Source organism: Sphingomonas sp. VDB2, from assembly GCF_047946695.1.
Lineage (GTDB): Bacteria > Pseudomonadota > Alphaproteobacteria > Sphingomonadales > Sphingomonadaceae > Sphingobium > Sphingobium bisphenolicum.
Window position 1 is genome coordinate 2,541,816 of sequence record NZ_CP159615.1, and the last position, 111,962, is coordinate 2,653,777.

General features: G+C 65.2%; 110 protein-coding genes and 1 pseudogene (1 of these 111 only partly in view). 38 read left to right on the top strand and 73 right to left on the bottom strand.

The features are described 5' to 3' along the window. From ABT375_RS12690 to ABT375_RS12725, 8 genes are all read right to left on the bottom strand, one after another. A protein-coding gene (locus ABT375_RS12690; protein ID WP_416462766.1) for a phage tail protein crosses the window boundary here: on the bottom strand, positions 1-309 show its 5' portion. 102 nt of this gene lie to the left of the window's left edge; only the first 309 of its 411 coding nucleotides appear in the window; it begins with the start codon at positions 307-309; its stop codon lies beyond the left edge, outside the window. Then, positions 306-2,783: a phage tail tape measure protein gene (locus tag ABT375_RS12695; RefSeq protein ID WP_416462768.1), complete on the bottom strand. Its 2,478-nt coding sequence runs from the start codon at positions 2,781-2,783 to the stop codon at positions 306-308. Before ABT375_RS12695 ends, ABT375_RS12690 begins: the two co-directional genes overlap by 4 nt. A gap of 9 nt (positions 2,784-2,792) precedes the next feature. Beyond that, positions 2,793-2,909, bottom strand: a complete 117-nt coding sequence (locus tag ABT375_RS12700; protein WP_082679065.1) for a GpE family phage tail protein — start codon at positions 2,907-2,909, stop codon at positions 2,793-2,795. Positions 2,910-2,917: 8 nt separating this feature from the next. After that, the gene (locus tag ABT375_RS12705; protein ID WP_416462770.1) at positions 2,918-3,232 is read right to left on the bottom strand and encodes a phage tail assembly protein; all 315 of its coding nucleotides are present in this window, start codon (positions 3,230-3,232) and stop codon (positions 2,918-2,920) included. A gap of 62 nt (positions 3,233-3,294) precedes the next feature. Beyond that, a complete protein-coding gene (locus ABT375_RS12710; protein WP_416462772.1) occupies positions 3,295-3,807 on the bottom strand; it encodes a phage major tail tube protein in 513 nt (170 codons plus the stop codon). A 40-nt stretch (positions 3,808-3,847) separates the two neighbouring features. Continuing rightward, positions 3,848-5,023, bottom strand: a complete 1,176-nt coding sequence (locus tag ABT375_RS12715) for a phage tail sheath C-terminal domain-containing protein (protein ID WP_416462774.1) — start codon at positions 5,021-5,023, stop codon at positions 3,848-3,850. A 15-nt stretch (positions 5,024-5,038) separates the two neighbouring features. After that, positions 5,039-5,389: a GPW/gp25 family protein gene (locus tag ABT375_RS12720; protein ID WP_416462776.1), complete on the bottom strand. Its 351-nt coding sequence runs from the start codon at positions 5,387-5,389 to the stop codon at positions 5,039-5,041. Next, complete coding sequence (locus tag ABT375_RS12725; protein ID WP_416462777.1) at positions 5,386-5,961, bottom strand: phage baseplate assembly protein V; 576 nt, start codon at positions 5,959-5,961, stop codon at positions 5,386-5,388. Before ABT375_RS12725 ends, ABT375_RS12720 begins: the two co-directional genes overlap by 4 nt. A gap of 225 nt (positions 5,962-6,186) precedes the next feature. Between ABT375_RS12725 and ABT375_RS12730 the strand changes: the two genes are divergently transcribed. Beyond that, positions 6,187-6,408, top strand: coding sequence for a hypothetical protein (locus ABT375_RS12730; protein WP_416462779.1), 222 nt, complete (start codon positions 6,187-6,189; stop codon positions 6,406-6,408). A 118-nt stretch (positions 6,409-6,526) separates the two neighbouring features. After that, entirely contained in the window at positions 6,527-6,733 is a 207-nt protein-coding gene (locus ABT375_RS12735; RefSeq protein ID WP_416462781.1) for a DUF6961 family protein, read from the top strand. A 529-nt stretch (positions 6,734-7,262) separates the two neighbouring features. Here the strand turns inward: ABT375_RS12735 and ABT375_RS12740 are convergent. The 18 genes from ABT375_RS12740 to ABT375_RS12825 form a co-directional block, all read right to left on the bottom strand. After that, positions 7,263-8,009: a hypothetical protein gene (locus ABT375_RS12740; protein WP_416462783.1), complete on the bottom strand. Its 747-nt coding sequence runs from the start codon at positions 8,007-8,009 to the stop codon at positions 7,263-7,265. 12 nt (positions 8,010-8,021) lie between these two features. Next, on the bottom strand, positions 8,022-9,893 hold the full coding sequence (locus ABT375_RS12745; RefSeq protein ID WP_416462785.1) for a hypothetical protein: 1,872 nt from the start codon (positions 9,891-9,893) through the stop codon (positions 8,022-8,024). After that, positions 9,893-12,127, bottom strand: a complete 2,235-nt coding sequence (locus tag ABT375_RS12750) for an SGNH/GDSL hydrolase family protein (protein ID WP_416462787.1) — start codon at positions 12,125-12,127, stop codon at positions 9,893-9,895. The genes ABT375_RS12745 and ABT375_RS12750 overlap by 1 nt, the downstream gene beginning before the upstream one ends. A 2-nt stretch (positions 12,128-12,129) precedes the next feature. After that, a complete protein-coding gene (locus ABT375_RS12755) occupies positions 12,130-12,567 on the bottom strand; it encodes a hypothetical protein (RefSeq protein WP_416462789.1) in 438 nt (145 codons plus the stop codon). Between the two features lies 1 nt (position 12,568). Beyond that, on the bottom strand, positions 12,569-13,642 hold the full coding sequence (locus tag ABT375_RS12760) for a gp53-like domain-containing protein (protein WP_416462791.1): 1,074 nt from the start codon (positions 13,640-13,642) through the stop codon (positions 12,569-12,571). Between the two features lie 4 nt (positions 13,643-13,646). Then, complete coding sequence (locus tag ABT375_RS12765) at positions 13,647-14,288, bottom strand: phage tail protein I (protein ID WP_416462793.1); 642 nt, start codon at positions 14,286-14,288, stop codon at positions 13,647-13,649. Beyond that, positions 14,285-15,280, bottom strand: coding sequence for a baseplate assembly protein (locus ABT375_RS12770; protein WP_416462795.1), 996 nt, complete (start codon positions 15,278-15,280; stop codon positions 14,285-14,287). The genes ABT375_RS12765 and ABT375_RS12770 overlap by 4 nt, the downstream gene beginning before the upstream one ends. An 81-nt stretch (positions 15,281-15,361) precedes the next feature. Further along, positions 15,362-16,033 carry a phage virion morphogenesis protein gene (locus ABT375_RS12775; protein WP_416462796.1) on the bottom strand — a complete coding sequence of 224 codons (672 nt, stop codon included), beginning with the start codon at positions 16,031-16,033 and terminating at the stop codon, positions 15,362-15,364. Then, positions 16,030-16,500, bottom strand: coding sequence for a phage tail protein (locus ABT375_RS12780; protein WP_416462798.1), 471 nt, complete (start codon positions 16,498-16,500; stop codon positions 16,030-16,032). The genes ABT375_RS12775 and ABT375_RS12780 overlap by 4 nt, the downstream gene beginning before the upstream one ends. A 128-nt stretch (positions 16,501-16,628) precedes the next feature. Further along, positions 16,629-17,027 (bottom strand): hypothetical protein, encoded by a 399-nt coding sequence (locus tag ABT375_RS12785; protein WP_416462800.1) that lies wholly within the window; start codon positions 17,025-17,027, stop codon positions 16,629-16,631. Then, on the bottom strand, positions 17,024-17,476 hold the full coding sequence (locus ABT375_RS12790; RefSeq protein ID WP_416462802.1) for a D-Ala-D-Ala carboxypeptidase family metallohydrolase: 453 nt from the start codon (positions 17,474-17,476) through the stop codon (positions 17,024-17,026). Before ABT375_RS12790 ends, ABT375_RS12785 begins: the two co-directional genes overlap by 4 nt. Before the next feature lie 5 nt (positions 17,477-17,481). Further along, positions 17,482-17,814 carry a hypothetical protein gene (locus ABT375_RS12795; RefSeq protein ID WP_416462804.1) on the bottom strand — a complete coding sequence of 111 codons (333 nt, stop codon included), beginning with the start codon at positions 17,812-17,814 and terminating at the stop codon, positions 17,482-17,484. A 4-nt stretch (positions 17,815-17,818) separates the two neighbouring features. Then, positions 17,819-18,043, bottom strand: a complete 225-nt coding sequence (locus ABT375_RS12800; RefSeq protein ID WP_416462806.1) for a tail protein X — start codon at positions 18,041-18,043, stop codon at positions 17,819-17,821. Beyond that, positions 18,043-18,525: a head completion/stabilization protein gene (locus ABT375_RS12805; protein ID WP_416462808.1), complete on the bottom strand. Its 483-nt coding sequence runs from the start codon at positions 18,523-18,525 to the stop codon at positions 18,043-18,045. The genes ABT375_RS12800 and ABT375_RS12805 overlap by 1 nt, the downstream gene beginning before the upstream one ends. Next, the gene (locus ABT375_RS12810) at positions 18,522-18,914 is read right to left on the bottom strand and encodes a hypothetical protein (protein ID WP_416462810.1); all 393 of its coding nucleotides are present in this window, start codon (positions 18,912-18,914) and stop codon (positions 18,522-18,524) included. The genes ABT375_RS12805 and ABT375_RS12810 overlap by 4 nt, the downstream gene beginning before the upstream one ends. Before the next feature lie 119 nt (positions 18,915-19,033). After that, the gene (gpM, locus tag ABT375_RS12815; protein ID WP_416462812.1) at positions 19,034-19,801 is read right to left on the bottom strand and encodes a phage terminase small subunit; all 768 of its coding nucleotides are present in this window, start codon (positions 19,799-19,801) and stop codon (positions 19,034-19,036) included. 49 nt (positions 19,802-19,850) lie between these two features. Continuing rightward, positions 19,851-20,900, bottom strand: coding sequence for a phage major capsid protein, P2 family (locus tag ABT375_RS12820; protein ID WP_416462814.1), 1,050 nt, complete (start codon positions 20,898-20,900; stop codon positions 19,851-19,853). A 45-nt stretch (positions 20,901-20,945) separates the two neighbouring features. Then, positions 20,946-21,788: a GPO family capsid scaffolding protein gene (locus tag ABT375_RS12825; protein ID WP_416462816.1), complete on the bottom strand. Its 843-nt coding sequence runs from the start codon at positions 21,786-21,788 to the stop codon at positions 20,946-20,948. Positions 21,789-21,945: 157 nt separating this feature from the next. On the opposite strand from ABT375_RS12825, the gene ABT375_RS12830 reads away from it, so the two are divergent. The 4 genes from ABT375_RS12830 (at position 21,946) to ABT375_RS12845 (ending at position 27,207) form a co-directional block, all read left to right on the top strand. Beyond that, positions 21,946-23,784: a terminase large subunit domain-containing protein gene (locus ABT375_RS12830; protein WP_416462818.1), complete on the top strand. Its 1,839-nt coding sequence runs from the start codon at positions 21,946-21,948 to the stop codon at positions 23,782-23,784. Then, complete coding sequence (locus tag ABT375_RS12835) at positions 23,781-24,827, top strand: phage portal protein (RefSeq protein WP_416462820.1); 1,047 nt, start codon at positions 23,781-23,783, stop codon at positions 24,825-24,827. The genes ABT375_RS12830 and ABT375_RS12835 overlap by 4 nt, the downstream gene beginning before the upstream one ends. Before the next feature lie 171 nt (positions 24,828-24,998). Next, positions 24,999-25,793 carry a DNA adenine methylase gene (locus ABT375_RS12840; RefSeq protein ID WP_416462822.1) on the top strand — a complete coding sequence of 265 codons (795 nt, stop codon included), beginning with the start codon at positions 24,999-25,001 and terminating at the stop codon, positions 25,791-25,793. 862 nt (positions 25,794-26,655) lie between these two features. After that, the gene (locus ABT375_RS12845; protein WP_261935836.1) at positions 26,656-27,207 is read left to right on the top strand and encodes a phosphotyrosine protein phosphatase; all 552 of its coding nucleotides are present in this window, start codon (positions 26,656-26,658) and stop codon (positions 27,205-27,207) included. Here the strand turns inward: ABT375_RS12845 and ABT375_RS12850 are convergent. From ABT375_RS12850 to ABT375_RS12865, 4 genes are all read right to left on the bottom strand, one after another. Further along, positions 27,176-28,390 (bottom strand): carboxylate--amine ligase, encoded by a 1,215-nt coding sequence (locus ABT375_RS12850; RefSeq protein ID WP_416462824.1) that lies wholly within the window; start codon positions 28,388-28,390, stop codon positions 27,176-27,178. The two genes, ABT375_RS12845 and ABT375_RS12850, sit on opposite strands and share 32 nt — an antisense overlap. After that, on the bottom strand, positions 28,387-29,367 hold the full coding sequence (locus ABT375_RS12855) for a polysaccharide deacetylase family protein (RefSeq protein ID WP_416462826.1): 981 nt from the start codon (positions 29,365-29,367) through the stop codon (positions 28,387-28,389). The genes ABT375_RS12850 and ABT375_RS12855 overlap by 4 nt, the downstream gene beginning before the upstream one ends. 170 nt (positions 29,368-29,537) lie before the next feature. Then, positions 29,538-30,032, bottom strand: coding sequence for a flavin reductase family protein (locus ABT375_RS12860; protein WP_224546588.1), 495 nt, complete (start codon positions 30,030-30,032; stop codon positions 29,538-29,540). A 54-nt stretch (positions 30,033-30,086) separates the two neighbouring features. Continuing rightward, positions 30,087-32,348, bottom strand: coding sequence for an NADP-dependent malic enzyme (locus tag ABT375_RS12865; protein ID WP_416462828.1), 2,262 nt, complete (start codon positions 32,346-32,348; stop codon positions 30,087-30,089). Positions 32,349-32,486: 138 nt separating this feature from the next. Here ABT375_RS12865 and mutS point away from each other — a divergent pair, with 138 nt between their 5' ends. Then, the gene (mutS, locus tag ABT375_RS12870) at positions 32,487-35,132 is read left to right on the top strand and encodes a DNA mismatch repair protein MutS (RefSeq protein ID WP_261935832.1); all 2,646 of its coding nucleotides are present in this window, start codon (positions 32,487-32,489) and stop codon (positions 35,130-35,132) included. Positions 35,133-35,141: 9 nt separating this feature from the next. Beyond that, positions 35,142-37,904, top strand: coding sequence for a [protein-PII] uridylyltransferase (locus tag ABT375_RS12875; protein WP_416462830.1), 2,763 nt, complete (start codon positions 35,142-35,144; stop codon positions 37,902-37,904). Between the two features lie 38 nt (positions 37,905-37,942). On the opposite strand, the gene ABT375_RS12880 is transcribed toward ABT375_RS12875, so the two are convergent. The 12 genes from ABT375_RS12880 to ABT375_RS12935 all read right to left on the bottom strand — a co-directional run bounded on the left by ABT375_RS12880 (position 37,943) and on the right by ABT375_RS12935 (position 51,050). Next, on the bottom strand, positions 37,943-38,443 hold the full coding sequence (locus ABT375_RS12880) for a L,D-transpeptidase family protein (protein ID WP_224546593.1): 501 nt from the start codon (positions 38,441-38,443) through the stop codon (positions 37,943-37,945). Further along, the gene (gene ribA, locus ABT375_RS12885) at positions 38,440-39,513 is read right to left on the bottom strand and encodes a GTP cyclohydrolase II (RefSeq protein WP_224546594.1); all 1,074 of its coding nucleotides are present in this window, start codon (positions 39,511-39,513) and stop codon (positions 38,440-38,442) included. The genes ABT375_RS12880 and ribA overlap by 4 nt, the downstream gene beginning before the upstream one ends. Next, a complete protein-coding gene (locus ABT375_RS12890; RefSeq protein ID WP_066607182.1) occupies positions 39,513-40,310 on the bottom strand; it encodes an exodeoxyribonuclease III in 798 nt (265 codons plus the stop codon). Before ABT375_RS12890 ends, ribA begins: the two co-directional genes overlap by 1 nt. A gap of 257 nt (positions 40,311-40,567) precedes the next feature. Continuing rightward, positions 40,568-41,218 (bottom strand): LolA family protein, encoded by a 651-nt coding sequence (locus ABT375_RS12895; RefSeq protein WP_416462832.1) that lies wholly within the window; start codon positions 41,216-41,218, stop codon positions 40,568-40,570. Between the two features lie 422 nt (positions 41,219-41,640). Further along, a complete protein-coding gene (locus tag ABT375_RS12900) occupies positions 41,641-43,965 on the bottom strand; it encodes an FtsK/SpoIIIE family DNA translocase (RefSeq protein ID WP_224546596.1) in 2,325 nt (774 codons plus the stop codon). A gap of 98 nt (positions 43,966-44,063) precedes the next feature. Further along, positions 44,064-44,546: a GNAT family N-acetyltransferase gene (locus ABT375_RS12905; protein WP_416462834.1), complete on the bottom strand. Its 483-nt coding sequence runs from the start codon at positions 44,544-44,546 to the stop codon at positions 44,064-44,066. Further along, positions 44,543-45,406, bottom strand: a complete 864-nt coding sequence (locus ABT375_RS12910; RefSeq protein ID WP_416464899.1) for a DMT family transporter — start codon at positions 45,404-45,406, stop codon at positions 44,543-44,545. Before ABT375_RS12910 ends, ABT375_RS12905 begins: the two co-directional genes overlap by 4 nt. 52 nt (positions 45,407-45,458) lie before the next feature. Further along, positions 45,459-46,619, bottom strand: coding sequence for a flavodoxin-dependent (E)-4-hydroxy-3-methylbut-2-enyl-diphosphate synthase (ispG, locus tag ABT375_RS12915; protein ID WP_416462836.1), 1,161 nt, complete (start codon positions 46,617-46,619; stop codon positions 45,459-45,461). A gap of 80 nt (positions 46,620-46,699) precedes the next feature. Beyond that, positions 46,700-48,004 carry an OmpP1/FadL family transporter gene (locus ABT375_RS12920; protein WP_416462838.1) on the bottom strand — a complete coding sequence of 435 codons (1,305 nt, stop codon included), beginning with the start codon at positions 48,002-48,004 and terminating at the stop codon, positions 46,700-46,702. A gap of 423 nt (positions 48,005-48,427) precedes the next feature. Further along, positions 48,428-49,804, bottom strand: a complete 1,377-nt coding sequence (gene pgmG / locus ABT375_RS12925; RefSeq protein WP_416462840.1) for a phosphoglucomutase/phosphomannomutase PgmG — start codon at positions 49,802-49,804, stop codon at positions 48,428-48,430. Next, positions 49,801-50,244: a J domain-containing protein gene (locus ABT375_RS12930; RefSeq protein ID WP_224546601.1), complete on the bottom strand. Its 444-nt coding sequence runs from the start codon at positions 50,242-50,244 to the stop codon at positions 49,801-49,803. Before ABT375_RS12930 ends, pgmG begins: the two co-directional genes overlap by 4 nt. Next, positions 50,244-51,050: a division plane positioning ATPase MipZ gene (locus ABT375_RS12935; RefSeq protein ID WP_224546602.1), complete on the bottom strand. Its 807-nt coding sequence runs from the start codon at positions 51,048-51,050 to the stop codon at positions 50,244-50,246. Before ABT375_RS12935 ends, ABT375_RS12930 begins: the two co-directional genes overlap by 1 nt. A 108-nt stretch (positions 51,051-51,158) precedes the next feature. Here ABT375_RS12935 and panC point away from each other — a divergent pair, with 108 nt between their 5' ends. Further along, positions 51,159-52,004 carry a pantoate--beta-alanine ligase gene (gene panC / locus ABT375_RS12940; RefSeq protein ID WP_416462842.1) on the top strand — a complete coding sequence of 282 codons (846 nt, stop codon included), beginning with the start codon at positions 51,159-51,161 and terminating at the stop codon, positions 52,002-52,004. A gap of 66 nt (positions 52,005-52,070) precedes the next feature. Here the strand turns inward: panC and ABT375_RS12945 are convergent, their stop codons facing one another. Then, positions 52,071-52,511, bottom strand: coding sequence for a CopD family protein (locus ABT375_RS12945; protein WP_261935824.1), 441 nt, complete (start codon positions 52,509-52,511; stop codon positions 52,071-52,073). A gap of 54 nt (positions 52,512-52,565) precedes the next feature. Further along, the gene (hemE, locus tag ABT375_RS12950) at positions 52,566-53,612 is read right to left on the bottom strand and encodes a uroporphyrinogen decarboxylase (RefSeq protein WP_416462844.1); all 1,047 of its coding nucleotides are present in this window, start codon (positions 53,610-53,612) and stop codon (positions 52,566-52,568) included. A gap of 292 nt (positions 53,613-53,904) precedes the next feature. On the opposite strand from hemE, the gene ABT375_RS12955 reads away from it, so the two are divergent. The 11 genes from ABT375_RS12955 to ABT375_RS13005 all read left to right on the top strand — a co-directional run bounded on the left by ABT375_RS12955 (position 53,905) and on the right by ABT375_RS13005 (position 61,028). Next, positions 53,905-54,732 (top strand): pyruvate, water dikinase regulatory protein, encoded by an 828-nt coding sequence (locus tag ABT375_RS12955; protein ID WP_224546607.1) that lies wholly within the window; start codon positions 53,905-53,907, stop codon positions 54,730-54,732. Further along, complete coding sequence (locus ABT375_RS12960; RefSeq protein WP_224546608.1) at positions 54,729-55,334, top strand: Maf family protein; 606 nt, start codon at positions 54,729-54,731, stop codon at positions 55,332-55,334. Before ABT375_RS12955 ends, ABT375_RS12960 begins: the two co-directional genes overlap by 4 nt. After that, on the top strand, positions 55,331-56,155 hold the full coding sequence (gene aroE / locus ABT375_RS12965; protein WP_416462846.1) for a shikimate dehydrogenase: 825 nt from the start codon (positions 55,331-55,333) through the stop codon (positions 56,153-56,155). Before ABT375_RS12960 ends, aroE begins: the two co-directional genes overlap by 4 nt. After that, on the top strand, positions 56,155-56,748 hold the full coding sequence (gene coaE, locus ABT375_RS12970) for a dephospho-CoA kinase (protein WP_261935820.1): 594 nt from the start codon (positions 56,155-56,157) through the stop codon (positions 56,746-56,748). Before aroE ends, coaE begins: the two co-directional genes overlap by 1 nt. A 32-nt stretch (positions 56,749-56,780) precedes the next feature. Beyond that, a complete protein-coding gene (dnaQ, locus tag ABT375_RS12975) occupies positions 56,781-57,473 on the top strand; it encodes a DNA polymerase III subunit epsilon (protein WP_416462848.1) in 693 nt (230 codons plus the stop codon). Positions 57,474-57,559: 86 nt separating this feature from the next. Further along, positions 57,560-58,156, top strand: a complete 597-nt coding sequence (hpf, locus tag ABT375_RS12980; RefSeq protein ID WP_224546612.1) for a ribosome hibernation-promoting factor, HPF/YfiA family — start codon at positions 57,560-57,562, stop codon at positions 58,154-58,156. Between the two features lie 160 nt (positions 58,157-58,316). After that, entirely contained in the window at positions 58,317-58,784 is a 468-nt protein-coding gene (locus ABT375_RS12985; RefSeq protein WP_416462850.1) for a PTS sugar transporter subunit IIA, read from the top strand. After that, positions 58,744-59,247: a PaaI family thioesterase gene (locus tag ABT375_RS12990; protein WP_224546615.1), complete on the top strand. Its 504-nt coding sequence runs from the start codon at positions 58,744-58,746 to the stop codon at positions 59,245-59,247. The genes ABT375_RS12985 and ABT375_RS12990 overlap by 41 nt, the downstream gene beginning before the upstream one ends. Then, positions 59,237-59,578: a DUF1491 family protein gene (locus ABT375_RS12995; protein ID WP_416462852.1), complete on the top strand. Its 342-nt coding sequence runs from the start codon at positions 59,237-59,239 to the stop codon at positions 59,576-59,578. The genes ABT375_RS12990 and ABT375_RS12995 overlap by 11 nt, the downstream gene beginning before the upstream one ends. Before the next feature lie 175 nt (positions 59,579-59,753). After that, the gene (locus tag ABT375_RS13000; RefSeq protein WP_416462854.1) at positions 59,754-60,419 is read left to right on the top strand and encodes a cell wall hydrolase; all 666 of its coding nucleotides are present in this window, start codon (positions 59,754-59,756) and stop codon (positions 60,417-60,419) included. A 108-nt stretch (positions 60,420-60,527) separates the two neighbouring features. Further along, on the top strand, positions 60,528-61,028 hold the full coding sequence (locus ABT375_RS13005) for an MmcB family DNA repair protein (RefSeq protein ID WP_224546619.1): 501 nt from the start codon (positions 60,528-60,530) through the stop codon (positions 61,026-61,028). A 123-nt stretch (positions 61,029-61,151) separates the two neighbouring features. On the opposite strand, the gene ABT375_RS13010 is transcribed toward ABT375_RS13005, so the two are convergent. After that, positions 61,152-61,766: an ankyrin repeat domain-containing protein gene (locus ABT375_RS13010; protein ID WP_390902371.1), complete on the bottom strand. Its 615-nt coding sequence runs from the start codon at positions 61,764-61,766 to the stop codon at positions 61,152-61,154. 38 nt (positions 61,767-61,804) lie between these two features. Between ABT375_RS13010 and ABT375_RS13015 the strand changes: the two genes are divergently transcribed. From ABT375_RS13015 to ABT375_RS13030, 4 genes are read left to right on the top strand one after another with little or no spacing between them, the layout of a single operon-like run. Continuing rightward, a complete protein-coding gene (locus ABT375_RS13015) occupies positions 61,805-62,485 on the top strand; it encodes an SCO family protein (protein WP_261935817.1) in 681 nt (226 codons plus the stop codon). Continuing rightward, on the top strand, positions 62,473-62,910 hold the full coding sequence (locus tag ABT375_RS13020; protein WP_129925486.1) for a YcgN family cysteine cluster protein: 438 nt from the start codon (positions 62,473-62,475) through the stop codon (positions 62,908-62,910). The genes ABT375_RS13015 and ABT375_RS13020 overlap by 13 nt, the downstream gene beginning before the upstream one ends. Beyond that, positions 62,867-63,607: a M48 family metallopeptidase gene (locus tag ABT375_RS13025; protein ID WP_416462857.1), complete on the top strand. Its 741-nt coding sequence runs from the start codon at positions 62,867-62,869 to the stop codon at positions 63,605-63,607. The genes ABT375_RS13020 and ABT375_RS13025 overlap by 44 nt, the downstream gene beginning before the upstream one ends. A gap of 3 nt (positions 63,608-63,610) precedes the next feature. Then, the gene (locus ABT375_RS13030; protein ID WP_129925484.1) at positions 63,611-63,871 is read left to right on the top strand and encodes a hypothetical protein; all 261 of its coding nucleotides are present in this window, start codon (positions 63,611-63,613) and stop codon (positions 63,869-63,871) included. Here the strand turns inward: ABT375_RS13030 and ABT375_RS13035 are convergent. After that, positions 63,868-64,707 (bottom strand): rhodanese-related sulfurtransferase, encoded by an 840-nt coding sequence (locus ABT375_RS13035; protein ID WP_416462859.1) that lies wholly within the window; start codon positions 64,705-64,707, stop codon positions 63,868-63,870. The two genes, ABT375_RS13030 and ABT375_RS13035, sit on opposite strands and share 4 nt — an antisense overlap. 66 nt (positions 64,708-64,773) lie before the next feature. Between ABT375_RS13035 and pdeM the strand changes: the two genes are divergently transcribed. Together pdeM and ABT375_RS13045 are read left to right on the top strand one after the other, a co-directional pair. Further along, a complete protein-coding gene (gene pdeM / locus ABT375_RS13040; protein ID WP_416462861.1) occupies positions 64,774-65,433 on the top strand; it encodes a ligase-associated DNA damage response endonuclease PdeM in 660 nt (219 codons plus the stop codon). 189 nt (positions 65,434-65,622) lie between these two features. Then, positions 65,623-68,433 carry a TonB-dependent receptor gene (locus tag ABT375_RS13045; protein ID WP_224546626.1) on the top strand — a complete coding sequence of 937 codons (2,811 nt, stop codon included), beginning with the start codon at positions 65,623-65,625 and terminating at the stop codon, positions 68,431-68,433. Here the strand turns inward: ABT375_RS13045 and ABT375_RS13050 are convergent. Continuing rightward, positions 68,430-69,164, bottom strand: a complete 735-nt coding sequence (locus ABT375_RS13050) for a YggS family pyridoxal phosphate-dependent enzyme (RefSeq protein WP_416462863.1) — start codon at positions 69,162-69,164, stop codon at positions 68,430-68,432. The two genes, ABT375_RS13045 and ABT375_RS13050, sit on opposite strands and share 4 nt — an antisense overlap. A gap of 23 nt (positions 69,165-69,187) precedes the next feature. On the opposite strand from ABT375_RS13050, the gene ABT375_RS13055 reads away from it, so the two are divergent. After that, the gene (locus tag ABT375_RS13055) at positions 69,188-69,742 is read left to right on the top strand and encodes a thiamine phosphate synthase (protein WP_416462865.1); all 555 of its coding nucleotides are present in this window, start codon (positions 69,188-69,190) and stop codon (positions 69,740-69,742) included. A gap of 9 nt (positions 69,743-69,751) precedes the next feature. Here ABT375_RS13055 and ABT375_RS13060 read toward each other — a convergent pair whose 3' ends face one another. Then, complete coding sequence (locus ABT375_RS13060; RefSeq protein ID WP_416462867.1) at positions 69,752-70,429, bottom strand: HAD family hydrolase; 678 nt, start codon at positions 70,427-70,429, stop codon at positions 69,752-69,754. 98 nt (positions 70,430-70,527) lie between these two features. Between ABT375_RS13060 and ABT375_RS13065 the strand changes: the two genes are divergently transcribed. Genes ABT375_RS13065 through ABT375_RS13080 form a run of 4 tightly spaced genes read left to right on the top strand, consistent with a single transcriptional unit; the run spans position 70,528 to position 74,146 of the window. Then, positions 70,528-71,637: an MlaE family lipid ABC transporter permease subunit gene (locus tag ABT375_RS13065; RefSeq protein WP_224546632.1), complete on the top strand. Its 1,110-nt coding sequence runs from the start codon at positions 70,528-70,530 to the stop codon at positions 71,635-71,637. Further along, positions 71,637-72,521 carry an ABC transporter ATP-binding protein gene (locus tag ABT375_RS13070; RefSeq protein ID WP_416462870.1) on the top strand — a complete coding sequence of 295 codons (885 nt, stop codon included), beginning with the start codon at positions 71,637-71,639 and terminating at the stop codon, positions 72,519-72,521. Before ABT375_RS13065 ends, ABT375_RS13070 begins: the two co-directional genes overlap by 1 nt. Positions 72,522-72,524: 3 nt before the next feature. Further along, entirely contained in the window at positions 72,525-73,487 is a 963-nt protein-coding gene (locus tag ABT375_RS13075; protein ID WP_224546634.1) for an MlaD family protein, read from the top strand. 32 nt (positions 73,488-73,519) lie between these two features. Further along, complete coding sequence (locus tag ABT375_RS13080) at positions 73,520-74,146, top strand: ABC-type transport auxiliary lipoprotein family protein (protein ID WP_224546728.1); 627 nt, start codon at positions 73,520-73,522, stop codon at positions 74,144-74,146. Between the two features lie 54 nt (positions 74,147-74,200). On the opposite strand, the pseudogene pepN reads toward ABT375_RS13080, so the two are convergent. The 7 genes and pseudogenes from pepN to ABT375_RS13115 all read right to left on the bottom strand — a co-directional run bounded on the left by pepN (position 74,201) and on the right by ABT375_RS13115 (position 82,711). Next, positions 74,201-76,802 (bottom strand): annotated as a pseudogene (gene pepN / locus ABT375_RS13085) (aminopeptidase N). Positions 76,803-76,914: 112 nt separating this feature from the next. Then, positions 76,915-77,841, bottom strand: coding sequence for a ParB/RepB/Spo0J family partition protein (locus ABT375_RS13090; RefSeq protein ID WP_224546636.1), 927 nt, complete (start codon positions 77,839-77,841; stop codon positions 76,915-76,917). Continuing rightward, positions 77,838-78,620 carry a ParA family protein gene (locus ABT375_RS13095; protein WP_224546637.1) on the bottom strand — a complete coding sequence of 261 codons (783 nt, stop codon included), beginning with the start codon at positions 78,618-78,620 and terminating at the stop codon, positions 77,838-77,840. Before ABT375_RS13095 ends, ABT375_RS13090 begins: the two co-directional genes overlap by 4 nt. A 2-nt stretch (positions 78,621-78,622) precedes the next feature. Next, positions 78,623-79,258, bottom strand: a complete 636-nt coding sequence (rsmG, locus tag ABT375_RS13100; RefSeq protein ID WP_416462872.1) for a 16S rRNA (guanine(527)-N(7))-methyltransferase RsmG — start codon at positions 79,256-79,258, stop codon at positions 78,623-78,625. Continuing rightward, the gene (gene mnmG / locus ABT375_RS13105; RefSeq protein ID WP_416462874.1) at positions 79,255-81,105 is read right to left on the bottom strand and encodes a tRNA uridine-5-carboxymethylaminomethyl(34) synthesis enzyme MnmG; all 1,851 of its coding nucleotides are present in this window, start codon (positions 81,103-81,105) and stop codon (positions 79,255-79,257) included. The genes rsmG and mnmG overlap by 4 nt, the downstream gene beginning before the upstream one ends. Positions 81,106-81,165: 60 nt before the next feature. After that, entirely contained in the window at positions 81,166-82,458 is a 1,293-nt protein-coding gene (gene mnmE, locus ABT375_RS13110; protein ID WP_416462876.1) for a tRNA uridine-5-carboxymethylaminomethyl(34) synthesis GTPase MnmE, read from the bottom strand. Between the two features lie 4 nt (positions 82,459-82,462). After that, the gene (locus ABT375_RS13115; protein WP_066607277.1) at positions 82,463-82,711 is read right to left on the bottom strand and encodes a DUF6489 family protein; all 249 of its coding nucleotides are present in this window, start codon (positions 82,709-82,711) and stop codon (positions 82,463-82,465) included. 152 nt (positions 82,712-82,863) lie between these two features. Between ABT375_RS13115 and ABT375_RS13120 the strand changes: the two genes are divergently transcribed. Together ABT375_RS13120 and ABT375_RS13125 are read left to right on the top strand one after the other, a co-directional pair. Further along, complete coding sequence (locus ABT375_RS13120) at positions 82,864-83,565, top strand: dienelactone hydrolase family protein (protein ID WP_224546642.1); 702 nt, start codon at positions 82,864-82,866, stop codon at positions 83,563-83,565. Then, positions 83,562-84,530 (top strand): quinone oxidoreductase family protein, encoded by a 969-nt coding sequence (locus ABT375_RS13125; protein WP_416462878.1) that lies wholly within the window; start codon positions 83,562-83,564, stop codon positions 84,528-84,530. Before ABT375_RS13120 ends, ABT375_RS13125 begins: the two co-directional genes overlap by 4 nt. Positions 84,531-84,602: 72 nt before the next feature. Here the strand turns inward: ABT375_RS13125 and ABT375_RS13130 are convergent, their stop codons facing one another. Then, on the bottom strand, positions 84,603-85,325 hold the full coding sequence (locus ABT375_RS13130) for a YjbE family putative metal transport protein (RefSeq protein ID WP_224546646.1): 723 nt from the start codon (positions 85,323-85,325) through the stop codon (positions 84,603-84,605). A gap of 119 nt (positions 85,326-85,444) precedes the next feature. Continuing rightward, positions 85,445-86,701, bottom strand: a complete 1,257-nt coding sequence (rho, locus tag ABT375_RS13135) for a transcription termination factor Rho (RefSeq protein WP_224546648.1) — start codon at positions 86,699-86,701, stop codon at positions 85,445-85,447. 265 nt (positions 86,702-86,966) lie between these two features. Here rho and ABT375_RS13140 point away from each other — a divergent pair, with 265 nt between their 5' ends. Continuing rightward, the gene (locus ABT375_RS13140; RefSeq protein ID WP_416462880.1) at positions 86,967-87,971 is read left to right on the top strand and encodes an aspartyl protease family protein; all 1,005 of its coding nucleotides are present in this window, start codon (positions 86,967-86,969) and stop codon (positions 87,969-87,971) included. Positions 87,972-87,974: 3 nt separating this feature from the next. Here the strand turns inward: ABT375_RS13140 and ABT375_RS13145 are convergent, their stop codons facing one another. The 6 genes from ABT375_RS13145 to ABT375_RS13170 form a co-directional block, all read right to left on the bottom strand. After that, positions 87,975-90,104: a transglycosylase domain-containing protein gene (locus ABT375_RS13145; RefSeq protein WP_416462882.1), complete on the bottom strand. Its 2,130-nt coding sequence runs from the start codon at positions 90,102-90,104 to the stop codon at positions 87,975-87,977. 212 nt (positions 90,105-90,316) lie between these two features. Next, positions 90,317-90,721: a peptide-methionine (R)-S-oxide reductase MsrB gene (gene msrB / locus ABT375_RS13150; RefSeq protein ID WP_416462884.1), complete on the bottom strand. Its 405-nt coding sequence runs from the start codon at positions 90,719-90,721 to the stop codon at positions 90,317-90,319. Between the two features lie 598 nt (positions 90,722-91,319). Beyond that, positions 91,320-92,345 carry a DNA polymerase III subunit delta gene (gene holA / locus ABT375_RS13155; RefSeq protein ID WP_416462885.1) on the bottom strand — a complete coding sequence of 342 codons (1,026 nt, stop codon included), beginning with the start codon at positions 92,343-92,345 and terminating at the stop codon, positions 91,320-91,322. Further along, positions 92,342-92,842 carry an LPS assembly lipoprotein LptE gene (lptE, locus tag ABT375_RS13160; RefSeq protein ID WP_224546658.1) on the bottom strand — a complete coding sequence of 167 codons (501 nt, stop codon included), beginning with the start codon at positions 92,840-92,842 and terminating at the stop codon, positions 92,342-92,344. The genes holA and lptE overlap by 4 nt, the downstream gene beginning before the upstream one ends. 63 nt (positions 92,843-92,905) lie before the next feature. Continuing rightward, a complete protein-coding gene (gene leuS, locus ABT375_RS13165; RefSeq protein WP_416462887.1) occupies positions 92,906-95,434 on the bottom strand; it encodes a leucine--tRNA ligase in 2,529 nt (842 codons plus the stop codon). Positions 95,435-95,534: 100 nt separating this feature from the next. Beyond that, the gene (locus ABT375_RS13170) at positions 95,535-95,981 is read right to left on the bottom strand and encodes a DUF3576 domain-containing protein (protein ID WP_224546662.1); all 447 of its coding nucleotides are present in this window, start codon (positions 95,979-95,981) and stop codon (positions 95,535-95,537) included. Between the two features lie 256 nt (positions 95,982-96,237). Here ABT375_RS13170 and ABT375_RS13175 point away from each other — a divergent pair, with 256 nt between their 5' ends. Beyond that, positions 96,238-96,966 (top strand): hypothetical protein, encoded by a 729-nt coding sequence (locus ABT375_RS13175; protein ID WP_224546664.1) that lies wholly within the window; start codon positions 96,238-96,240, stop codon positions 96,964-96,966. A 104-nt stretch (positions 96,967-97,070) separates the two neighbouring features. Here the strand turns inward: ABT375_RS13175 and ABT375_RS13180 are convergent, their stop codons facing one another. The 3 genes from ABT375_RS13180 to ABT375_RS13190 all read right to left on the bottom strand — a co-directional run bounded on the left by ABT375_RS13180 (position 97,071) and on the right by ABT375_RS13190 (position 99,670). After that, on the bottom strand, positions 97,071-98,006 hold the full coding sequence (locus ABT375_RS13180; protein ID WP_416462889.1) for a 2-hydroxyacid dehydrogenase: 936 nt from the start codon (positions 98,004-98,006) through the stop codon (positions 97,071-97,073). A gap of 3 nt (positions 98,007-98,009) precedes the next feature. Further along, positions 98,010-99,335: a cystathionine gamma-synthase family protein gene (locus ABT375_RS13185; RefSeq protein ID WP_224546666.1), complete on the bottom strand. Its 1,326-nt coding sequence runs from the start codon at positions 99,333-99,335 to the stop codon at positions 98,010-98,012. Positions 99,336-99,472: 137 nt separating this feature from the next. Next, positions 99,473-99,670 (bottom strand): hypothetical protein, encoded by a 198-nt coding sequence (locus ABT375_RS13190; protein WP_224546668.1) that lies wholly within the window; start codon positions 99,668-99,670, stop codon positions 99,473-99,475. Between the two features lie 157 nt (positions 99,671-99,827). Here ABT375_RS13190 and ABT375_RS13195 point away from each other — a divergent pair, with 157 nt between their 5' ends. Further along, entirely contained in the window at positions 99,828-102,251 is a 2,424-nt protein-coding gene (locus tag ABT375_RS13195) for a ligase-associated DNA damage response DEXH box helicase (protein ID WP_416464900.1), read from the top strand. Here the strand turns inward: ABT375_RS13195 and ABT375_RS13200 are convergent. The 3 genes from ABT375_RS13200 to gyrB all read right to left on the bottom strand — a co-directional run bounded on the left by ABT375_RS13200 (position 102,248) and on the right by gyrB (position 105,962). Beyond that, positions 102,248-102,793 (bottom strand): membrane-like protein, encoded by a 546-nt coding sequence (locus ABT375_RS13200; RefSeq protein ID WP_416462891.1) that lies wholly within the window; start codon positions 102,791-102,793, stop codon positions 102,248-102,250. The two genes, ABT375_RS13195 and ABT375_RS13200, sit on opposite strands and share 4 nt — an antisense overlap. After that, positions 102,790-103,350 (bottom strand): DNA-3-methyladenine glycosylase I, encoded by a 561-nt coding sequence (locus ABT375_RS13205; protein WP_416462893.1) that lies wholly within the window; start codon positions 103,348-103,350, stop codon positions 102,790-102,792. Before ABT375_RS13205 ends, ABT375_RS13200 begins: the two co-directional genes overlap by 4 nt. Before the next feature lie 95 nt (positions 103,351-103,445). Further along, on the bottom strand, positions 103,446-105,962 hold the full coding sequence (gyrB, locus tag ABT375_RS13210; protein ID WP_224546673.1) for a DNA topoisomerase (ATP-hydrolyzing) subunit B: 2,517 nt from the start codon (positions 105,960-105,962) through the stop codon (positions 103,446-103,448). An 86-nt stretch (positions 105,963-106,048) separates the two neighbouring features. On the opposite strand from gyrB, the gene ABT375_RS13215 reads away from it, so the two are divergent. Continuing rightward, complete coding sequence (locus ABT375_RS13215) at positions 106,049-106,543, top strand: hypothetical protein (RefSeq protein ID WP_416462895.1); 495 nt, start codon at positions 106,049-106,051, stop codon at positions 106,541-106,543. Here ABT375_RS13215 and ABT375_RS13220 read toward each other — a convergent pair. Together ABT375_RS13220 and ABT375_RS13225 are read right to left on the bottom strand one after the other, a co-directional pair. After that, entirely contained in the window at positions 106,540-107,046 is a 507-nt protein-coding gene (locus tag ABT375_RS13220) for a DUF1993 domain-containing protein (protein ID WP_416462897.1), read from the bottom strand. The genes ABT375_RS13215 and ABT375_RS13220 overlap by 4 nt on opposite strands. A 118-nt stretch (positions 107,047-107,164) precedes the next feature. Further along, positions 107,165-107,776, bottom strand: coding sequence for a YczE/YyaS/YitT family protein (locus tag ABT375_RS13225; RefSeq protein WP_261935790.1), 612 nt, complete (start codon positions 107,774-107,776; stop codon positions 107,165-107,167). Between the two features lie 90 nt (positions 107,777-107,866). On the opposite strand from ABT375_RS13225, the gene ABT375_RS13230 reads away from it, so the two are divergent. Continuing rightward, a complete protein-coding gene (locus ABT375_RS13230; RefSeq protein ID WP_224546680.1) occupies positions 107,867-109,330 on the top strand; it encodes a PLP-dependent aminotransferase family protein in 1,464 nt (487 codons plus the stop codon). A gap of 122 nt (positions 109,331-109,452) precedes the next feature. On the opposite strand, the gene ppa is transcribed toward ABT375_RS13230, so the two are convergent. Both ppa and ABT375_RS13240 read right to left on the bottom strand, forming a co-directional pair. Continuing rightward, positions 109,453-109,995, bottom strand: coding sequence for an inorganic diphosphatase (gene ppa, locus ABT375_RS13235; RefSeq protein ID WP_224546682.1), 543 nt, complete (start codon positions 109,993-109,995; stop codon positions 109,453-109,455). Positions 109,996-110,032: 37 nt separating this feature from the next. Beyond that, on the bottom strand, positions 110,033-111,952 hold the full coding sequence (locus ABT375_RS13240) for a M61 family metallopeptidase (protein ID WP_224546684.1): 1,920 nt from the start codon (positions 111,950-111,952) through the stop codon (positions 110,033-110,035). Positions 111,953-111,962 lie beyond the last annotated feature (10 nt).

The window sequence follows — 111,962 nt, forward strand, 5'->3', positions numbered from 1 at the left end:
ATGGCGTTCGTCGATCGCCTCGATCACGAAATTACCGAACACCAGGCCGGTGCCATCGAGCAGCGGATAGGCATCGCCGTCGTCGGCCATCGCGCGCAGCTGGTCGATTGACACGCTGCCATCGCTGATCTCGCTATAGACCGCGCCTGACAGGTTGACCGTTTCCGCGCCTGGTCCGACGAACTGGGTGGCATCGCGCGCGCCGACCCGGCCCGAACGCGCATGGACCCACTGCGCCTTGCGCTGCATTTCGTCATGGGCGAGCGTCGGGATCTCGAAAATGAACATGCCCAGCGCCATCAACATCATGCGTCTCCTTCGTCGCCAAAGCCGCGCCCGCGCCGTTCGCGCTCTAGCTGCTCCATCGCGTCCTTCACGGCCTGGGCGATGTCCTGCGGGCTGCCGCTGACGCCATGGAAGTGGAGATTGAAGGTGGCAGGCGGTGCGTTACCGGCGGGCGCGCCGCGCGCCATCGTCGGCGGCCTGTCTGCCCCCGTCGAGGCAGCCGCAATCGCCGGCGTTGCCGCACCCACCGCCATGGCGCGGCTTATGTCGGCCGCCAGCGCCTTCACGCGGTCGATCGGCGCGCGCTGTTCAGACTGGATGCCGCCGTCCAGTCCCTGCATCATATAGCCGCCAAACTGGGCGAAGACACGGGAGGGGCTATGAATGCCCAGCTTTTCCTTGAACCAGCGGGCGGCCGACCCGGCGGCATCGACGATGGTCGATTTGAGCGCGCCGAGCATGGAGGTGATGCCGTTGATGAGGCCACGGATCATTTCGCTCCCTGCCTGCGACAGGCGGGAAGGGACGTCTATGCCGAGCCAATTCAGAAGCGCGGCAATGCCGCCATAGAGCAGGCCCATGGGAGAGAAGTTGATCAGGAAGGCAGATATCCCCGCGATGCCGCCGGAAAAATAGCCGGTGATTTCCGTCCAGATGCCGCCAAACCATCCGGCGATCGCGTCCCACTTGGCGTAAAGCAGATATCCCGCGCCCACCAGCAGGCCGATGCCCAGCATGACGCCAGCGACGATACCGATGAGCGGCAGCATGCCGATGCCGAGCAGGGTGGCGGCACCCGCCAGGGCGGCGAAGGGCGCGACCAGACCGGCAATGATGATTGCGCCCCCACCCAATATGACGAACAGGGCAGCCATCACGCCGGCGGCGACGGCGATGCCCCTGGTCAGATTGGGATGGCGCCGGGCCAGATCCGAAATGCGGGATGCCCACCCAGAAAGATATTCCGACGCGGCGGCCACGGTCGGCATCAACTGCTCCCCGACCGTATCCTTGAGCAGCTTGGACTGGATCTGCAGCCGCTTCACCTTTTCCGCGCCGTCCTGCATCCGCTCGGCAAAATCGATATTGACGGTGCCGTTCGCGCCCAGGGCGTCGGCGCGGATCGCCTGATATTCCTTGAACGCGGACATAAGCGGGCGAAGCGCCTGTTGCACCTGCATGTCGCCAAACAGCGACGACAGTTTGGCCTGGTCGCCGCCGGTCGCCTGCTGGGTCAGGCGCACGATCTCCTCGATCGGACTGCGCCCGTCCTTGGCCGCCTTCTTCATGGCGGCCGGGATGTCGATGCCGAACTTGGCGAAATTCTTGATCGTGTCGCCGGCATTGATCTTGGAAATCAGATTCTGGAGATTATTCGCCGCGCCCGCCGAATCGCCCGCGCCCTTGCGTGTGATCTGCAGGGCGGCGGCCAGGTCCGCGACGGCAGGCACGCCCTTCGACCCAAGGCTCTGCATGGAGGCGGTGAGTTCGGGGAAATATTGGGCCATGTCCTTGACCTCGAACGCGCCGCTCTTGCCTGCCTGCGCCATGACGTCGAGCGCCTTGCCGGTCTGCTCGATCGGCACTTTGAGATTGTCATGGGCGGCAAAGGTCGCACGGCCAAGATCATCGATCTCCGCCTTGTAAGCCGTCGCCGCGCGGCCGATCGGCGTCATCATGTCGGTTGCCTGGCGCGCGCCCAGGCCAAAGCCGGTGAGGGTATCGACGCCCTTTTGCAGATCCGCCGGCATTTGATTGACGGCCAGCGCCGCGACTTGCAAATCCCGGCCCATACGGCGACCAGCCTCGCGGGTCTGGTTCACCTTCTGGTTGATATCCGTCATCGTCGCTTCATATTCAAGCGCGCCAGATACCGCCTCTTCCAGCGGGCGAGCGATGACCATGCCGGTGCCCATTGCCGCCGCGCCGCCGGCGGCAAGTCCAGTTGCGGTGCCCTGGATCTGCGAGAACTGGTTGCGCGCGGCCGCCACGCGGCGCGACCGGTCGGCAAGCTGCTGGAGCCGGCGTTCCTGCTCGCGTAGCGTGTCGTTGGTCGAGGCCGCCTCGGTGCGCAGGCGGCGTTCATGCGAGGCCAGGTCGCGGGTCGAGACGCCGGCGGCGGCCATGCGGGATCGGAGCGCCTGCAGGCGGCTCGATTGCTGGCCATGTTCGTCAGACAGGCGTGCGGCTTCGCGCCGCGCCTGTTCGAATTCGCGGCGCATCTTCTTGGTAGGGTTTTCGGTCTGGGCTATGGCACGGCCCAGCTGGGTGGTTCGTGACTGGGCTTCCTGCATGCGCCGGGAGGTTTCAGCCAGGCCGGTTTTCAGTTCGCGGAATTCGCCGATATCGGCCTGCGCCCGCTCAATCTCCTTCATCCTGTCGCGGGTGACGCGTAGCGCCTGAGACAGGCGGGATGAACCGCCGGCGGCTTCGCGCAAGGGGCGGGTCAGCCGGTCGGCCCCTTCGAGCAGCATGCGGATGCGGAGATTGCGGTCCATTGGGCGCCCCTATTTGTCGGCGCCCGCCCGCTTGGCGGCGCGGCCGCGCCATTGCATCAGTTCGGAAAGGTCCATGGGGTCCATCACCGGCGGCCCCCAATGGAAGATGACCGCGATGTCGGCCATCGCGTCGTCTACCCGTTCGGGGAGAGCGCCGCCTTGGCGCCCTTCGGCAGCAAAAAATCCATCACTTCGCTGCCCAGCTGGGTGAAGTCGGACGGGTCCATGACGATGATCTGCGCCTTGGTGAGGGTCGGGATGGTGATACGCGGCAGGAGGTTTTCCAGCGCGGCATAGTCGAGGTTGAGGAGAGCGGAGAGGCTGAGGCCGCGCAGTTCGCCCGCCTGGGGCTTTCGCACCTTCACTTCGCTGATCGTGATGTCGCCGCTGACGATCGGCGCGTCGAGGATGACGGTGGACATCTGGGAGCCAGTGGACTGGTCGGTCATGTAAAATCTGCCTGTCTAGCGGAGAGGAAGGCCCGCCCGACCGTGAAGCCGGGCAGGATGGATCAGAAGATGCCGATGGCGGCGCGGCGCTCGGCCGAGCGATCGATGCCGTCCACGATTTCGATGCCATTCAGCGGGTCGATCTCGATTTCCGTGCGGCCGTTCCAGACCAGCTTGTAGTAGGCCAAAGCCGACTTGACCTTGAATTCGCCTACTTCGCCGGGCTTCTGCTCGCCCATCTCGATCTCTTCATGACGGCCGCGCACGATGACTTCGACGCTATCGACATTGCCGGTATCGTCCTGCTGATAGGAACCGGCAAAGCGCAGATAGACGCCCGCAACAGTGGTGACGCCCCACTGGCGCAGGATGTCGCGCATGGGACCGCCAAAGGCCGCTTCCAGTTCCAGCGCCTCCATGCCCATGTCGATCTTCACCGGGGCGCTCATGCCAGCGCCGCGCCAATCCTCCATCTTGCGGGTGAGGGTTGGCAGGGTGACCGAAGCGCATTCGCCCAGATAGGCGAAGCCCTCGTTAAACAGCATCATATCTTTGAGGACGCGGGGCAGACCCATTGCAGGCTCCTATTGTGACGGGAAAAAGAGGCGCGCCGGATCAGCCGGCGTCGGTCAGTTGGGACGCAAAGTCGGCGAAATATTCGTCGGTGATTTCCTGGTAGAAACCCAGATCCTCCAACGGGGGCGGAACCGTATATTTGTAGCGGATGCGCAGCTTGCCTGCCTTGAGGCTGTCGATGCCGTTGACCGTTTCATCATACCAGGCCTCCGCGCCCAGGATGACGCCGGCGGCCTTGAGATTGCGGAACAGGCCGTTGACGGTTTCGATGATGTCCTTGGCCAGGCTGGGCGTCAGCGGCTTGTCCACCGCCCAGTCCATGCCATGGGCGATCGTGTCGGCCAGCAGCTGGGCCACGCGCACGCTGCTTTCGAAGGCGAAGAGCGGATCGTCCGAACAGGTGCGATTGCCCCAGAAGTAGAAGCCCGCGCTCTTGCGGATCAATGCCGTGACTTCCGAGGCGTTGAGCAGGCCCGCGTCGGTGTCCTGATCCTCGATATCCCAATGGATGGGCTGGCTGAGGCCGACGACGCCCTGCACCGCCACGTTGGACAGGGTCTTTTGCGGGCCGGTGCTTTCATCGATCAGCGCGCGCAGGCCCATGGCGCGCGCGGCGGCGAAGCTGGTGACATTCTCGGCCTCTTCGGTGTCCCAGGCGAGGAAGTCGGGCATCAGCAGCATCAGTTCGCGCTGCGAGAAGTTGGCGCGATAGAGTTTGGCAGCGGCCACGCTCGCGCCGATCGCGCGGGCATAGGCAAAGCCACGCAGCTTCTTGGCGACGACGGCGAGCGCGGTGGTCACCGCCTGCGTTTCGAGGCCCGGCGTGCCGAGGATGCGTGGAACGACGCCCAGTTGCGACACAGCGGCCAGCAAGGCCTGCATGCCGGTGCGGGCGCCATCGACCGTCGTGGTGCCGATGACGTTGCTGGCGGTTTCGGCGGCATCCTCGCCTTCCTCGACGCGGATGGCAACGATGATTGGCCGGGTCTGGTCAGCGATGGCGCGCAGGCTGCGCGCAAGGGTGCCTGCGACGCCAGCCTTGCCGATGGCAGCCTCTACGTCGCTGATCAGCACCGGCGTATCGAGCGGGAAGGCGGTCGCGTCGGCATCCGACGCCGTGGCGACCAGGCCGATGATCGCGGTGGAAACGGCCGTCAGCGTCCGCGCGCCGCTGGTGACCTCGGTAACGGTGATGCCGTGTTTGAACGTGGGCACAAGCGGCTCCTATGGCTAACGGTTGAGTGGAACGAGAAGGCGGGCAAGACTGGCGGTCGCCCCGGTTTCGGTGCGTTGCGCCTCGATCGCGATGATGCCGGCGCCGGGCCGGTCGCCGGCCACCAGTCCGATCCGGCGAACACGTATGCGGTCTTCCCAGCGGGCGAGCGCAGTGGCGCTGGCAGCGAAGATGCGCAGCAGATTCGGGCGCGTCATAGGCTGGTCGATCAGTGCAGGGACCAGGGAACCATATTCGCGCAGGCCGACGACGGTGCCGATCGGCGTCGAAAGGATATCGCTGACAGACTGGATGATATGATCGACGCCATCGAGCGTCGCGCCGGACTGGCGAGCCATACCGGTCATGCGATAGGCTTCCCGCTCTCGGCAGCGCCCGCTTGCACCTGGCCGTGCTTATGATCCTTGAGGCTGATGCCTGCACCCACGACGTCTTCCGTCGCGGTGATCGGACCATTGACTGTCAGAGGACCGTTGATCGTCGTGCCGCCGGCAGCGGTGATATCGACCGTGCCGCCCGTGGGCAGGACAGCGGCAAGCGCATGGGCGGCATGATCGTAAGAGAGGATCGCGCCGTCCGGGAATGCGAGCATCGTGACATTGGGGTCCGACGAGGGCGCAGGACAGGCGTCGGAATATAGGCCAACGATCACCAGGCCGCAGGCGATATCGCCTTCGGGAGCGAGCAGCAGGCATTGTTCGCCGACTGTGGGCGGCGACCATGTGCGAAGTCCACCGGCGCGCTGGGCGACCCAGGGCAGTTCTCCTGTGATGATATCGCCGCTTTCGACGGTGCAGCTGGCGTTGCCATGATCGACCGACGCGATGGTGCCATAACGAAGGACTTCGCCGGTCAGCCGTTCGGGATCTGCAATATGCGCCATGGCGGCGACCATGCCGCCCGCCGCCTGTTGTGGCATTGGCCTGCATTTGTAGAGGCCGCCTCTACAAATGCGGAAAGGCGCAGACGCGCGCTATCGCCCATCAACTTGGGCGAAGCGATTGGCGCGATCGCGAACAGCGCTACCGGCGCGCGCTATCAGACAATCTGCGCAGGGCTGGCACACTGTCAATGTCTTCGCCTATCGACGTGCGGCAGCAATGATGGCAGGAAACCAAAATCCAAGCGGATGGGGGTCTTGCACATGGAATCAGACAGAACGGATGATAGCTTCTGCATATGGCTTCTCGGGCAGGTGGCGCGCGACGACTGGATTGGCGCGCTGGCGGCCTTGGTTAGATCGACCCCCAGCCTGCGGACCAGCGGCACGCCGGAAGAATTGCGCGTGCGGTTGCAGGAGGCTGGCGTCGCGCATGAATATTTCGAGGGGCTGGACGAGGCTGAAAACGCCTGGCTGAGCGAATAGGATATGCCGACTCTAACCCATCCACTCAAATATCAGTGTGCTGGTCATTTCTAGAGTATATCGAGGCCGCATTGACATCGCCGAATCGCGAATACGGTCATAATGCTGGGGGACATGTATGGGATTGAGCGATTGGGAAATCTGGGCCTGCGCCCAGAAGGCCATCGAGCAGCATGGGGCCAAGGCCCCGATGCATGTCGCCGACCGGCTCGGCAGCCTGACCGCTGCCGGCGATCTCTGTGGCGTAGCAGCTTGGCAAGCTATTGCCGCCAAGGTCGATCAGCTGATGGATTACCGGAACGGCATAGCACTCAGTCGGCAGTGACGATCATACATCGCTGAAATCATTCTGGGCGTGCGAGGCGGCAGTTATCGTCAAACTCGTTATTGTTCGAGCGACTTGATGCAATGGAGCGGGAACCAGATCCCACCATCTGCGTAATGCGGGATGGAACTACCCGTTCCACGCGAAAGACCCCCTTGCCCCGCCTCTTCACCCCCCGACAGAGGCGGGGCATTTTTAAGGCTGACGGTCTATTGTTTGCCCTTGGTCGCGTGGTATCACCCGCCTGATCCTGTCGCACACCTTCATCGCGGCGCGCGGCAGGGTCGCCGATATGGCGATCCCTCCCGCCTTATTTGAACAGAGGGTAGGCTTTTAACCTTTTCTTATGATTTTCGGCCTCTTCGTCAGGGCGTCTCCGCTTCCCCCCGAGGCGCGGGACAACCTTCGATCGGCCCCGACGCACCCCCCCCCCACGGCGTCGGGGTCACTTTCTTTGCGGCTCTGGATCACCTTCACCAGCGCCCGGCCGGCAGCCATCTGCCGCTGCTCCTCGATCTGGGATGCCGTGTTAGAACCGCAATCCATAAGTGAAGTCCGCCACATCGCGGACCAGGTCCAGTACCGGCGCGGCCCCCGCGAGGATATCGCCGTCAAACTGCATGACGTCGGTCACCGACCCGGTCATGATGCTGGAACCGGCATTGTTGAGGGCGCCGACGATCAGGGCGGCAGACGTCATCGTGCTGTTATTGCCGCCGGTGGCCTCGATATATCGGCCGTTGACCCAGAGACGCAGCGTGCCCGCGCCATTGGCGGAGGTGACGATCACATTCCAATCGCCCGACGCGGCGGCCGGCAGCGTCAGCGCCTTGTTCCCCTGCACGAAGTTGATGAGGCCGCCGGCGGCGAAGCTGATATATTCGGGCAAGCTGGAGGAGTTGGCCGACAGGATGACATCGGGATAGGTGGTGTCCCCGCTGCGGGCGATCACGGCCAGGCCGTGGGCGAGGGTGAAGTTGCGCTGCACCGAGCAGACCAGCCGGTCGTTCGCGCCATCGAACACAGCAGCGGGATAGCCGTTGAGGGCATTCTCGGCATAGGCGGGCCGGTTGTCGGCCGTCGCCTGGACGAGCGAGGCAGCGCCCTTCTGACCGAGGATCGTGTCGACCTTGCCATCAGTGACGTGCGCGCCGAATTCCGGGTCGGCCTGATACCAGTCGAACAGTTCCGATCGGGCGAGCAATTCTTCGGCAATGGTGCCGAAGGAGGGAAGGCCGGAGGCGGAGAAGTTGCCGGCAATGCGCAGCATGTTCATGAGACTTGTCCTTTAGCTGGGGGTGATTTCGCTCATGCGGAGCGCGTAGTGGCGGACCTTCGCCGGAGTGCCGTAAGCGGTGAAGCTGGACGGGCCGCCCGCGACATAGATGTTGCCGCGCCCGCGCGCCCACAGGGCGGTCGCCGCGCCAGTGTCGCGGGCATAATCGACCCGGACCGGCCCACCGGGATCGGCCGATAGGATCAGGCGCAGGACATTGGTCCCGACGATCGCCACGCCGTTGATGGTGAGCGGCGTGCCATCAGCGGCCAGGAAGCAATTGAAGCCCTTCGAACCGGGATCGGGCACGATGTCGCCATCAACCAGCAATTGCGGGCCGGGCATGTTGGGAAAGGTGATGTCGATCTGCGCGCCGGTGCGCACCATCGTCACGACCAGCCCCAGCGCGCGGAAGGTGCCGCCAGCTTCTACAATCGCCGCCGCCTCAGCTTCGGCTTCGGTGACCATCATGCGGCCGACATTGCCGGCATGGATGTTGGTCGGCCCCTGGGGGAACATCTCGGCCTGATACATGGGGCCGGTGCAGGTGACCGATCCCAGCCGCGCGACCGCGACCGAGCGCTGATCCAGTTCCACACCCGACGCGGTCGAATCGCCGGCGGTCTGGTTGATCTGGTTGAAGTAGAAATGCGGGTTGAAGCTCTGGCCCAGCGTCGAACGGACGCCGGACACATAGGCGTCGATCACCTGGCCGAAGACCGTCGCATAAGGATAAGGCCCGGCCTCGCCCTGGGTCCAAAGGATGCGCTTGCAGACGGCACCGACAAATCCATAGCGCCCAAGGTTCTCCTTCAGCTTGGCAATGCCCGCAATCGCATTTTCATAAAGATAATAGCCCGCACCCGGCAGGAAGTTGCCCGCTGGATAGGAGCCGCGCCATGAGGCGATAACACCCATGGCCGGGCTACGGCGACGTGCGCGGCGATCAACCGCGACGCGCGCCTGCGCATGGAGGATGGTCGGCGCGAGCGCATAATTAGGCCGATGGACCGATGGCGTCAGTTCTGAAAATTCGGACCAGGCATAGGTCTGGTCACCATAGAAGTCGGTGTTGCCGACGCCGGTCGGCCGCGACAGCGCAAGGATATGGTGCGGATTGTCGACCTTCTGGAATGGCGTTGCGAGTTCCTCATTGCCGGAACCGCCGCCGCGACCGCTCTGACCGATGCCGATGACGATCTCCACCGGCCCCACCGCTACCGCCGTCGCCAGATTGCCGTAGCGAAGCTGCACCGCGTCGAAGATGGTGCCATCGGGATCGGTCAGCATGGCGCGGACAAATTGCTTGCCGGTGCGGACGAAGGCGCGGTTTTCGGTGCCGCGCCAGCTATCGACCGTACCGAAATCGTCAGCCAGCCGGGCGAGGCCCACGCTGTTGAAGGCGGCGGCAATGCGCCTGTCCTTGTCTATGCCCAGGATCGCGTTGCCGTCCTGATCCTCGATCGCGGACACATAGCGCGACGGGCGGCGATGCTTGACCGGAGGGGCGAACAGATTGATTCCGGCCGCGCCTATTCTCGCCGCCCAATCGACATACATGCCGATGCCGCCAGCCTCACCTTCAATGGCGAAGGCATAGCGGCTCGGGCGCCGCGAGTGGGTGTTGATGAAGCTGAGCCGATAGACATTGGTGACGTCGGCGCGGTCGATGTAGAAGGCGGTGCGCCCGTCATCGCCGAAAAACTGTGCGCGGACGCGGGAGGGGCGACGGCGGCCGACAGGCATCGCGCCGGCGCGGATGATCGTCGCCTGGTCCCGCTCAACCTGCTTCATCATCACCATGCCGCCGGCGTCGCCGACGCGATCGGCATCAAGAGCAGGTCCAACGAAAGCGGGTTCGATCTTGCTTGGCAAAGGGGGCATTATGCTAGCTCCACCGGCACGATGCCGATCAATGGGTTGGTTGAGCGCAGGACGGTGTAGGGCCGGTTTCCGGCCGTGGTGGCGACGGTGAGGGTCTGGACCGCATAGCCGTCGTAAAAGCCGAAGAGCCGGTAGGCGGCGGGCGCGCCGAAGTCGGCGGGATAGGCGTAATAGATATATTGGCCCGCATCGCCGCCGCCATCGACGCTGAATGCCTTCATGCGATTGGCGGCCTGGTCGCTATAGGGCAGCGCGGCGACCTCCGAGGCGGTCAGGGCGGATTTGGAACTGGCGCCCCAGAAGCGCGGGCCGGCCGCCGGATCGCCATTGCCGGGCCACAGATTGGCAAGCGCGTCCGCCAGCGCGTCAACGTGCTGCTGCCGCGCCACCCCATAGGGATGGATATAGTCGGCCAATTCTGAGTCCTTGATGCCCGACGCCTCGGTGCCGGCATCGGTCAGCTTCCATCCCGCAACCGGGTCTTGATAGGCCCAGGCGCTGCACAGGAAGATGTTGCTGTCGCCGGCGGCCCGCAGCGCCGTCACCCGTTCCACGATGGTCCGCAGGATCGTCGCCCAGCCGGCGGCATATTGGGCATAGGCGGTCGAACCAAAGGGCAGCGTGGTGGCCCAAAGGACGATCCGGGCCAAAGGCTGGGCGCGGCGGATTTCGGCGATGATGGCGGAGAGGTTGGCGGCGAACTGCGCCGACCCCTGAAACAGGTCGTTCATGCCCAGGTTGAGCAGCACGATATCCATCGCCGGGATCGCGAAGCGCGTGGCGTAAAAGGCCAGATCGAATTTATAGCCGATGCCGCCGATCGTGACGACGGGCGCCTGCGAGGCCGATTCCGAGGCCAGGCGCAGGAAGGGATTGATGAGCCGCTTCTGCGCCTTGGTTAGGCCGGCATATGTGGCTTCGTCACCCGCCGCGAGAGGCTGGATCGCCTCGCCACCCACGGTCATGCTGAGGCCAAGATAGTTGGCCGCCGACCAGCCCTCGCGCCCTTCGCCCGGCGGCCCGCCCGCAAAATCCTGCCAATCGGGATTTTCCGAACTGTTGATGGTGCCATGCCAGGTCACCATGCCGCCCTTGGCGCTCAGCGCCGCGTTGAGCAGGGCGAGCGTCATGCGGTTGAGGATGCTGTCGCCCAGCGCCCATATCTTCGCCGTGCCGGTCAGGGCGCTGAGGCGCTTGCGCACGACAAGCGCGCGGGTGCGCAGCTTGGCGCTCTGCACCTGGCGGACGGCGCGCACGGAAAAGCTGGTCGCGATCCGGGCCGGGTCGAGCATGATCCTGCCGCCGGCCTGCATCGCCGCGAAGCCCGCGTCCGACGACAGCGACACCATGGGCGATTGCGCCGCGCGATCGGCGAAGAGATTGGCGGGATAGATGGGGCGCGCCTGATCGGTCAGAAACAGGTCGGGGCCGATGATGGGGGAAAAGGGATCGAGGAGGCCATCGTCGTAAAGGACGACGTTGACGCCGGGATAGGGCGACACGACCGTTCCCCAGATATCAAGAAGCGGCACATAGCCGCCCGTCGCATCCGGCTGCGCCGCATGGGTAGCGATGTCGTATCGGGAGGGTTCCACCGCAAAATAGAGCGTGGACGCAATGCCGGGAGCGACGCTGTCAAAAGTGAACTTCACATAGCCGGGAAATTCCGTGCTGGCGGCGTTTGCGGGCATGTAGCCCTGTTTGAGGCCCAATATGGGGGCGTGGACGAAGACATATTCGAGCGGCGCATAGATGGCATGGCCGCCACCCGCCTTGTTGAGCAGGTCGTTGATAAGCGGCCGGAACATGATGGTCCTGGCATCCATCGGCCGGTCGGGGCGAACCATGAAGGTCTTCAGGTCCGCCGGGGACATATATCCCGTATTGCGGTCCATCGTCCCGCCCATGTCGGTCGGCAACACCTTGGCGTCGATCCGCAGGCGCTGACTGACCTCGTCAATCACGGGCGCGACATAGCTTGCGATGGCGGTATCGCGCGCGACGGCTTCTTCGCCCACCCGATTGTCGGCATAGGCCCTGGCGGCGGCGACATCCGCAACGCGCGCCGCCGCCTCGACCGCCAGCGCGTCGGTCGCGTCTTCAAAGCGGGCATCCACCACCGCATCGATGATCGCCTGCGCCGAAGCGCGCTGCGTTTCGTCGTCTCCCTCAATGATGATCTGATCGGCACCGGTCGGGTTCGCCCGAATGGGAAGGTCGTTGATTTTCGCCATGGTCAGTCCACCGGCCAGAAGGGATGATGCGCGATGTCCAGGGCGTCGAGATCGGCCGTGCCGGCGGCAAGGATCGCCGCCTCGATATGATCGGACGCGGCGCGCAGGGCGTCGATCGCCGCGAAGCGCGCTTCGCCCTGCGCCGATGGCGCGCGCTGGTCGTTCAGCTGTCGCCAGACCGGCGCTACCGCTTCGATACGGCGCGCCGCCTCGCGCTTCACATGCCGGATGGCGGCCGCGCGGCGCGCATCGATCGTGGGCTTCGCGCGCTGGATCTTCGGGCGTCCATCATGGCCCGCGACGATCGCCGCGCCGTCCGCCTGGGCGGCCAGCAGTTCGGCATGGCGGGTGCCGCTGATCTTCACCGCATCGGCGGGAATGGCGGCATGGATGCCATCGGCATAGAAGCCCGCGGACTGCGCGGAATAGAAAATCTGCATGTCAGAGGCCCACCGCAATATAGCGCATACCCGCGCTGGAATCGTCGGCCGAGAAGACGGAAAAGCCCGTCAGGCTGATGCTGCTCTCGACAAGGACGGGCGGATTGTCCTGGCTGTCCGCGCCCCCGCTGACGCCGCCGGCCGGGACGACGGCGAGGCAGGCGGATGGGAAGGCGAGCGGGAACAGGGTGGAACTGGTGCTGTTGGATGACGCGGTGAACCGCCCCCATTGCAGCATCAGCCCCTGCCCGCCGGGGATGGGGCAATAGCCGTTCTGCCCCAGATATTTGGTCATGCCGGCCAGGATCAGCGGGGTTATCGCCACATCGTTCGATGTGCCGGCGACCAGATCCGCGACCGTCGCGCGCGGCACGGTCAGCACGCGACTGGCGCTCAGATCGCCGCCGCCAGTGACCAGGCCGCCCCCGGTGATGGTCCGCCCCACCAGTGCAGCGAGCAAGGCGTCGACACCCGATGCCAGCGCGCTCAGGTACGCGTCGGTTTCCGCCGCCAGCGCTGCAATCGCCGCGTTCAGCGCCTGAGACAGGGTGGCGAGGCGCTGCTGCAGGGTGAGCGGCGTGATGGCGCGCTCATGATCGGTGCCTGCCGCCGCCTCGGCAGCGGTGGCGATCTCGATCGACCCTTTCACCGTTTCGGTGGCGGGCGGCAGCAGGAAGCTGGTGTCGCCAAAGACGATCTCCCCTTGCACCGCGTTCGCAAATGCGACGTCGAGGGCGAGCAGGAAGAAGGCGATCGACACTTTGCGGACGATCGGCTCCGCCTGGCTATAGGCAGCGAACAGCGTGCCATCTTCGAGATAGAGGCCAAGCCCGCGCAGATCATAGATGTCGGCGCTGGTATCCTGCGCCGTCATATGGATGATCGTTTCGCTGGCCGACTGTCCCGAAACCGACGTCAGCCGCTTGATTTCGCCGGGAACGGCCGTCAGCGTGGGCGCCATCACGAAATGGCTGGCGGACAAGCCGACAGAGACGATGCGGATCGGTTCTGTCGCCCCGGACCCGGCGTTGACCAGGGCATCAAGCCCGGCCGTGGTGATCATGAGCTGGATCACGCGGTCAAGCCTCCAGAAATGCGCCGGCGGCCGTCTGCAGCGGCTCGCCATCGGATGTGAGGAGATAGGACAGCCATTCAGGCTGCCCGGCGGTGGTGACGTCGGCCGCGACTTCGAAGCGGAGCATGTCGCCCAGCCTGGCCGCCGACAGCAGCCAGGCGGCCGCCGCCGCGCGAAGGCGGAAAACCGCCTGCATCACGGCACGCGCGGGCTTCACCTGCGCGATGTCGCGCAGGATCTGGCCAACCAGCGCTTCATCGTAAATGACGTCGCTTTCCGCCACGAGCGGGAGTTCCAGGCGGAAGGAATAGGGATCGAGGTTGATCCGATCCTGGGACCATTCGACGATGCCGATCAGCGTGTCGAAGCGATCGAGGACAACGCGCAACGATGCCGGCGTGCCTTTGCGCCGCTGAAAGCTGATAGCGTCGGCGACGGCATCGCGCTTTTGCTGCTCGGACCAGTTCGAATCCCAGATGTCGATCGACAGCCCCCAGGCCAGCCATGGCAGATCTTCGATCCGGCAATCTGTCGGCGACCACAGGTCGCGAAAGGGGACGGGGATGTCGAGGACGCCGGCGGCGACCTGTTCCAGGGCTTTTTGAAGCTGGGTCGAACCGGGCGGCAGCAGGTTGGGATAGCTCATTCGCCATCCCCCTGATGCGTAATCGTGACGCCGATGCACAGCGGCGCTTGCTGGCGGGTTATGCTCAGATCCTCGGCAGGACTGGTCAGCACCACATTCTGAACGCCTGCGACGTGCAAGGCCGCGATGATGCCCGATCGGGTGATGTCGCGGCCCAGCCGGTGGCTGTCGGCGATATAGGCGTCGAGGCGCGCGCGCGACGTCGCAAGCACCAGGGCCGCATCGGGGCCACGAAAGGTGATGACCGTCGCTACGATCGCATAGGTGACGATCGTGGCCGACTGGGCCGTGACCGCGTCGGTCAACGGGCGGCGGATATCGTCCGAAAGATAGGCCTCGACCTTGGCGACCAGATCGGCCGACGCCTGACCATCGCCGCTACGAGACAGGACTGACAGAATGACCTGGCCGGGCCAGATGGCAGCGTCGAGCGCGGCGACCATGGCGGCGCGCAGTTCGGCAGAAGCATCATGGTCGGCCAGCACCGACTGGACCAGCTGGCGGATGCTGTCAGGGCGAGGCGTCGTCGCACTGGCGTCCAGAACGTCTGGATCGGCAGAGAGGGCATGGAAGATATAGGCGCCTTCGGGACCGGCAACCGAATAGCCTTCGGGCGCCAGCACCATGCGTCGGCGAAAGTCAGTGTCGCTTTCCATGACGGCGGCGACGCCTAGTGCATCGTCCGCCGGCGTGATGGTGAAGCGAGTGACGCCGAACAGCGCGCCCAGATTATCGAGATCTGCGCCATTGGCATAAGCCACCATGACGGCCCGCGCCGCTTCGTTGATACGTTGCCGCAGCAGATGCGCGACATAGGAGAAGACGCGCAGCAGCTTGGTCGCCGGATCGCTCTCCCGCTCCTCGAAATCCGGCATTTCCGCCTTCATCAGCGCGATGGCCTGGCCAAGGATCGTGTCGAAATCCAGCGCTTCGACCACGTCGGGCGCAGGCAGGCGCGAAAGGTCAACGGCGGTGAAGGTGGTATCGGCCATGGCGGCCTTGTCATCCGGTCAACCCGTCGCGCGCCATCGTCTGCATTTGTAGAGGCGGCCTCTACAAATGGACGGATGATTTCAGGCTTCGACCATATGGCTGTAGAGCAGATCGAGCATCGCTTCCCGGTCAACGTCCGTCGCGCCGATCAACTCGCGTGCAGGATAGGCGACCGATTTGGCGCGCAATGACGGCCTATCGCGCAAGCCATAATGGTGGACATTGGCGACGGCCGCCGCCTTGCCGGAAAAACCGACCCAAAAGCCCTGATCCGTTGCTTGCGACCGGAGATGGCGGGCCGAGGCCAGGCGGCGGAACATAGCCTTGCGCCGCAGGCCGCCGCGCCGGCGTAATGTGCCGCCACCCGCATTGCGATATTCATCAGGGACCGGCAGCCATTTGACGATCTTGTCAAAGTCGAACGATCGTATGCTGCCTGCCTCGATATCGAAGCCGGTCATCATCCGTCCTGTCGCCCAGGTGAAACTTTTCATGATGACGCGGCGCGGTTCGCCACCGCCGCCCGACGGATAGAGAAAACATGTCGCGCCACGACCCGATATAGGCGCGTCCTTCTGCTTGCGCGGCGCGAAGGCCGAGCCGTCCGGCTGCTTCTGGGCAGCGATGCGCTGGCGCTGGGACAAAGCAAGGTCGCGCGCCATGCGCCGCATGAGGGTGCGACGCTGGGTCGATGACAGGTTGCGGATCAGCGCGCCGGCGATCTGCTCCAGTTCGGCCAGATCGTCATTCACGGCACGATCGGGTCATCGTTGGCGAAGGCCTGCTGGAACGAGGCGGAGACGCCGGCGAAGGCGTCGGTCAGGTCTGGTTCGGGCGGATGTTCGATATCATAGCCGGTGCCGTCCGCGCGGGGCAGGACAAGCACGGGTTCGGTCAGGTCGATCGAGATCAGGATGTCCGACACGTCGCCGTCGAGCGATTCCGCCTCAAATTCGAACGGGTCGCTGTCGTCGCGGCGCAGCAGTTCGCGCTGTTCCTTTTCGATCCATGCGAGCATGGGGACCATGATATGATCGGGGTCGCCGGCAAAGTCCCAGATCCCGACTTTGAGCGTGTAGCGGTAGACGAAAGACAGGCTGCGCGATCGACGCGCGGCGATGCGGCCGCCCTCGACATAGATTTGCAGGCGATCGGGATGGGTTTTGAGATCGGGCAGATAGGCGGTGAGCCATCGCCGCAGACTGTCGGCCTTGCGCATGTCAGTCGGCCCCGCGCGCGATGCGCACCTGATCCTGCAATTCGATCAGGGTCGCGCGGATCTGGCCCGCGACGTCATAGAGGCTGATCAGGCTGCCCTGGCACTGCGCGCCGGTCATCTGGCCAGTGTCAGTCCGCTGGGCGATCGGCAATCGGGCGGGTGTCGCCAGCAATGCCCCAGATATCATCGGCATTGGCCGTGGCGGCGGCGCGGTCGAGCAGGCCGACGCCGTCAGCATCAATGCAGACGTTGCGATAGACCGGGCGGTCGATGACTTTCTGACTTTCATGGTAGATTTCCCTGACGTCGGACTGGCGGGTCTGCTCTTTGGCCTGATGATCTTCTGCGGATGCATCGATCCTGCGCTGCACCTGTTGGCGCGCCTTCTCGGCCTGGGCATCGGCACGCCGCTGCGCAGCTTGTTCCTGGGCGATCCCAATATCGACGCCATAGGCGTATCCGCCGATGCCGGCGAAGCAGGCGGCAACGACGCCCGCCAGCGCAATATGAGAGAGGCCGAGCGTCATGCCAGCAACCCCTTGAAATAGGTGCGGCGCGAATAGGTCAGGACATCCTTGCGCAACCGACCGTCGCGATAGCTGACATGTATCCAGCCGCTATCGGGCTGGCCGCGCACATAGTTTTCAAGGATCAACTGGTCGAACGCCATGCGGTCGCGGATGAAGCGGGCGATCGTGACATTGTCGATGCCGGGGATCTCAAAGTCCGCCGCTTCGCCCCTGGCGTGCTGGCTATCCACGCTCGACCCTACGGCCAGACACAGCTTGGGCGTGCGGAAGCCCGACGACAGATGGACCGGCCGACCGAAATGGGCGCGCAATGGCTCCAGAACCTTGGCGCACAGCATCTTCATCGCCGCGATCTGCGCGGCGTTAGGCGTGTTGTCGATGCGCTGGGCAACAGCAGTGGCAGACGCGGTGAATTCGGCCAGGGTGAAGTTGGGGGACAGTTGCATAGGGCTTAGTCCTTGTTCGGGAAGTAGCGGTCGGCCAGGCGCGCGGGCATCGCGGCCAGCGCGTCGGCGGCGGCACGCATGATCCGGGGCGTGGCGTCAAAGGCGATGAGGGCGATGGCGAAGGCGATCGACTGGGCGACGAAGCCATTCCAGCCCGTCACGGCGATGATGCCGACCGTTGCATAATAGCTGACCGTCGATCCCACGATCCACTGCACGAAGCGTTGACGGAACGGCAGGGCGGGCTTCCAGGCCTGGGCGACGGCCGATCCGATCAAAGAGGGCGTGAGCGAGCCGACGATTTCAGCGGCAGACTGGAGAAAGGTGCGCGTGTCCATGATATCAGTCCCAAAGTTGGATGAGGGGGCGCACGCGCGTCGTGACGGCGTCGGCGGTAGCGGGAATGATGACGACCGTGCCGAGCGGCAGCACGGCGCCACTGTCGACCAGGCCGGGATTCGCATTGAGGACGCGGGTGAGTTCGCTCGGCCCAAGCCCGGCCTCGCGCCAGATGAGCAGATCGAGCATGTCGCCCTGCTGCGCTACCAGGCGCTTTGCTGCCGCCATCAGATCAGATCGACCGTGGTGCGGGTGCGGCCCAGAATATCGCGGATCGCATGTTGAGCGTCGCGGCGCAGATCCGCGACCGATCCTTCCAGTTCGCTGGCCTGATTCGCGCCGGCGGCCGTGCTGTCGAAGTCGCGATGGCGCTCGATCAGTTCGGCCTTGGCAAACAAGGCAGTGGCGCGCCGGTAAGCGTGGACGCGCACGCTGGCCCCGTCGATCTGCGCCGCCGGCACCGCCGCCAGCGTGGCGTGGCCTGCCGCGATCGAGGATGCGGCAAAGGCGCGCAGATCCGCCAGCACGGTCATGATCGCGCCGATAATCGCGGCGCGAAGGCGCGGCGGGGTCATGCTGGTCGGGATGCGCGCGACGTCGCGCACCTGGGCTGGATCGATGTCGGGGAAAAAGCCATCATTGATGATGAGGGGTTCCGCTGCAGGCGGTGCCTCGATCTCTGACGAGGGCGGACGCGCGACGAAACTCATGCCATGATGCTTCTGGCGAGGAGAACCGTCGAGGCGCAGAATAAGGCCCCACCAAGGGCAATCATCGTGCCCACAGTCAGCGTCGATCGAACATAGATCCGGTCCCAGGCGCGGTTTGCAAGATGGAAGATCCAGAGGGCGAGCAGGCAGCCGGCCAGTGACATGAGAATGGGCGTGTTCGCCAAGCCCCAGAGGAAGGCCGGCTTAATCAGCATGCAGCCCAGACAACCTATGAGAATGGCGCCGCAGATGCGTTCGGCGCAGCATGCGCCTCTCACTGGCATGGCCGTCCATCCATAAGCGGCAGCCATTGGCCATTGGATGAGCATGGCAATAAAGCCGATCGCCATTGCGGCGACTATGAGAAAGGCGGAAATGAGATCGAACATGGTGAAGGTCCTCTTGTTTCGGCCAACCGGCCTACGGGGGTGAGGATCGGGGCAGAGGCGGCCCTGTGGCCCGAAGGCCTCCCGTCTCGCGCGATCCGCCCCCGAGCGCCGGGGGCGAGCTATTCGGGCGGAAAGGCGGCCAGGTTGGCCGCGATCAGCTTGTCCGCCTTCTTGATCTTGGTGCTGACGCCGATGCGGCTATGGAGGCGCTGGGCCTCGCGCAGGCTGTCGCGCGCGGCCGTGAGGGCAGCGAGCGCTGCCGGCCCGGCTTCCATATCTTCGGCCTCTGTCAGTTGCTCAGTGCCAACGGCCTTGAACAGCTTGGCTCGCACCTCATCATGGATGTCGTGCGTGTCGGTCAGATCCTCGACCCGCAGAAGGATGTCGATCGGGAAGGCCGCGCCAGCGCCCTGGGCCTTGTTGGCAGCGTCCGCGATTTCTTCCACGACGATGGTGGCGGCGTCGCGCTGGTAGCGTGACGGCATCGCGACCCGGTGCGCGAACATGAAAGGGACGAGATCGAGCGCGTCCATATAGGCGCCGGTGTCGATCAGCCAGACCATGATGGTGGGCAGCACTTCGGCGGCGGTACCCGATCCGACACCCGCATCGGCCGCGACCAGGCCGGCAACCCAGCTTTGATATTCGGGCAGCATCTCGCGCTTGGCCGCGATCTTGAGATCGATGGAGCGGATTTCCTTGAGGCGACGAAGATCATGGGTGAGGCGCAGCGCGATCTGCGCGGCGGCGCGATCGGCGGGCGTGGAGATATTGGCCCCCGATGCCGGGAGAGGAGCGGCATCGGGGGCAGCCGCCACAAAATCGAGGACGGCCGCAGCATGTTGGGCAGCGAGAATCTTTTCCCGGTGACGTCGAGCGAGGCTCATTGCGTGTCCTGTCAGTTGGGCGGTTTGGCGTTGGGGCGGCTGCCGGCGATCAGGCCGGCTTCGGCCCCATGACGATGTTTTCGATGAGGACGGTCTTGCCGTAATCCTCGACCACGAACGCTTCATTGACGCTTTCATAGTTGGCGATCTGGGTCAGTTCCGGTTCGTCCCTGAGGTAACGGCGGCGCGATTCCTCCTGCTCGTAGATCGCCAGATTCTTGTAGCTGGTGAGGAGGATGGACGAGGTCGGGAAGTCGGGCACGCGCTCGGCAGGGAAGCCGCCCACCTGATTGGCCGCGCGCAGGATGGCGTCGCGCGCCAACTGCTCGGTCGGGGTGTCGCCGGCCTTGTTGATGATCGGCATATATTTGTCGTGGACCAGGTCGCGGCTGATCATCACCACAAGATCGTCGGCATCCTGATGCCAGTCATCCAGCAGGGTGCTGGCGTCCTTCACCAGCGCGTCCAGATTGACATAGTCACGCTTGGTGGCGTCGCTGCTGTCGGCCACATAAATCGCCTTGCCGCTGCTGGTCAGGGCGCCATCGTCCAGCACGCGCGCGGGAGCGTAGGTGCGGATTTTGTGCAGCCAGCCCTTGTTGACGTCCTGCAGGCGCGGATTGGCGACAAGATCGGTCGCGGTGGCGACCGAGGTGCCGTGGAAACCGATGGTGATGCGATCGAGCGCCTGGCGCTTGAGGATGACGTCGCGGACCAGCTGCTGGAATTCGGGCTTATGGCGCCAGGCGTCGAGCCGTTCCCACGAAATGGCATGATCGTAAAAGGTCTGTTCGCACCGATAACGGCCGCCATCGCTGGTGTCGGTCGGATCGGTGGGCGTGCGGCGCGTGCCGCCGCGCGTGTTGACGCGCCCCGCCAGCGGACGGGTGACGCCGACGCCGACCTTGTCGCCTTCCTGATTGACGACGGTTTCGAACGCGATCTTCTGGAGGAAGGCGCTCGATTTCTGGATCAGTTCCACCATCTTTTGCTGGACCGAGGGCGCGACTGAGAAGCTGTCGGTGGCGTTGGGCACGCCGCTCAGACGGGCGATCTGGGCCAGATAGGCGTTGAAGGCGAGGCGAGTGTCACGATGCATGGGGAGGCTCCTGGGCGAGGTGGGCAGCGGGCTGGATGGGCTGGATCAGCAGTCGGTCTGGACCGTGGCACCGCCGCCGGTGGCCGGGGCGCGCGAGAAAGTCGGCTGTTCGGTCGTTTCCAGCTTCGCCTTCATTGCGGCGAATTCGCCCTGCAGGGCCGAGATTGCATCGGTCGATGGCTTGATCGCGGCAGCGACCTGCTCGCCCAGGGCCGTGCTGAAGGCTGCGACATCGAAGCTGTTGTCGTTCGCCGGCGGCGGGGGTGTCTTGGGTTCTTCCTTGGGCTTTTCGCCGGTCGCGAACTTGGCGGCGAGCGTTGAGAAGCCGGCGGCGATGGCAGCAGCGATGCCCGTCGAACTGACCGGCTCATCCTCCATCTCGATATCCACGGCTTCGAACGCCTCGGAAAAAAGATTGGCGGGGGCGGTCTTGCGTGCGTCGAACATCGGCTTGAAGGCGGCGAAGTTGAACGCTTCAACGCCCAGCGAGGCGGGGTTGTCGGTCAGGCCGAGGCCAGTCATGCCGATCTTGCCGGTGCCGGCGAAGTCGGGGGCGATTTCCAGCGAGGGGTAGGGCTTCTGCCCCTTGGCCCGCAGGGCGATCAGCTGATCATTGGGTTCGACCTGGGCATAGAGCGCGCGACGGCGCTGAGTCTGGCCGTCGATGGTGAATTCATCGGTCTGGGCCTTAACCGCGACCACGTCGCCATAGCCATTGAACGGCGGCTCAGGGCTGTAACCCTTGATATGCTCGACGTTGATGCGCGGCGTATAGTTGGCGGTGTTGAAGGTCGCGACAATGTCGTCGATCCATGCGGCCTCGATCTTGCGACCGTCGCTGACGGTGAAGCCTTCAACGAAGACGCGGAAAAATTTGCTCTTGGCCATGGTCGGTCCCGGTTCCCGTGATTGCTGGGCGCGCGCCCTGTTGAGCGCAGAAAGGGACGCAAAGGAGCATCGGCTCAAGGTGGGGCATTTGTAGAGGCGGCCTCTACAAATGGAGGCCGATGCCTAGTGGCGGATGTGCGCGGCATGGTCCGCCGCGATGACCACGCAATCCCCCCAGCCCGGTGCGCCGTCCGCCCTATGGCAGTTCGATCCGCGCCGCCATGCGCGCAGCCTGTATTGGCGCGGGTGGGGCGTTACGCAGATCGCCGACGAATTTGCGCTGCATCATGTCGTCAACGACAAGGGCGGCCAGATCCCGCGCGCCACGATCGAGGCATGGAAGCAGCGCGACCGTTGGGATGATGCGCCGTCGATCCGCAAGATCGAGGACGGGTTGGAAATCCGGCTGCTGACGCTGATCGCCAAGGAAAAGAAGACCAGTGGCGACTATGTCGAACTGGACGCGCTTCGCCGCCAGGTCGAGAGTCTGGCGCGGGTCCGCCGGCATGATGCGCCAGGCGGCCATGCCGGCGACCTCAACGACAAGGTCGGCAACCGCAACGCGGGTGCGCGCAAGAAGGCGAAGAAGAACCATTTCACCGTCGAGCAGGCGGCCGAACTCAAGCGTATCTTCCTCGACGGCCTGTATGATTATCAGCATCGCTGGTGGCAGGCGAAGGATCAGCGCACCCGCATGATCCTGAAGTCGCGCCAGATCGGCGCGACCTATTATTTCGCCTTCGAAGCGCTGATCGACGCGATCGAGACGGGGCGCAACCAGATATTCCTGTCCGCGTCCAAGGCGCAGGCCCATCAGTTCCGATCCTATATTGTGAGCTTCGCCAAGCTGGTCGGCGTCGCGCTGACGGGTGATCCGATGCTGATCACGTCGGACCTGCGTCCTGCCGAGGAAGCGGCGGCCGAACTGCATTTCCTGGGCACCAATTTCCGCACTGCCCAGGGGCGCCACGGTAATTTCTATTTCGACGAATTCTTCTGGGTCCACTCGTTCGAGGAACTGAACAAGGTCGCCTCCGGCATGGCGACTCACAAGAAATGGCGGAAAACCTATTTTTCGACGCCATCGACCGTCGCCCATCCCGCCTATCCCTATTGGACTGGCGAGCGGCGCAACCGCCGGCGCAAAAAGGCCGACAGGATCGAAATCGATGTCAGCCATGCCGCTTTGGCGATCGGATCGGTCGGGCCGGATCGCATCTGGCGGCACATCGTCAACATCCGGGATGCCGAGGCCGGCGGATGCGACCTGTTCGACATCGAGGAACTGGAAGACGAATATGCGCCCGACGAATTCGCCAACCTGTTCCTGTGTGATTTCGTTGACGACAGCCTGTCCGCCTTCCGCTTCAACGACCTGGTCAAATGCGGCTGCGACAGCCTGGTCGAATGGGCCGACTTCAATCCCGAAGCAGCGCGGCCATATGGCAATCGCGCGGTGTGGGCCGGTTATGATCCGCAGGACAGCGAGGATGGCGACAATGCCGCCCTGGTCATCATGGCGCCGCCCGATAGCGAAGGCGGCACCTTCCGCATCCTTGAAAAGCATCAGCTGCGCGGTCTGGACTTCGAACAGCAGGCCGAGTTCATCCGCGCCGTCCTGTCCCGCTATAATTGCACCTATGTCGGCGTCGATGCCACCGGCGTCGGCGCTGGCGTTTATCAGCTGCTCGCCAAAACCGAAAAGGGCGTAGTGAAAATCGAATATTCGCTGGAGGTGAAGGCGGGCATGGTCATGAAGGCGCAGAATGTCGTGCGCCGGGGCCGGATCGCCTTCGAAGCCGGTTGGATCGACATCGTGTCCTCCTTCATCAGCATCAAGAAGACGCTGACCACCAGTGGACGCAGCGTCACCTTCAAGGCGGGAAGGGGCGGCGGCGACGGCCATGCCGATCTCGCCTGGGCCGTGATGCACGTCCTCATGAACGAGCCGCTCGACGGCAAAGAGCCACCCAAAGCAACAATGGAGATCCTATGAGCAAGCGCGCGCGCCGCATGAACCGGGCCGAGGCGCGGGACGCGGCTCAAGGGGCGATCGTCGCTAGCAGCCAGAGGGCAGGCGTCGAGGCCTTCGCCTTCGGCGATCCCGAACCCGTAATGGACCGGGCGACATTGATGGACATGGTCGAATGCTGGCACAATCAGCGCTGGTATGAGCCGCCCTTGCCACTGGACGGGCTGGCGCGCGCGTTTCGCGCCAGTCCGCACCATAGCAGCGCGATCCTCCTCAAGCGGAATATCCTTGCCGCCAGTTTCAAGCCAACGTCGCTGCTGTCGCGCAAGGCCTTCACGGCGGCGGTGCAGGACTATCTTGTCTTCGGCAATGCCTATTTCGAGGCCCGGCTCAATCGCCTGGGGGGCATCATGCGCCTCGATCATAGTCTGGCCAAATATACGCGGCGCGGCGTGGAGGCGGGCAGCTTCTGGTGGGTGCCGGGCTTCCGCAACGAAAGTGAGTTTGCACCAGGCAGCGTGCTGCAGATCATGGCGCCTGACATCAACCAGGAGATTTACGGACTGCCCGAATATCTCTCCGCCCTGCAGTCGGCCTTGCTCAATGAGAGCGCCACCCTTTTCCGCCGCCGCTATTATCTCAATGGCAGCCATGCGGGCTATATCCTCTATGCCACCGGTGATTTTGCCGAAGGCGATGTGGACGCGATGCGCGACGCGCTCAAAAAATCGAAGGGGCCGGGCAATTTCCGCAATCTGTTCGTCCATGCACCGAGCGGCAAGGAAGGCGGCATCAAATTGCTGCCGATCGCCGAGGTGGGGGCGAAGGACGAATTTCTGGGCATCAAGAACACGACGCGTGACGATGTGCTGGCCGCCCACCGCGTGCCGCCCCAGCTGCTCGGCATCGTGCCGCAAAATGCCGGTGGCTTTGGCAGTCCGGCAGACGCGATCATCAGCTTTCACGAATTGGAAATCGAGCCGATCCAGGCAAAGTTTCTGGAGGTGAATGACGAACTGGGCGTCGAAGCCGTTCAGTTTGAGGAGCGCGCAAAAGCGGCCGCCTGACTGATATTCATCGCCGATCGGGATGGGTGCGAAGCCTATCCTGTGAGGCGGGGGACGCCGCGCTGCAACGCGGACAAACCGACGAGGATGCTCTCGCCACGACCAACCGGCCACCCTGGCCGCCCCGCCCCTGAACCAGGGCGGTGGATCAATTGAGAGCTATTTTCCTACATGTCACTCGAAAAAATCAATCCTGTATCCCCTGCCGCCGGCTATATCGGGGGCAAGCGTAATCTGGCGCGACGCCTGGTGGCGATCATCGCCCAGGTGCCGCATGATAGCTATGCCGAACCCTTCGTAGGCATGGGCGGCATCTTTCTGCGCCGCACGTCCCGCCCGCGATCGGAGGCGATCAACGACATCAGCGGTGACGTTGCCACCTTCTTCCGCATCCTGCAGGAGCATTATCCCTATTTCATCGATATGTTACGCTGGCGCGTCAGCAGCCGGGCCGAGTTCGAACGGTTGCGGGCGCTGCCGGGGGACCGGCTGACCGATCTGCAGCGGGCGGCGCGGTTCCTCTATCTCCAGCGACTGGCTTTTGGCGGAAAGGTGGAGGGCCGAAATTTTGGGGTGGGCCATGTGCGGTTCAATATCACAAAGCTGGAGCCAATGCTGGCGGACATCCACGAGCGGCTTGCCGACGTCGTGATCGAGCAGTTATCCTATGGCGAGTTCATCCGACGCTATGATGCGTCCGGGGCACTCTTCTATCTCGATCCGCCTTATTGGGGATGCGAGGCTGATTATGGCCAGGACGTGTTTTCGCGTGCGGACTTCGATCAGCTGGCCGACCAGCTGGACGGGATCAGGGGCAAGTTTCTCTTGTCGATCAATGCGACACAGGGCGCGCGGGAGACGTTCGGCCGCTTCCATGTGACCGATGTTGCCACGACCTATTCCATAGGTGGCCAGCCCAAGCCGGTGACCGAACTGATCGTCAGCAACTTCCCGTTGCCTGGTTAACGACGAGGGTCGGGTGATGTCAGGGCGGTCCGCACGTGCGGACCGCCCTTTTTCGTGCGCGCAATATTATGTCGCGCTTGACCACGCCGGGCGGAGGGCCGGCAGGGCGCTCGGCCGACCCAATCCGGCCTACCCACGGCAGGCCAGGCACCATCGGGCCGGATCAGCGTTGCCACCCCGAATTGCGCGCTTAATCCCCCGCCTCGCCCGCGCGCTTTTTATGTCCCTTTTGATGCAGTGGCGGCGGTTGGCTCAAACCGGCTCAAACCCTGGGCGGCCTCGACCAATTTCGATGCACTTCCGTGATGCAATTTGATGCACCTGCGAGGGAAAAATTGATTGGAAGGCCCGGCAAAATTTCGCGCGCGGATGCCTCCGCCATTGAGGGAGGGGGCGGGGAGACGTGACATCTGTTCGCCTCGCCTTAAGCAGGCATACAAGCAACTGAATTAACAGGATATTATTGATTACATCGACCTTGTTGTTTGATGTCATCTCGGCTCTCGAAAACTGTAACCCCCGCAGAAATCCTAGGGTTTTGAATGATAGAATATTACGTTTTCAAAGTGTGACATGATTACGTTGGCATCACGTTTGAAATCACGTCGCAAACCCGCAGAAAACCGCCGATGTTACGGATGTCACACTTTTCCCGTTACCCCTCTCATGATATTTTCTCCCGCTCGACTTCGTTATCGACAGCCTCTAGGAATGCTCAGCCCCTCACCACCGCGACAAATCTCGCTATGGTATCGCCTATGGTATGATCGAGGATTTTCGGGATAGTGGGCAAGCAAGAACAAGGGCTTACAAGCGCTATTCAATGTCCTCCGTCTCCGCCAATTTTTACAGGTTCCGTGCGTTGATCCGATCCCGCTTCGGCACCTTTCGCGGGCTTGTTCGCCTCGCCCTTTCCTATCCGCAGCTCATGCTCGGCAGGTCGGCCAGCCGCGCGCCCGATCCGGCGCAGGTGCGGCGGCTGGTGTTCGTGTGCCAGGGCAATATCTGTCGCAGCGCCTTTGCCGATGTCGCGGGCCGGCGCGCGGGGCTCAACACGGCCTCCTTCGGCCTGTCCACCACCACCGGGCGGGCCGCGCATGAACCCGCGATCATGGCGGCGCGGGCGCTGGGCCATGACCTGTCCGACCACAAGGCGATCGACATGCAGGATTATGCGCCGCAAGACGGCGACCTGTTGCTCGCCATGGAGGTGCGGCAATTGCATCGGCTGGCCGCCGATGCGCGCCTGGCGGGTCTACCACGGGTTTTGCTTGGGCGCTGGACGCGGCCGATAGTGCCGCATCTGCACGATCCCTATGGACTGGACGACCGCTATATGGCGACCTGTCTGCGCCGCATCGAGCGAGCGATCGACGGGCTGGTCAGCGCCTTTCCCGGCGCACGGCTTTCCTGACCATCTGCGCCATGTCGCGCAGCCAGGGGCGCATGTCCGAGCGGCTGAAGACATAATAGCGCGCGCGCGGATCGATAAAGGCGAGCAGGTAGCTGGCCAGGTCGAACAGCGGGCGACGGCGGAAGAACGGATCGCCGATGCGACCGGGCGCGAACAGGATGCGCGCCAGCCGCTTCGTTTCAGGCACCATGTAGCGCGCGCGCAGATCGTCGCGCGGCGGCGGCGCGGCATCGGTCTGGCCCAACACCTTGCGCCGATAGGCTTCCCAGGCGAAATCGGCGCCACAATGGCGCGCCAGCGGCAGGCTGCCCCAGAAGCGGCCGTTGACCTCCATCAGCCAATAACGATCGCTGTCGGGCTCGTAGCGATATTCGACCATCGCCTGCCCTTCCCAGTCGAGCGCGCGCAACAGCTTTTCCGAGAGCGCCATCTGCGCGTGATGCGATCCGGTCGGTTCGGCGCGGCACAGGGTGGAGACGCCGCCTTCGGGCGGCCATTCGTGCAGTCGACGATGCTGGAAGCGCAGCGTGGCCTGGCCGTCCTGCATATAGAGCATCTGGCCGAGGCCGACGCCACGGCAATATTGCTGGATCAGCGGCCAGCGTCCGACGGGGGTGTAGCGGTCCAGCAGCGCGACCAGTTGGTCCGGCGTGCGGACATAGTCGGTCTTGATCCATTCCAGCCCCGCCTGCTCCAACACCGCCATGATTTCAGGCGGATTGGCCCATTTGGCGACAAGCGGGTATCGCATCTGCGCGGCGCGGGCCGCGAAATCCTCGCCCGCGCGCGGCTGCCAGGTCTGCGGCACGCGCAATCCGGCGGTAGCGGCCGCATGGAGCGTCTGCAACTTGTCGAGCACCCGTTCCAGCGGTTCCGGCCGTGGGACGAGAATATGGCAATCGCCGATCATCGGCGGCAGGGCGGCCAGTTCGATGAGGTCGGATTCCGACACCGCCAGCACCGCTTGCGCCCCGGTGCGGTCGATCAGGTCGGGCAGCCAGTCGGCAATGGGACCAGAGGGGCGCAGCGTCCAGTCGGTGCAATGGCGCGACGCCGTGCCGATCGAGGCGGCGCTGCGCGCGATGCCATGAACCGTCACGCCATGACCGCCCAGTTCGCGCGCGACCGTCAGCCCGATCGCATTTTCCAGACCCAGAAGCAGTACGCCCGGAAACGCGGTCACGCAGGGACCAGCCGATGTTCGTAGCGCCAGGTCGCCCAGGCCTGCTGCGCGATGCGCAGGCCGGTGCGCCACTGGCTGGGCGCGGCGCGGCTAAGGTGGCGTGCCGGGCGGTCGGCCAGGTCGGCGGGCAGGTCGTTGAACCCCGCGCCCTGCACGCCGGGCAAGCGGGCGGCTTCGCGGCACAACGCCTCGAACCGGGCCATCACGGCGCGGTTGGGGCGCTGGCGGTCGCGCGAGAGCATTTCGAAACTATGGGTGACGACGACGAACGCGTCATGCCCTTCGCGCACGGCATGGCGCAGCCCGGCGCGCATTTCGGCGGCCGACATGGCGCAAATCTGGGCTGGGCGGAAGCCGCCAGGACGGTCGGCGATGCCGGAAACAGGCAATGCGCCGACGCCGAGCAATCGGGTCGCGCCGATCTGCGCCGGGTCGGCGCTGATGCGACATTCGCGGCCGAGATAGGCGGGGTTGACGCTGCTGTCCCAGGCGACGCCCAGGGTCGCGAGCGCGCGCAGCGTGTCGTCATTGGCGCCGAAATTGCCGGCGCGGAAAGCGGTGATGGCGGGGGCGCCCGCCTGTTCCAGCAATCTTTTGGCAAGGCCCAGCAGGACGAGCTGATCGGAAAACGAGAAATCGCCGATATTGCGGCCCTGTCGGCCACCGACCGGCGAGTCGTTCGCCCAGGCGAGCCATTCGCTGTGGATGTGCATCTGCACCTCATGCCCGCGATCCACGATAGCACCCACGATCGGCGTCAGGAAATCGGCGCCATGGACCAATGCCGGCATGGGATCGAGGAAGAAGACACCCTTGAGGCCATGGCGATCGAGCAGATCCATCTGCCAGCCGATGCCGTAGGGTTTGCCCTGCGCCTGCGCCCAGATCGAGCGATCCACATTATCCGCCAGCCCGACGCCCCGCTGGTGCAGCGAGGAGGAGAGTTCGGTGTCGACGGTAATGAGCAGCGCGGTCATGGGGGCGGTCCGGTCAGGGGGCGACGGGCAAGACATTAGATGATGGGCATTAGATAATCTGCGTTAAGGAGGGGTAATATTTCCCCCGCATGTCCGATAGATATTTCTGCCGAATAATGCGCGCCCGAACCTTGCTATCCCCTGAAGACGCCGCACCGCACCGATATCCTTCATTCGAGCAGGGAAAATTCCCCGTAATTGCCCTGGAAGAAGAGCAGCGGACTGCCCGGACGGTCCACTTCCAGCGCGACGACCCGGCCGAGCGCGATGTCATGGTCGCCCGCCTCGTGCACCGCGTCCAGCGTGCAGTCGATCCAGGCGACGACATCGTCGAGGATCGGCGAACCGTTGGCCGATACGCGATGGGCGATGCCGGCGAACTTGTCCGGACCGGGGCCGGCGATCTGGCGGCAGAGCGGCTTCTGGTCGCTGGCGAGGACGTTGACGCAAAATTTGCCGACTGCCTGGATGCGCGGCCAGCTGGTCGAGCTTTTGGCGGGGAAGAAGGCCACCAGCGGCGGATCAAGCGACACCGAGGTGAAGGAGCCGACCACCATGGCGACGGGCGCGCCGTCCGCCTCCACCGCGGTCACGACGCAGACGCCGGTGGGATAATGGCCCAGCACCCGCCGGAAAGTCGCACTGTCGAAACTGGCCATGCTCATGCGTTGCTCCCGAGATATTTCATGCCTTCCCCTCTCGCGCAGAATGGGGCGCTATCAAAGCGCGACGCCGCCCGCCGCCAGCACCGCGAGGGTCAGCAGTTCGGACGCGTTGGACGACATGGTGGCGATCTGCACCGATTTTTCCATGCCGACCAGAACCGGCCCGATCATCGACGTGCCCCCCAGTTCGCGCAGCAGCTTGGCCGAGATGTTAGCCGATTGCAGTCCCGGCATGACCAGAACGTTGGCCGGGCCGGACAGGCGGCTGAACGGATAATTTTTCATGACGGCGGGGTTGAGCGCCACATCGGCGGTCATTTCGCCTTCATATTCGAAATCGACAGCGCGTTCGTCGAGCAGCTTCACCGCGCCGCGCACATTTTCCAGGAAGGCGCCGGGCGGATTGCCGAAATTGGAATAGGAGAGGAAGGCGACGCGCGGGTCGACCCCCATGCGGCGGGCGACCGCCACCGTGCCTTCCGCGATGTCGGCCAGTTCGCCGGCGGTGGGGCGTTCGTTGACCGTGGTGTCGGCCAGGAACACGGTCTTGTCCTTGGCCACCAGCACATGGATGCCGAACGGGGTGCGGCCGGCCGCGGGGTCCATCACCCGCTTCACTTCGCGCAGCGTCTGCGCATAGGGGCGGGTCATGCCGGTGATCATCGCGTCGGCCACGCCCATCTTGACCAGCAAGGTGCCGAAGATGTTGCGGTCGCGATTGACCATCCGCTCGCAATCGCGGCGCAGATAGCCGCGGCGCTGAAGCCGGGCGTAGAGCAGGTTGACCATGTCGGGCACCAGCGGCGAATTGACGCTGTTGTGCAGTTCGAAGCTTTCGGGGTCGCGGACGCCCAGTTCCTTCAGCTTTTCGACTACCTCGCCACGGCCGACCAGCACCGGGATGCCATAGCCCAGCTCGCGGAACTGGATCGCCGCGCGCAGCACCACTTCCTCTTCCGCCTCGGCGAAGACGACGCGCTTGGGATTGGCCTTCGCCACTTCATAGGCGGTGGTGAGGACGGTGGTGGTCGGGTTGAGCCGGGCCTTCAGCGACTGGCGGTAGGCCGCCATGTCCGCGATCGGCTTTTGCGCGACGCCGGTTTCCATCGCCGCCTGGGCGACGGCGGCGGGCACGACCTCCATCAGGCGCGGGTCGAAGGGCGCGGGGATGATATAGTCCGGGCCGAAACTGTGCGATCGGCCATAGGCCTTGGCCACTTCCTCCGGCACCTGTTCGCGCGCCAGATTGGCAATGGCGTGGGCGGCGGCCAGCTTCATCGCTTCGTTGATCCCGGTCGCCCGCACGTCGAGCGCGCCGCGGAAAATGAACGGGAAGCCCAGGACGTTGTTGACCTGGTTGGGAAAGTCCGACCGGCCGGTCGCGACGATCACGTCGGGACGCACGGCATGGGCGTCGGGCGGCAGGATTTCGGGGTCTGGATTGGCCATGGCGAAGATGATCGGCTTTGGCCCCATGGACTTCACCATGTCCTGCGTCATCGCGCCCGCGACCGACAGGCCCAGGAACACGTCGGCGCCCTTGACCGCTTCCGCCAGCGTCCGGGCGTCGGTGCGGACCGCATGGGCCGACTTCCACTGGTTCATGCCCTCGGTACGGCCCTGGTAGATCACGCCCTTGCTGTCGCACATGATGACGTTTTCATGGGGGACGCCCAGCGCCTTGATCAGTTCGGTGCAGCTGATGGAGGCGGCGCCAGCGCCGTTCACCACCACCTTCATATCCTTCATCTCGCGCCCGGTCAGCAGCGCGGCGTTGATGACGCCGGCGGCCGCGATGATCGCGGTGCCATGCTGGTCGTCATGGAAGACCGGAATGTTCATCCGCTCTTTCAACGTCTGTTCGATGATGAAGCATTCGGGCGCCTTGATATCTTCAAGGTTGATGCCGCCGAAGGTCGGCTCCATCAGCTCGACCGCGTCGATGAAGCGATCGACATCCTCAGTCTTGAGTTCGATGTCGATGCTGTCCACGTCGGCGAAGCGCTTGAAGAGCACGGCCTTGCCCTCCATCACCGGCTTGGACGCCAGCGCGCCGAGATTGCCCAGGCCCAGGATCGCCGTGCCGTTGGTGATGACCGCGACCAGATTGCCCTTGGCGGTATAGTCATAGGCGGTGGCGGGGTCTTTCGCGATCGCCAGCACCGGCACCGCGACGCCGGGGGAATAAGCGAGGCTCAGGTCGCGCTGGGTCGCCATCGGCTTCGACGCGATGATCTCGATCTTGCCGGGGCGGCCGGTCGAATGGAAGAACAGCGCCTCGCGCTCGGAAAATTCCACATTCGATCGATCGGACATCGCGGCACCCATATATTGGAACAACAGGGCGGCCCTAGCGGTAACATTATCCTGTGGGCAAGTGCGAGACGCGCAATTTTCTGGGCGTCTGGGCGAAGCTCTGGTTTCGGTGCGGGGTTCAGGCTATCGGCTTGTGCCATGGCCCTTTCGACCGATACAGCCGCCCCCACGCCGATGATGGCCCAATATCTGACGCTCAAGCGCCAAGCGCAGGATTGCCTGCTCTTCTACCGCATGGGCGATTTCTTCGAACTTTTCTTCGACGACGCCAGACAAGCCGCGGCGACGCTGGACATCGCGCTGACCAGCCGGGGCGAACATGGCGGCGCGCCGATCCCGATGTGCGGCGTGCCGGTGCATAGCGCCGAGGGGTATCTGGCGCGCCTCATCAAGGGCGGGCATCGCGTCGCCATCGCCGAGCAGACCGAGACGCCGGCGCAGGCCAAGGCGCGCGGCGGCAAGACATTGGTGGCGCGGGCGATCGTGCGCTACGTCACCGCCGGCACGCTGACCGAGGAGACTTTGCTCGACAGCCGGCGCGACAATATGCTGGTCGCGCTGGCGCAGGTCGGCGGGGAGGAGGCGGGCGAGATCGGCATCGCCGCCGCCGACATTTCCACAGGCCGGTTCGAGACGATGACCTGCCCGCTGGGCGACCTGCCCGCTGAACTGGCACGGCTGCGGCCGAGCGAGACGGTGGTAGCGGAGGGATCGACGCTGGGCGTGGCCGATTGCCATCCTTTCGATCGCGCCGCCTTTTCGAGCGCGCGAGCGGACGAGGCGTTGAAGCGCCTGTTCGGGGTCACGACCCTGGACGGGTTCGGCCAGTTCGGCCGTGCCGAGCTGGCGGCGATGGGCGGGCTGATCGCCTATCTCGATCATGCGGGCAAGGGCACCCTGCCCTTCCTCGCGCCGCCCTTGCGCAAGGCGAGCGGCGGCCATGTGGCGATCGACGCGGCGACGCGCGAAAGCCTGGAGATCGTGGCGACCATGGCGGGCGCGCGGGCGGGCAGCCTGCTGGGCGCGATCGACCGCACCGTGACGGGCGCGGGTGCGCGGCTGCTGGGGCAGGATCTGTCCGCGCCGCTGATGGACCTGGCGACGATCGAGGCGCGGCTGGGGCTGGTGCAGCTATTCCACGACGATGCGACCTTGCGCGATCAGTTGCGCGGCGCGTTGCGGGCGCTGCCGGACATCGGTCGGGCGCTGGGGCGCGTGGCGGTGGGACGTGGCAGCCCACGCGATCTGGGCCAGTTGCGCGATGGGCTCGGCGAAGCGCGCTTGCTGCGCGAGCGGCTGGGGCGGCTGGCCGAGCCGCCGCTGTTGCTGGCGCGGATATTGCCGGCGCTGGACGGCCATGGCGCGCTGGTCGATGCGCTGGCGCGCGCGCTGGTGCCCGCACCGCCCACCGAGACGGCGAGTGGCGGCTATATCGCCGACGGCTATGATCCCGCACTGGACGAACTGCGCCGCATGGCGGGAGACGGCCGCCGCGCGATCGCCGCGCTGGAGGCGAAATATCGCGCGCAGACCGGTATATCCGCGCTGAAGATCCGGCATAACGGCGTGCTGGGCTATCATGTCGAGGTGCCCGCCCGCGCCGCCGACACGCTGATGCAGCCCGACAGCGGCTTCACCCATCGCCAGACGCTGGCCGGGGTGGTGCGGTTCAATTCGATCGACCTGCACGAAGAAGCCGGGCGCGTGGCGCAGGCGGGCGCCCATGCGCTGGTGGCGGAAGCCGCGCATCTGGAGGAGCTGATCGGCGCGGTGCTGGACCGCAAGAGCGACATTGCGCGCGCGGCCGATGCGCTGGCCCGGCTGGACGTCGCCGCATCGCTCGCCGAACGGGCGGCCGAGGGCGGCTGGCAGCGGCCGCATTTCGTGGGCGACGACGGCGCCGGTCCGTGCCTGGATATCGTCGGCGGGCGGCATCCGGTGGTGGAAGATGCACTGCGCAAGGAAGGCCAGCCCTTTGTCGCGAACGACTGCCGCCTGTCCGACGGCGACCGGCTATGGCTCGTCACCGGCCCGAACATGGGCGGCAAGTCCACGTTCCTGCGGCAGAATGCGCTGATCGTCATATTGGCGCAGGCGGGGGGCTATGTCCCGGCGCAGGCGGCGACGCTGACTTTGGTCGACCGGCTGTTCAGCCGGGTCGGCGCGTCGGACAATCTGGCCAAGGGGCGGTCGACCTTCATGGTCGAGATGGTCGAGACGGCCGCGATCCTGAGCCAGGCGACCGAACGGAGTTTCGTCATCCTGGACGAGGTCGGGCGCGGCACATCCACCTATGACGGGCTGGCGCTGGCCTGGGCGGTGGTGGAGGCGGTGCATGAGGTCAATCGCTGTCGCTGCCTCTTCGCGACGCATTATCACGAGTTGACCCGGCTGGCCGAGACGTTGTCGTCGCTGTCGCTGCATCATGTGCGGGCGCGCGAGTGGAAGGGCGACCTCGTCCTGCTGCACGAACTGAGCGACGGCCCGGCCGATCGCAGCTATGGCCTGGCGGTGGCGCGACTGGCGGGGTTGCCGCAAGCGGTGTTGAAGCGCGCCAAGGATGTGCTGGCGCGGCTGGAAGCGGGCAAGGCGAAGACCGGCGGGATCGCCGCGGGGCTGGACGACCTGCCGCTGTTCGCGGCGGTCGCGGTGCAGGCGGAGGCCGCGCCCGACCCGCTTCTGGCGGCGATCGACGCGATCGACGCCGACGCCCTGTCCCCGCGTGAGGCGCTCGATCACATATATCGGTTGAAACAACTGGCTGCCGAGCGGCGGCCCGACTAGAGACACCAGATGGTCATGCAGTTCCCCGCGCTGGGATCGCGCCGCGCGATCATCGACCGGCGCGCGATTTCCGACACGATCAACGCCCTGGCGACGGAGCATCGGGGCGATAGCACGCGGCTGCGCGCCGAAATCGTCAAGGAATTGAAGGCGGCGCTGGAGCATGGCCGGGCCGAAGTCGCCAAACGGCTGGAGGCGAAACCGACGCGCGGGCGCGAATCCGTGACCGCCTTCGCCTTCCTGATCGACCAGATTTTACGCCTGCTCTACGATGCGACCACGCATCATCTCTATCCGGCGGGCAATCGCAGTACGGGCGAGCGGATCGCCCTGATCGCGGTGGGCGGCTATGGCCGGGGCGAAATGGCGCCGCACAGCGATGTCGATATCGGGTTCATCACCCCGTGGAAGCCCACCGGCTGGACCGAGCAGGTGATCGAATCCATGCTCTATTCGCTGTGGGATCTGGGGCTGAAGGTCGGCCATAGCAGCCGGTCGATCGACGAGACGATGCGGATGGCCAAGGCCGACCTGACGGTGCGCACCGCCCTGCTGGAGGCGCGATACGTCTGGGGCGACCGGGCGCTGTACGAGGAAACGTCGGTGCGGTTCGATGCCGAAGTGATGCAGGGCAATGCCCGCGCCTTCGTGACCGAAAAGCTGGTGGAGCGCGACGAGCGGCACAAGCGGATGGGCGACAGCCGCTATGTGGTCGAGCCCAATGTGAAGGAAGGCAAGGGCGGCCTGCGCGACCTGCACACTTTGTTCTGGATCGGCAAATATGTGAACCGGGTGAAGTCGGTCGCCGAACTGGTCGATGTCGGCCTGCTGACCGATGTCGAGCTGCGCCAGTTCCAGAAGGCCGAGGATTTCCTGTGGGCGGTGCGATGCCATCTGCACACCATAACGGGCCGCGCCGAGGATCGGCTGACCTTCGACCTGCAACTGGAGACCGCGACGCGGATGCGCTTCACCGGGCGCGCCGGCCGGTCCGGGGTCGAGCGCTTCATGCGCTATTATTTCCTGAACGCGAAGATCGTGGGCGACCTGACCGCCGTCTTCCTGGCGCATCTGGATGACCAGATGGCGGAAAAGGGCCGGCGCTACATCCCGTCCATCTTCCGCCGGCCCAAGAAGCTGGACGGGTTCGTGCTGGAACGCGGGCGCCTCAGCCTGCCGAGCGACGATTTCTTCCAGGCGGACCCGGTGCGGCTGCTGGAAATCTTCGCCGTGGCGGACAAGCACGGGTTGCAGATCCACCCCAGCGCGATCCGCGCGGCGAGCCGTGACGCGGGGCTGATCAACGCCAGGGTGCGGAAAGATCCGCGCGCCAATGCCGCCTTCATGGAGGTGCTGACGTCCCCGCGCGACCCGGAGACGGTGCTGCGCTGGATGAATGAATTGACCGTATTCGGCCGCTTCGTTCCCGATTTCCGCCGCGTCGTCGCGCAGATGCAGTTCGACATGTATCATCACTATACGGTTGACGAGCATACCATCCGCGCCGTCGGCCTGCTGTCGCAGATCGAGAAGGGCGCGTTGCCGCAGGATCATCCGCTGGCGACCGACCTGATGGGCAAATTGCTGTCGCGGCGGGCGCTCTATGTGGCGGTTCTGCTGCATGACATCGCCAAGGGGCGCGGCGGCGACCATAGTCTGCTCGGCGCCGAAGTGGCCGAGCAGCTTTGTCCACGGCTGGGGCTGACCCCGGCCGAGACGGAGACGGTGGCCTGGCTGGTGCGCTATCATCTGCTGATGTCGGCCACCGCCTTCAAGCGCGACCTGGCCGATTACAAGACGATCCTCGATTTCGTCGATGTGGTGCAAAGCCCGGAGCGGCTGCGACTGTTGCTCTGCCTGACGGTGGTGGATATCCGCGCCGTGGGACCGGGGGTGTGGAACAGCTGGAAACGCCAGTTGCTCGGCGACCTGTATGACAGCGCCGAAGAAGTATTGCGGCTGGGTCACAAGCAGAAGGGCCGCAGCGAGCGGGTCACGGCCAAGCAGGACGGACTGCGGCAGGCGCTGGGCCTGGACGAGGCGGCGTTCGCGGCATTCAGCAAGCGGCTGCCCGAATCCTACTGGATCGCCGAGCCGGAGGACATTCTCTTCCACAATGCGCAGCATATCCTGGCGGCGGGCGAATCGCCGCTGTCGATCGCAGCGCAATATTATCCGCAGCGCGGCGCGACGTTGGTGACCGTCTATGCCGCCGACCATCCGGGGCTGTTCTATCGCATCGCGGGCGCCATCCATCTGGCCGGTGGCAATATCATCGATGCGCGAATCCATACGACGCGCGATGGCGTGGCGATCGACAATTTCCTGGTGCAGGATCCGCTGGGCGGCGCCTTCCACAGCCCCGACCAGCTGAAGCGCATCCGCAACGCGATCGAGGATTCGCTGTCCAACCGGCACCGGATGATCACCAAGCTGTCGGCGCGCCCCCTGCCCCGCACGCGCGCCGAGGCGTTCCGCATCGAGCCGAACGTGCTGATCGACAACAAGGCGTCGAACCGCTTCACCGTGGTCGAGGTGAACGCCCGCGACCGGCCGGCGCTGCTGTTCAGCCTGGCCAATGCGCTGTTCCAGTCCAAGGTCACGGTCCACAGCGCCCATGTCGCCACCTATGGCGAGCGCGCGGTCGACACCTTCTACGTCACCGACCTGCTGGGCGGGAAGATCGAGAGCAAGGCGCGGTTGCAGACTCTGGAACGACGCTTGTTGGAAGCGGCGGGCGGCGAAGTGGGCGAGGCGCTGGAGCGGGCTTGACGATATCTTGTGTTCCCGCGCAGGCGGGAACACGGCAGCTACAGGATCTCCACCACATCGCCCGGCGCGAGCAACGGGAGCAGGCGCAGCATGTCGTCGCGGTCCACCGCGACGCAGCCTGCGGTGGGACGGCCTTCGGACAGGTGGAAGAAGATGGCGCTGCCCTGCCCCGGCACCGGCGGCGCATCGTTATGGCCGAGGACGACGATGACGTCATAGGCACCGTCGCTGCGGATCAGGCTTTCGGCGGAGAAAGAGCGGGGCAACCGAACCGGGCGGTTATAGGCCGGGTCGGCGATGTCGTCCGACCAGCCGTCGTTCGCGCGGACCCAGCGCCAGGGCAGGCGCAGGCCGGTCGGTTCGATCTTGTTGGGACGGAGCAGCACGCCGCGGATCGGCCAGACACCCAGCGGGGTGCAGCCGTCGCCTTCGCGCTTGTCGGCGGCCGGGCAGGCCCCGCCCCGGCCGATAGTGCAATCCATCGCCAGTTCGCCGAAGGTCAGGCGGCCCGCGCCGCAATCGACGCGAAGGACGGTCACAGCTGGTGACCGGTTCGGTCGCGCTTGGTGGCGAGATAGCGTTCATTATGCGGGTTGGTCGGCAGGATGATCGGCAGGCGTTCCGTCACGCGAATACCCGCCGCCTCCAGTCCCGCAACCTTGTTGGGATTGTTGGTGAGCAGCCGCACCGCGCCCACGCCGAGCAGATCGAGCATCCGCGCCGCGACCGAGAAATCGCGCGCGTCGATGGCGAAGCCCAGCCGCACATTGGCGTCCACCGTGTCGAACCCCTGATCCTGCATCGCATAGGCGCGCAATTTGTTGACCAGGCCGATGCCGCGCCCTTCCTGACGAAGATAGAGGAGGATGCCCCAGGGCGCATCGGCGATCCGGTGCAGCGCCTCATGCAGTTGCGGGCCGCAATCGCATTTCAGGCTGCCCAGCACGTCGCCGGTCAGGCATTCGCTGTGCAGGCGGATGACCGGCGGCGAGCTATCGCGCTTGCCCACCACCAGCGCGACATGCTCGCGCGGTTCGTCGGGGCTGCGGAAGGCGATGATTTCGCCGGTCTCGCTGGCCGACACCGGCAGGCGGGCGCGGGTGGCGATGGCGAGGTGGGTGGCGTCGTCATAGGCGGCGATAGCGTCGGCGCTCAACGTCGCTTCGACCGGGCCGTCGGCAGGCATCAGGAAAAATGCGGGCAGGATGCCGGCCAGCCGGGCAAGGCGCAGCGCCGCCTTGGCGGCCTGGGGGCTAAGCAGCGGGCGGGCACGAAACGGCCCTTTCAGCGGCGAGGCGAGATCGAGCACCGGGTCGGAAATGGCGGTGGCGACATCGGCGTCGATCCAGGGCGCGCGTTCGACCAGCACCGGCAGGTCGGGGTCGGCCGCCGCCAACTGGTTGGCCAGCTTCAAGGTTTCGGCGCGGGCGGCGGATATGAGGATGTCGGCCTGGCCGCGCGGGTCGAAGTCCGCCAGCGTGACCGCATCCGCGCCCTCGATCGCCATCAGCCTAATCGCGCCATCGGGCGCGGACAGGCGCACGGCCCAGCCGCGACGCAGCGCGTCTATGGCGCGCGCGGCATCGCGCCCGTTGGCGACACTAGGCATCAGAAAGCGAATTCGGTGATGATGGGGATATGGTCGGACGGCTTGATCCAGCTACGTGCGGGTTCGACCACGCGATGGCTGGTCGCCTTGTTCGCCACGTCCTTCGTCATCCACATATGATCGAGGCGGCGGCCGCGATCCGATTCCGCCCAGTCCTTCGCGCGGTAGCTCCACCAGGTATAGAGGCGCGCCGGCGCGGGATGGAAATGGCGGCCGATATCGACCCAGTCGTTCGACGCCTGCAACCGGGCGAGGATTTCACATTCCCCCGGCGTGTGACTGACGACGTTGAGCAACTGTTTGTGGCTCCAGACGTCGCATTCCAGCGGGGCGATGTTGAAGTCGCCGGTCAGGATGGCGGGTTGGCTGCCTAGCGCGGACGACCATTGGATCATCCGTTCGAGGAAATCCATCTTCTGGCCGAATTTGGGATTGAGATCACGGTCGGGAATGTCGCCACCGGCGGGCACATAGACATTTTCGATCCGCACGCCATTGTCGAGCCGCACGCCGACATGGCGCGCTTCGCCATTGGCCTGCCAGTCGAACCGGTCATCCTCATGCACCGGCACCTTGCTCATGATCGCGACGCCATGGTGCATACGCTGGCCATTCAGCACCTGATGAACATAGCCCATGCGGCGGAACATTTCGGTGGGGAAGGTCTCGTTCACCACCTTGGTTTCCTGCAGGCACAATATGTCCGGCGCTTCGAGCCGCAGCAGCTGTTCGACGATGTCGATGCGCGCACGGACGGAGTTGATGTTCCAGGAGCAGATGGAGAGGGTGTCGGCCATGGCATTCCACCTAGGAGGCCGCAGGCGGACACGCAAGCGGCTGAAAGAAGGCCGCACAAAGTAAGACCCCCGCTCCGGGGGCGTGGAACGGGGGTCTCGATCGCGCCCTTGAAGCGCTTCGCGGCGAGAGGGGGGACCGGGTAACAGGGGGGAAATCCCGGTTTGTCTCTCGCCTTGGGTCTTGATTAGCCGCCGCCATATGAGCGTCAGATGAACGAAGTCGGATGTTTTTCCATCCGTCCTGCAAGGCGCTCGGGTCAGCCGCCCGCCGACCGTCCCTTGGGCCGCGGATCGGTCCAGCGGAAGGCGGAATCGGCCACCGGCGCGCCATAGACATGGTTGCTCAGCCGCACCGCGGTGCGGTTGTTCTGCGAATCGAGCGCCACCCAACCGTAAAGCTGCAGGCCCGCTGGACCCGATGCGTTGCGTTTGAAGATCATGGTGATGGTGCCATATTCGGGCCGCTTGGGATCGCGCGCCTCTATGCTCAGGATCGACGGGTCGCCGGTAGGAACGACCTTGCCATATTTCGACAGATCCTTGTTCGGGTCGAGCAAGGCGCCCAGCGGCGAATTGCCGATCGGCCAGCGCTGCACCTGCCGCACTTCATAGTCGATCATGGTCAGCGCCTTGCCGTCGCCCACGATCAGCAGCGGCACGCCCTTTTGATATTGGAAGCGGATCTTGCCTGGCTGCTTCAGGGTCAGCTTGCCGGTCAGGGTCTGGCCGCTGCGGTCGGTCTGGGTGAAATCGGCGGTCAGGGTGGTGACGCCGCGGATATAGGCATGGACCTGGGTCAGGTCGGACGAGGCCTGCTGCGCGGCGACGGGCGCGGTCGGCACGACGACCGACAGGGCGGCCGGCGCGGCGGCAAGGGCCAGGATCAGGGGCGCAAGGCTGCGCTGCATGGCGTTCAACTCCGGTTGTTCAGGAATTTATGGGGTAGAAGGTCGGGCTTGAACCCGTTGTGAACCCGGCTGTTCCGAAATAGCAAGCTTTGGGCTTGATGGGGGAGAGCATCCGCAGACGGTCGCGACAGCTCGATCCCCCATGCTCCCGCCTCGCCCTGCCGGTCTGACCGGCGGCACCGCTCCAATTATGTTATCGGCGCGGCAGCAGCGGGATTCGCCTAGACCGATTCGCGAACAAAAAAAAGGGCCGATCCGAAGACCAGCCCGAAAAGTTTTAGGAGAGGATGCCTGAAAGGCCTGATCCTATTGCCCGGTCCCACTTGATGCTGCAAATGCGAAGGCCGCAGGAGCGATTGCACGATACGCAATCATAACCATTTTTGGTCGGATCAGAGCGGCCAGTGTCACAGAGGCCAGTGTCACAGAGGATTGCCATTTTCGTCGCGCAGCACTTCACGGCGGCCGACATGGTTGGGCGGGCCGACCAGCCCTTCCTCCTCCATCCGTTCGATCAGGCGCGCTGCCGAATTATAACCGACTCGCAATTGGCGTTGCAGCCAGCTGGTCGAGGCCTTCTGATTTTCGAAGACGAGCTGGCACGCCTTGCGGAACAGTTGCGCGTCGGGGCTGTCATCGCCCAGATCCACGCCGTCGAGCGCGAAGCTGCCCTCCTCCGGCTCCTCGGTGACGGCCTGGATATAGTCGGGCTGGCCCTGCGCGCGCCAATGATCGGCGACGACGCGCACTTCATCGTCCGAGACGAAGGGACCATGGACGCGGGTCAGACCCTTGCCGCCATGCATGTAGAGCATGTCGCCCTTGCCCAGCAGCTGTTCGGCGCCCTGTTCGCCCAATATGGTGCGGCTGTCGATCTTGCTGGTGACGAAGAAGCTGATGCGGGTCGGCAGGTTCGCCTTGATGACGCCGGTGATGACGTCGACCGAGGGACGCTGGGTCGCGAGGATCAGGTGGATGCCCGCGGCGCGCGCCTTCTGCGCCAGACGCTGGATCAGGAATTCGACTTCCTTGCCCGCCGTCATCATGAGGTCGGCCAGCTCGTCCACCACCACCACGATCTGCGGCAGCGGCTGGAAATCGAGCTGCTCCTCCTCATAGATCGGCTTGCCGGTTTCGGGGTCGTAGCCGGTCTGGACGCGGCGGCCGAGCGGCTTGCCCTTGGCCTTAGCCGCGCGGACCTTTTCGTTGTAATTGGCCAGGTTCCGGACGGAGATGGACGCCATCATGCGATAGCGGTCCTCCATCTGCTCCACCGCCCATTTGAGCGCGCGGATCGCCTTGGCCGGTTCGGTGACGACCGGGGAGAGCAGGTGCGGGATGTCGTCATAGGTCGACAGTTCCAGCATCTTGGGATCGATCATGATCAGGCGCAACTGGTCCGGCGTCATGCGGTAGAGCAGCGACAGGATCATGGCGTTGAGGCCGACGGATTTACCCGAACCGGTGGTGCCCGCGATCAGCAGATGCGGCATGGGCGCCAGGTCGGCGATGATCGGTTCGCCCGAGATATTCTTGCCCAGGATGATCGGCAGGGTCGCTTCCTGCATGAACTGTTCGCTGGTGATGAGTTCGCGGAAGGATACGCCCTCGCGATGGGCGTTGGGCAATTCGATGCCGATCACGGTGCGGCCGGGAATGGTCGCGACGCGGGCCGAGAGCGCCGACATGTTGCGGGCGATATCGTCCGCCAGCGCGATCACGCGGCTCGCCTTGATGCCGGGCGCGGGTTCCAGTTCATACATGGTGACGACCGGACCGGGGCGGACTTCGGTGATGTTGCCCTTCACATGGAAGTCGTCGAGCACCGATTCGAGCAGGCGGGCGTTGCGTTCCAGTGCGGCCTTGTCGATCTTGCCGCCCTGATTGGCGGGGATGGGGTTGAGCAGATCGGGCGACGGCAGCGAACTATGGCCGAACAGATCGTCCTGGCTGACCGGCGCCATCGCGCGCTGGACCGGCGCGGGCTTGGGCGACTGGATGGTGATCGGCGGCTTGGGTTCGTTCGATACCTGCTTGCGCGGGGTGATGACCCGCTCGGTCAATTCGTCCTCCGCATCCTCATCGACATCGACGGCCGAGGGACCGGCGAAGCCCAGCGTGGGGCGCGGCAAGTTGAGTTTGGGCAGCGAAGGGCGGCGCAGCGCGATGATCGGCTTTTCCAGCGCCAGGCTGCGATAGCTGGCGAACAGGCCCGCGATCAGTGCAACGACGATGAGGATGCCGGTGATCCAGGGCGCGGCGGCGGGCGCCTGCGCGGTCAGGCTGGCGATACCCTTGGCGACGACCAGGCCGATCACACCGCCCCAGCCCGCGGGCAGGCCGACCAGCGGCGCGCTCTGAAACAAAGCGAGTGCAATGCCGATCAGGACGATGCCGAACAGGCATTTGCCGAACTGCCCCTTCCACCCGCTCATATCCTGGTCGCCCCACATGCGGCGGGCGGTGACCGCCATCAGCGGCAGGATGAGGGCGACGGGCACGCCCAGCAGCCAGAGCAGGAAATCGGCGGCCCAGGCGCCGGGTGCCTGCATGATGTTGGCGACATGATCGCCCGCGACGGTGTTCATCGACGGGTCGCTCGGCGCATAGCTGAGCAGCGCCAGGGCCAGGAACAGCGTCGCCAGCATGAGCGTGATCGCGCCGATCAGCGCGCCGCTGCGAATGAGGCTGCGCTTCAACATCTCGCGCCATTCCGGCGTGCGTTTCACGGTGCGGCCGACGGCCATAATCCTGCTTGTCCCCCAAATGTTCCGTTTCGGCACAATGAACCCGAGGGCGAGTCCGCGTCAAGGGCACGGCGGATCGGCTCGTCCCGTGCGACCGATCAAAGCGCGGCGAGGGCCGTCAGCGTATCGCCGTCGACCCGCTGCACCGTCCATTCGTCCATCGGCGTCGCGCCGAGCGAGCGGTAGAAGGCGATGGAGGGTTCGTTCCAGTCAAGCACCGACCATTCGAGCCGGGCGCAGTCGCGCTCGATCGCCAGTCGCGCCAGACGGGCGAGCAACGCCTTGCCCGCGCCCAGGCCGCGGGCGTCCGGCAGGACGAACAGATCCTCCAGATAGAGGCCCGGCCGCGCCTCGAAGGTCGAGAAATTGTGGAAGAACAGGGCGAAGCCGACCGCCCGGCCTTCATGTTCGGCGATCAGCACCTCCGCCATCGGCCGCGGGCCGAACAAATAGCGGGCGAGCGTGGCGCGGTCCGCCTTCACCGCATGGGCGAGCCGTTCATAATCGGCCAGCGCCAGGATGAAGTCATGAATGGTGCCGATATCGTCGGCCTGCGCGTCGCGAATGATGATGTCGGTCATGCCGTTCCCGCTTCCACATGGGCGCCATCAGCCCCTTTGCTACGGGCGGCGATAAGGCAGCCGGCGACGATGAGCAATGCGCCGGCCACCGTGGTCAGGGTCAATCGCTCGCCAAACGCCAGCCAGCCCATCAGCGCCGCCCAGAGAAAGGCGCTATATTCGACCGGGATGAGCCGCTGCGCCTCCGCCCGCGCATAGGCCCAGGCGAGCGCAGCCAGCGAGGTGAAGGCGAGGCCGGCCGCAAGCAGCACCAGCGGAACAGCGGCGCGATCGGGCAGCGCACCCCATGCCGGAGCGCCCAGCACGAACACGCCCAGCATGACGACATGCTGGAAGAAGGCGACCTCGATCGGCGAGGCGCGCTGCGCCTGCTGCCGCTGGAGGATGAGATTCCAGGCGAAGAGCAAAGCGGAGAGCAGGACCGCGCCCGCGCCCAGCAGCGCATCGGCATCATAGCGCCCCTGCAATTTGCCCGACAGGATCACGCCCACGCCGACCAGTCCGAGCAGCGACGCCCCGATCGCCCGCCGCCCAACCGTCTCACCCAGCAGCAACGCGGCGAGATAGAGGGCGATCAGCGGCGCGATGAAGGAGAGCGCGATCGCTTCGGCGAGCGGCATCCGCATGAGCGCCCAGAAGAAGAGCGCCGCCATCAGCGCCACGACCGAGCCGCGCAGCAGGTGCAGGCGCAGCACGGCGCGGTCCGGCCAGCGCTGCCGGGTGAGCAGCATCAGCGCAAGGCCTAACAAGCTGCCCGCCGCGGCGCGCCAGAGCAGCGCATTATAGAGGCCGATGGAAAGGCTGAGCCCCTTCATCGCCGCGTCCATCACAGAGAATAGCGCGACGCCGATGCAGCACATGGCGAAGGGAATGGCGAACCCGCCGGGCGTGGGGCGCACCGCGTCGCTCCGCTTATTCCGCCGCCTCCGCCTTGCCCGCATCGGTCATGTCGGATTCGGCGTTGGCCGCCTCGATTTCCGCCGCCTTGGCTTCGACCAGACGGACGATATGGTCGACCATGCCCTCGTCCTGCACGGTGTGATCGGTGATCCCCGACAGATAGACCATATGCTTGCCCGCGCCGCCGCCGGTCAGCCCGATGTCGGTCTCGCGCGCTTCGCCCGGACCGTTGACGACGCAGCCAAGCACCGAGAGCGAGAGCGGCGTGTGGATATGCTGGAGCCGTTCCTCCAGCGCCTGGACGGTGCGGATGACGTCGAAACCCTGGCGCGCGCAACTGGGGCAGGAGATGACCTTCACCCCGCGGGTGCGGATGCCGAGCGATTTGAGGATTTCATAGCCGACGCGTACTTCCTCCTCCGGTTCGGCGGAGAGCGAAACGCGGATCGTGTCACCGACGCCGGCCCAGAGCAGGTTGCCGATGCCGATCGCGCTTTTCACCGTGCCGCCGATCAGGCCGCCGGCCTCGGTGATGCCTAGATGCAGTGGGCAATCGACCGCGTCGGCGAGCTGCATATAGGCGGCTACGGCGAGGAACACGTCGCTGGCCTTCACCGCGACCTTATATGCGTGGAAATCCTGGTCCTGCAGCAGCTTGATATGGTCGAGCGCGGATTCGACCAGTGCTTCTGGGCATGGCTCGCCATATTTTTCGAGCAGATCCTTCTCCAGCGACCCGGCGTTGACGCCGATGCGGATGGAGCAGCCATTGGCCTTGGCTGCGTCGACCACCTCCTTCACCCGCTTTTCCGACCCGATATTGCCCGGATTGATGCGCAGGCAGGCGGCGCCCGCATCGGCCGCTTCCAGCGCCCGCTTATAGTGGAAATGGATGTCGGCGACGATCGGCACGCGCGCGGCGCGGACGATCTGCTTGAGCGCGGCCGTCAATTCCTCATCGGGGCAGGAGACGCGGATGATGTCGACGCCCGCCTCCTCGCAACGGCGGATCTGGTCGATCGTCGCCTTGACGTCATGGGTCAGCGTGTTCGTCATGGTCTGGACCGTGACAGGCGCGCCGCCGCCGACCGGGACATTGCCGACCATGATCTGGCGCGACTGCCGCCGCGCTATGTCGCGCCAGGGGCGCAGGCCGGGATTATGATCGGACATGAAAAAGGGGCTCCGTAAGCTACGAAGCCCCTATAGGGATTTTCGGTGACGGTTAGAAGCGCCCCCTGAAAATCAGGCCGTCAGAAGCGCAGCGTCGCGGAAGCCGCAACCTGGTCCGCATTGCCGCTGGTCTGCGCCAGCGTGGTGGCGGTGACGGTCGCGGGCGACGGGAAATAGCTGTCGGGCCGGATGATGTTCGCCTTTTCCACGAAGGTGTGCGCGTAGCTCAGATTCAGCGCGAAGGCGTCCGACATGTTCCAGGTTGCGCCACCGGTCAGCCAGACGCGGTCGCCATCGGGGACGCGGGTGGTCAGATGCTGCGGATTGGTGGGCGAACGGTCGAACATGGTGCCGGCGCGCACGGTGAAGGCCGGGCTGACATCATATTCGCCGCCGACGCTGACCGAATAGCTGTCCTTATAATCCAGTTCCTTGTTGGTGGTGCCGGCGGCCGAGGTGACGGCGATGCCCTTGAAGCGCGACCAGTTATACCATTTGCCGGTGACCATCGCGCGCAGTTGCGGCGTCAGCTTGTGCATCATGGAGACGGTGACGATGTCGGGCAGTTCCAGCGGGGCGGTGGCGGCGAATGCGCCGTTGCCTGCCGCGACCGGCCCGACCAGACCGGATACGGTCTGGGTGCCGGCCAGCTTGTGGCTGACGCCCGAGCGATAATGGACGCCCCAATTGGTGTCGCCGGTGGTGTAGAAGAGGCCGGCGTTCCAGCCCACCGACCAGTCGTCGCCCTTGAGCTGGGCAAAGCCGTCGGTGGTGACGAGGGGCGAGAGCTGCGGCAGCGCGTTGGTCAGCGTCGCCTTCACATATTGCACGTCGACGCCGCCGCCGACCGAGAGATTGTCGGTCAGCTTGTAGGCAGCCGAGGGCTGGATATTATAGGTTTTGAGGTCGGTGTAGAGCGAGTCATAGCGGCCGAAGAAGCCGTCATCATATTCCAGCTTCAGGCCGAAGGGAGCGTTGACGCCAAGGCCGACCCAGAGCCGTTCGCTGACCTGCGCACTGGCGTAGAAGCTGGGAATGGGGATGACGCTTTCGAACGGATTGCCGCCATCATTGCCGCCGACCGGGACCGACAGGGACGAGCCGGGGATGCTGCGACGGGTGCCGCGGTTGGTCTGGTGCGCCGACGCCATCAGCGCGACGCCGCCGACCGAGGTCTGGATGCCCGACAACTGCGTCATCGCTGCCGGATTGAAATAGATGGTGGACGGATCGTCGCCAGCCGCCGCGCCGCCGGACAGCGCGCGCCCCGTTTCCTTGGGCGACTGTTCCTGCAGATAGAAGCCGCCGGCAAAAGCCGGAGCCGTCGACGCCAGCATGGCGCCGGTCAGGAGAAGAGCAGGAAAAAAGCGACCGCGAAGCAACATGGCAGATCCTCTACTGGACTTGATATTGGCCTTGATCGTGGGCGTTCGAACGCTCGACCGGCCGTTTGGACCCAGCCCGATTATCAGGATTGTGGTTAAATTCCAGTGAGCGGATCGCCCGATTCGTCGCATTTCCGCGCCCGCGGATCCGTCGGGACGACAGGACGCTACGGCAACAGGGCCGGAGAGCGGACGATGCGAGACGAAAAAAAAGCCGCCCCGAAGGACGGCCTTGAAGTTTTAGGAGAGGATGCCTGAAAGGCGGGTTCCTTTTGCGGTGCAGCGCATATTGTCGCAAATGCGAAACATGGTAGGACGATTGCGTTTTCTGCAATCGTTATCTGTTGACACGCTTTCCGTAAGGGAAAGTGGCAGAAAAAAACTGATAGCGATACCAAATTATAGGGTGTCGATAGGCGTTTTTCAGGCTGATACCACCCGGATGACACCCGAATCGGCCAGTTGCGCATCCATTTGCGCGATCAGTCGCGCCAGTCCGGCCTCGTCGGCTGATTCGGCGCGCGCCACCAGCGCAGCCTCGGTATTGGATGCCCGCAGTAGCCACCAGCCATCGTCGGTGCGGACCCGCACGCCGTCGATGGCGCAGGTATCGGCGCCTGCGGCTTGAAGGCGCGCAAGGATATCGGCCACCACCGCGAACTTGCGCGATTCCGCCACAGGGAAGCGCCATTCCGGCGTGATGACGCTGGTCGGCATCCCATCGTGCAACGCGCTCAGGCTCCGCCCCAGCGATCCCACGGCGCGGATCAGGCGGACGGCGGCGTAGAGGCCGTCGTCATAGCCGGGATACTCGTCGGCGAAAAACAGATGGCCGGTGGTTTCGCCACCCAACGGGCTGCCAATCTGCTTCATTCTGGACTTGATATGGCTGTGACCGGTCTTCCACATGTCGGGCCGTCCGCCCAGCGCGGCGATGCGGTCGAACAGGGTCTGGCTGGCCTTCACATCCGCCACGACCGGCGCGCCCGGCCGCTTTTCCAATATGATCTGCGCGAAGAGTCCGAGCAACTGGTCGCCCGCGATTGTCCGGCCCAGCCCGTCGATCACGCCGATCCGGTCGCCATCACCATCGAAAGCCACGCCGAAATCGAGCTGTTTGGCAAGGACGAGCGCGCGCAGATCGGCCAGATTCCGCTCCTGGGAAGGATCGGGATGATGATGGGGAAAATGGCCGTCTATATCGGTGAAGAGCAGATGATGCTCACCGGGCAGGAGCTGCGCCAGTTTCTCCACCACCGGCCCGGCGGCGCCATTGCCCGCGTCCCAGCCGATGCGAAGCGCCGGGCCGTCAAAACCCTGCATCATGCGCGCAACATAGGCATCCATGACATCGACCGTTTCGACATGCCCCGCGCCGCTTTCCCAGTCGCCCGCCGCCGCCAGGGCGCCCAGCCGCTGAATATCGTCGCCGAAAAAGGGCGCGTGACGGTGGACCAGCTTGAAGCCATTCTGGTCGCCGGGATTATGGCTGCCGGTTATCTGGATGCCGCCATCCACATCGCTCGCCATTTCGGCATGATATAGCATCGGCGTCGGGCCAAGGCCGATGCGCCGCACGCCGATGCCGGTCGCGGTCAATCCCGCGACCAGTGCCTTTTCCAGCATCGGCGAACTGAGTCGCCCGTCATAGCCGACCGCGATATGCCGTCCGCCGGCGCGGGCGACGATCGTGCCGAAGCTGCGGCCCAGCGCCCAGGCGTCGGCGACATGCAGCGTGTCACCCACCCTGCCGCGCAGATCATAGTCGCGCAGCAGCATCGGGTCGAAACGATGGGTCAAAGCGGGGTCTGGTCATCGAGCAGCAGGTCGCGCGCGGCATTGATCTGGGCGGCAAGCGCTTCGGTGCCCCCTTTGTCGGGGTGGACCGAGGCGATCAGGCGGCGATGGGCGGCGCGGATCGTGGGCGCGTCGGCATCGGGACCAACGCCCAGCAGGGCGCGCGCTTTCGCGACGTCAGCATCCGCCTGCGGGGGTGAGGCGGGCGCTGCGGGGCGTTTGCGCACCTTCACCTTCGCCTTGGCGTTGCCCTGCTTCGCGAAGAAGAGCGCCGCGCCGATCAACAGGGGCGCGCCGATCACCGGCTTGCCCTTGGCCGCGAGCACCGCGCCCACCAAAGCAGCGCCCAGCGCCATGCCATCCTTAGCCGTCATGCGTTGCAGCTTTCCCGTCCAGATCAGCCAGATCGCCACGGCGGCCAGCGCAAGAGCGAACATGCCCATCAGGCCGCGCCGAGCAGATCCACAGACGTCATGCCATCGCGCGTCGGCAGGGCGAGCCCCGCCACCATCTCGCGCAATTCCTGGCGCGCGGCGATATGGCTGACCCCCAGTTCGCCCAGATGCCCCTTGTCGAGCAAGGTCAGGCCCGAGGGAAAGAGTTCGCGGAAGATGACGCGTTCCGACAGGCCGGGAATGACGCGGAAGCCGACGCGGCGGGACAATTCCATCAGCGCGTCGCCCACGCGCTTCTTGTTGCGCGCGTCATGATGCTGGACACGGTTGCGCAGCACCACCCAGTCGATCGCGACGCCGTCGACCTTTGCCCGCGTCTTGCGCGCTTCGAAGATGAGTTCGGAATAGAAGGACAGGCGACGGACCTTGAAGGTTTCCGGGTCGACCTGGCCGATCAGGTCGAAATCGACGAAACTGTCGTTCATCGGCGTGACCAGCGTGTTGGCGTGGGGCGCGAGATGCCGGGCATAGATATCGTCGCGGCCGGGCGTGTCCACGACCAGGAAATCCTTGTCCGCCGCCAGCGTGACGACCTGATCATCCAGCGCGGCGATGCTGTCGCCGGTGAATACAGCGAAATCGGGCGTGGGCAGGTCGATGCTGCGGCGGCGCGCGGTATCGAGGCGATTTTCCATATAGCGGGTGACGGTGCGCTGGCGCGGATCGAGGTCGATCATGCCGACGCGATGCCCCAACGCGCTCAAGGCGATGGCGGTGTGGACCGCCGTGGTCGACTTGCCGGTGCCGCCCTTTTCATTGGCGAAGACGATGAGATGCGGCTGCGGATTGCCCATTGACCCCAGATAACCCCGTTGATTGTCGCAATGTTTGTTGACGGTCGCGCCGACACGAGCCTAGCAGGACACCCCTATCCTGTCGCCCTTATCGGAGCCGTTCCTTCCGTGCAAACGCTGCGTGACCTGCCCGCCCTTCGTGCCGCCGTCGATGCGCTGAAAAGCGATGGAAAACCGCTGGTCCTGGTGCCTACCATGGGCGCGCTGCATGACGGGCATATGGCGTTGGTGGAGGAAGCGCGGCGGCACGGGCGGCATGTCGTCGTATCGATCTTCGTCAATCCCCGACAGTTCGGCCCGAACGAGGATCTCGACGCCTATCCACGGCGCGAGGCGAAAGATGCGCAGTTGCTGGCCGCGGCCGGCGTCGACATCTTGTGGATGCCCACCGTCGATGTGATGTACCCGGCCGGCTATGCCACCAATATCGGCGTGTCGGGGGTCAGCGAGGGGCTGGACGGCGCGGCGCGGCCGGGCCATTTCGATGGTGTGTCCACCGTCGTCGCCAAGCTGTTCAACCAGGTGCGGCCCGATGTCGCGATTTTCGGCGAGAAGGATTATCAGCAACTGGCGGTGATCCGGCGGATGGTGATCGACCTCGATCTGGGAATCGAGATTGTCGGGATGCCGACCCAGCGGGCCGAGGATGGCCTCGCCCTCTCCTCCCGCAATGCCTATCTCAGCGAAGATGAGCGCAAGGCGGCGCTGGCCCTGCCCCGCGCGCTGGGCGAGGCGAAGCGACAGATCGAGAGGGGCGAACCGGTCGATGGCGCGCTGGCCAAGGCGATCGCGACGCTGGCGGCGCATGGCTTCGATCCGATCGACTATGTGACGCTGTGCGACGCGGCGACGCTGGAACCGATGGCCGTGCTGGACCGCACGGCGCGGCTGCTGGGCGCAGCGAAGCTGGGCAAGACCCGGCTGATCGACAATATCGCGGTCGATCCGGCTTAACTTCGCACTTCCCGCTTATACCGCCTTCAGCGGCGGTCCCCCTCCCCAGACAGCTTTGGGGAGGATTTAGAAGGGCTTCACGATCACCGCGATGACGATCACCGCGGCGGCGATGCCGGGGATTTCGTTCATCATGCGCAACTGCTTGTCGCTGAGCGGACGCTGGCCCCGCGCCAGCTTCTTGGCATAGCCCGCAATCCAGCCATGATAGCCCGACAGGCCGAGGACGAAGAGCAGTTTCAGGTGGAACCAGCCGAAATGCCAGGCGCCGATTTCCACCATCAGCATCAGCCCGAACAGCCAGACCAGCACCAGCGACGGGTTGAGGATGATCTTGAGCAACCGTCCCTCGCGCTCGATCCATCTTTTGTCCTCGGGCGAGCCTGGCGCGGTTTCCTGATGATAGACGAAGAAGCGCGGCATCATGAACAGACCCGCCATCAGGAAGATGACGAAGATGACATGGGCGGCCTTCACCCAGAGATAGGCGGCGCCGAGATAGGCCATCAGGCGTAAACTCCCTTAATCGATGTCACGTCAGACGGCTCGCAAATCGCAACATCAAGATCTTCGCACATAGCTAATGAGCGCTTCGACATGCGCAATGGGCGTGTCGGGCAAAATGCCATGACCCAGGTTCATGATATGCGGCCGGTCGGCGAAGGCGGCGCGGATCCTGTCGACCGCTTCCTCCACCGCGCGGCCGCCCGCGATCAGCGCCAGCGGATCGAGATTGCCCTGCACCGGCATGCCTTGCGGCAGCGCCGCGTTGGCCCAGTGCGGATCGATGGTTTCGTCGACGCCGACCGCATCGACCCCGGTCTGGGCGGCATAATCGGCCAGTTTCGCGCCGGCGCCCTTGGGGAAACCGATGATAGGAATATCGGGGTGCAGCGCCTTGAGCTGCGCAACGATGCGCTTGTTCGGCTCGATCACCCAGCGCTGGAATTGCGCGGGCGACAGGCTGCCGGCCCAGCTGTCGAACAGTTGCACCGCTTCCACGCCCGCGTCGATCTGGCCGGAGAGATAGACGACGGTTGCGTCAATGATCGCGTCGATCAGCGCGGCGAAGCGATCGGGTTCCTTATAAGCCATGCGGCGGGCGAGGCCATGATCCTTGCTGCCCTGCCCCGCCACCATGTAGGTTGCGACGGTCCAGGGACTGCCCGCAAAGCCCAGGAAAGTGACCGCAGGGTCCAGCGCCGCCTTCACCTGCCGCACCGTCTCGTAGACCGCCTCGAAGCGGCTATAATCGGGCGTCAGTGCGGACAGGTCGGTTTCGGCAAGGATCGGGGCGAGACGCGGGCCTTCGCCAGCCTCGAACCAGAGATCCTGGCCCATGGCATAGGGTACGATCAAAATGTCGGAAAAGAGGATCGCGCCGTCGAAGCCGAAGCGGCGCAGGGGCTGGAGCGTTACCTCCGCCGCGGCCGGGCTGTCATAAACCAGTTCCAGGAACCCGCCCTTATCCGCCCGCAGCGCGCGATATTCGGGGAGATAGCGGCCGGCCTGGCGCATCAGCCACATTGGCGGGACGGCGGGACGCTCGCCCCTGAGAACGGCCATGAGCGGTTTGGCGGGACGGTCGCTCGGCGCGTCGGGGCTCATCTATAGTCTCTCTTATTATTAAGATTCAAAAAGGATGATGGAGATAGTAGGGCGGTTGGCAGCGGGGTTTATGCGTTGCGCCCGGATTTGCCAACAGCTTGACTCAGGGACGCCGCGCTTTGCCGTCCGAGTCACCATGGTCATCCACGCTATCCACAGGCTGTGGATGAAAATACGGGTCTGTTGGGGGCATGTGGATAAGATTCCCGGCTCCGGGGATGGCGGAAAGGCGTGTTTTTATCCCCTATTTCATCCCTTGCTTTATCCACAGCCTGCCCACAGAGATAGGCCCATGGCGCGCATCCACCTGCATCTCCTGTCTGACTCCACCGGCGAAACGCTGGAGAATATCGCCAAGGCGGCGATCGGCCTGTTCGAAAATGTCGAGGCGATCCGGCATTTCTGGCCGATGGTGCGGTCCGATGTCCATCTCGACCGGATCATGGAGGAAATCAGCGCCAATCCCGGCCTCGTCCTCTTCACCCTGACCAACCATCCCCTGCGCAAGCGGCTGGAGACGCGCTGCCGCGCGCTCGGCCTGCCCCATGTCGCGGCGCTCGACAGCGTGGCCGACGCCCTGTCCAACATATTGGGGCAGGAGACGCGGACCCGGCCGGGGCGCAAGCATATATTGGACGAAGCCTATTTCGCCCGGATCGAGGCGATTCAGTTCACCATCGCCCATGACGATGGCGTGGGGCATGAAAATTGGGAAGAGGCCGATATCGTGCTGGCCGGGGTGTCGCGCGCGTCCAAGACGCCGACGTCGATCTACCTCGCCAATCGCGGCTACAAGACCGCCAATATCCCGCTGGTCCCGGAATCGCCGCCGCCGCGCAATCTCTATAGCCTCAAGCATCCCATGGTCGTCGGGCTGACTGTCAGCCCCGAACGGCTGATCCAGATACGCCGCAACCGGCTGCTCTCGCTCAACCAGGCGCCCGAAACAGCCTATGTCGATAATGAGAAGGTGCAGGAGGAACTGGCTTTCGCCCGGCGCATGTTCGCCGACAATGGCTGGCCGGTGATCGACATGACCCGGCGATCGATCGAGGAGGCCGCCGCGGCCATCATCAACCTGTTCAACGATCGCGAACTGGCGGAAGGCGTGGAGGCATGATCGTGCTGGCGTCCCAGAGCGCGAGCCGCAGGGCGATGTTGACCGCCGCCCAGGTGCCGTTCGAAACCCTCTCGCCCGGCGTCGACGAGGAGGCCGCCAAGGACGCGCTCCGCGCCGACGGGCTGGACGCGCGCGCGCTGGCCGATGCGCTGGCGGAGTTGAAGGCGCTGAAGGTGTCGCGCCGGGTGCCGGGCGCGCTGGTGCTGGGCTGCGACCAGACGCTGAGTATCGGCGATGGCGCGGATCGCGGCGCCATGATCGACAAGGCGGTGGATCGCGCCGATGCGACACGGATATTGCAGCTATTGTCGGGCCGGGTCCATCATCTCCACAGTGCGGCGGTGATGGTGCTGAACGGCGAACCGATCTGGCGCCATATCGAGCGGGTACGGATGACGGTGCGGCCTTTGTCCGACGCGTTCATCGCCGCCTATCTCGATAGTGACTGGGAGGAACTGCGCTGGTGCGTGGGCTGCTACCGGATCGAGGGACCGGGCGCGCAGTTGTTCAGCAAGGTCGAGGGCAGCCAGTTTGCGATTCAGGGCTTGCCGTTGCTGCCGCTGCTTGACTTTCTGCGCGTGCGCGGCGTTTTGGCGGCATGAGCGATACCCTCCCCTATGCTGAGGTCATCGGTGATCCGATCGACCATAGCAAATCCCCCCTGATCCATAATTTCTGGCTGAATGCGCTGGATATCGAGGCGGAATATAGGAAGACCCATGTGACGCCGCAGGGGCTGGCCGCCTATTTCCTGATGCGGCGCAGCGATCCCGACTGGCTGGGCTGCAACGTCACCTTGCCCCACAAGATCGCGGTGATGGACTATGTCGACGATCCGGGTGGAGTGCGGGAACGGATCGGCGCGGTCAACACCATCGCCAGCGAAACCGGCGGGCCGCTGATCGGCACCAATACCGACGCGGGTGGCTTCCTCCAGCCGCTGCTGCGCGACAAGTGGAAGGGGCAGAGCGCCGTGATCGTCGGATCGGGCGGCGCAGCGCGGGCGATCCTGTTCGCCCTGTCCAGTCTGGGCGTGCCGGACATCAGTATCATGGCGCGCGACGTCGGCAAGGCGCAGGCGCTGTTCGACCGCAGCGGTACGCCGGGTCGGGCGATCGCCATGGATGACCGGGTGCCCACCGCCGACCTGCTGGTCAATTCGACCTCGCTCGGTATGGTCGGCCAGCCGTTGCTGGAGCTGGACCTTAGCCTTTTGGCGGAGGACGCGACGGTCTATGACATCGTCTATGCGCCGCTGGAAACCGGGTTGCTCAAGGCGGCAAAAGCGCGCGGTCTGAAAACGCTCGACGGCCTGGAAATGTTGATTGGACAGGCAGCGCTCGCCTTCGATATCTTCTTCGACGCGCAGGCGCCCCGCGATCTGGACGAGGAATTGCGCGCGCTGCTGCTCGCGGCGGACTGATGAAAGTCTATGGCCTGACCGGATCGATCGGCATGGGCAAGTCGGCCGTGGCGGCGATGCTGCGGCGCGAAGGCGTGCCCGTGTTCGATGCCGATGCGCAGGTGCATCGGCTTCAGGGACCGGGCGGCGCGCTGCTCCCCGCGATCGAGGCGCGCTTTCCCGGCACGACCGGGCCGAAGGGGGTGGATCGCGCGAAACTGGGCGCGGCGGTGTTCGGCCATCCGCAGGAGCGGCGGGCGCTGGAGGCGATCGTCCATCCCGCGGTGCAGGCGGCGCGGCGGCTGTTCCTGCGCCGGCACCGGTCGCGCGCATTCGTGGTCCTAGACATTCCGCTATTGTTCGAAACCCAGGGGCAGAAACGGCTGGACGGCGTCATCGTCGTGACCGCGCCGGCATGGAAACAGCGCAAGCGCGTCCTGGCCCGGCCAGGCATGACCGCAACGAAATTCCGCCAGATTCTGACGTTGCAGACGCCCGATGCGGAAAAACGGCGGCGGGCGGACCATATCATCCACACCGGCGCAACCTTCACCGACACCCGCGCGCAGGTGCGGCGTCTCGCCGCTTGCCTTGGCGCGCAGACAGGTCGATAAGGGTTGGCCCACAGAGTCGATTGAAGAGGGCGATGCGCGAGATCATTTTCGACACCGAAACGACAGGATTCGATCCGGCGTCCGGCGACAGGCTGGTCGAGATCGGCTGCATCGAACTGATCAACCGGGTGCCGTCCGGTCGCACCTTCCACGCTTATTATAATCCGCAACGCGACATGCCCGCCGCCGCCGAAGCGGTGCATGGCCTGTCGAGCCATTTCCTGTCGGACAAGCCGCTGTTCCACACCGGCGTCGCCGACCTGCTCGCCTTTCTGGAGGATAGTCCGCTGGTCGCGCATAATGCGCGGTTCGACTTCGGCTTCCTCAATCATGAATTGCGGCGCTGCGGCCATGCCGATGTGTCGATGGATCGCATGATCGATACGGTGGCGATCGCCCGGACGCTGCATCCCGGCGCCAAGCACAGCCTGGACGCGCTCTGCACCCGATACGGCATCGACCGCAGCCATCGCGTCAAGCATGGCGCGCTGCTCGACGCCGAATTGCTGGCGCAACTCTATATCGAACTGACCGGCGGCCGTCAGATCGGCCTGGGTCTGGCACAGGAGGAAGAGAAAGAGATCGTCGGGGTGGAACTGTCGGCTGGCGCCGTGGTTCGCCCTGTTCGTCCTGCACGCGTCTTTACAGCCAGCGCGCAGGAGCTGGAACGGCATGCGGCGTTCATCGCGACGCTCACCAAGCCGCTCTGGCTGGAGGAGGCCTGAGACAAGCCGGTCCCTGACTGGTCCTCATGTCTCCACACCAACCGGGTCGCCTTCCTGGCGACCCGGCAAGAATAAGGAGAAGGCATATGGACATTCGCATTTCCGGGCATCAGGTCGAAACGGGTGAGGCGCTCAAGAGCCATGTCACCGACCGTTTGGAGGCGATGGCCGAGAAATATTTCTCCCGCACGATTTCCGCTCATGTGACCTTTCGCAAGGCACCCCATGGCGCCTTCCACTGCGATATCGTGTGCCATGTCATGACCGGCCTGATCCTGAAAGGAGCCGGCGAAGCGCAGGAGGCGCATCCATCCTTCGACCAGGCGTCCGACCGTATCGAAAAGCAATTGCGTCGCTATATGCGCCGCCTCAAGGATCGCAGCAGTCAGGCGGCCGCAGCCGAAGCACAGCGGACCAACGGTTATAGCGTCGATGATATCGACGGCGCCGGCTACACCATCTTCGCCGGTCATGCGGAGGACGAGGAAGAAGCCGCCGATGCGCCGCTGATCGTGGCGGAAACCCGCGTCGACATTCCCGAAGCCAGCGTTTCGGACGCAGTGATGATGCTGGACCTGCGCAACACCAATGCGCTGTTGTTCCTCAATGCCGGCACATCGGCCTATAACATGGTCTATCGACGCCATGACGGGACCATTGGATGGGTCGAGCCCCGTGGCTGACGCCATGGGTGGTGACTGGGTCGGTCCGCGCGGTTGACCCCACGCCCGGCCCCGGCCGCCTGTTGACCTGATGGTGCGGGCGGCTTATGGGGCCGGGCTTTCATTGTCCGAGGAAAGCGCGAAGACTTCGCCCGCGCGGCTCGGCCGTTTCGGATTGACCATGGTTAACTTCAACGACATCGTTTCGCCCGAAGCGCTCGCCACGGGCCTGTCGGCGAACGGCAAGAAACAATTGTTCCAGAAGATCGCCGGGCTAGCCGCCTGCGCCTATGATCTGGATGCCGACGAAGTCGGTGACGCCCTGTTCGAGCGTGAGCGGCTGGGGTCGACCGGCTTTGGCGGCGGCGTCGCCATTCCCCATGCGAAGATCGCTGGCCTGTCCAAGATGTGCGGCGTAGTCGTGCTGCTCGATCCAGCGGTGCCGTTCGACGCGGTGGACGAAGCGCCGGTGGACGTCGTCTTCGCCCTGCTGTCGCCGGTCGACAGCGGCGCGGAGCATTTGAAGACCCTGGCGCGCGTGTCGCGCTATCTGCGCGATGAAGGCCAGGTGGCCCGGCTGCGCGGCGCTCAGTCGACCGGCGCGCTCCATGCGCTGCTGGCGGGCGGCGGGGCGCGTGACGCAGCCTGAGCTGCACCCCGGCAGCGGCGCGAGCGGCGAAGCGGCGCATTTTCGCGCGCTGGAGAATCTCTATCGTTCGGCGCCGATAAACCGGCTGTTCCGGTCGGACCTCACCATCCGTGAACCGGGCCGCTCGGTGATCGATTTCGACGTCGACGAAAGCCAGTTTCACGCCGCGGGCGCGGTACATGGCACCGTCTATTTCAAGATGCTGGATGACGCGGCCTTCTACGCCGCCAACAGCCTGGTCAGCGACCGTTTCCTGCTGACCACCGCGTTCAACCTGCTGTTCACCCGTCCGATCGCGCCGGGCCGGATTCGCGCCGAGGGCCGCTGGATCAGCGGCAAGCGCCGGGTCTATGTCGCCGAAGCGAGCCTGATCGATTCCGATGGCGAAGAGGTCGGTCGCGGCACCGGCACCTTCATGCGATCGCAATTTCCGCTCTCCTCGCTGCCGGGCTATGGCGCCTGAAGCCCGGCTTACCAGCGCAATGCTGGTGGGTGCATTGCGGCGGCGGGTCGCGGCCGCGGGCGGCTTTGCCACGATCCTGGTCAGAGGCGACGCGATCAGTGGCGTGATTCTGGTCCAGACGCTGGAAAAAGGCCAGGAATCGGGTCTTTTCGAGCGGGTGTCGAACTTTGCCGGGGGTCATGCGTTGATGCGCTGTGGTCCTTCGGTAGAAGAGGGGACTGAGACGCTCGCCGATTATGTGGCGCGCCGGCGCAAGTCGGACCCCGACCTGTGGATAATAGAACTCGACATCCCGGAAGCGGAACGGTTTGCCGCTGAAACACTCTGCTGATCGTTGACTCATCGCAATGGTTTGGGCACAGGCCGCCCACGCCAACGCGCAGGTTGCCGAATTCGCCCATTGGGGGGCGGGGCCGGTAAACACGCAGACGGGGGGCGGCCGAACGTCATAGAATATGTGTTGAAAACGACGTTGCTGGCCAATAACCGCATGTTTTTGAGTAGTAATGAGTTTTCGTCTGAAAGCTGCCATCGCCGCAGCCTTTGCCCTGTCCGCCGCCGCGGCGGTCACGGCGTCCGACATGTCGGTCGCTGGCGAATCGATCGCCACGGCCACCTCTCTCCCCCGGACGTTCCCGCAAACGTCTCCGACTGGCGCGCAGTCCGCCGTCATTTTCGCCGCGCCGCGTGAAGTCACGCAGCCGCTGGCATCGGCCAACAAGGCCACAACCGAATTTTCCACCGATTCCGACACGCAGGCAACCAGCCTCGCTGCTCTGGTCGACGCCCAGGGCGCACCCGAGGAGCTGGAAGGCGACATGCATTGCCTGGCCGGCGCGGTCTATTTCGAATCCAAGGGCGAAAGCCTGGAAGGCCAGCTGGCCGTCGCCCGCGTCATCATCAACCGGGCCAAGTCCGGCCGCTTCGCCGACAGCCTGTGCGGCGTCGTCTATCAGCCCAGCCAGTTCAGCTTCGTGCGGGGCCATTCGATGCCGGCCGTACGCGCCGACAGCCGTAGCTGGCGCGAAGCCGTCGCCATCGCCCAGATCGCGATGAACGACAGCTGGGACAGCCGCGCGGAAGGCGCGCTCTTCTTCCACGCCCGCCGGGTTTCGCCGGGCTGGGGCAAGGCCAAGCTGGCGATGATCGACAATCATATCTTCTATCGGTGAGGAGCGGGCGCGGGAACGCGCCGGTTCGCGATAGCGAAAGCGTCAGGCCGGTTCGGTTCGTCCGAATCGGCCTTTTCATTTGTTCCTGTCCTGTTCTAAGATGGGCCGATGAATAGCGCCCCTGTCGACACCTGTTCGCCGCTGACCGACGGCACCGCAATGGCGGTGGCGCGCGGCACGTTGCGGCTCTTCTTCCGCCACGACATGAGCGGTATATTGGAAGTGCCGCTGCCCAACGGGCGCCGCGCCGACATCATGGCGATCGACGGCGCGGGACGGCTGACCATCGTCGAGATCAAGTGCAGCCGCGCCGATCTGCTGGGCGACATGAAATGGCCCGACTATTTCGACTATTGCGACCGCTTCTTCTGGGCGGTGCCGGCGGGGTTCGACCTTGGCCCGTTCGAGAGCGAGGCGCTGTGGCCGACGCGCACTGGTCTGATCGTCGCGGACCAATATGACGCTGAACTGGTGCGCCCGGCCCCGGTGGAGCCGCTGGCGGCGGCTCGGCGCAAGGCGGAGACGCTGCGCTTCGCCCGGCGCGCCGCCCGGCGGTTGACGGCGCTCAGCGATCCGGACCATGCGGCCGAGCTGGGCTGGGGAGGTTGAAGGCCATAGACGACCATTCTTGGTCACCGACTGTCGTAACTCCTGCGAAGGTCGTTGAGAGTCACGCGCCTCTTAACGACCTTCGCTGGCATGACGTTGGGTAAAGCCGACCTTCCGCGTCCCCTAAAACACCGGGCCTTGTACCGGCCCCTTGGGCGCGGCTGCGGGTTTGGCGGCGTCGAGCGCTTCGGTGAGGCCGGGGGTGCGGCCGTCGCGCTTGGCATAGTCGCGGGCGGACATGCCGGCGATGGTGTCGCGCTTCTCCGGATTGGCGCCCTGCGCCACCAGCAGGCGGACCAGACCGACGTCGCGCAGCTGCACCGCGCGGATCAGCGGGGTTTCGCCGCTATCATTCACCTTGTCGACCTGCGCCTTGTAGGCGAGCAGCGTGCGCACGCCTTCCTCGAACCGGCCCTGCACCGCATCCATCAGCGGGCTGTTGCCGTCATTGTCGGTCAGGTTGGGATTGGCGCCCTTCGACAACAGGAAGGTCAGCCAGGTTCCATCGCGCCGGGCGACGAGGATGTGCAGCGCATTTTCGCCGGTCGATACGTCGCGGCTGTTGATGACGGTGGAGCCGGGTTTCTGGAGCAGGTTGGTGACCTTCTCCCCATCCTTGTCCTTCACCGCCTTCAGAAAATTGTAATTGTCCGAAAATTGCGCCTGGGCGGGACCGGGAACCAGCAGCGCCAGCGCCAGCGAACCCAGCAATGCGGAAAAAAGCTTCGTCTTCATCATGCGCCCCGTTGCATTTGCAAATCGCGTCCTAGCAGGGCATGGCTGGCCATGCCATGAACAAAGACGTCGCCCCATCCATCCTGCCTTCCATCGCCCTGCCCTTCCTCGCCTTGCTGGCTGCCTGCAATATGGGTGCTGGCGGGAATGCATCAAGCGGCGACAGCGAACAGGGCGAATTGATCGGCGCGCGGATCGGCGCGCCCTTCACCCTGACCAACCAGGACGGCAAGCCGACCCATTGGGACGATTATAAGGGCCAGTATCGGCTGGTCTATTTCGGCTATACCTATTGCCCGGACGTCTGCCCGGTCGATCTGCAACGCATCATGCAAGGGTTCGCGCAATTCGAGAAGGACAGGCCGGCCCTGGCCGCCAGGGTCCAGCCGATGCTCATCAGCGTCGATCCGCAACGCGATACGCCCGCCGTGCTCAAAACCTATGTCGCGGCCTTCCATCCGCGCCTGATCGGCCTCACCGGCACAAAGGATCAGATCGCCAAGGTCGCCAAGGATTTCGTGGTGATCTATAATCCCGAGGAAGGGTCTGGAAAGGCCGGGGGCGCGAGCGACTATATGGTCAGCCACAGCCGCACCCCCTATCTGTTCGACGGCGAGGGCAAGCCGGTTGCGCTCGTGCCGGTGGATGATCCCGCCACGGCGGACGTGAATGAAGGCGCGCCGGACAAGGTGGTCGCCTTCCTGGAAAAATGGGTCAAGTGACGCACTTCTGGGAAAAACCGCTTAACAAGCTCGACAAGGCCGAGTGGGAAGCCCTGTGCGATGGCTGCGGCAAATGCTGTCTGCACAAGGCCGAGGATGAGGAGACGGGGCGGATCTATCCGACCAATGTCGCCTGCCGCCTGCTCGACCGGCAGAGCGGGCAATGCAGCAATTACAAGGATCGGCGAACGTTCGTCCCGGATTGCGTGCGGCTGACCCCGGCCAAGGTCAGGCAGATCGGCTGGCTGCCCAGAACATGCGCCTACCGGCTGCGTGAAGAGGGACTGCCGCTGCCCGACTGGCATTATCTGATCTGCGGCGACCGGGAAGCGGTGCATCGGGCGCAGGAATCGGTGCGCGGCTGGACGATCGCGGAGGCCGATGCGGGCGATTGGGAAAATCATCTTGTCGACCGCGAACTCTGATCCCGATGCGGCGATCCTGATCGATGGCGTGGCCATGCCGGTGCTGGTGCGCCGATCGGCGCGGGCGCGGGCCTACCGGCTGACGATCGACAGCACGCGCGGGGCGTTGCGCCTGTCGCTGCCGGCGCGGGCGAACCTGAAAAAGGCGCTCGGCTGGGCGCAGGATCATGAAGGCTGGGTTCGGGCGCAAATGGCCAGGCAGCCCGCTGTCACACGGCTCGACCATGGTGCGGTCTTCCCGCTGGAGGGGCGCGAGGTGACGATCCACTGGGTCGCGGGCGCGACCCGCACGATCCGACTGGAGGGCGACCGGCTGCTGCTGGGCGGCGCGGCGGAATCAGTGGGCGCGCGAGTGCAGCGCTGGCTCGTCAGCCGCGCCAGGGCGGTGCTGGAGACCGAAAGCCACGAAATCGCGCGCGAGCATGGGCTGATCGTTGCATCGGTCGGCGTGGGCGATACCCGCAGCCGCTGGGGCAGTTGCGCCTCGTCCGGGGCCATCCGCTATAGCTGGCGGCTGATCCTGGCCCCGCCCGAGGTGCGCAGGGCGACCGTGGCGCATGAACTGGCGCATCTGCTGCACATGGATCACAGCCCCGCCTTTCATGCGGCGCATAAGCGGATCTATGGCGCGGACCCGCGCCCGGCGCGGGCATGGCTGCGTGCGCATGGCGCGGGCCTGCATCGCTATCGGGGCTGACGCATGGCCCGCAGGAAGCGTTACCTGACCGCCACCATGGCGGACGGCTATGTCAAGACGATCGGACCTACCGCCGATCCCTTCACCCATTATTGGCGGATCGTCGCGGTGCTGGACAATGGCAGGACCGAGGTCTTCTGGGGCCATGTCCGCTCGCTGGCGGAGGCGAAGAAGAAGCGCGCCGCCGCAGCGGAAGGGGCGAAGATGCGGGGATGGAAACGCTATGATTTCGAGATAGCGGAACTGGTGGAGACGTCCGCTTAACCCCGGTGCGGCCAAACACCGAACTCGTCGCCCGGACAGTCATGCGCCGCATCGCGCAGATGGGGCAGGCCGCAATCGCGGCAGGTGACATAGTCGCCGGCTTGGAGGCCATGGCCGACCGCGACCCGCTCGTCGAAGACATAGCAATCGCCCTGCCAGCGGCTGTCGGCTTCGGGCATCTCCTCCAGATAGCGCAAGATGCCGCCCTTGAGGTGATAGACGTCGGCAAAGCCGCGCGCCTTGACCAGCGCAGTGGATTTTTCGCAGCGTATGCCGCCGGTGCAGAACATCGCGATCTTCGGGCTGCGGCCCTGCGCCTTCAGGTCCGCGGCGAAGGCGTCGAACCAGTCGGGAAATTCGCGGAAGGACCGGGTTTCCGGGTCGATCGCGCCTTGGAAGGTGCCGACCGCCACTTCATAGGCGTTGCGGGTATCGATGACGACCGTGTCGGGATCGGCGATCAGCGCGTTCCAGTCGGCCGGGTCGAGATGGGTGCCAGCCTGCGTCGCCGGGTCGAGATCGCCCACGCCCAGCGTCACGATCTCCGCCTTCACCTTCACCTTCATCCGGGCGAAGGGCGCGGCATCGGCCCAGGAATATTTGACGTCGGCGTCGGTGCAGCCAGGCAGCGTGCGGATATGCCCGATCAAAGCCATGATGGCGCCCGCATCGCCCGCGACCGTGCCGTTGATCCCCTCCCCGGCCAGGATCAGCGTGCCGCACGTGCCCAGATCGGCGCAGCGCGCGCGCAGATCTGCGGCCAGCGCCTGCGGATCGGGAAAGCGGGCGAAACAATAGAGGGCGGCGACGGTGTAAATAGATGGGATGGCGGACATGGCCAGCGCCTATAGGCCTTTGCGCGCCCTCTTGAAAGCCGCGGCGTAGAGGCGCATAGCCGGGCGATGGTTCCCCTTTCGTTCGCAGGCCACGCTTTCATGGCGCTGCCCGAAGCCGCGCTCTACTGGCCGGCGCAGCGGGCGCTGCTGGTCGCCGACCTGCATTTCGAGAAGGCGAGCTGGTATGCGCGCTTCGGCCAGTTCCTGCCGCCGCATGACAGCGAAGCGACGCTGGACGTGATCGAGGCGCTTGTGGAACGCACGGGCGCGCAGGCGGTCTGGTCGCTGGGCGACAGTTTCCATGATGCCCATGGTGCGGCGCGGCTCGATCCCTCGGCCCGAAAAAGACTATTTTCCCTTACGGAAAGGCTGGACTGGACCTGGATTACCGGCAATCATGACGTCGGTGTCGCGGACATGCCGGGGGGACGGTGGGTAGCGGAAGCGCAGGTCGAGGGGATATGGCTGCGGCATGAGGCGGAGGCGGACGATCCGCGCCCCGAAATATCCGGCCATTTCCATCCCAAGCTGCGCCTGTCGCTGCGCGGTCGGCATGTGTCGCGGCGGTGCTTCGTGGGATCGGCGACCAAGCTGATCCTGCCTGCGCTGGGCGCGCTGACAGGGGGTCTGGATGCCGGACATGGAGAGATTCGCCGCGCCGTGGGACCGGGAGCCGCCGCTCTGGTGCCGGTCGCCGACCGGTTGCTGCGCTTTCCCTTATCGTAAGGCGACGTTACGGAAAGCAGATATTAAGCCGTTGCCGATAGGCAACAGAGCCGGATCATTCGGCCGTCGGCTGCGCCAAAAGGCGCAGAAAAGCTGGGCTCTATTGCCTTCGCCCTGCTGTGTCCGCATAATCACCCACAGTTCCGACGCGGCGAAAAGTCGTGCGGACCAGGAGAGGATAGACCCATCATGACAGACAAGAGTCTCTGGACATCTGCCGCCATCGCCGCATTGGTCATGGGCGCATCCGCCGCGCAGGCGCAGGACGGAATGCAGGACGGGACGGCGCCGCAGCCGGTCGTGGACGATATGGGCGCGAACATCATCGTCACCGCCACCCGCCGCGCCAGCCCCCTGTCCGACGTGCCCATCGCGGTGTCTGCGGTGGGCGCGCAGGCGATGCAGAATAGCGGCGCGAGCGACATCCGCACGCTGAACCAGCTGGCTCCATCGCTGCTCGTCTCCTCCACCGGGTCCGAAGCCAATGCCTCCGCCCGCATCCGCGGCATCGGCACGGTCGGCGACAATCCCGGCCTGGAAAGCTCGGTCGCGGTGTTCATCGACGGCGTCTATCGCTCGCGCACCGGTGCGGGCCTCAACGAACTGGGCGAGATCGAACGGGTCGAGGTGCTGCGCGGGCCGCAGGGCACGCTGTTTGGCCGCAATGCGTCGGCGGGCCTGATCAACATCATCAGCAAGGCGCCGGAAAACAGCTTCCATGCCAAGGGTGAGATCACCTATGGCAATTATGACTATTGGCGCCTGTCGGGCCGCGTCACCGGGCCGGTGGCCGAGGGTATCGCGCTGAGCCTCGACGGCGTGTGGAGCAAGCGCGACGGCTTCTACAAGCTGGTCGACGGCGCGGGGAAGACGGTCGGCGACACCAATGACCGCGACCGCTATTTCCTGCGCGGCCAGGCGCTGATCGAACCGAACGACGCGCTCTCCATCCGACTGATCGGCGATTACACCAATCGCGATGAAAGCTGCTGCGGCGCAGCCTATATCGAAGCGCGCGAGAGGCGGCCGGTGGCGGGCGGCGGTTACAGCGATGCGCCGTTCAACCGCATCGCAGCGATCCTGGCCGGCCAGGGCAGCGTTATCCCGGCCGATCCCTATGATCGCGAACTCCATGTCACGCCGGGCCGCGACTATGTCAGCAAGCTCAAGGATTGGGGCGTGTCGGGCGAGATCAACTATGATTTCGGTGGCGCCAAGCTGACCAGCATCACCGCCTATCGCGATTATAAATCCCGCGACTATGGCGATTACGACTATAATCGCGCCGACCTTCTTTACCGCGATCCCAACACCTATCGCCAGTTCAAGACCTTCACGCAGGAATTGCGGTTGCAGGGTTCGGCCTTCGCCGACAAGCTCGACTGGCTGGTCGGCGGCTATTACGCCAATGAGAAGCTGACGCTGCAGGACAATATCCGCTTCGGCGCGGATTATGGCCGGTTCGCGGCCTGCCGCCTGATGGCGGGGGCCAGCGTGAACAGCAATTTCACCGCGCCGCAGCTCGCAGCCTGCGGCAGCGGCCTTGCCACCCAGCCGCTGATCAACGGCACGCAGGCACAGCTCAATGCAGGGCTGACCGCGGCCCTGATCGCGCGCGGCGTGCCCGCGCCGATCGCGGCAGCGCAGGCCGGGGCGATTTCCACGGGCCTGGGCAATGGCCTGCGCGCTTTGGCCGCAATTCCGGAGGGTACGGGCGACGTCGCGTCGCTCTATCGCCAGAAGAGCGAGAATTGGGCGCTCTTCACCCATAATATCGTCCACATCACCAACCGGCTCGATCTGACGCTGGGCCTGCGCTACACCCATGAAAGCAAGCGCTTCTCGGCCGATTTCAACAATAATAACGCGACCTGCGCGGCCTTGCAGGCGTCCGGCCTGCCCGGCATCGCCACCAACCCGGCACTGGGCAGCGCGGCGACGCTGGCGGGCGGCATCCTGACTCTGGGATGCCTGGGCAACGGGTCCACCGGCCTCAATGCGCTCGACCTGAACGACAAGATCAGCGACGGCGAATTTTCCGGCACGGCGGTGCTGTCGTGGAAGCCGATCGACGAATTGCTGCTCTATGGCAGCTATTCGAAGGGCTACAAGGCGGGCGGCTATAATCTCGATCGTTTCCAGCTCGGATCGACCGGCCTGAACGCCATTCCCGCCGTCTTCTCGCCGCGCACCAATGCCGACGTCACCAGCCTGCGCTTCGCTGCGGAAAAGGTGGATTCGTTCGAAGTGGGCCTGAAATATGTCCAGCCCAAATGGAGCGTGAACATCGCCGCCTTCCGGCAGGAGTTCAAGAACTTCCAGCTCAACACCTTCAACGGCACCAGCTTCGTCGTGCAGAATATCAATGGCTGTGACGGGGCGCTGTCGGCGGCCCGCACCTGCGACAGCGGCGATGTCGGGCCGGGCCTGATCAGCCAGGGCGTGGAACTGGAAGCGTCGGTCACCCCCGCGCGCAACTTCCGCGTGTCGGGCGGCGCGACCTATGCCCGCGCCAAATTCGCCAACCGTCTGGTGGGCAGCGGCGACGGCAGCGTGCCGCTGGACACCGCACTGTTCCTGCTGCCCGGATCGATCAACAGCAATGCGCCCAAGCTGGTGACGACCGCCAGCGTCGCGTGGACCCCGGACATCGGCTCATCGGGCCTGTCGGCCCTCTTCTACGTCGATGGCCGCATGACCAGCGACTATAATACCGGGTCCGACCTGTTCCCCGAAAAACGGCAGGACGGCTATGCCATCGTCAATGCCCGCGTCGGCATCCGCGGTGCGGACCAGCGCTGGGCGGTGGAGTTCTGGGGCCAGAATATCTTCAACCAGAATTATACCCAGGTCGCCTTCTCCAGTCCGCTCCAGTCGAGCAGTCCGGGCACATCGACCACCGGCCAGTTCGCGCTGGGCGCACCGATGGCGAACCAGCTCATCTCCGCCTATCTGGCCGAACCGCGGACCTATGGCATCACGCTGCGCGGGAGTTTCTAGGCGCGGGAGTTTCTGAGCATCCCTCTCCCGCTCGCCGGTACGGGGCGAGCGGGGGATGGCCTTTCCCCAAACAGCGCCGTGCCGACGCGAATGTCGGTCGCGCCCAGCATGATGGCGGTTTCATAATCGCCCGACATGCCCATGGAAAGGCGCTTCAGCTCCTCTTCCCGCGCGATCTTCGCCAAGAGCGCGAAGAAGGGTGCCGCCTCGATATCGGCCGGCGGGACGCACATCAGGCCCAAAACAGGGATATCGGCGGCGCGCGCCGCTGCGATCAATGCAGGCAGATCGGCTATGGCACAGCCGCCCTTCTGCGCCTCCGCGCCGATATTGACCTGGATGAAACAGGAAACGCGCTTGTCCGCTGCGTCCATCGCTTTCGCCAGCGCGGTGAGCAGCGAGGGACGATCGAGGCTGTGGATGACGTCGAACAGCGCGACGGCGTCGGCGGCCTTGTTCGACTGGAGCTGGCCGACCAGATGCAGTTCGACGGCGGAAAATTCCTCGCGCAGCGCGGGCCATTTCTCCTGCGCTTCCTGCACCCGGTTTTCGCCGAAGCGGCGTTGCCCGGCATGGAGCAGCGGGCGGATCGTGTCGGCGTCGTGGGTCTTGGACACCGCGATCAGGCGGATGTCGTCGGCGGTGCGCTGCGTCAGGCGCGCGGCGCGGTCGATGCTGTCGCGCAGGGTGGCGAGGCGCTGCGCCGCGTCGATAAGGCTGTCTGTGGTCATGCGCGCTGCTATAGGCGAAGCCCATGGATGGTCGCCACCGCAAAAAACGCCCTGCCCTCTGGCTGATGACCGACGAGCGGGTCGCGCCGGCGGCGTTGCTGGCGGCGGCCGCGCGCCTGCCCAAGGGTGGCGGCGGCATCGTCTTTCGCCATTACCGGACCGATCCGGCGGCGCGGCGCGCGCTGTTCGCGGCGCTGCAGGCGATCGCGCGGCGGCGGCGGCTGGTGCTGATGCTGGCCGGGCCGGTGCGCGATGCGGCGGCGTGGCGGGCCGATGGCGCGCATGGGCGGGACGCGCGTCGGGCGGCCCGCCCCCTGTTGCGCAGCCGCGCCGTCCATGATGGGCGGGAGGCTGTGGCGGTGCGCCGGGCCGGCGCCGATCTTTGCTTCGTCTCCCCTCTCTTCCCGACCCGGTCGCATGTCGGAGGGCGCGCATTGGGGCGGGTGCGCTTCGCCGCCCTGGCACGGCAGGTCGATGTGCCGGTCATGGCGTTGGGCGGCGTGCGCCGGGGGCATCGGCCTATGTTGCGGGGGATCGGCGCGGACGGCTGGGCCGCGATCGACGGGTTGACGGACTAAGCCGCCAGATCAGCTCCAGTCCACCCGCGTCCACCCGCGGTCCTCCGCCAGCCTGGCCAGCGGCTTGTGCGGGTTGGAGGCGAAGGGGATATCGGCGAACTCCAGCATCGGCGCGTCGGAGACATGGTCGGAATAGGCGCGGATATGCGCCTGCGCGCGGTCGATCGCCTGCGACGCCATCCATGCCTTGATCATCCGCAGCTTGCCGGTGTCGTAGCAATTTTCGCCCGCGATCTTGGCGCGGACATAGCGCAGATCCTGGCTCAGATGATCGGTGGCGATCACCGCGTCGAAGCCTAGCCGCCGCGCGATCGGTTCGACATAGAGGCGGTAGGAGGCGGTGGCGAGCACCAGCGTATAGCCGTCGGCGCGATCCTGCGCGATCTGCGCCACCGCGCCGGCGCGCAGGTTGCGGGCGATCACCCGGTCGGCATAGCTTTCGACATGGGGCATCAGTTTCGCGCGTTCGACGTTGAAGCCGATCATCAGCGCCTGGTTCAGTTCCTTCAGCCGCTGGCGACTGATCAGCTTCACCACATAGGCGAGCATCAGCAGGATGACGCAGGGAAAAAGCACCAGTCGCCATGGCGCCATATGCCCCGCCACATGGATCAGGAAGCCTGTATAGGTGCCGCTGAAGGTCACCGTGCGGTCCATGTCGTAAATGGCCAGCCTGTGCGTCGTCATGCCGTTTCCGAAACTTTTCTGTCCGCCCTTCGTTCTGGCTTGCGGATGGGCCGTTTCGGCTTGCCGTGCAACCGATAATGGACCAGTAATCCCATCGCATGAATAAAGCCGCCGAACTTGCCGAGGAACAGCGCGACGGCAGCAATGTGGTCCGGCTTTCCGGATCGCTCGCGATCGCCTGTCTGGGTGACCTGCCCGACCGGCTGGACGCCGTGCAGGAACCGGTCGGCGCGATCGACCTGTCCGCTGTCGACCACATGGATACGATCGGCGCCTGGACCGTGCATCGCGCGACCAAGCGGCTGGGTTGCGAGGTCACCGGCGCCAGCGACGATGCGCGCCGCCTGATCCATGCGGTCGGCGAACTGGACGAGCCGGTGCCGATCCGGCCGGCCTATGTCCATCCGCTGCGTCGCGTCGTTGGCCAGATTGGCGAAGCGGTGATCGCGTCCGGCGCGACCCTGATGGGGCTGCTCGGCTTTTTCGGCGCCACGCTGATCGCGACATGGAGCGTCATCCGCCATCCACATCGCTTCCGCATCAATGCGGTGGTGCAGCGGTTCGAGGTGGTCGGCGTGTCGGCGCTCGGCATTATCGGCCTGATGAGTTTCCTCATAGGTATCGTCATCGCCCAGCAGGGGTCGGTGCAGTTGCGCCAGTTCGGCATGGAGATGCTGACGATCAACCTGGTCGGCCGGCTGACCTTCCGGGAACTGGGCGTGCTGATGACCGCGATCATGGTTGCGGGGCGTTCCGGTTCCGCCTTCGCCGCGCAGTTGGGCACGATGAAGCTGACCGAAGAGGTCGATGCGATGCGCACCATCGGCGTGTCGCCGATGGAGGCGCTGGTGCTGCCACGCACGCTCGCGGTCGTCATCATGATGCCGCTGCTGGGCTTCTACGCATCGGTGATGGCGGTCGTCGGCGGCGGTTTCCTCTGCGCGATCGCGCTGGAGATTCCGCCCATCACCTTCATCCAGCGACTGAGGGAGGTCGTGCCGATTACCGACCTGTGGGTCGGCCTCATCAAGGCGCCCGTCTTCGGCATCATCATCGCGCTGTCGGGCTGCTACCAGGGTATGCAGGTGAAGGCCAATGCCGAGGAAGTCGGCCTGCGCACCACCGCGGCCGTGGTGCAGGCGATCTTCCTGGTGATCGTGATCGACGCCTTTTTCGCGGTCTTCTTCACCTGGGTAGGCTGGAACTGATGAGCGAAGAAGAGATTCAGCGCGCCGAGGAAGAGCGGATCGAACAGGCGGTCGAGACGTCGGATATCGCTATCTCGGTGCGCGGGCTGCGCAACAGTTTCGGCGACCAGGTGGTGCATGACGGGCTGGACCTGGACGTGCGCAAGGGCGAGATATTGGGCGTGGTCGGCGGTTCCGGCACCGGCAAGTCGGTGCTGATGCGCGCGATCATCGGCTTGCAGACCCCGGACGAGGGCGAGATTCACGTCTTTGGCGAATTGATGATCGGGCGGCTGGATGACGAGGCGCTGGCGATCCGCAAACGCTGGGGCGTGCTGTTCCAGGGCGGCGCGCTCTTTTCGACCCTTACGGTGGCCGAGAATGTCGAGGTGCCGATCCGCGAATATTATCCCAATATCGGGGCGGAGTTGCGCGACGAGATCGCTGCCTACAAGATCCGCATGACCGGCCTGCCGACCGAAGCAGGCCCCAAATATCCGGCTGAATTGTCGGGGGGCATGAAGAAGCGCGCCGGCCTCGCCCGTGCGCTGGCGCTGGACCCCGACCTGTTGTTTCTGGACGAGCCCACGGCGGGCCTGGACCCGATCGGCGCGGCGGCGTTCGATGAGATGACGCGCAAATTGCAGCAGACGCTGGGCCTGACCGTCTTCCTCATCACCCATGATCTCGATACGCTCTATTCGATTTGCGACCGGGTGGCGGTGCTGGCCGACAAAAAGGTGACGGCGGTGGGTACGATCGAGGAATTGCTGGCGACCGATCATCCCTGGATTCAGGAATATTTCAACGGTCCGCGCGGCCGGGCCGCGACCGCGGCGGTCTCGCGCGAAAAGGACCGGGAACAGACACAGGCGGCGCTCAGTCCGCCGGACGGAAGGCGATAGGATATGGAAACCCGCTCCAATCATGTGCTGGTGGGCGCAGTCACGCTGTTGCTGCTGGCCGCGATCATGGCCGCCGCCTTCTGGTTCTCGCGCATCTCCGATGGCGAGAATAAGGAGTATGACATCTTCTTCAAACAGTCGGTCAATGGCCTCGCCAAGGGATCGAGCGTCAATTATTCGGGCGTTCCATCGGGCAAGGTGGAGAAGATCGAGCTGTGGAAGCGCGATCCGAGCTTCGTAAAGGTCCGCATTTCGGTGAAGGACGGCACCCCCGTCCTGCAGGGTACGACCGCGACCATCGCCGGCGTCGGCTTCACCGGCGTCAGCGAAGTGGTGCTGGACGGCGCGGTCAAGGGCGCGCCGCCGATCGCCTGCCCCGCCGACAATGTGCTGGCCGCCTGCCCTGATGGCGTGCCGGTGATACCTACCAAGCCGGGCGCGCTGGGCGAGCTTCTCAACAATGCGCCGCAACTGCTGGAGCGGCTGTCGACGCTGACCGAGCGCCTGACCGAATTGCTGAATGACAAGAATCAGCAGTCGATCGCGGGCATATTGGCCAATGTCGAGCGGGTATCCGGCGCGCTGGCCGATCGCAGCCCCGAAATCGCCGCTACCCTGGCCGAAGCCCGCATCGCGGTGCAGCGCACGGGCGTCGCGGTCGAACAGATCGGCAAGCTCGCCGCCACCACCGATACGATGCTGAACGAGGAAGGCCGGCCGCTGATGGGCGACTTGCGCAAGAGCGTGCAGGCTGCGACCCGCAGCATCGAGACGCTGGACAAGACTATCGGCGAGGCGCAGCCGGGCGTGAAGCAGTTCAGCACGCAGACCATGCCGGAGGTCAACCAGCTGGTCCGCGACCTGCGCGAAATGTCGCGTTCCTTCCGCGGCGTTGCGGAAAAGCTCGACCAGCAGGGCGCCGGATCGCTGGTCGGATCGCCCAAGCTGCCGGACTATAAGCCATGATCGCGGACAGGATGATGAGAGAGATGCGGACCATGTTCCATGTGAAACACCCCGGCGCGAACCGGAAGGGCGCGCTGACCGCGTTGACCGCCGCTTTCCTGCTGTCGGGTTGCGTATCCTTCGGCGCCAAGCCGCCGTCGCAATTGCTGACGCTGGATGCGGCGCAGAAGGTGCCTTCAGGAGCGTCGCGGGTGGCGGGCGGCGGGCGAACGCTGATCGTCGCCGATCCCGATGCGCCCAAGATGCTGGATACGGTGCGCGTGCCGGTGCAACTGGGGCCGACATCGGTCGCCTATGTGACCAAGGTGCAATGGGCCGACACGCCCCGCCATCTGTTCCGGCGCCTGCTGGCCGAAACCATCTCCGCCACCACGGATCGGGTGGTGCTGGATTCGGGGCAGTTTTCGGGCGACGGCGGGCAGCGGCTGAGCGGCGAACTGGTCGCTTTCGGACTGGATGCGGCGAGCAACAATGCCGTCGTCACCTATGATGCCGTGCTGACCACCCCCAATGGCGTCGCGCTGGCGCGGCAGCGGTTCACCGCCAGCCAGCCGGTGGGCGGCAAGATCGAAGCCGGGACGATCGGGGCGCCGATCAATGTCGCGGCGAACAAGGTGGCAGCCGACGTGGCGGCCTGGGCCGCAGCGGTGAAGGACTGAGCATCCTGCCGGTTCGCGTCGCGCCTGGACGCGGACCGAACCGGCGATGCCCGCTTATTCCAGGCTCTTGCCTGCCTGCTCGGTCACGTCCTTGGACAAGCCCGATTGCGCCAGGATGCGTTGCAGTTCCGCCCGCATCAGCGCCGCGCGCCCTTCCTCGAACCGTTTCCAGCGACCCAGCGGCGGCACCAGCTTCGCGGCGGTCTGTGGGTTGAGCCGGTCCAGCGCGATGATGCAGTCGGCCAGCAGGCGGTAGCCCTTGCCCGACTTGTGGTGGAATCCCCATTGGTTGCCCGCAAAGGCGCCGAACAGCGACCGCACCCGATTGGGGTTGGCGAGCGTGAAATTCTTATGCTCGCTCAGTTGCGCCACCAGTTCCACCGTGTCGGGATGCAGCGCGAACGCCTGGGTCTGGAACCATTTGTCCAGCGTCAGCGCGTCCGCGGCATAGCGATTGTAGAAAATGTTCGAGCGCCGCCTCGCGCTCCGGGCTGGCGCCATTGGCCAGCGTGCCCAGCGCCGCCTGCCGCTCGGTCATATTATCGGCTTCGCTGAACTGGGCGAAGGCGATGGCGGGGCCGTCCTGCGCGCCCGACGCCACCAGATAATGGAGCGCCGCGTTGCGCAGCTTGCGGGCGCCCTTGGCGGCCGGCGAGAGGGAGAAGGCGTTGGCCTTCGTCCGGGCATGGATATCGCGCCAGAATGGCTCCAGCGCCGCCCCGATCTGCTGCTGCAGGGCATCGCGCGCGGCATGGATGGCGTCGGGATCGACCAGGCGCATCTGATCGCCCAGATAGGCTTCGCTGGGCAGGCGGATCGCTTCCGCGACGAAGGCCGGGTCGAGCAGCGGATCGGTGATGATGTTGCGCACGGCATCGACAACGTCCGCGTCGTCCGTGGCATGACCGGCGATGCGGCCGACCAGCACATTGACCATCAACTGTTGCATCGCCTCATAGCGGGCGAAGGGATCGTCATCATGCGCCGACAAAAAGGCGAGATCGGCCTGGCTGCGATTCGTCTCCACGATCACCGGCGCGGAAAAGCCGCGATTGATCGACAGGATCGGCGCAGCAGGGAAGCTGGTGAAGGTGAAGCTCTGCCGGCCCTCCGTCAGCATCAGCAGCTCGTCGCCGCGATGCTCCCCGCTCGCGGGATCGAACAGGGCGGTGCGCAGCGGGATCGCCATGGGCTGCTTGTCCACCTGGCCCGGCGTCGGCGGCATCGTCTGGTCCAGCGTCAGTTCGACGCTTTGGCTCACCGGATCATGGGTGACGAGCGCGCGGACATGGGGCGTACCGGCCTGCTCATACCAGAGGCGGAACTGGGTCAGGTCGATGCCCCCACCCTCTTCCATCGCCAGCACGAAATCCTCGCACGTGGCGGCCTCCCCGTCATGCCGGTCGAAATAAAGGTCAGTACCCGCCCGGAAGCGCTCCGCCCCCAGCATCAAGGCCATCATCCGGATCAGCTCGGCGCCCTTATTATAGATGGTCGCCGTGTAGAAGTTACTGATTTCCATATAGGATTCGGGACGCACCGGATGGGCTAGCGGGCCTGAATCCTCCGGGAACTGGCCGGCGCGCAGGATGCGGACATCCTCGATCCGCTTGACCGCATGGCTGCCCATGTCGGCGGAAAAATTCTGGTCGCGGAAGACGGTGAAGCCTTCCTTCAAGGAAAGCTGGAACCAGTCGCGGCAGGTGACGCGGTTGCCAGACCAGTTGTGGAAATATTCATGCGCCACCACGCCTTCCACCCCGTCATAATCGATGTCGGTCGCGGTTTCGGGATCGGCCAATATGTAGCGCGAATTGAAGATGTTGAGGCCCTTATTCTCCATCGCGCCGAAATTGAAGTCGGCGACCGCGACGATGTTGAACACGTCCAGATCATATTCGCGGCCATAGACCCGCTCGTCCCATGCCATGCTGTTCTTGAGCGCCTGCATGGCGTGATCGGTCCGGGCGATATCGGCTTCGCGCACCCAGATACCGAGGGTGACTTCCCGCCCGCTCATCGTCACGAAGCGGTCGGCATTGCAGGCAAGATCGCCCGCGACCAACGCGAAGAGATAGCAGGGCTTGGGAAAGGGATCGTTCCAGCGCGCCCAGTGACGGCCGCCGGTCAGGTCGCCCTGTTCGATGGGGTCGCCATTGGCGAGCAGGATCGGGAAACGCGCCTTGTCCGCTTCCATCCGCACGCTGTAGCGCGACAATATGTCGGGGCGGTCGGGGAAGAAGGTGATGCGGCGGAAGCCTTCCGCCTCGCACTGGGTACAGAGCAGGCCGCCGCTGGCATAAAGGCCCATCAGCTTGCTATTGCCCTCTGGCGACAGCTCCACCAGCGTTTCGACGCTGTGCGCGCTGTCGGGTAGCGCGATGATGAGCGCGCCGGCTTCCAGATGCCATTCGTCCTGCGCCAACGGGCGGCCATCGACGCAGACCGCCAGCGGCACGATGCCTTCGCCGTCGAGGCGCAGGGGGCGGTCGTGATCGCCGTTGCGCGTGACCGACAATGTCGCGCGCACCTTGGTCAAAGCAGGATCGAGATCGAAATCGAGCGTGACATCGGGGACGAACCAGTCGGGCGGACGATAGTCCAGCCGGCGGATGATGACGGGCGCAGCGGCGTGGGTGGAGATCATGTCGGCCATCCCCGCAACCTAGGGAGCGGGGGGCGAAAAGACCAGTGGGCTTTGCGGATGCGCTGCCCGAACTTCGCGAACGTCGCGCTTATGCGCTGTGACGAATCGTGGGCAACGGCCGCTAGATGCGTTCGCCCGACAGGCGCTGGCACAGCATGTCGAGCTGATCGAGATTGGAATAGCGCAGCGCCAGGATGCCGCCGGTCGATGCGCCTTCATGCGCGATCTCGACCTTCAGGCCCAATATGTCGGCCAGATGCTGTTCCAGCGCCGCGATGTCCGGGTCTTTGTCGCCGTTTCCGGCATTGCGCCGGGCGGCGGGCGCGTCGGCGCCGGTCTTGACCCGGCGCACCAGCTTCTCGGTGTCGCGGACCGACAGGCCCTTATCCTCGACCTGCCGCGCCAGCGCCTCGCAATCAGGCACGCCGATCAGCGCGCGGGCATGGCCCATGCTGATCTTGTTCTCCATCACCTGCTGCTGCACCGTCTGGGGCAGTTCGAGCAGGCGCATCAGGTTGGCGACATGGCTGCGCGATTTGCCGACGATGCGGCCCAGCGCATCCTGGCTGTGATGAAATTCGGCGATCAGCTTGCGATAGGCTTCCGCCTCTTCGATCGGATTGAGATCCTCGCGCTGGATATTTTCGATCAGCGCGATTTCGAGCGTTTCCTGCTCGTCGAAATCGCGGACGATCGCCGGGATACGGTGCATCTGCGCCCGCTGCGCCGCGCGCCAGCGGCGTTCGCCGGCGATGATCTGGAACCCGCCGCCATGGGGGCGCACGATGATCGGCTGGATCACGCCGCGCTTGGCGATGCTTTCGGCCAGTTCCTGCAACGCGCCTTCGTCGAAATGGCGGCGCGGCTGCTCGGGGTGCGGCTGGATCAGTGAGACTTCGATGCTCTGCACCGCCTTGCCATTGGCGGGGATGGCGCTGGGCGACACCGGTTCCTCGCGCGCGACGTCACCCAGCAGGGCGGACAGGCCGCGGCCCAGACCATGGGGGCGCTTGGCGATCTTGGGCTTGTCGGTCGTTTCGTCGCTCAAGCGGCAACCTCCTGTCGGGGCAGTCGGGCGATCAGTTCGCGCGCCAGACGCATATAGGCTTCGGACCCCGAACAGCGGAAGTCGTAGATAAGGGCGGGCACGCCGTGGCTGGGCGCTTCCGACAAGCGAACGTTGCGCGGGATGACGGTCGAAAAGACAAGATCGCCGAGGCAGGCGCGCACATCGTCGGCCACCTGATCGGTCAGGCGATTGCGGCGATCATACATGGTCAGCGCCACGCCCATGATCGACAGGCCGGGATTGAAGCGGCCGCGGATACGCTCGACCGTCTGGAGCAGTTGCGACAGGCCTTCCAGCGCGAAAAATTCGCACTGCAACGGGACCAGCAGATATTGCGCGCCGACCATCGCATTGATGGTCAGCAGGCCCAGCGACGGCGGGCAGTCGATCAGGCAGATGTCCCAGCGGCCCGGTTGGGCTTCGGCCAGCACGCGCTCCAGCCGGTGGGTGCGTTCCTCATAATCGATCAGTTCGATCTCGCAGCCAGACAGATCCTGTGTCGCCGGGACCAGGTCCAGCTTGGGAACGCGGGTTGCGATGACGGTATCGTCCAGCGCGCAATTGCCGACCAGCAGGTCGTAGCTGGACTGGGCGCGATCGGCATGGCCGACGCCCAGGCCAGTGGAGGCATTGCCCTGTGGGTCAAGATCGACCAGCAGCACGCGCAGCCCGGTCGCGGCCAGACCGGTGGCGAGATTGATCGCGGTGGTGGTCTTACCCACGCCGCCCTTCTGATTGGCGATGGCGATGCGGATCATCCTTAGCCTTTCCTTTTGGCGGGTTTCACGGCGTGGGCAACGATGATGGCGCTATCGGCGTCCGTTACGCTGGGTTCCACGTGAAACACACCTTGCCATGCCGGACGCGCCGCCTCCAGTTCATTTTCTGCATTTCGTCCCTTGGGCAGCACCCAGAGGCTTTTTTTATCCGAAAGATGGAGCGCCGATTCAAACAATTTAGGCAGAGGCGCATAGGCGCGCGCACTGATGACAGCCGCATGGGCTGGCGGCACCATTTCGACCCGGCCGCCGAAGACGCGCGCGTGGGTGAGGCCCAATTCGGCGATCACGCCTTCCAGAAAATCGATCCGCTTGCGCCGGGATTCGACCATCATCAGCGGCCGGCCGGACAGGCAGGCCAGCACGATACCGGGCAGACCGGCGCCCGATCCGAGATCGATCCAGTCGCCATCGCTCGCATCCCTGGTGTGCAGGAGCAGCTGCGCGGAATCGACGATATGCCGCGCCCAGACATGGGGCCGGGTCGATTGCGCGATCAGATTCTGCTCATCCATCGCGGACAGCAGGATTGCGACATAGCGTTCCAGCCTGTCCCATGTTTCACGTGAAACATCGCACTGCGCCGCTAGCCAGGCGCGGGCTTCCTCTTCGGTCACGCCGCCACCCGGCGGACATGGACGAGGATGGCAGCCAGCGCCGCGGGGGTGATACCGCGGATGCGACCGGCGGCGGCCAGCGTATCGGGGCGGGCGGCGTCAAGACGTTCGATCATCTCGGTGGACAGGCCACCGATAGTGCGGAAGTCGAAATCGGCGGGGATGATGACACGCTCGTTCCGGCGTAGTTCGGCAATCTCGCTATCCTGCCGTTGCAGATAGGGGGCGTAATGGGCGTCCTCCCATATTTCGTCGCGCATGTCGGCGGGCGCGTCGCGCAGGGCAGGCGCGAGCGTACAGAGCAGGTCCCGATCGACTTCAGGGAAGCGCGCCCAGTCGAACAGGCTGCGTCGCGCGCCATCCTGCCGGACCGCTGCGCCGGCGCGCGCCATCTCACTGGCGGTCCTCGGCTGGGCCAGTTCGGCTTCGATCGCGGCGAGCCGGGTCTGGCGGTCAGCCAGTCGTGCCGCGCGATCGGCGCCGATGACGCCATGGGCCAGGCCGATCGGGCCTAGCCGTGTTTCCGCATTGTCGGCGCGCAGCCGCAGCCGATATTCGGCGCGGGCGGTCAACATGCGATAGGGTTCGGTCACGCCCTGCAAAACCAGGTCGTCGATCATCACGCCGATATAGGAACTCGCGCGGTCGAGGATCATCGGCGCGTCGCCGCGCGCGCGGGCAGCGGCATTGACGCCGGCGATCAGCCCCTGGGCGGCCGCCTCCTCATAGCCGGTCGTGCCATTGATCTGGCCGGCGCAGAAAAGGCCGGGCAATTGCCGCACCTCCAGCGTGGAATCGAGTGCGCGCGGATCGACATGGTCATATTCGACCGCATAGCCCGGCACAGCAATCTCGACCTGCTCCAGCCCCGGCATCGACCGCACCATCGCGATCTGCACATCGGTTGGCAGCGATGTGCTGATGCCGTTGGGATAGACGAGCGGATCGTCCAGCCCCTCCGGTTCCAGGAAAATCTGGTGTCCGTGGCGGTCGCCGAAGCGCAGCACCTTGTCCTCGATCGACGGGCAGTAACGCGGCCCCCGCCCTTCGATCGCGCCGCTGAACAAGGGCGACCGGTCCATGCCGTCCCGGATGATCGCATGGGTCGCGTCATTGGTGCGGGTGATGGCACAGGCGAGTTGCGGCAGGACGCGGCCCGGCGAGAGCGGCGACATGGTCCACCCCTCCCCGTCCGACGGCTGTGTTTCCAGACGCGCCCAGTCGATGGTGCGGCCGTCGAGGCGCGGCGGCGTTCCGGTCTTGAGCCGGGCGATCGGCAGGCCGAGGTCGCGCAACTGGACGCCCAGCGCGCTGGCGGCGCGTTCGCCGATCCGGCCGCCGGTTTCGCGCTCATCGCCGCGAAAGAGCTTGCCGCCCAGGAAGGTGCCGGTCGCCAGCACCACGGTTGGCGCTGCGATGGTCCGGCCATCGGCCAGCGCTACGCCGGCGATCGCGTCGCCCGCGATCAGCAGCGCGTCGGCCTCCCCTTCGACGATCTCCAGCCCCGCCTGCGCGTCGAGCATCTGGTGAATGGCTGCGCGATAGCGTTTGCGATCGGCCTGCACGCGCGGTCCCTGGACGGCGGCGCCCTTGCTGCTGTTGAGCATCCGATAATGGATGGCGGCAGCGTCTGCCGCGCGGGCGATCAGCCCGTCGAGCGCATCGACTTCGCGCACCAGATGGCCCTTGCCCAGCCCGCCGATCGCCGGGTTGCAGGACATGGCGCCGACGGTGTCGCGGGCGAAGGTGAGCAGTGCGACCGACGCGCCCTTGCGCGCAGCTGCAGCGGCGGCCTCGCAGCCGGCATGGCCGCCGCCGACCACGATCACATCATAGCGTATTTGCATGAGCCGCCCCTTATCAGAATGAGGGGGGTGGGGTCAAAAGCGTTCCACGTGGAACATGCATCATTTGCCGATGCAGAAGCCCGAAAAGAGACGGTCGAGCATATCTTCTGTCCCCGCCTGCCCCGTCAGCGCGTCGATGGTGCGGCGTGCCTGGCGCAAATCTTCGGCGATGACGAGCAGATCGGAGGTCGCGCCCGCCGCGTCGAGAAGTGCGTGCAACTGTCCAACTTGCTGTCTCTGTCGCGCATGCAGGGCATAGTCGCCCTCCCCGGGCAGCAGCGCAGCGGCACGGCTCTTAAGTGTGGCGATCAGCCTGTCCATGCCTTCACCGGTACGGGCGGAAAGGCGCAGGCCGGGGCGATCCGCCTCGCTGCGGTCGGACTGGGCGGCGACCAGCAGGGCGTCGGTGCGCGGCAATTCAGCCGCATCGCCCAGCCACAGGATGATGTCGGCCGCGTCCAACGCCGCGCGGGCGCGGTCGATGCCGATCGCCTCGATCGCATCGTCCGTCTCCCCGCGCAGGCCGGCGGTGTCGGTGAACAGGAAGGCGGTGCCGCCGATCGCGGCGGGGACTTCGATCCGGTCGCGGGTGGTGCCGGCAATGTCCGACACGATCGCCGCCTCGCGCCCGACCAACGCGTTGAGCAGGGTGGACTTGCCGGCATTGGGTGGCCCGGCCAGCACCACGCGGATGCCGTCGCGCAGACGCTCGGCGGATGGGGCGGCGAGGATGACGGCGACGTCCTGCGCCAGCGCGGCGATCCCCTCCCCGATCCGCGTTTCGATCGCGGCGTCGGGCACGTCATCCTCGTCGGAAAAATCGAGCGCGGCTTCGGCCATGGCGGACAGGTCGAGCAAGGTGCGACGCCAACCGTCGATGCGGCGGGAAAAATGCCCCTCCGCCATCAACAGGGCGGCGCGGCGCTGGCCCTGGGTTTCGGCGGCGAGCAGGTCGGACAGGCCCTCCACCGCGTTGAGGTCCATACGGCCATGGGTGAAGGCGCGCCGGGTGAACTCTCCGGCTTCGGCGCGGCGCAATCCCGGCATGGCGGCCAGCGCCGCTTCGACCGCGGCCACCACGGCGCGGCCGCCATGACAATGGAGTTCGGCCATATCCTCACCGGTGACGGTGGCGGGACCGGGCAGCCAGAGCAGCAGCGCCCGGTCGAGCGGCGCATCGTCGCGCGGGTCTTTCAGCAGCGCCAGGCTGGCGGTGCGGGGGGATGGCAAGCGGCGGGCCAAAGCAGCAAGCGCTGCCCCGGCCCGGACGCCGCTGATCCTTATGACCGCAATCCCCGCCGGCGGGGCACCGCTCGACAGGGCGAAGATCGTGTCGCCGTCGGAACCGGACACAGGCCTATTTCTTGTCGCCGCCGGACATGCCCGCCAGGCCCATATTCATCATCTGCTGGAACAGGCGCATCCCCGCATCACCCATGGGCGAGAAGCTTTTGAACAATGTTTCCATCTGCTCGACATTGGCGACGCCGTCGAAGCCGTCGAGCATCGTCTTGATATATTTATCGTGGATGGGGGTGACATCGGGCAGGCCCAGGAAAGAGCGGGCTTCGGCCGGAGTGCAGTCCACGTCGACGGTAACCTTCATGTCGCTGCCCTTCCCTTGGCCTTTGCATCCACTGCGCGCTGTCATGCCGCAATTGCCGGCATCAAGGCAAATTTTTAAACGCGACAGGCGGTTGCGCCTCCGCCCGGATCGGCCAATATGCGCTCCATTCTCATAGCGGAAAGGATATCGGCATGGGCGAGTTCACTTCTATCACGACCCTGGACGGTGACGCACAATTCGACGCCTATGTGGCGAAGCCCGAAGGCGAGGCGAGCGCGGCGATCATCGTCATCCAGGAAATTTTCGGGGTGAATGAAGGCATTCGCCGCAAATGCGATAGCTGGGCAAAGGCCGGCTATGTCGCCTATGCGCCCGACCTGTTCTGGCGGCAGCAGCCGCATGTCGAACTGGATGCCGATGTGCCCGAAGAGTTTCAGACTGCACTCGGCCTGATGCAGAAGCTCAACCAGGACCAGGCCATTCGCGATATCGAGGCGACGATCAAGGCGGCGCGCCCCGCCGCTGGCGGCGGCAAGGTAGGACTGGTCGGCTATTGCCTGGGCGGGCGGCTGGCCTTCATGAGCGCCTGTCGCACCGATGGCGATGCGTTCGTCGCCTATTATGGCGTCGGCATCGACGGCTTGCTGGGCGAACAACATGCGATCGGCAAGCCGGTGCTGCTGCATGTGCCGACCGCCGACCATTTCGTCCTGCCCGACGCGCAAAAGGCGATGCATGAGGGGCTGGCCGACAATCGCCATGTCACGCTGCATGACTATGCAGGGCTGGATCATGGCTTCGCAGCGGAGATGGGCCAGCGTCGCGACGAAGAGGGCGCCGAACTGGCGGATGGCCGCACCGCTGATTTCTTCGCCGAGCATCTCGCCGGATGAGCGGCGCATGGCGCATGGTCGCCCGCGCTCATGGCGGGCCGGAGGTGATCGCGCGCGAGGATTTCGATCCCGGCGCGCCGGGTGAAGGCGAGATATTGATCGCGCAGGATGCGGTCGGCCTCAACTTCATCGATACCTATTATCGCACCGGCCTCTACCCGGCCCCCTTGCCCACCCCCCTGGGGTCGGAGGGGACGGGACGGATCGCCGCGATCGGACCGGGCGTGACCGGTTTTGCGGTCGGCGATGTCGTTGGCTGCACCACCGGGCTGGGCGCCTACGCTACCCATCGGATCGTCGCGGCGGATCGGGTGGTGCGCATTCCCGATGGCGTATCGACGCAGGATGCGGCGGCGATGATGCTCAAGGGCATGACCGCCTGCTATCTGGCCGAAGACACGATCGCGCTCCGGGCCGGGCAGGTCGCGCTGGTTCATGCGGCGGCCGGCGGCGTCGGCTCCGTCCTCGTCCCCTGGCTGCGCGACAAGGGCGTGATCGTCATTGCCCATTGCGGATCGGCAGAAAAGGCGGCCAGCGTCGATGCCGACCAGAGCCTGCACGGACGTTTCGATGATCTGGCTGCGCGTGTGCGCGACCTGACCGGGGGCCAGGGCGTGGACGTGGTCTATGACGGCGTGGGCAAGAATAGCTGGGCCGCCTCGCTCGCCAGCCTCAGGCGGCGTGGGCTGATGGTCAGCTATGGCAATGCGTCGGGGGCAGTGCCGCCGGTCAGCCTGCTGGACCTGAGCCGCGGCGGATCGCTCTATGTCACCCGGCCGACCCTGTTCGACTATATCGCGACGGCCGAGGAACTGGCGCATAGCGCAGACCGGTTGTTCGACCGGATGCGACGCGGCGTGGTGAAGGCGGTGATCGGCCAGCGTTTCGCCCTGGCGGATGCGGCCGAGGCGCACCGCGCGCTGGAGGCGCGGCAGACGACGGGGGCGACGATCCTCATCCCCTGATGCTCTGCTGAAGCACGAAAAATGGGGGCGGAACCGATATGGTTCCGCCCCCATTTTTGCGCGTCCGGCCATTCAGCCGAACAGCGTCAATATCCCGACCTGATGGTCGACAAAGCCTTCATAGATCATCTTGACCGCGACATAGATGATGACGGCAAGGCCGAGATAGGCGATCCAGCGGAAGCGTTCGATATATTTGGCGATGATGTTGGCGGCGATGCCCATCAATGCCACGGACAGGATCAGCCCGATGATGAGGATGCCGGGATGGTCCTTCGCGGCGCCCGCAACCGCAAGCACATTGTCCAGGCTCATGCTGACGTCGGCGACCGCCACGGCCCAGGCAGCCGCAGCGAAGCTCTTGGCCGGGCGCAGGCCCGACACATCGTCATCGCTGCTGTCGCCCGGCGTGTCCCCGCCCCGCTTGGGATGGAGTTCGCGCCACATCTTGAAGCTGACCCACAGCAACAGCAGCCCACCGGCCAGGATCAGCCCGACGATCTGCATCAACTGGCTGACCACCAGCGCGAAGGCGATGCGCAGCACCAGCGCGGCGATGATGCCGATCAGGATCACCTTCTTGCGCTGGGCGGCCGGAAGCCCCGCCGCCAGCGCGCCGACGACGATCGCATTGTCGCCGGCCAGGAGAATGTCGATCATCAGCACCTGCCCGAAGGCGGCCAGCGCGCTGGGTGAGGTTATATTGCTGAAATCATTGACGATATGCTGCCAGATATCGGCGGGAGAGCCGAGGCCCTGGGCCGCCGACGCGGCGGTGGCGATGAGGTCGATCATGGCGGCCTGCTAACGTCCCTGTCTGTAGGAAGAAGAAAGCCGGACCATATACATGGCCCGGCTGTCGCGGCAAAATTTATGATGGACCGGCGCGCGACCGCAAGGATCGCGGGCGCCGCTTACTGATTCATCGAATCGAAGAAATCTTCGTTGGTCTTGCTGTCCTTCATCTTGTCGAGCAGGAATTCCATCGCGTCGATCGTGCCCATCTGCATCAGGATGCGGCGCAGCACCCACATCTTGCTGAGTTTGGGCTTGTCGACCAGCAGCTCTTCCTTGCGGGTGCCGGACTTGCCGACGTCCAGCGCCGGGAAGATGCGCTTGTCCGCGACCTTGCGGTCCAGCACGATTTCCGAATTGCCGGTGCCCTTGAACTCTTCGAAAATGACTTCGTCCATGCGGCTGCCGGTGTCGATCAGCGCGGTGGCGATGATGGAGAGCGAGCCGCCTTCCTCGATATTACGCGCGGCGCCGAAGAAGCGCTTGGGGCGCTGGAGCGCATTGGCGTCGACACCGCCGGTCAGCACCTTGCCCGACGAGGGCACGACGGTGTTATAGGCGCGGCCGAGGCGGGTGATCGAATCGAGCAGGATGACGACATCCTTCTTATGCTCGACCAGGCGCTTGGCCTTTTCGATCACCATTTCGGCGACCTGGACGTGGCGGGTGGCGGGCTCGTCGAAGGTGGAGGAGACGACTTCCCCCTTCACGCTGCGCTGCATGTCGGTGACTTCTTCCGGGCGCTCGTCGATCAGCAGGACGATCAGGAACACTTCGGGATGATTGTCGGTGATCGCCTTGGCGATATTCTGGAGCATCACCGTCTTGCCGACGCGGGGCGGCGCGACGATCAGCGTACGCTGGCCCTTGCCCTGGGGCGAGACGATGTCGATGACGCGGGCCGACTTGTCCTTCTGGGTCGGGTCGCCCGGATCGAGCGTCAGCTTCTGTTCGGGATAGAGCGGCGTCAGATTGTCGAAATTGACGCGATGGCGGACCACATCGGGGTCGTCGAAATTGACCGACACCAGCTTGGTCAGGGCGAAATACCGCTCGCCGTCCTTGGGCGCGCGGATCTCGCCGTCTACCGTGTCGCCGGTGCGCAGACCGAAACGGCGCACCTGGTTGGGCGAGACATAGATGTCGTCGGGGCCGGCCAGGAAGTTCGCTTCGGGGCTGCGCAGGAAGCCGAAGCCGTCGGGCAACACCTCGATCGTGCCCTCGCCCATGATCTGCTCGCCATTTTCCGCCTCCGCCTTGAGGATCGCGAACATCAGATCCTGCTTGCGCAGCGTCGATGCGCTTTCGACACCCAGCTCTTCGGCCATGGTGACGAGGTCTGCGGGCGCTGTTTTCTTGAGGTCCTTGAGATGCATTGCGAATCGGTCCGATGGCGAGAGGAGGAATGCGCCGGAAATAAAGAAGGTTTTAGAACCGGGCAGGATGCCGGTCGAGTCCCGTTCCGGACGGACGGGATGGATCGTTCGCCGTTTAACGATCCGACCATGGTCAAGTCAAGATGTGTCGAGCAGGGAAAGCCGCCGGAAATCGCCTTTTTGCGCCCCATCCGGGCCGGACGGTGCCGCTGGCGCGACGACGGCCTTCCATGGTATGAATGGGCGATAAAATGGAAGGATGAGGATGGGACGGCGCCCTGTCTCGCCAAGGATCTCGTTGCGGGCTCTGCTGGGTTTCGCGCTGGCGATCGGCGCTCCGGCGCTTGCCGCCCAGGACGCTCCCCTCCCCGCCCCCGCGATCCTCGATCCCGACGTGCCGCCGGCGGTCGTCCACACCGGACCGGCGCTGGATGATCGGGTGACCATCCCGATTTCGATCGACGGCAAGGGACCATGGAACTTCGTCATCGACACCGGATCGCAGAGGACGGTGATCGCACGCGACCTGGCGCAAAAGCTGGCGCTGTCGCCTCGCGCCAATGTTACGATCATCAGCATGACCGGCCGGTCGGAGGCCGGGACGGTCGCAGTGCCGCGGCTTGGCTTTGGCGGCGGCACGATCGACGATATCGAAGCGCCGGTGCTGGAGGGCGTGGATCTGGGCGCGCCGGGCCTGCTGGGGCTGGACAGCCTGCACGCGAAACGGGTGACCCTCAATTTCCGCACCGGGCGCATGGAGATCGCCAACAGCGGCGCCACGCGCGCCCGGTCGACCGATCCCGATACGATCGTGGTGGAGGCGCGGCGCAAGCGCGGCCAGTTGATCCTGCTGGATTCCGACGTCAACGGGATGCGGGTCAACATCATGCTCGATACCGGCACCAATTTCAGTATCGGCAATCTGGCGCTGCGCGACCGGCTGCTGGCGAAGAAGCGCGCACCCGCCATGCTGGAAGCGACGCTGACCAGCGTGACCGGCGGCCTGTTGACGGGGCAGGTCGGGCGGATCAAGTCGGTGCGCATGGGGCGCGTCAACCTGACCGAGGTGCCGGTGCTGTTCGCCGACGCCAGCCCCTTTGCCGAACTGGGAATGAAGGACAAGCCGGCGCTGCTGCTGGGCATCAGCGCGCTCAAGATTTTCGACCGGGTGGCGATCGATTTCGGCAGGGGGAAGGTGGATTTCCTGCTGCCCGACGCGAGCGCGCTGAGCAAGACGCGCTTCGCCGCCAATGACGGGGTGAAGGGTTAGGGCCTAGGGATTGGGTGTCGGCCGCGGCGGTGGCTGCTGCTGCCGCTGGCGGTCGCGGCCCAGCACATTGTCGATCCATTGCTGGTCGATACGCGGCGGCTGCGGCCGGTCCTGCTGGGGCCGGTCTTCGGGGTCGACCTCCATCTGCGGATCGTCGCTATCCCCGTCCGGAGACCGTGCGCGGGGGCGTTGGATCGGCAGGCCATTCTCGTCGACCATCATGCCGCCGGGCCCGTCCGCGCCGCCGTCCATCCCGTTGTCCGGACTGCCATAATAGGCCTCCTCGTCCGGCTCCAGCTGCCATTCGGGCAAGGTCACCTGAGTTTCGAACTGTTCCACGGGGCGTTTGGCGACGGCCGCCTTCATATAATCGGCGAAGGCGCGGGCGGGCGCGCGGCCGCCCTGTAGTCCGCCCACGGACTTGGCGTCGTCGCGCCCCATCCAGACGCCGGTCGTGATGCCGCTGGAAAAGCCCAGGAAATAGCCGTCCTTGTTGCTGGTCGTGGTGCCGGTCTTGCCCGCGACCGGCCGGCCGATCTGCGCGGCCTTGCCGGTGCCGGTGCTGACCGCCGTCTGCATCAGGTCGGTCATGCCGGCGGCGACCCAGGGGGCGACCAGCACGCGGCTGGTGTCGTCCTGGTGGCTGTAGAGCAGCCGGCCGTCGGCGGTGGTCACCTTGGTGATGCCATAGGGCGTCACCGCGATGCCCTTGCGCGCGATCGAGGCGGCGGCGCGGGTCATGTCGATCAGGCGGACGTCGGACGTGCCCAGCACCATCGAGGGATGGGTATTGACCGGGGTCGTGACGCCGAAGCGGCGGGCCATGTCGGCGACGGTCGGGAAGCCGACCTCGACGCCCAGCTTCGCGGCGACCGTGTTGATCGAATAGGCGAAGGCGGTGCGGATATCGATGTCGCCGGAAAAGCGGCCCGAACTGTTGCGCGGCGACCAGCCATTGATCGTCACCGGCTCGTCGGTCACGCCGGTATCGGGCGTATAGCCCGCCTCCAGCGCCGCCATATAGACGAAAATCTTCCAGGCGGACCCCGGCTGGCGCGTCGCGGTGGTGGCGCGATTATAGTTGGACGTCACATAATCGAGGCCGCCGACCATTGCCCGCACAGCGCCGTCGCGGTCCAGGCTGACCAGCGCACCCTGGGTGCCGGACGGGACATTGGCCTGGATCGCTGCGGTCGCGGCCTTCTGCATCCCCAGGTCGATGGTGGTATAGACCTCCAGCGGCTCGTTCGGCTCGTCGATCAGCAGGTCGAGTTGGGGCAGCGCCCAGTCGGTGAAATAGCGCACGCTGTTCTGCGGCGCTTCGGGCGCCAGCTTGACGTCCTGGATGTCGGCCGCGGCCCGCTGCGACGCGGAGATGGCGCCATTTTCCTGCATCAGGTCCAGCACCACGCCGGCGCGGCCGATCGCGGCTTCCGCGTCGGCGGTGGGGGAATAGCTGGACGGCGCCTTGACCAGCCCGGCGACGATCGCGGCTTCGGGCAGGCTGAGGCTGTTGGCGGGATGGCCGAAAAATTTGCGGCTCGCGGCGTCGATGCCATAGGCGCCGCCGCCGAAATAGACCTTGTTCAGATAGAGTTCGAGGATCTGCCGCTTGGAGAATTTGCGCTCCAGCGCCAGCGCCAGCACCATTTCGCGGAGCTTGCGGCCGAAACTATAGCTGTTGTTGAGAAAGATGTTGCGCGTCACCTGCTGGGTGATGGTCGAAGCGCCCTGCCAGCGGCGGCCCGATCCGCGTCGTTCCACCGCGACCCAGGCGGCGCGCGCCATGCCGATCGGATCGACGCCGGGATGGAGGTAGAAACGCTTGTCCTCGGTCGACACCATCGCGTCGACCATGACCTGCGGGATCTGGTCATAATCCATCCAGCGGCCAAAGCTCGGCCCCAGGGACACGATCACGCTGCCGTCGGCGGCATGGACGCGGATCATCTGGCCATTGGGGGAGGATTTCAGGCTGTCATAGTCGGGCAGCGACTGCATCGCGATCACCACCGCGATAACCACGGCCAGCAGCCCGGCCACCGCCGCCGCGAGGCCGATCTTCAGCCCGCGCAGCATCCATGTCTTCGCGCGGCCACGCGGCGCGCCCTTGCTCTTGCCTGATCCTGCCATTTGTGCCGCCCCGGATACGCGCTAATCCCGGCCCCTGCCAGCGCAAATCATGCGTCCGGCGCGGAAAAAGACCGTCGCGCCTTCCATGGAGAGCGGCGCTTTACCGGGGATGAACCGACGCCAACAAATCCGTTTGCTTCGAGCTTAGTCGAGAAGCGGCCAGCATGGCGCACGCGTTTCTCCACATGCTCGAAACGAGCGGATAGTGGTGGTTACGCCTCTTCGTCGCGCGGCTTGAAGTCCAGGCTGGCGCTGTTCATGCAATAGCGCAGGCCGTTGACGCCCGGCCCGTCAGGGAAGACATGGCCCAGATGACCCTCGCAGGTCGCGCAGCGCACTTCGGTGCGGACCATGCCGTGGCTGGCGTCGCGAATCTCCTCGACCGCGTCGATATCCACCGGCGCGGTGAAGCTGGGCCAGCCCGATCCGCTGTCATATTTTTCTTCCGCGTCGAACAGTTCCGCGCCGCATCCGGCGCAATGATAGACGCCGTCGGCCTTGTTGCCATTATAGGGGCCGGTGAAGGCCCGTTCCGTGCCGGCTTCGCGCAGCACATGATATTGTTCGGGGGAAAGGCGCGCGCGCCATTCGGCTTCGCTCAGGTTCAGCTTGTCCATGGCGACAATATGGCCCCGGCGAACCGGGGGTTCAAGTCAATCGACGTTAGTCGAGAACAAACATGGTAAGCACTATATGTTGTACATTCTAAAACATGATTCATAACAACAGCTTGAATCCTGTTGACTCTTGCACAGGGTTAATACAAATTTTTCCTTGGCGCTGGAATCACTAAGGCCGCCAAGGGCTGGCACCCTTGACGGCCTGTAATTCCAGCTTCCGCGTTCGTAGGCCGAACTGCGGAAAACAGGGTCTGTCGACATGGAGACAATGAGTCTCTTCAGTCCTGATGTCAAGTTCGGCCATTTCACTCGCGAGGAGTTGCGAGGCTATGGCTAGTTACAAATATGCTCACTATGTGAGCTCGTCCGATAGCGATGCTTTTGATAAGGAATATGGTCCCGGACAAAATGTGCCTTGGTCGGGAATCTATCGTTGCAAGGGCTGCGGGTGGGAAATAGCGGCCAATGGTGGCAACCCATTTCCGCCGCAAAATCACCACCAGCATCCGCAAAGTAGCGGGAGCATCAGGTGGAAGCTGATCGTTTACGCTGTCCACAAGTCCTAATTTTTAGTGTGGGCGCTGCGGTGCCCACACTATCGCTCGCGCGCTGCCTGCCGCGCGATCGTCAGCAATTCGTGGCGTACCATCAGGTCGCCCAGCCCCCGGCCCGACCGGGTGGCGCGCTCTGCATCCAGCAGCCGTTGCAGCACGCGGGCGATGCCAGGCGCATCCCATTGCCGCACCTGCCGCGACACCAGCCCCTTTTCCTTCCAGAATACTGCCTTGCCCGCCGCCTCGACCGCGCCTTCCAGCCGGCCGCCGGCGTCGAAATCGGTGCGGATATGGGCGATCAGCATCGCGCGGTTCAGCAGCGGGCGGATGACCGAGGCCATCGCCGTGCCGGTTTCGCTGAGGCTGGTGAGTTCGCGGTGCATGGCCTTGAGGTCGCCGCCCAGCACGGCGTTGACCAGCGGGCCGACTTCCGTGTCGGGATTGTCGGCGGACAAGGCGTCGAGCGCCTCCGCCGTCGCCTCGCGCGGCCGGTCGGGCGCGGCGTCGAGATAGAGGATCAGCTTCTCGATCTCGCCGGCCATCAGCGCGCGGTCGCCATTGGCGAGATCTACGATGCGGCGGGCGAGGTCGGATGGCAGGCGCAGCCCGCCGTCGCGGGCGATGCCGACCGCGATCTGTTCCGATTCGCGCGCGTCGGGCTGGTAGGAGATGCAGGCCATCACCGCCTTGTGATCCAGAGCCAGCTTGACCAGCTTCGACGTGGCTTTCAGCGCGCCGGCGACCGCGATCACCGGGTTGCCAGCGGCTTCCGCCTCCAGCAGCGCCGTCAGCGCCGGCACCGATTCCTCGCCCATGCCGTTGATGCGAATCCAGCGTTTGTCGCCGAACATGGAAAAGGATGCGGCTTCGTCGGACAGCCGGGCGGGATCGTCCTTCAGCGTCGCGCCGTCCAGGTCGATCCGTTCCGCCTGCGGCCCCATGGCGCGCTCCAGCCGCTTGGCCAGCGATTCGCTGCCTGCTTCGTCGGGTCCGTAGAGCAGGAAGAAGCGGATATCCTGTGGCGGCGCGTCGAGCGCCCGTTCGATCTGGCCGCGATTGGCCTTCAAGGATTGGCCGCCTTGCGCGAATAGAGCGCCAGCCGGGTGACGATCTGGTCCGCCACCGTCTGCGACAGCCGTTCCAGCGCCGTGTCTTCGGCCGCGATCGTGGCATATTCGCTCGACGTGACGTCGATGCCCGCGTCGGACCCGGCAGTATCGTCCAGCAACTGCGCGCCGGTGGCTTCATCGACGAGTTGATAGCGCGCCCGCAACGTGCGGCGCTCGCGGGTGATGGCGGCGTCGGCGCGCAGGCCGAAGCCGCTGATATCGTCGTCCAGCTTCACCACCAGCTTGTAGCGTGGGCCGCTGCCGCTGTTCATCGCCGACAGCCGGTCGTTGAGCGCATTGCGCACCAGCCATCCGCCCTTGCCCTCGATCGGTTCGACCGTGACATTGCCCAGCGCCTGCGCCACCGCACCCTGTCCGCCCCCGCCATAGACGGGGCGCAGCCCGCAGGCGGAGAGGAACAACGGGATGGCGAGCAGGGGCAGGATGCGCTTCATGGGTGAGACCTTTAACCGTTCGGGCTGAGCTTGTCGAAGCCCCTTCCTGCCTTCAAGGCCGTTTTAGAAGACGATATTCACCAGCCGGTCGGGCACGACGATGATCTTCTTGGGCGTGGCCCCGTCCAGCGTGCGGATGACGTTGGGCGCGGCCAGCGCCAGCCGTTCCAGTTCGTCCTTCGGCGTCCCCTTGGGCACGGTGATGGTGTCGCGCAGCTTGCCCATCACCTGGCAGGCGATGGTGACTTCGTCGTCCACCAGCAGCGCCGGATCGACCGGCGGCCAGGCGGCGTCGGCGATCAGGCCGTTTCCGTGCATCTCCGCCCAGCCCTCTTCGGCCAGATGCGGGGTCATCGGCGCGACCAGCAGCGCAAGGCCACGGATCGCGGCGGTGCGCGACGCGGACGGCTTGGCCTTCTCGATCGCGTTGACCAGTTCGTAGATTTTGGCGACGGCCTTGTTGAAGCCCAGCGCCTCGATATCCCGGGCGACGCCATCGACGGTCTGGTGCAGCTTGCGATCCAGCGCTTTGTCGGCGCCTTCCGCCGACGCGTCATATTCGCCGAACAGCCGCCACACGCGGTTGACGAAGCGCCACGATCCCTCGATTCCTGCCTCGGTCCAGGGCAGGTCGCGCTCGGGCGGGCTGTCGGACAGCATGAACCAGCGTACCGCGTCCGCGCCATATTGGGCGATGATGTCGTCGGGATCGACGACATTCTTCTTGGACTTGGACATTTTGATCACGCGGCCGACCTCGACCGGCGCAGCGTCGGCGATCAGGGTCGCGCCCTCGGACGTCCGGTCGATCTCGCCGGGTGCGAAATAGACGGGGGGCAGCCCCTCGCCCTGCTCGCGGCTATAGGTCTCGTGCGTCACCATGCCCTGCGTGAACAGGCCGGTGAATGGCTCGGCGAAGCCCAATTGCCCCATATGCTGGAGCGCGCGGGTCCAGAAGCGGGCGTAGAGCAAGTGCAGGATCGCATGTTCCACGCCGCCGATATATTGGCCGACCGGCAGCCATTTCTCGACCGTCTCCCGATCGAACGGCTTGTCGGATGGCTGGCTAGCGAAGCGGATGAAATACCAGCTTGAATCGGCGAAGGTGTCGAGCGTATCGGTTTCGCGCACCGCCGGTTGGCCGCAGGACGGGCAATCGACATGCTTCCAGGTCGGATGGCGATCGAGCGGATTGCCCGGCACATCGAAGGTGATGTCTTCGGGCAAAATGACCGGCAACTGCGCTTTGGGCACGCCCACCGGGCCGCACGTCTCGCAATGGATCACCGGGATCGGCGTGCCCCAGTAGCGCTGGCGCGACACGCCCCAGTCGCGCAGGCGGAACACGGTCTTGCCCGCCCCCCAGCCTTCCGATTCGGCGCGGCGGATGACGTCGGCCTTCGCCTCGTCCACGGTCATGCCGTCGAGAAAGCGGGAGTTCACCAGGCGGCCCGGCGCACTATAGGCTTCGTTATGGATCGGCGCCTGCTCGTCGCCCTCGGCCGCGACCACGCGCTCGACGGGGAGCATATATTTGCGCGCAAAGTCGAGGTCGCGCTGGTCGTGCGCGGGCACGCCCATGACCGCGCCGGTGCCATAGTCCATCAGCACGAAATTGGCGATGAAGACCGGCAGGTGCCAGTCGGGATCGAACGGATGCGCGACGGTCAGGCCGGTGTCGAAACCCAGCTTCTCCGCCGTTTCCAGTTCGGCCGCGGTGGTGCCGCCCGCCTTGCATTGATCGATGAAGGCGACCGCTTGCGGGTTGTTCGCGGCGACGGCCTGCGCGATCGGGTGGTCGGCGGCGATCGCGACGAAGCTGGCCCCGAAAATCGTGTCGGGCCGGGTCGAATAGACCTCGATCCGGCTGTCGAACGGCGCGACCGGTTCGAAATGGAATTGCAAACCGACCGATTTGCCGATCCAGTTTTCCTGCATCAGCTTCACCTTGTCAGGCCACTGGTCCAGCGTGGCGAGGCCCGCCACCAGATCGTCGGCGAACTGGGTGATCTTCAGGAACCATTGGCTCAGCTTGCGCTTCTCGACCAGCGCGCCCGATCGCCAGCCGCGCCCGTCGATCACCTGCTCGTTGGCCAGCACGGTCATGTCGACCGGGTCCCAATTGACCGCCGATTCCTTGCGATAGACCATGCCCGCTTCCAGCATGTCCAGGAACAGCGCCTGTTCATGGCCATAATAGTCCGGCTCGCAGGTGGCGAGTTCGCGGCTCCAGTCGATCGCGAAGCCCAGCTTCTTCAACTGCGCGCGCATGTTGGCGATGTTGGACCGCGTCCATTCGCCCGGATGGACCTTCTTTTCCATCGCCGCATTTTCGGCCGGCATGCCAAAGGCGTCCCAGCCCATCGGATGCAGCACTTCATGCCCCGTCATCCGGCGGAATCGCGCCAGCACGTCGCCCATCGAATAGTTGCGGACATGGCCGATATGGATGCGCCCCGACGGATAGGGGAACATCTCCAGCACATAGCTGCGCGGCTTGGGCGACGCATCGTCGGCCTTGAAGCTCTGCTGCTCGTCCCAGGTCGCCTGCCAGCGGGCGTCGGCCTCAAGCGGGTTGAAGCGCCTTTGCATGTCATGTCCTTACAAATGCGATCGGGCTGGACCTTTCCAAGCCCAGCCCCGACGGATCAGAAAAATGGGACGCCGCGCCTGCGCCGCCCGAACCGGTGGGTCAGCCGATCGCCATGCGGCGCAGGTCGCGCGCCTTGGTCAGGATCACTTCCTCCAGCTTCTGCACGGTGGCCGCGGCGACCGGGGCGTCGACCCACTGGCCGCCCTGGTTGACCTGGCGGCTGGCCGCGACGCGCAGCGCGTCGGCGCGCAAATCCTGGTCCAGGATCGACACGGTCAGCTTCATCCGTTCATTGGGGCTGTTGGGATTGGCATACCAGTCGGTGACGATCACGCCGCCGTTCGAATCGGTCTGCACCATCGGCATGAAGGACAGGGTGTCGAGCGAGGCGCGCCACAGATAGGCGTTGACGCCGATCGTCGTGACCTTCGATGCGGCGAGGTCGGCCTTGGGCCGGTCCTTGGCGCCGCCACCGCAAGCGGCCAGCGGAAGGAGCGCGGCCAGCAGCAGGCCGGCGGTTGCAGAAGCGGGAAGGCGGCGGACCATCAGGCATGTCCTAGCATGAAAAGACGACAAAAACTGACCGCTTCTATAGTGGTCGTGCGGCGCGGGGCAAGGGGGCGCGACCGCGCACGCGACGGGATGCGTGATCGCGCGCGCTGGTAACGCTCCCGTTCGGCGGCCGACGCCTGTGTGTTCCATGCAACAGCTCGGACAAAAAGGCGTTCTGCCCCTAGTCAGTGGAGGCTTTGCGGGTGTAGAGCGTTACGCAAGACATATCGGCGGGGAAAAGAATCGGGTCATGCGTGTGAACAGGGGATATTTGGCAGGAACGGGCGCGGCGCTGGCCGTCGCTGGCTTCATGCTGTCTCCCGCTTTCGGCGCGGCGACCGATCTGATGCGGCTGCGTGCGGAAGCGCCTGTGTCGCTGGGCGATCTGGGCAGCATTTCCTCCTTCACCCCCACCATCAAGGACCCGCGTCTTGCCGCGGCCTATGCGAAGATCGCGGCGTCGGCGGGTCGGCAGGGTTTTCGTTTCACCCCGACCAGCGGCTCGCAGAGCGGCCAGCGTTCGATCACCGTCATGGTGCGCGCGGCCGGTGACGACCGGGTGGCGGTGAACCGCGCGATCGATGCGATCGACATCAAGCCGGTGGCGTTCAGCCTGAACGGCGCGCATAACTGGCGCAAGTTCGCCCTGCCCGACGCGGTCGGCCGCAAGGCGCTGGACCCGGTGCCGGTCGAAACCATGGTCGATGCGAAGAATTTCTCGCTGGATGACGGCAAGAAGGATCGGTTCAGCACCAAGGTGCTGCTCGAAAGCCGCCGCGAACCCGGCGCGACCGTACGCAATCCGTCGGCGGACAAGGATTATTCGCTCGATCTCGCCAGCTCCTATTCGCTGACGCGCAACCTGAACGTCACCGCCGGCGTGCGCTACAATAATAGCGTGGCGGGTCGCCTGACCCCGATGACCGACGAGCGGCAGGACAGCCAGGCCGTCTATCTGGGCACCATCTTTAAATTCTGATGCGCTGACGGTCCGTCGATCGTCTTCCCGTTCATCTGATTGCTTTGCGTTCGTTGATTCGGCCGTGCTGCGCCTTTCGCCTTGTCGTTTCGATCGATTCGGCGTCACCCGTGCCCGGTCACGAGCGATGGCAGCGGTTCGCCGGCGAAATGGGCGGCCAGATTGGCCATCAGCGCCTGCGCCATCCGGCCCACTGCCTCATGCGTCGCGCCGCCGCTATGCGGGGTCAGCACCAGATGGGGCATATCGGCCCAGCGTGACGGATCGGTCGGTTCGGGGTCGAACACGTCGAGCGCTGCGCCGCCCAGCCGCCCCTTCCGCAACGCGACGACCAGCGCCGCCTCATCCACCAATTGTCCGCGTCCGACATTGACCAGCAATCCGTCCGGGCCGAGCGCGTCCATGATCCGGGCATCGATCATGCCGCGATTATCTGCATCGGCGCGCGCGGCGACCAGCAGGATGTCGCTGTCTCGGGCCAGAGTCTCCAGCGTGTCGGCGCGGGGCCACGGCAGGTCGGGCTTGGGCCGTGGCCCCCACCAGCCGACGCGCATCTTCATCGCCGCAGCCCGTTCGGCCGCCGCCTGGCCGATCGCGCCCATGCCGACGATCCCCAGCCGTGCGCCGCCGATCGACCGGGTGATCATCTTGGTCGCGGCGGTCCAGCCGCCGCCACGCACCTGGCGGTCGCCGTCCACGATCCGGCGGCGATGCGCCAGCATCAGGCCGATCGCATGGTCGGCGACATCCTCCGCATTGACATTGCCGGCATGGGCGACGGCGATGCCCCGCTGCCGCGCCAGCCCCAGATCGACACCATCATAGCCCACGGTGAAGCAGGCGATGAGGCGCAGCCGCGGCATCGCGTCGATCAGGTCGCGGCCGAGTGGAAATTCGCCCGCCCAGACCAGCGCATCCACTGCGGACAGCCGATCCGGCGCGGGCGCATCCCACAAGGCGATGACGTCATGATCCGCCTCCAGCAGCGGCAGCAGCGGCGCCAGATGCGGCTGGCCCAGCAACAGCAAGGGGCGGGTCATGGCTCAGCCGACCTGCCGCAACGCCTGGGCGAAATCGGCGATCAGGTCGTCGGCATCCTCGCAGCCGATCGAGATGCGGACCATATTGTCGCCGATCGCCAGCGCCTTCTTGCGCTCGGCCGGCACGGACAGATGGGTCATGGCGGCGGGATGACTGGCGAGCGTCTCGGTCCCGCCCAGGCTGACCGCCAGCTTGGCGATCTTGAGCGCGTCGAGAAAGGCGAAGGCCTCCGCCTCGCCACCCTTGAGGTAGAGCGAGAAGGTCGATCCCGCGCCGGTGCAATGACGGCGGTAGATATCGGCCTGCCGCTCGGTTTCGGGGAAGCCGAGATAGACGACCTTCTCCACCTGCGGCTGGTCCTTGAGCCAGGCGCAGACTTTCTCCGCATTCTCGCCCGCCCGGCTCATGCGCAATTCCAGCGTCTCCAGCGATCGCAGCAGCATCCAGGCGCTATGGGGATCGAGGATCGTGCCGATCGTGTTGCGCATCAACCGGATGGTGGTGATCAGCGCGTTGGAGCCCAGCACCCCGCCCGCGACGAGGTCGCTATGCCCGCCGGCATATTTGGTCAGGCTGTAGATGACGAGGTCAGCGCCATGGGCGAGCGGCTTGTGCCACAGCGGCCCCAGGAACGTATTGTCGATCGCGATCGGCGGGACATGCGCTTCCCCGGCGAACAGCGAGTCGCGCCGCGCGACCACCGCTTCCACGTCGACAAGCACGTTGGTCGGGTTGGCCGGGCTTTCCAGATAGAGCAGGGCGACGCGGCCCAGACCCCTGGCCTTCTCGATCACCGCGCCGATTTCTTCTTCGGTCGCGCCGGCCGGAAAATCGAGCCACTGCACCCCGAATTTGCCCAATATGCGGCCGATCAGCGATTCGGTCGCGGCATAGAGCGGCGCCGAATGGACGATCACGTCGCCGGGCTGCACCAGCGCCAGCAATGTGGTGGCGATGGCCGACATGCCGCTGGAAAAGAGCAGCGCATCTTCCGCCTCTTCCCACACCGACAGGCGATCCTCGCAAATCTCCTGATTGGGGCCGTTGAAGCGGGAATAGACCAGCCCTTCCGACCCGCCGGGACGAATGCCGGTCACGCCCTCGAAATGGCGCTTGCCGGCCGCGGCGCTTTCGAAGGCGAAGGTGGAGGTCAGGAAGATGGGCGGCTTGAGCGACCCCTCCGACAGGGTCGGATCATAGCCATGGCCCATCATCAGCGTGGCAGGCTTCAGCTTGCGGCCGTCGATCTCCATGATCGGGGCCTTGGGGCGGCGGCGGTTGCGCGGGGCTTCCACGCCGGTCAGGTCGGCTTCGGTTTCGCCGGTCATATCATATCTCCTGCTGGCGGCGTCTGATGCGCCGCTGTCGTGGCGGGAGTGTAACGCAGGGCGGCGGCGGAGGGCCAGAGGGGCGCGTAAGATTATTTCTTGCCGTTATATGATTATTCCGCGTGCCCCGCGGCGATTCAGGCGACCAGCCCCTCTTCGACCTCGATATCGACCGGCGACTCATCCTGTACGACCGGATGATGCGGCGTGCAGAGACGACCGACATTCAACGTCTCGGCATAAAAGCCCCACCATTGGGTCCAGAAGGCGGCAGGCATGAACCAGATGTCGAAAAAGACGTCCGGCATCGGCTCTGTGTGGATGGTCTTGGTCATGGCCACTCTCCATGCGCTATGCTGCGCAACAGACTATACGCTTGATCCTGTAGGGCGTTGCGCGGTCCTGAAGGAAGAGGCGCAATCTACCATGGCCGAAACCTCGTGGCAAAGCGCAGAGCGTGACAGCGGGACCATGGCTCCCTACATCCCCCTGATGCCGCTCGCCCTCCCCGCCATCATTGGACGCTGGTTCGCGTCGCGCGGATGGCGACCGCGGCGGCACCAGATGGACATGCTGGGGGCGGCGCAGCGAGGCGACCATGCTTTGCTGGTCGCGCCGACCGGCGCGGGCAAGACGCTGGCCGGATTCCTGCCCAGCCTCGCCGATCTGATCGCCCATCCGACCGACCGGTTGCATACCCTTTATGTCTCGCCCCTGAAGGCGCTCGCGGTCGATGTGCGGCGCAACCTCCTGACCCCGATCGAGGAGATGGGGCTTCCCATCAGCGTGGAGACGCGCACCGGCGACACGCCGTCCGATCGCAAGGCGCGGCAGCGCGTCCGTCCGCCGCAGATATTGCTGACCACGCCCGAATCGCTGTCGCTGCTGCTCAGCTATCCCGACGCGGCCTTGCTCTTTTCCGACCTGCGGACCGTGATCGTCGATGAAGTCCATGCCTTCGCCACGCAGAAGCGAGGCGACCTGCTCAGCCTGTCGATGGCGCGGTTGCAGGCGATCAACCCGGCGCTGCGCCGCGTCGCCCTGTCCGCCACGGTCGCCGATGTCGACGCCTATCGCGCCTGGCTCGCACCCGATGGCGATATCGACAGGGTGACGCCGGTGATGGGCGAAGCGGGCGCGGAGCCGAACGTCGCCATCCTGATCCCCGAAGGCCGCGTCCCCTGGTCGGGCCATTCGGGCAAATATGCCGCGAAACAGGTGATGGCGGAGATAGAGGCGCGGCAGACGACGCTGGTCTTCTGCAATACGCGCGGCCTCGCCGAACTCATCTTCCAGGAACTCTGGTCCGCCAATGACGCCAACCTGCCGATCGCCATCCACCATGGCAGCCTGTCGATCGAGGCGCGGCGCAAGGTCGAATCGGCGATGGCGGCGGGGAAGCTGCGCGCGTTGGTGGCGACGGCCTCGCTCGATCTTGGCGTCGACTGGGGCAATGTCGATTGCGTGATCCAGATGGGCGCGCCCAAGGGATCGTCACGCCTGCTCCAGCGGATCGGCCGCGCCAATCACCGGCTGGATCAGGCGAGCGAGGCGATCCTGATTCCGGGGAACCGCTTCGAATATCTGGAGGCGCGCGCCGCCCTCGATGCCGTCGAGGCGGGCGAGCGCGACGCCGACGATTTCCGCGCCGGCAGCCTGGATGTGCTGGCCCAGCATGTGATGGGCCTGGCCTGCGCCGGGCCGTTCCGGGCGGAGGATCTGCTGGACGAGCTGCGATCCGCCACGCCCTATAGCGGGCTGACCGCCGAAGCCTTCGACCATGTCCTGCATTTCATCGAGGGCGGCGGCTATGCGCTGCGCGCCTATGACCGGTTCAAGCGGCTGACGCAGGACGATGATGGCCAGGGCAATGTGCTTTGGCGCGTGTCCCACCCGCGCTTCATCCAGCAGCATCGGCTCAATGCCGGCATCATCGTCGACCAGCCGGCGCTCGCCGTTCGCTTCGCCAACGGGCGCAAGCTGGGCACGGTCGAGGAAGGCTTCGCGGCGCAGCTACGCCCCGGCGACAGTTTCTTCTTCTCCGGCATGGCGCTGGAGGTGGTGCGGATGGACACGTCCGACCTCACGGTCCGGGCGACATCGAAGCAGGCGCGCATTCCCAGTTGGGGCGGCACCCGCATGGCGATGTCCACCCGCCTCGCCGACCGGGTGCGGCATTTCCTGGCGGCGCCGCAGGAATGGCATCGCTTTCCACCCGATGTACGCGAATGGCTGGAGATGCAGAAGCTGCGCTCCGCCCTGCCCCAGCCCGGCCAGCTCCTGATCGAAACCTTCCCGCATGAAGGGCGCCATTATCTCGTCTGCTACAGCTTCGAGGGCTGGAATGCGCACCAGTCGCTCGGCATGTTGCTGACCCGGCGGATGGAGAGCCAGGGGCTGATGCCCTTGGGTTTCGTCTCCAACGACTATGCGCTGGCGGTCTATGGACTGAAGCCCGTGACGGATCCGAAGAGCCTGTTTTCCGCCGATATCCTCGACCATGAATTTGTCGACTGGGTTGAGCAGTCGAGCCTCCTGAAGCGCGCCTTTCGCGATGTGGCGGTGATTTCGGGCCTGATCGAGCGCCAGCATCCGGGCAAGCGCAAGACCGGGCGGCAGGTGACCTTCTCGACCGACCTCATCTATGACGTGCTGCGCAAATATCAGCCCGACCATCTGCTCCTGAAGGCCGCCTGGGCCGATGCGCGCGCGCGGATGACCGATGTCGGGCGGCTGGGCGACCTGATCGACCGGGCGGCGACGACGATGCTCCATGTCACGCTGGAACGGGTCAGTCCGCTCGCCGTGCCGGTGCTGATCCTGATCGGCCGCGAACATGTGGCGCAACCAGCGGCCGAGGATGCGCTGCTGATAGAGGCCGAAGCGCTGGTGGCCGAAGCGATGCGCGCGGATTAAGGCGCGTCGTCGCCCCCGTCCCGTTCGCCCCCGTCCCGTTCGCCCCCATCCCGTTCGCCGCCGCAGCCTTTCAGCGTCCCCTCGCCGAACGCCACCTGCACCCGGTCGGACCAGATCGCATCGCTCATGCCGTCGCTGCACGGTCCTTGCGTCAGCGTCATGGCAAAGCCGTCGCCCTGATAGCGGATAGCCTTGTCGTCCGCCTCCGTCCGCACGGAAAAGCGCTGCGGCGCATGGCCCGGCCGTTCCAGCGTAGCGGTCGATCCGCGGACAGTGACCGCCCAGAAAGGCTCGGTGCCGATCGCGCGATAAGCGGGTGCGGCGGGGCGTGGCGATGATGTTCCACGTGAAACCAAAGGCTTGGGCAGTACGGCGGTCGGCGGAGGCGGGGCCGCCGTCATCGCCTCATGCACGACGCCCCCCTTGTCGATCGGCACGGCGATCGCCTTGGCCGGCACCGGCTGCGTCTGATTCGCGACCGGCTCCCCGTCCCCGCACCCGCCGAGCAGGGCGACGGGCAGCAGCAGGCGCGCCGCCTTCATGGCCGCAGCGCGTCGCGGCGGAAGCAGGAGACGGCATGGTCGTTGACCAGGCCGGTCGCCTGCATCCACGCATAGGCGATGGTCGGGCCGACGAATTTGAAACCGCGCGCCTTCAAATCCTTCGAGATAGCAACCGATAGCGGGGTCTGCGCCGGGACGGTCACCCCGTCCCCCTGCAACGGTACCCCATCGACGAAGGACCAGGCATAGGCGGAAAAATCCTCGCCCGCGTCCCGCATCGCGCAGAAGATGCGCGCGCCCGCGATCGTCGCGACGATCTTGGCCCGCGCCCGGACGATGCCGGGGTCGCCCATCAGCCGTTCGACATCCGCATCGGTGAAGGCCGCGACCTTGTCCGGGTCGAAGCCGGCAAAGGCGGCGCGGAATGTCTCGCGCTTGCGCAGGATGGTGATCCAGGACAGGCCAGCCTGGAATCCCTCCAGCATCAGCATTTCCCAGAGCATCCGCGAATCGCGTTCCGGCACGCCCCATTCATCGTCATGATAGGCGCAATAAAGCGGGTCGGTCCCGGCCCAGCCGCAGCGGACCCGCTCCATCACAGATTCTTCATGCGCTGCAACGCGCATGTCGCCGCACCAGCCCACCCAGGCAGGGAGGCCGGGTGGAGGCGTGGGCTGGCGCCGCGATCAAATCAAACGTCCAGATTGGCGACGTTCAGCGCATTGTCCTGGATGAATTCGCGCCGCGGCTCGACCACGTCGCCCATCAGCCGGGTGAAGATTTCGTCGGCGACGTCGGCCTGCTCGACCTCCACGCGCAACATCGAGCGATTGTCCGGGTCCAGCGTGGTTTCCCACAGTTGTTCCGCGTTCATCTCGCCCAGCCCCTTGTAGCGCTGGATCGCCAGTCCCTTGCGGCCCGCGGTCAGGATCGCGTCGAGCAGCTCGCTCGGTCGCGTCACCATCGCGCCCTTGGTCGGTGCGGCGGGCAGGTCATCGTCATTCGCCTCGGCGGCCAGCGCCTTGACCGTGATCAGGCGGCTGGGTGTCAGATAGCTGCCGGCATCTTCGGCGGCGATGCTGTGCAGCTTGCGCGCTTCGGCCGATCCGACGAAGCCGCCCTCGATCACATGATGGTCGGTGACGCCGCGCCACAGGCGCTGGAAGTGGAAGCCGCCCTCTTCGGCGACGCTGCCGGTCCAGCGGCCCTCGGCATCCTGCGCGCCCATCCAGGCGACGGTTGCGGCCAGACGCTCGGCCTGGGTGCCCTGATCCAGCTCGGGATCGAGCGCGCCATTGAGGCTCAGCGCCTCGATGATCGCGGGATTGTAGCGGCGCGGCACATAGCGCATCACCGCGCGCATCCGGCGGGCATGTTCGATCAGGCTGCGCAGATCCTCGCCGGTGCGCGGTCCCTTGCCGGTTTCCAGCGCCATCGATTCGACGCCATTGTCGACCAGATATTGCTCCAGCGCGGCTTCATTCTTCAGATAGACTTCGGACCGGCCGCGCGTCGCCTTGTAGAGCGGCGGCTGGGCGATATAGAGATGCCCGCCCTCGATGATCTGCGGCATCTGCCGATAGAAGAAGGTCAGCAGCAGCGTGCGGATATGCGCGCCGTCGACGTCCGCGTCGGTCATGATGACGATCTTGTGGTAGCGCAGCTTTTCCAGGTTGAAATCGTCGCGAATGCCCGTGCCCATCGCCTGGATCAGCGTGCCGACTTCCTTGGACGACAGCATCTTGTCGAACCGCGCACGTTCGACGTTCAAAATCTTGCCCTTCAGGGGCAGGATCGCCTGATTATGCCGGTTGCGCCCCTGCTTGGCCGATCCGCCCGCCGAATCGCCTTCGACCAGGAAGAGTTCGGACTTGGCGGGGTCGCGCTCCTGGCAATCGGCCAGCTTGCCTGGCAGGCTGGCGATATCCAGCACGCCCTTGCGCCGGGTCAGCTCGCGCGCCTTCTTGGCGGCCTCGCGCGCGGCGGCGGCGTCGATCACCTTCTGCACGATCATCTTGCCGTGCGCGGGATTTTCCTCCAGCCATTCGGCCATCTTGTCGGCCATCAGGCTTTCGAGCGGCTGGCGCACTTCGGAACTGACCAGCTTGTCCTTGGTCTGCGAGCTGAATTTGGGATCGGGCAGCTTCACCGATACGATCGCGGTCAGGCCCTCGCGCATATCCTCGCCGGTCAGCGACACCTTCTCCTTCTTCAGCGCGCCCGACTTTTCCGCATAATTGTTGAGCGTGCGGGTCAGCGCCGCGCGGAACGCCGCCAGATGGGTGCCGCCGTCGCGCTGCGGGATGTTGTTGGTGAAGCAGAGGACGTTTTCATAATAAGAGTCGTTCCACTCCAGCGCGACGTCGATCGTCACGTCGTCGCGGGTGCCCGAAATCGCGATCGGCTCCGGCATCATCGCCGATTTGTTGCGGTCGAGATATTTGACGAAGGCCGCGATGCCGCCCTCATAATATAGCTCGATCTCCTTCGTCTCTTCATGGCGCGCATCGACCAGGAACAGGCGCACGCCGCTGTTGAGGAAAGCCAGTTCGCGATAGCGATGCTCCAGCTTCTCGAAATCATATTCGGTATGGTTCTTGAACGTCGCGCCGTCGCCCGGCGCCTTCTCCATACTGGCCAGGAAGGTGACGCGCGTGCCCTTCTTGAGCGTCCCGTCTTCTTTGGCGGGCGCATCGCCGATCACCGCCAGCGGCGCGGTCGCATCGCCAAAGGCGAAGCGCATATAATGTTCCTTGCCGTCCCGCCAGATATTGAGGTCCAGCCATTCGGACAGCGCGTTGACCACCGACACGCCCACGCCATGCAGGCCGCCCGACACCTTATAGGCATTGTCGTCGCTGGTATTCTCGAACTTCCCGCCCGCGTGCAGTTGGGTCATGATGACCTCGGCCGCCGACACGCCCTCTTCCGTGTGGATGCCGGTCGGAATGCCGCGCCCATTATCCTCGACGCTCACCGATCCGTCGGGATTCAGCGTGATGGTGATGCGGTCGCAATGCCCCGCCAGCGCTTCGTCGATCGCATTGTCCGAAACCTCGAACACCATGTGATGCAGGCCCGATCCATCGTCGGTGTCGCCGATATACATGCCGGGGCGCTTGCGCACCGCGTCCAGGCCTTTGAGCACCTTGATGCTGTCGGCGCCATATTCATTGCTGTTGGGGGTATTGACGGGTTCTTCGCTCATGCCGAGCATATAGGGAAAGCGGCCCCAAAACTAAAGCGAAACATGGCGGCTTCCGCTTGGGTCGGGCGCGGTCTATCACGGCGTTCATGCGCGTCGCCCCTCTCCTCCTTTTGCCCTTGCTGCTGCCGATTGGCGCCTGCTCGAAAAGCAACGACGTCTATGAGGAATTGCCCAACAGCTCGCTCGCCGGCGCGCCGCGCGCGGACGTGCCCGAAACCCGCATGGATGCGCCGGTCGCGCGGCCGGTGACGATCGGCGAGGACGGACCGCGGCTCGACGCCTGCGGCACGCTGGGACAGGTCAGCCGTGCCGGCCCCAACGGCCTGGGCCTCCATGCCGCGCCCTTCGGCGACGCGAAGGAACTGGGCCGACTGGCGGAGGGCCAGCGGGCCTACGTCTGCACCCGCAGCCTCGACCAGAAATGGCTGGGCGTCGTCGTCCTGCCCGCACCGGCGGCTGGCCAAGCGCCGCCGGCGGCCGACTGCGGCGTGGTGTCTCCCGTGGAACGCAAGCAGCCCTATGCCGGCCCCTGCGCCAGCGGCTGGGTCGCCAGCGCCTATGTGCGGCTGATCGCGGGTTAAATCCCGCCCAGAAAATCGATCTTGCCGACCGGCACGCCCGCCTGGCGCAGCAGCGCATAGGCCGTCGTCAGGTGGAAATAGAAATTGGGCAGGGCAAAGGTCAGCACATGGCTGCGCCCGGTGAAGGGAATCTCGCCACCCGGCACCTTGAGCACCACGGCGGCGTCCTCCCGCCCGTCGATCTTCTCGCGCGGCACCGCTTCCAGCAGAGCGATCGTTCTGGCGATGCGCGCCTGCAATTCCGCGAATGTCTGCTCGGTATCCGCCATCGCCACCGGCTCCAGCTCGCCCAGCCGCGTGACCGTGCCCTTGGCGGTGTCGCAGGCGAACTGCACCTGCGCGGTCAGCGGCTTCATGTCCGCGATCAGTTGCGCGCCGGTCAAAGTCGCCGGGTCGATGCCCCTTTCGGCGGCAAAGGCGGCGCCCTTGTCGAGCAGTCCCGACAGCGCGGTCAGCCCGCGGACGAACAGCGGCACGGTCAGGTCATATAATGCGGTCGCCATGGCGCGCGTCCCTCTTCTCATTGGATGCCGGTATCGGCCCTGATCGCATAGATATGGCGGCCGCTGCCGGTATCAATGCCGTGGAGTTCAAACGCATCGACCCGAAGCGGCGCCACCGTCACGCGCGCGCCGGACGCTCCGGCGCGGCGATGCGGAAAAAGGGCAACGCATGGTGGACGATCCAGCCGATCGTCGCGGCATAGAGGATGGTGCCCACGCCCACCGTGCCGCCCAGCAGCCAGCCGATCGCCAGCACGCCGATCTCGATCGCGGTGCGCACCCATTTGACCGGCCAGCCGGTGCGGCGGCACAGGCCCGTCATCAATCCGTCGCGCGGCCCCGGCCCCATCCCCGCGCCGATATAGGCGCCCCCGGCAATGCCGTTGAGGATGATCCCCGCGCCCAGCCACGCCGTGCGCACCCACAGGCCTTCGGGTGTCGGCAGCAGCATCAGCGACAGGTCCACCGCGGTCCCGATCACCAGGATGTTAGCGATCGTGCCGACCCCCGGTCGCTGCTTCAGTGGCCACCACAGCAGCAGCACGAGCGCGCCGATCAGGTTGACGGTCATGCCGAAGCTCAGGCCCATCCGGGGCGCCAGCCCCTGATGCAGCACGTCCCACGGATCCAGCCCCAGATTGGCGCGCAGCATCAGCGCCATGGAAAAGCCGTAGAGGCCAAGGCCCCAGAAGAGTTGCCAAAAACGGAGGGCGTAGCGGTTGTGCGTCATGGGGAGGCTTATTTCGCGCAACTGGCCTTTTCCAAAACAGCCAATTGCGGGTAAATGGCCTTGATCCATGGCCAGATTGGAATGCGCCCCATGTCCACTTCGCTTCTCCGCCCCCCGTCCCTGCTCCGCCTGCTCGGCGCCTGGCGCGCGCAGGACAGCGCCGAACCGGCCTATCGCCAGTTGGCGCAGGCGCTGCGGATGCTGGTGCTGGACGGCCGGGTCGGCCTTAATGTCCGCCTGCCGGGCGAACGCGAACTGGCCGCGGCGCTGGGCCTCTCGCGCACCACCGTCGCCGCGGCCTTCGACCGGCTGCGCGACGAAGGCTATCTGGAAAGCCGGCAGGGGTCGGGCAGCGTCACCCGCATCCCGCCGGGCCGGGCCGAAACGACGCCGGGGGAGATCGACGCGACGACCGGCGGCAACCTGCTCAACTGGACCCATGCCGCCCTGCCCGCCGCGCCCGGCGTCGCGCGCGCCTATGCCCATGCGGTGGAGGCGCTGCCGGCCTATCTGGGCGACCTGGGCTATGATCCGCTGGGCATCATGGTGCTGCGCCGCGCGATCGCGGCCCATTATGAGCGGCGCGGCTGCCCCACCTCCCCGGACCAGATCATGGTCACCAACGGTGCGCAACAGGGCTTTTCGCTGCTGCTCAAATGGCTGGCCGGGCCGGGCGACCGCGTCGTGATTGACCATCCGACCTATCATAACGCGATCCAGGCGCTGCAACGCGCCCATGTCGTGCCGGTGCCGGTCGGCCTGCCCATGCAGGGCTGGGACGTCGACGCGATGGAGGCCGCCTTCCGCCAGACCAGCCCCCGCTTCGCCTATGTCATCGCCGATTTCCACAATCCCACCGGCCGCAGCATGGACCCCGCCACCCGCCGCGCGCTGGTCGCGGCGGCGATGCGTACCCACACGCCGCTGATCGTCGACGAAACGATGGTGGCGATGGGGCTGGACTTCGCGCCGCCGCCGCCGGTCGCGATGCACGATCCGTCGGGGCGGCAGGTTATCACCCTGGGGTCGGCGAGCAAGATTTTCTGGGGCGGGCTCAGGGTGGGCTGGATTCGCGCCGATGTTCAGACGGTCGCGGCGCTCGGCCGTCTGCGCACCACGATGGACATGGCCAGCCCGGTGGTCGAACAGATCGCGGTCGCGCAACTGATCGACGCCGATGTGGGCCTGGGCGAACGGGCCGGCCTGCTGCGCGGGCGGCGCGACCATCTGCTGGGCCTCATCGCGCGTCGCCTGCCCCATTGGCGGGTGGAATCGCCCGCGGGCGGCCTGTCGCTCTGGGCCGAACTGCCCCGTGCGGAGGCGACCGCGCTGGCGGCATTGGCCGAAAGTCTGGGCGTCCGCATCGCCGCCGGCCCGCGCTTCGGCGTCAGCGGGGCGTTCGAACGCTTCCTGCGCCTGCCCTTCACCCTGCCCGAAGAGCAACTCGACATCGGCGTCGAGCGGCTGGTCGAGGCCGACGCCCGGCTCCATGCGCGTCTGCCCAAGGGCCGCGATTCGCTGGCCATGGCGCTGGACGCGGACCGGCTGATTTGAGCGGGCGCTTGCATTGAATGCTGCGTGTTCCCGCGAAAGCGGGAACACGGCATATATATGTATAACAGAAAGGCCGCGCGGATCACTCCGCGCGGCCTTTTATGTCATTCGAAGAACAGACCTCAGTCCGCCTTCTTCGCTGCCTGATAGCGCGCGATCGCTTCCAGGGTGATCTGCTTGGCGTCCTCCGCCCCGCCCCAGGTGCCGATGCGGACCCACTTGGTCTTTTCCAGATCCTTATAGTGGGTGAAGAAATGCTCGATCTGCTCCATCACGATGCCGGGCAGGTCGTCCTTTTCGCTGATGTCGGCATAATAGGGGAAGGTCTTGTTGTCGGGGACGCAGACCAGCTTTTCGTCGCCGCCGGCTTCGTCTTCCAGGTTCAGCACCGCGATCGGGCGCGCGCGCACGACGGAGCCGGGGACGAAGGGCGAGCGGGCGATGACCAGCGCGTCCAGCGGATCGCCGTCGGGCGACAGCGTGTGCGGCACGAAGCCGTAATTGGCCGGATAGCGCATCGGCGTGTGCAGGATGCGATCCACGAACAGCGCGCCGCTGGCCTTGTCGAATTCATATTTCACCGGTTCGCCGCCGACCGGCACTTCGATGATGACGTTCAGGCTGTTGGGCGGATCGTCGCCGACCGGGATCAGTTCGATGTTCATGGAAACGCCTTCTGCTTCATGTTGCGTTGCGGGTGAGTCACGTTCTGGCTTTGAGCAGCTTATCGAGACTGCCTTCACCCTCTCCTGTCTTTTCGAGGCGCGGATAGCGCAGCCCGCCCGAATAATCGAGTGTCAAAACACGATAGTATTTATCCTGCTTTAGGATGATCTGGATCGGCGTCTTGGCCTTGATCGCCGCTTTCCATGCGTCGCCCGAATATTCGTCGCCATTGACCGCAACGATCTTCGCGCCGGTCACAAGGCCCGCCTTGAACGCCGCGCTGTCCCAGATGACGCCACTGACTTCGCCGTCATTCTTGACGATCGCGCCGATGCCGAAACTCTGGTCGACCATCTTGTTGGCGCCCTCGGCCGCCTTGGTGATGGCGCCCGGTTCGTCGCCATAGACGAGGGAGTAGCCGCCCAGGATGAAGCCGCCCTTGGGCGTTTCCCTGGTGGGTGCATCCACATATTTCTGGAAGAAGCCCGCCCAGTCATAGGGCGCGATAGCGTTCAGCGTCTTGATGACGTCGCCGCGATTATAGACGACCTGACCCCAGTCGCCCGGATTGATGCCGAAGAAGGCCTTGGCGAAATCGTCCAGCCCCTTCCTGCCGCGGGTCGCCTTGGCGATGATCGCGTCGGCCTCCAGCCAGATCATCAGCCCTTCATTATAATAGTCCTCGGACCGCTGCCAGCTTGCCCAGCCCTTGGGCCGGCGGGCGGAGATGATGGGATCATGGGTAGTGTCCTCCATCGGGCGCCACTGGCGGCCGACCGCCGTGTCCAGCTTGGCCGCGATCTGGGCATAGGCGTCCAGCGTCTCCTGCTTGCTGAACATCCCCGACCGCGCGCCCAGCACATAGCCCCAGAATTGCGTCTGCCCTTCATAGACCCACAGAAGATTATCCTGCATCGGCACGTTGAAGTCTGGCGTCCACAGCAGGTCCGGGCGGCGGAACTTGCCGTCCCAGCTATGGGTGAATTCATGCGGCAAGAGGTTGCGGTCCAGCAGCGCCTCGCCCTTGTCCCAGCTCTTGAAATAGCCCGGTTCGACCTGGTTCTCGGACGAGCGATGATGCTCCAGGCCGATCCCGCCCATCTCGTCGGTGATGGCGAGCAGGAAGTCATAATGGTTGAAATGATAGGCGCCGAACAAGGCGCCTGCCTCCGCTACCAGCTTCTTGTGCTTGGCGATCTGCTCGGGCTTGTAATCCAGTTCGTCGGCATCGTCGGCGACCAGGTTCAGCGTGACGTTTTGCCCCAAGTCCACCGCCTTGAAATGCGTGCCTGCGAACACCGGCGAATCCTGCAACGCTTCATAGTCGATCGTCTCATAGGCGACGACATTGCCGCTCTTCGTCCCGCGCAGCGCGGTCGCGGCCTGCCAGCCGGCGGGATAGGTCACGGTCGGCTGGATCGGGATCTGGCGCGTATAATAGCCGGCGGGATAGAGCGACACGCTCTCCCACTGGATGTTCAGCATCTTGGGCGTCACGACGACGCGGCCCTGGGCGGGCTGGGTGGCGGACAGGAACTGGAACTGCGCCACGACTTCGGTCACACCCTGCGGCACGTCGAGATTGAAGGCATAGACGTTCAACGGATCGCGCTTCCATGCCAGCGTCTGGCCATTGGCGGTAAAGGTCAGGCCCGTCAGCTTCTCGATCTGCCCGCGCGGGGCGTGATTGCCCGGCAGCCAGGCCGGCATCATCAGCGTCATCGGCCCGGCGGCGGCGACGGGGATCGTCTCCTTGACGCGGAAGATGCGCTGGACCGTGTCGGTCGCATCGACCTCCAGCTTGATGGTGCCGCCCGGATAGGGGATGTCCTTTGGTGCAGGTGCGGCGCTGTCGACGGGCAGGGCGGTCGGCTTGGACCGGATCGCGTCCTGGGCGAAGAGCGGGCTGGCGATGGCCGTCGAAAGGCAAAGGGCGGCAGCAATGCTGCGGATCATGGAGGTCTCC

Excerpts from the sequence above, each read along its gene's own strand:
- ABT375_RS12695 (WP_416462768.1), bottom strand. The coding sequence starts at position 2,783 with ATGGACCGCAATCTCCGCATCCGCATGCTGCTCGAAGGGGCCGACCGG.
- ABT375_RS12700 (WP_082679065.1), bottom strand. The coding sequence starts at position 2,909 with ATGGCCGACATCGCGGTCATCTTCCATTGGGGGCCGCCGGTGATGGAC.
- ABT375_RS12705 (WP_416462770.1), bottom strand. The coding sequence starts at position 3,232 with ATGACCGACCAGTCCACTGGCTCCCAGATGTCCACCGTCATCCTCGAC.
- ABT375_RS12710 (WP_416462772.1), bottom strand. The coding sequence starts at position 3,807 with ATGGGTCTGCCCCGCGTCCTCAAAGATATGATGCTGTTTAACGAGGGC.
- ABT375_RS12720 (WP_416462776.1), bottom strand. The coding sequence starts at position 5,389 with ATGACCGGTATGGCTCGCCAGTCCGGCGCGACGCTCGATGGCGTCGAT.
- ABT375_RS12725 (WP_416462777.1), bottom strand. The coding sequence starts at position 5,961 with ATGCCACAACAGGCGGCGGGCGGCATGGTCGCCGCCATGGCGCATATT.
- ABT375_RS12730 (WP_416462779.1), top strand. The coding sequence starts at position 6,187 with ATGGAATCAGACAGAACGGATGATAGCTTCTGCATATGGCTTCTCGGG.
- ABT375_RS12735 (WP_416462781.1), top strand. The coding sequence starts at position 6,527 with ATGGGATTGAGCGATTGGGAAATCTGGGCCTGCGCCCAGAAGGCCATC.
- ABT375_RS12740 (WP_416462783.1), bottom strand. The coding sequence starts at position 8,009 with ATGAACATGCTGCGCATTGCCGGCAACTTCTCCGCCTCCGGCCTTCCC.
- ABT375_RS12745 (WP_416462785.1), bottom strand. The coding sequence starts at position 9,893 with ATGCCCCCTTTGCCAAGCAAGATCGAACCCGCTTTCGTTGGACCTGCT.
- ABT375_RS12750 (WP_416462787.1), bottom strand. The coding sequence starts at position 12,127 with ATGGCGAAAATCAACGACCTTCCCATTCGGGCGAACCCGACCGGTGCC.
- ABT375_RS12755 (WP_416462789.1), bottom strand. The coding sequence starts at position 12,567 with ATGCAGATTTTCTATTCCGCGCAGTCCGCGGGCTTCTATGCCGATGGC.
- ABT375_RS12765 (WP_416462793.1), bottom strand. The coding sequence starts at position 14,288 with ATGAGCTATCCCAACCTGCTGCCGCCCGGTTCGACCCAGCTTCAAAAA.
- ABT375_RS12770 (WP_416462795.1), bottom strand. The coding sequence starts at position 15,280 with ATGGCCGATACCACCTTCACCGCCGTTGACCTTTCGCGCCTGCCTGCG.
- ABT375_RS12780 (WP_416462798.1), bottom strand. The coding sequence starts at position 16,500 with ATGCGCAAGGCCGACAGTCTGCGGCGATGGCTCACCGCCTATCTGCCC.
- ABT375_RS12785 (WP_416462800.1), bottom strand. The coding sequence starts at position 17,027 with ATGACGCTCGGCCTCTCTCATATTGCGCTGGCGGGCGTCGTTGCCGCC.
- ABT375_RS12790 (WP_416462802.1), bottom strand. The coding sequence starts at position 17,476 with ATGCAACTGTCCCCCAACTTCACCCTGGCCGAATTCACCGCGTCTGCC.
- ABT375_RS12795 (WP_416462804.1), bottom strand. The coding sequence starts at position 17,814 with ATGGACACGCGCACCTTTCTCCAGTCTGCCGCTGAAATCGTCGGCTCG.
- ABT375_RS12800 (WP_416462806.1), bottom strand. The coding sequence starts at position 18,043 with ATGGCGGCAGCAAAGCGCCTGGTAGCGCAGCAGGGCGACATGCTCGAT.
- ABT375_RS12805 (WP_416462808.1), bottom strand. The coding sequence starts at position 18,525 with ATGAGTTTCGTCGCGCGTCCGCCCTCGTCAGAGATCGAGGCACCGCCT.
- ABT375_RS12810 (WP_416462810.1), bottom strand. The coding sequence starts at position 18,914 with ATGTTCGATCTCATTTCCGCCTTTCTCATAGTCGCCGCAATGGCGATC.
- gpM (WP_416462812.1), bottom strand. The coding sequence starts at position 19,801 with ATGAGCCTCGCTCGACGTCACCGGGAAAAGATTCTCGCTGCCCAACAT.
- ABT375_RS12820 (WP_416462814.1), bottom strand. The coding sequence starts at position 20,900 with ATGCATCGTGACACTCGCCTCGCCTTCAACGCCTATCTGGCCCAGATC.
- ABT375_RS12825 (WP_416462816.1), bottom strand. The coding sequence starts at position 21,788 with ATGGCCAAGAGCAAATTTTTCCGCGTCTTCGTTGAAGGCTTCACCGTC.
- ABT375_RS12830 (WP_416462818.1), top strand. The coding sequence starts at position 21,946 with ATGACCACGCAATCCCCCCAGCCCGGTGCGCCGTCCGCCCTATGGCAG.
- ABT375_RS12835 (WP_416462820.1), top strand. The coding sequence starts at position 23,781 with ATGAGCAAGCGCGCGCGCCGCATGAACCGGGCCGAGGCGCGGGACGCG.
- ABT375_RS12840 (WP_416462822.1), top strand. The coding sequence starts at position 24,999 with ATGTCACTCGAAAAAATCAATCCTGTATCCCCTGCCGCCGGCTATATC.
- ABT375_RS12855 (WP_416462826.1), bottom strand. The coding sequence starts at position 29,367 with ATGACCGCGCTGCTCATTACCGTCGACACCGAACTCTCCTCCTCGCTG.
- ABT375_RS12860 (WP_224546588.1), bottom strand. The coding sequence starts at position 30,032 with ATGAGCATGGCCAGTTTCGACAGTGCGACTTTCCGGCGGGTGCTGGGC.
- ABT375_RS12865 (WP_416462828.1), bottom strand. The coding sequence starts at position 32,348 with ATGTCCGATCGATCGAATGTGGAATTTTCCGAGCGCGAGGCGCTGTTC.
- mutS (WP_261935832.1), top strand. The coding sequence starts at position 32,487 with ATGGCCCTTTCGACCGATACAGCCGCCCCCACGCCGATGATGGCCCAA.
- ABT375_RS12875 (WP_416462830.1), top strand. The coding sequence starts at position 35,142 with ATGGTCATGCAGTTCCCCGCGCTGGGATCGCGCCGCGCGATCATCGAC.
- ribA (WP_224546594.1), bottom strand. The coding sequence starts at position 39,513 with ATGCCTAGTGTCGCCAACGGGCGCGATGCCGCGCGCGCCATAGACGCG.
- ABT375_RS12890 (WP_066607182.1), bottom strand. The coding sequence starts at position 40,310 with ATGGCCGACACCCTCTCCATCTGCTCCTGGAACATCAACTCCGTCCGT.
- ABT375_RS12895 (WP_416462832.1), bottom strand. The coding sequence starts at position 41,218 with ATGCAGCGCAGCCTTGCGCCCCTGATCCTGGCCCTTGCCGCCGCGCCG.
- ABT375_RS12900 (WP_224546596.1), bottom strand. The coding sequence starts at position 43,965 with ATGGCCGTCGGCCGCACCGTGAAACGCACGCCGGAATGGCGCGAGATG.
- ABT375_RS12905 (WP_416462834.1), bottom strand. The coding sequence starts at position 44,546 with ATGACCGACATCATCATTCGCGACGCGCAGGCCGACGATATCGGCACC.
- ABT375_RS12910 (WP_416464899.1), bottom strand. The coding sequence starts at position 45,406 with ATGTGCTGCATCGGCGTCGCGCTATTCTCTGTGATGGACGCGGCGATG.
- ispG (WP_416462836.1), bottom strand. The coding sequence starts at position 46,619 with ATGTCCGATCATAATCCCGGCCTGCGCCCCTGGCGCGACATAGCGCGG.
- ABT375_RS12920 (WP_416462838.1), bottom strand. The coding sequence starts at position 48,004 with ATGTTGCTTCGCGGTCGCTTTTTTCCTGCTCTTCTCCTGACCGGCGCC.
- ABT375_RS12930 (WP_224546601.1), bottom strand. The coding sequence starts at position 50,244 with ATGGGCATGTTCGCTCTTGCGCTGGCCGCCGTGGCGATCTGGCTGATC.
- ABT375_RS12935 (WP_224546602.1), bottom strand. The coding sequence starts at position 51,050 with ATGGGCAATCCGCAGCCGCATCTCATCGTCTTCGCCAATGAAAAGGGC.
- ABT375_RS12945 (WP_261935824.1), bottom strand. The coding sequence starts at position 52,511 with ATGGCCTATCTCGGCGCCGCCTATCTCTGGGTGAAGGCCGCCCATGTC.
- hemE (WP_416462844.1), bottom strand. The coding sequence starts at position 53,612 with ATGAGCCCCGACGCGCCGAGCGACCGTCCCGCCAAACCGCTCATGGCC.
- ABT375_RS12955 (WP_224546607.1), top strand. The coding sequence starts at position 53,905 with ATGGCGCGCATCCACCTGCATCTCCTGTCTGACTCCACCGGCGAAACG.
- ABT375_RS12960 (WP_224546608.1), top strand. The coding sequence starts at position 54,729 with ATGATCGTGCTGGCGTCCCAGAGCGCGAGCCGCAGGGCGATGTTGACC.
- aroE (WP_416462846.1), top strand. The coding sequence starts at position 55,331 with ATGAGCGATACCCTCCCCTATGCTGAGGTCATCGGTGATCCGATCGAC.
- coaE (WP_261935820.1), top strand. The coding sequence starts at position 56,155 with ATGAAAGTCTATGGCCTGACCGGATCGATCGGCATGGGCAAGTCGGCC.
- dnaQ (WP_416462848.1), top strand. The coding sequence starts at position 56,781 with ATGCGCGAGATCATTTTCGACACCGAAACGACAGGATTCGATCCGGCG.
- hpf (WP_224546612.1), top strand. The coding sequence starts at position 57,560 with ATGGACATTCGCATTTCCGGGCATCAGGTCGAAACGGGTGAGGCGCTC.
- ABT375_RS12985 (WP_416462850.1), top strand. The coding sequence starts at position 58,317 with ATGGTTAACTTCAACGACATCGTTTCGCCCGAAGCGCTCGCCACGGGC.
- ABT375_RS12990 (WP_224546615.1), top strand. The coding sequence starts at position 58,744 with ATGCGCTGCTGGCGGGCGGCGGGGCGCGTGACGCAGCCTGAGCTGCAC.
- ABT375_RS12995 (WP_416462852.1), top strand. The coding sequence starts at position 59,237 with ATGGCGCCTGAAGCCCGGCTTACCAGCGCAATGCTGGTGGGTGCATTG.
- ABT375_RS13000 (WP_416462854.1), top strand. The coding sequence starts at position 59,754 with ATGAGTTTTCGTCTGAAAGCTGCCATCGCCGCAGCCTTTGCCCTGTCC.
- ABT375_RS13005 (WP_224546619.1), top strand. The coding sequence starts at position 60,528 with ATGAATAGCGCCCCTGTCGACACCTGTTCGCCGCTGACCGACGGCACC.
- ABT375_RS13010 (WP_390902371.1), bottom strand. The coding sequence starts at position 61,766 with ATGATGAAGACGAAGCTTTTTTCCGCATTGCTGGGTTCGCTGGCGCTG.
- ABT375_RS13015 (WP_261935817.1), top strand. The coding sequence starts at position 61,805 with ATGGCTGGCCATGCCATGAACAAAGACGTCGCCCCATCCATCCTGCCT.
- ABT375_RS13020 (WP_129925486.1), top strand. The coding sequence starts at position 62,473 with ATGGGTCAAGTGACGCACTTCTGGGAAAAACCGCTTAACAAGCTCGAC.
- ABT375_RS13025 (WP_416462857.1), top strand. The coding sequence starts at position 62,867 with ATGCGGGCGATTGGGAAAATCATCTTGTCGACCGCGAACTCTGATCCC.
- ABT375_RS13030 (WP_129925484.1), top strand. The coding sequence starts at position 63,611 with ATGGCCCGCAGGAAGCGTTACCTGACCGCCACCATGGCGGACGGCTAT.
- ABT375_RS13035 (WP_416462859.1), bottom strand. The coding sequence starts at position 64,707 with ATGTCCGCCATCCCATCTATTTACACCGTCGCCGCCCTCTATTGTTTC.
- pdeM (WP_416462861.1), top strand. The coding sequence starts at position 64,774 with ATGGTTCCCCTTTCGTTCGCAGGCCACGCTTTCATGGCGCTGCCCGAA.
- ABT375_RS13045 (WP_224546626.1), top strand. The coding sequence starts at position 65,623 with ATGACAGACAAGAGTCTCTGGACATCTGCCGCCATCGCCGCATTGGTC.
- ABT375_RS13050 (WP_416462863.1), bottom strand. The coding sequence starts at position 69,164 with ATGACCACAGACAGCCTTATCGACGCGGCGCAGCGCCTCGCCACCCTG.
- ABT375_RS13055 (WP_416462865.1), top strand. The coding sequence starts at position 69,188 with ATGGATGGTCGCCACCGCAAAAAACGCCCTGCCCTCTGGCTGATGACC.
- ABT375_RS13060 (WP_416462867.1), bottom strand. The coding sequence starts at position 70,429 with ATGACGACGCACAGGCTGGCCATTTACGACATGGACCGCACGGTGACC.
- ABT375_RS13065 (WP_224546632.1), top strand. The coding sequence starts at position 70,528 with ATGAATAAAGCCGCCGAACTTGCCGAGGAACAGCGCGACGGCAGCAAT.
- ABT375_RS13070 (WP_416462870.1), top strand. The coding sequence starts at position 71,637 with ATGAGCGAAGAAGAGATTCAGCGCGCCGAGGAAGAGCGGATCGAACAG.
- ABT375_RS13075 (WP_224546634.1), top strand. The coding sequence starts at position 72,525 with ATGGAAACCCGCTCCAATCATGTGCTGGTGGGCGCAGTCACGCTGTTG.
- ABT375_RS13080 (WP_224546728.1), top strand. The coding sequence starts at position 73,520 with ATGTTCCATGTGAAACACCCCGGCGCGAACCGGAAGGGCGCGCTGACC.
- ABT375_RS13095 (WP_224546637.1), bottom strand. The coding sequence starts at position 78,620 with ATGATCCGCATCGCCATCGCCAATCAGAAGGGCGGCGTGGGTAAGACC.
- mnmG (WP_416462874.1), bottom strand. The coding sequence starts at position 81,105 with ATGCAAATACGCTATGATGTGATCGTGGTCGGCGGCGGCCATGCCGGC.
- ABT375_RS13115 (WP_066607277.1), bottom strand. The coding sequence starts at position 82,711 with ATGAAGGTTACCGTCGACGTGGACTGCACTCCGGCCGAAGCCCGCTCT.
- ABT375_RS13120 (WP_224546642.1), top strand. The coding sequence starts at position 82,864 with ATGGGCGAGTTCACTTCTATCACGACCCTGGACGGTGACGCACAATTC.
- ABT375_RS13125 (WP_416462878.1), top strand. The coding sequence starts at position 83,562 with ATGAGCGGCGCATGGCGCATGGTCGCCCGCGCTCATGGCGGGCCGGAG.
- ABT375_RS13130 (WP_224546646.1), bottom strand. The coding sequence starts at position 85,325 with ATGATCGACCTCATCGCCACCGCCGCGTCGGCGGCCCAGGGCCTCGGC.
- rho (WP_224546648.1), bottom strand. The coding sequence starts at position 86,701 with ATGCATCTCAAGGACCTCAAGAAAACAGCGCCCGCAGACCTCGTCACC.
- ABT375_RS13140 (WP_416462880.1), top strand. The coding sequence starts at position 86,967 with ATGGGACGGCGCCCTGTCTCGCCAAGGATCTCGTTGCGGGCTCTGCTG.
- ABT375_RS13145 (WP_416462882.1), bottom strand. The coding sequence starts at position 90,104 with ATGGCAGGATCAGGCAAGAGCAAGGGCGCGCCGCGTGGCCGCGCGAAG.
- msrB (WP_416462884.1), bottom strand. The coding sequence starts at position 90,721 with ATGGACAAGCTGAACCTGAGCGAAGCCGAATGGCGCGCGCGCCTTTCC.
- lptE (WP_224546658.1), bottom strand. The coding sequence starts at position 92,842 with ATGAAGCGCATCCTGCCCCTGCTCGCCATCCCGTTGTTCCTCTCCGCC.
- leuS (WP_416462887.1), bottom strand. The coding sequence starts at position 95,434 with ATGCAAAGGCGCTTCAACCCGCTTGAGGCCGACGCCCGCTGGCAGGCG.
- ABT375_RS13170 (WP_224546662.1), bottom strand. The coding sequence starts at position 95,981 with ATGGTCCGCCGCCTTCCCGCTTCTGCAACCGCCGGCCTGCTGCTGGCC.
- ABT375_RS13175 (WP_224546664.1), top strand. The coding sequence starts at position 96,238 with ATGCGTGTGAACAGGGGATATTTGGCAGGAACGGGCGCGGCGCTGGCC.
- ABT375_RS13180 (WP_416462889.1), bottom strand. The coding sequence starts at position 98,006 with ATGACCCGCCCCTTGCTGTTGCTGGGCCAGCCGCATCTGGCGCCGCTG.
- ABT375_RS13185 (WP_224546666.1), bottom strand. The coding sequence starts at position 99,335 with ATGACCGGCGAAACCGAAGCCGACCTGACCGGCGTGGAAGCCCCGCGC.
- ABT375_RS13190 (WP_224546668.1), bottom strand. The coding sequence starts at position 99,670 with ATGACCAAGACCATCCACACAGAGCCGATGCCGGACGTCTTTTTCGAC.
- ABT375_RS13195 (WP_416464900.1), top strand. The coding sequence starts at position 99,828 with ATGCCGCTCGCCCTCCCCGCCATCATTGGACGCTGGTTCGCGTCGCGC.
- ABT375_RS13200 (WP_416462891.1), bottom strand. The coding sequence starts at position 102,793 with ATGAAGGCGGCGCGCCTGCTGCTGCCCGTCGCCCTGCTCGGCGGGTGC.
- ABT375_RS13205 (WP_416462893.1), bottom strand. The coding sequence starts at position 103,350 with ATGGAGCGGGTCCGCTGCGGCTGGGCCGGGACCGACCCGCTTTATTGC.
- gyrB (WP_224546673.1), bottom strand. The coding sequence starts at position 105,962 with ATGAGCGAAGAACCCGTCAATACCCCCAACAGCAATGAATATGGCGCC.
- ABT375_RS13215 (WP_416462895.1), top strand. The coding sequence starts at position 106,049 with ATGCGCGTCGCCCCTCTCCTCCTTTTGCCCTTGCTGCTGCCGATTGGC.
- ABT375_RS13220 (WP_416462897.1), bottom strand. The coding sequence starts at position 107,046 with ATGGCGACCGCATTATATGACCTGACCGTGCCGCTGTTCGTCCGCGGG.
- ABT375_RS13225 (WP_261935790.1), bottom strand. The coding sequence starts at position 107,776 with ATGACGCACAACCGCTACGCCCTCCGTTTTTGGCAACTCTTCTGGGGC.
- ABT375_RS13230 (WP_224546680.1), top strand. The coding sequence starts at position 107,867 with ATGTCCACTTCGCTTCTCCGCCCCCCGTCCCTGCTCCGCCTGCTCGGC.
- ppa (WP_224546682.1), bottom strand. The coding sequence starts at position 109,995 with ATGAACATCGAACTGATCCCGGTCGGCGACGATCCGCCCAACAGCCTG.
- ABT375_RS13240 (WP_224546684.1), bottom strand. The coding sequence starts at position 111,952 with ATGATCCGCAGCATTGCTGCCGCCCTTTGCCTTTCGACGGCCATCGCC.